The sequence below is a fragment of the Achromobacter sp. MUI-25009338 genome, assembly GCF_057359325.1.
In genome coordinates this window covers 3,323,213-3,432,704 of sequence record NZ_CM170627.1, presented here as the reverse complement: position 1 = coordinate 3,432,704, position 109,492 = coordinate 3,323,213, and the positions used below count along the sequence as shown (strand labels likewise).

Sequence of the window (109,492 nt, the reverse complement as noted above, 5' to 3'; positions counted from 1 at the left end):
TGATCCAGCACTTCGGCCATCGCCGCAGGCGTGCGGCCAGTGAGCACGGCAATGCGGTGGGCGGCCACAGCAGCCTCAGCTTCAAGCGGCGGAATGCGCGAGCGTGTCAGCGCCAATTGCGTGCGGGCGCGGTCGGCATCGAACGACGTGCCCCGGCCGTTCTCGAACAAGACCTCGATCAGCCGCAGCGTATCGGCTTGGTTGATTTCGTTGTCCCGCGCGACCTGTAATTGCACTTGCAAGCCGCGCAAGCGGAAATAGGCGTCGGTCAACTCGGCCACCATAGCCACTTGTACGCCCGCCAGGTCGGCTGCGCTGGCCTCGGTCTCGGCGCGCTGCGATTCCACGCTGCGCCGCACTCGGCCAAAGAAGTCCAATTCCCAGATCACGGATAGGCCAGCCGAATGCAGATCGTTATCCCGGTCGGAGCGGGACGCATCCGGTGCTTGTGCAGCACTGGCGCGCTGGGTACTGATTTCACCGGACGCGCCCAGCGTCGGATAGTAGTCTTGGCGACGTTCGCGCGACAGTGCGCTGGCTTGCTCGTAGCGCGACAGTGCTATGCGGATGTCGTGATTGGCGTGAAGAGCATTCTCCACCAAAGAGTGCAGCACCGGGTCATCCAGTTCCCGCCAGAATTGCGCATCGGCCTCCGGTACAAGCTGGGACACGGCAACGGGGTCTTGGCGGGCATACGTCACTGCCTGGGGCGCGGCAGGTGCCTTGTAATTCGGCCCTACTGCGCAAGCTGCCAGCGTCAACGCCACCAAAGGGAGCAGTACCAGATGTGGCATCCGACGTAGGCATGGTCGGATGCGGGATGGCGTTTGAAGCATGACGGAATCAGTCCTTGTGGAGTCAGACATGGGTGGCCTCCATGGCGACATTTGCCTGGCGACGTGGCTTGCGCGTCGCGAGCCTGCGTAACGCGACGTAGAAAACAGGAGTCAGGAATAAACCGAACAAGGTCACGCCGAGCATGCCGGCGAACACAGTCACTCCCATAACCTGGCGAATCTCCGCGCCTGCGCCGGAACCGACCATCAGCGGCACCACGCCAGCGATGAAGGCGATGGAAGTCATGATGATCGGGCGCAGACGAAGGCGTGATGCCTCCAGCGCGGCATCGAGGATGCTGTGCCCCTTGCGCTCAAGTTCACGGGCGAACTCCACGATCAGAATGGCATTCTTGGAGGCCAGACCAATCAGCACTATCAAGCCAATCTGCACGAAAATGTTGCTGTCACCACCCGCGAGCCACACGCCCGTCATGGCCGACAACAGGCTCATGGGCACGATCAGGATGACGGCCAGCGGCAACGTCCAGCTTTCGTACAGTGCCGCCAGCACCAGGAAGACCAACAGTACCGCCAGCGGGAACACCACCAGCGCGGTATTGCTTTGCGTGACCTGCTGGTAGCTGAGGTCGGTCCACTCCAGTTGCATGCCTGGCGGCAGCACCTTGTCTGCAATGGATTGCACTTGCTGCAATGCCTGCGATGACGACACCAGACGCGGATCTGACTCACCAATCAGGTCGGCAGATGGATAGCCGTTGAAGCGGATGACGGGATCGGGGCCGAATGTCTTGCGCACGTCCACCATGCTGCCGATGGGCACCATGTCGCCATTGGCGTTGCGGGTGCGCAGTTTGACCACGTCCTCGACAGAACTGCGGAACGGTGCGTCCGCCTGAGCCATCACCCGGAAGGTGCGGCCAAAGCGCGTGAAGTCGTTGACATACGCCGAACCCAGGTACACTTGCAGCGTATCGAAAAGATCGGTCACGGCCACGCCCTGTGCCTTCGCCTTGGTGCGGTCCACTACGGCGTCAAGCTGCGGCACATTGGCCTGATAGGAACTGATCGGATATTGGAATCCCGGTTCTTGCGAGATGGCCGTCGCCAGCTCGGTGGTCGCCGTCTGCAATGCGGCATAGCCCTCACGGTTGCGATCCTGCACGTAAAGAGAGAACCCGGAACCCGCGCCCAGCCCCATGACAGGGGGCGGCATGATGGCAAAGGCCAGACCGTCCTGCTCCTGAGCGAAGCGCTCGTTCAACTGTTCCGCAATCTCGGTTGCAGTGTGCTTGCGCTCATTGATGGGCTTGAGTACGAAATACACTAGGCCGCTATTGGACGTGTTGGTCGACTGCAAGCCGTTCATGCCCGGGAACTGCACGGCGTTGTAGACGCCATCGGTCTTGAGCGCGATGTCGCTCACACGGCGGACCAGCGCTTCCGTGCGCTCCAGGGATGCACCCTCGGGTAGCTGGATGACACCGATGAGATACAGCTTGTCCTGCATGGGGATGAATCCGCCAGGGACGGCCTTGAACACAGCTCCCGTCGCCACCAGTAGCGCGATGTAGACGAGAAACACCGCACCACGCCGCCCGAGGATGCGCGACACGCTGTTTCCATAGCCATCCGCGCTGCGCAGGAAGAAACGGTTGAACGGCCGGAATATCCAGCCCAGACTGCGATCCAGCACCCGCGTGGGCAGGTCTGGCGCGGCACCATGCGGGCGAAGCAGGCGCGCGGCCAGCGCAGGCGACAGCGTCAGCGAGTTGATGGCCGAAATTACCGTGGAGATCGCAATGGTGACGGCGAACTGTTTGTAGAACTGCCCTGTCACGCCGGACAGGAATGCCATAGGCACGAATACCGAGCACAGCACCAGCGAGATGGCGACGATGGGGCCACTGACTTCGCGCATGGCCTGATGGGCCGCAGCCAGCGGCGCCAGCCCTTCGGCGATGTTGCGCTCGACGTTTTCCACCACCACGATCGCGTCGTCCACCACGATCCCGATGGCAAGCACGAGTCCAAAAAGCGTGAGCGTATTGATGGAAAAGCCCAGCATCAGCAGCACGGCGAAGGTGCCTACCACCGACACCGGCACGGCTAGCAGTGGGATGATGGAGGCACGCCAAGTCTGAAGGAACAAGATCACCACCAGCACCACCAGTCCGATGGCTTCCAGCAGAGTGTTGACGACCGCCTTGATCGACTGACGCACGAAGACAGTTGAGTCATACTCCACCGACCATTCCACTCCCTCGGGAAAGCGCTTGGCCAACTCGTCCATCTTCGCGCGGACTTGATCCGAGATTTCGATGGCATTGGCGCCCGGGGCTTCAAGGACAGAGATCGCGACAGCAGGCTTGTTGTTGAGCAACGACATCAGCGAGTAGCTGGATGCGTCCATTTCCACGCGCGCCACATCTCGCAGCCGGGTGACCTGACCCTGCGATCCGGTCTTGACGATGACGTCGCCGAACTCTTCTTCCGTCACCAGCCGGCCCTGCGCATTGATGGACAGGAGGAAGTCGCTTCCCGAGGGGTTGGGCGGCGCACCTAGTTGACCGGCCGAGACCTGGACGTTCTGTTCGCGCACGGCTTCGACCACATCGCCGGCGGTCATACCCAGCGCCGCAATTTTGTCGGGGTCCAGCCATAAGCGCATGGCGTAGTCGCCAGAGCCGTAGATCTTGGCATCGCCCACCCCCTGGATGCGTGCCAACTCGTCGCGTACATGGAGCACGGCATAGTTGCGCAGGTACAGCGCGTCATAGCGATCGCCCGGCGAGCGCAACTGCACGACCAGCGTTTCGTTGTGGGACTGTTTGACGGTCACCACACCTTGCTGGCGCACCGCTTCGGGAAGACGCGGCTCTGCCTGGGCGACACGGTTCTGTACCTTGACCTGGGCGTCGTCGGGATCGGTGCCAGGACGGAAGGTGACGGTCAGCACCAACACGCCATCACTACCGGCCACGGACTTCATGTAGAGCATGTTTTCCACGCCGGTGATGGATGCCTCCAGTGGTGCGGCTACCGTGTCGGCGATTTCGCGCGGATTTGCGCCAGGATACGTGGCGCGAACCTGTACGCTGGGTGGCACGACTTCCGGGTACTCGCTGACGGGCAAGAGCGGGATCGCGATCAACCCAACCACGAAAATGATGATGGACAGCACGGCCGCAAAAATCGGCCTGTCCACGAAAAAGCGGGCAAAGTTCATGATGGCTGGCTCTCCGCGCTCATTCGCTCGCCTGGGCGATTTGTCGGCCTGCAGGCGCCATTTCAATGTCCTGGGCCGTCACTGGCATGCCGACAGAAACCTTCTGGATGCCGTTGACGATCACGCGGTCGCCGGGATTTAGACCTTCCTCGACGATGCGCAGGCCTTCGGCCTTGCGTCCCAGCGTGATGTCGCGGCGCTGGGCGGTGTTGTTCTCATCGATCACATACACGTACTTGCGGCTCTGGTCGGTCAGGATGGCCTTGTCGTCGATCAGCATGGCCTCGAAACTGCCGCTACCCGGCAGGCGCACTCGGGCATAGAGGCCCGGCGTAAGCAGGCCGTCGGGATTGACCAGGGTGGCGCGTGCGCGGATGGTGCCGGTGGCCGCATCGACACGGTTGTCCACGAAGTCCACGTTTCCGGCGTGTGGATAGCCGTTCTCGCCGACCAGGCCCACCTGCACCGGGATACTTTCGCTGCGCTGGTCGGGGCGCTCTCCGTTGCGAGCCATGTGGGCGTAGCGCAGATAGGTACGCTCGTCGCTATCAAAATGCACGTGCACCGGGTTCAGCGAGACTACGGTGGTCAGGATGCTGGCCTGGCCGTCAGCACTCACCAAGTTGCCTGCCGTGACCAGTGCACGTCCGGCGCGGCCTGTGATGGGCGAACGTACCTGGGTGAACGACAGATCCAACTTGGCGGTCTCGACTGCGGCTTGGGCGAACTGCACGTTGGCTTGGGCCTGATCGGCGGCGGCGTGGCGCTGCTCCAACTCCTCGGTGGAGGCTGCTTGCAACGAAGCCAGCTTTTGAGCACGGGCCGCTTCGCTACGTGCCAGTGCGGCCTGCGTGCGGGCGCGGGCCAAGTCTGCTTCCGCGCGAGCCAGAGCAGCACGGTAACTGCGAGCGTCAATCTCGAACAGCACGTCGCCACGTTTGACGATCTGGCCCTCTTCGTAATTGACCCTGTCGATGTAGCCACTCACACGTGGCCGCAGCGCAACGCTTTCCACCGCCTCGACGCGGCCATTGAACTCATCCCATAGGACGATCTTGCGCACCGACACAGGTGCCACGCTGACCGTGGGTGGAGGGGCGGCGACCGCGTCGGCGGCGTCGCTATTGCAGCCAGCTAGGGACAGCGCCAGCAAGCTCGCCGCAGCTAACGGCAAGGCGCGGCGCCAGGAAGGCAGGACCGCAAGGTAAGGCAATGTGCTCATTGTTTTCAGTCTCGAAGGGATGGCGAAACCCGGTTGATAAAATTTGACATACGTGACGTATGCCATTTATCATCCACTCATACGCAACGTATGTCAATCATTTACATACACTTCTTATGTGAAAAATCGGAGGACGACCTAATGGCACAAAAGCGTGCAGAGATGATTGAGGAAACGCGGGCCAAGCTCATCAGTGCCGCCCGCGCTGCGTTCGCAACCGTGGGATATGCGGACAGTTCAATGGATGAGCTGACGGCCCAAGCCGGACTGACGCGCGGAGCGCTCTATCACCACTTCGGTGGAAAGAAAGGGCTGCTGGAGGCGGTCATCGCCCAGATTGATGCAGAGATATCTGGCCGACTGGCCGTCATCGTCGAGGAGGCGGAGTCCACCTGGGACGGCTTCGTTCAGGAGTGCATTGGCTACATCAAGATGGCCGTCGAGCCCGAAGTCCAGCGGATCGTCCTGCTGGACGGGCCAGCGGTTCTGGGCGATCCCTCCCAGTGGCTCTGCCAGAACGTGTGCATCGTGAACACGCGCCGCAGCCTCCAGAAGTTGATCGAGGAGGCAGTCATACGCCCCGTCGATCCCCTGGCGACGGCCCGCCTGATAAACGGGGCGCTGCTGGGCGCATCGCTGTGGATCGCCAGCGCAGACGACCCACGCGCCGCTTCCGAAAAAGCCGTGCAGGGATTTCTTGTACTGGTGGCGGGCTTGCGGCGGGACACCTCTCCCGCGCAGCCGTAACAACCCAAAGGTGCCGACCGGCAGGCCGGACTCTTTGACCCAGAAATATAGGAGTAATATTGAATGTCATCTCAACTCCAAGACGCTCTAGGCATGTTCGCCTTTCTCGCTATCGAGCTATCGGTTTTATTCATTGGCATTAGCTTGCTGGTCGGAGTTCTTCAACGTCACATCCCACCATCCAAGGTGGAAGCGTTACTGACTTCCAGTGGGAAGCGAGGCTATTTTCTTGCTGCTGGTTTAGGAGCTATAACGCCCTTCTGTAGTTGCTCGACTATCCCCATGTTGAAAGGGTTGATTCGGGCACGGGCCGGTTTTGGGCCGATGATGGTGTTTCTTTTCTCATCTCCGTTGCTGAATCCTATCGTCGTCGGCCTGCTGGTTGCCACGTTTGGATGGACACTTACTGCTATCTATGTGCTCGCCGCTTTGGTGGTCGCGGTAGGTGCCGGATGGCTGCTTCACACGCTTGGCTTCGAGCGTTATGTGCGCCGGACGGCGACACAAGAGAGCAGTGGATGTAGTTCATCAGCAAGCCCGTGCAGTGCTACATCGACCGCATCGAGTTGCGGCACCAACAGCTGCGACACCACTCCGAAGACGGCTTCTTGCGGGGCTGATAGGAAGACAACAGTCTCTACGTCTAGCGAATGCTGTGACAGTCAACCCACTGTCACGGTTAAGAAAGAAGGGAAGTACAGTGGTGTGTGGCGGGAAGCTTGGTCGGACTTTATCGATGTGTTGCCTTACCTGCTCATCGGTATTGCGATTGGCAGCGTGATCTATGGTTTCATGCCCACTGACTTATTGGAGCAGTATGCAGGCCCAGATAATCCCTTTGCCATTCCAGTTGCCGCTGTCATCGGCGTGCCGTTGTATATTCGCGCTGAAGCCGTCATACCTCTGGCAGCGGCTCTGATGGCCAAAGGCGTGGGTGCCGGGACGGTGCTAGCGTTTATCATCGGCAGTGCCGGAGCCAGCCTGACTGAGCTCATTCTGTTGCGCTCTTTGTTCACGCTGAAGCTTTTAGCGGCGTTTTTAGCAGTCATTTTTGCTATGGCGATGATTGCCGGTTACGCCACCTACCTGTTTTTCTGATCAAGGCGGGAGATGATTAATTCGTTAAGCCTTCCTGGGTACCAGTTGGTGGATTCTGATGAGCAGAATGAAGACATACATTTTCGGCTTGAAGCACCTACACCAGTAGCCTGCGAGGGGTGCGGCGTGCAGGGTGAGTTCGTGCGGTTCGGCAAGCGTGACGTTCCCTATCGTGATCTGCCCATCCACGGCAAGCGGGTCACTCTCTGGGTGGTCCGCCGCCGATACACCTGCCGGGCCTGCAAGACAACATTCAGGCCCCAGCTACCGGAGATGGTGGACGGATTCCGTATGACACTGCGGCTGCATGAGTACGTGGAGAAGGAATCCTTCAACCACCCCTACACCTTTGTGGCGGCACAGACCGGCCTGGACGAGAAGACGGTGCGCGACATCTTCAACGCCCGCGCCGAGTTCCTGGGGCGCTGGCACCGCTTCGAGACGCCCCGCATCCTGGGCATTGACGAGCTATACCTGAACAAGCGCTACCGCTGCATTCTGACCAACATTGAGGAGCGAACCCTGCTCGACCTGCTGGCCACCCGCCGCCAGGACGTGGTGACCAACTACCTGATGAAGCTGAAAGACCGGCAGAAGGTCGAGATCGTCAGCATGGACATGTGGAACCCCTACCGGGCAGCGGTCAAGGCTGTGCTGCCCCAGGCCCGTATCGTGGTCGATAAGTTCCATGTGGTGCGCATGGCCAACGATGCCCTAGAGAGAGTGCGCAAGGGCCTCAGAAAGGAGCCGAAACCGTCCCAGAGCCGGACTCTCAAGGGAGACCGGAAAATCCTGCTGAAACGCGCTCACGAAGTCTCAGACCGGGAGCGCCTCATCATGGAGACCTGGACAGGCGCGTTCCCGCAACTGCTGGCCGCCTACGAGCACAAGGAGCGCTTCTACGGCATCTGGGACGCCACCACACGGCTCCAGGCAGAAGCCGCCCTGGACGAGTGGATAGCCACCATCCCGAAGGGCCAAAAGGAAGTCTGGAGCGATCTGGTCAGGGCAGTGGGAAACTGGCGCGAAGAGACCATGACCTACTTCGAGACGGACATGCCCGTCACCAACGCTTACACGGAGTCCATCAACCGACTGGCCAAGGACAAGAACCGTGAAGGGCGCGGTTACTCCTTCGAGGTGATGCGGGCACGAATGCTCTACACCACGAAGCACAAGAAGAAGGCACCGACTGCGAAGGTCTCTCCTTTCTACAAGAAAACCATCGGTTACGGACTGCCGGACTTCGCAGAGGAACTCAACTACGGAGTCGATCTATCAACCATCTGAGGGTGGTATCAGATTGATGGGGTGAAGGTGCCCCATCAACCATTAAATCCGTATACCCCAACCATTAAATCCGTATACCCGTATTTCTCAATGTCCCGTTTTTTGGCGACGTGGGTCACATCCATGACCTGTGGCCATTCATGGGCTACGTCACGGCACAGACGTCGCGCATCGCGCTCGCAACTGGCAGCGTCATCACCACTCTGCGTCATCCCTTGCTTGTGGCCAAAGCAGCAGCCTCGATCGACCGCTTGTCAAATCAGCGCCTGGTGCTAGGTATCGCCACGGGTGATCGGCCAACAGAGTTCCCGGCCTTCGGTCAGACAATGGATGCGCGAGCCACGTTGTTCCAAGAAGCATTGACTGTGTTGCGTCAAGCCTGGCGTGAGGACTTCCCGGAAATCTCCACGCCCCGAGTGAACTTGTCGGGTGCAGATACGCTGCCGAAACCGGCGTTGAGAGACATTCCCGTGATGGTGACTGGTCATTCACGCCAGTCGGTCGAATGGATTGCCGAGCATGGGGATGGCTGGCTTTACTATCCCCAAAATATCGCGCAGCAAGCCATGACAATCAAGAATTGGCGGTCGCTGACACCAAGATTCAAACCCTTCACGCAATCCTTCTATATTGACCTGTCGGAGAATCCCGATGAACCCCCGTCGCCCATCTTCCTCGGGTTTCGGGCTGGTCACCGATTCTTTACTGACTACTTCAGCCGCTTGCGCGATATTGGGGTTAATCATATTGGCCTCAACCTGAAATACGCGACACGTCCGGCGCATGAGATTGTTCAGGAACTTGGCGAGCATGTCGTACCGCACTTTCCGGCGCACGCTACTGCCCATTTGGAGGAGGCGCAGGATGCTGCACGGTCATAAAATTTTTGCCTGGGATCTCGCTTTTACTTCTTCGGCTGGTACCTATGCCTTCGATGTCCAATGCGAAATGCTGGCTGACATCGGTTATGACGGCCTGACCTATGCCGTCTGGTCAGGGAGCCGATGGGAAACCGCAAAGCGTCTATCCACCGTGAAAGATCGTTTCGGTTTGGAGGTCTTTAGCGTGTATGTGGTGATCGACCTGGATCAGGGCCCACAGCATCCCATCAACGCAGGACTCTTGCGGATGCTTGAGGAGATGGAAGGCGTGAAGGCTGTCAATCTTGGAATCAGGACGGCAGGCCACGGTTCAAATCATCGAAAGGCACCGGACGACAAGGTATTGCAGGACTTCCTTGGTCGGGCACTTGAGATTTGCGCACGGCGCGGAATTGACATCCTGCTGTATTTTCATCTGGGCTTCTGGATGGATCATTACTCCATTGCGGCACAGATCTGCTCGGTCGTGAACCATCCGAATCTCGGCATCGTGTTTCCAAGCTATCACTGGTATGGCTACGAAACCAATGCAGGCAGCCCGACGGAGGGCTATCAGGCAGTAGACCCGACGCCAGCGTTAATGGCGTCAACACCCTTCATGCGGGAATTGACTCTCAGCGGCGCAACCCGCAGCCCACTTGGCTGGAGTCGTATTGCCACTTTCGAGGCGCTCGATGCAGGAGAACTCGACAACTTCGCACTTCTTGGACTTGCCAAGTCGTTCGGTTATACCGGCCCCGTCGGCTATGACGGCACATTGGTCGGGGGGAATCCATACAGCACGCTCAAACGCTCCTATGACGCGATGGACGAGATGTTGGGTTTGCTGACAAAGCACCCTGGTTGGGCCAAGCGTGAAACGCACCCGTAACCTATGATTGAGCACACCTACATGTCCCAACACCCTTTGATTGCTGCCCAATTGAGGCAGGCGATGCGCGGCGTGGCCTCCACGGTGACGCTAATCACGTCGATCGCTCCCGATGGCCACGGACACGTAATGATCGCCAGTTCATTCACATCAGTCTCACTGGAGCCGCCCACGGTTCTAGTGTGCATTGGTCAGCAAACCCGTATCCATGGGCCGCTGCTGGCTGCTCGACGATTCTGCATCAATGTACTCCGCGCAGAACAGGAGGTACTTGCGGTGCACTGCCGTAGCGCCACGGGGACCGACCGTTTCGATCATGAAGCCTGGCGATTTGATGAAGTCAATGGGTTGCCCTATCTGCAAGGGGCGCAGGCTTCGCTGTTCTGTGAGCTGATTGAACACCATGCAGTCGGCACCCACTCGGTAATGCTGGCCAGTGTCGAGCGTGTGCTCACATCTGCATATGCCGATCCACTCGTCTATCTGGATGGCCGCTTCCGGGCCATAGATCCAACCCGTTGAAGATATGCAGCGAAGAATTTCACAACTGCCTCGGCATATCTCTAGACAGCCTGCCGGGTTATGTGGCTGAGACTCTTCGAGCATTAGCCAATGCCCATTCCCCGCTGCCGTCCGATTTCCCACGCCACGCCGCCACCGCTCACCGTCGCGGCAAGTTGCTGCCCCAGTCGCTGTTCAATCACCGGCTTCCACGGCACCAGACTGAACCCCATGCCGTCGTCTAGCATCGCGTAGCGCCCGCTGGCGAGCATGAGGCTGCGCCGGTAGATGCCAGCCACGCGCTGCCCGTCGGTGACGGGCCGATGCGCTAGGCCGATTTCGGCGGCAATATCCTTGGCGGCCTTTGCCAGTTCCCGATTCCGCAGCGTCCCCAGCAAGTTCCGGGCGAGGATCACCCGCTGCCCACGCCGCTGGGCCAGCCCCTGTTCTTCAAGGAAGTCGGCGCGCTGCTGCAAGGCTTCCTTCGTCTCGCCGCCAAAGCCCAGATCGCCCAGCCCCTTGCCGCCACCGATCAACTGCTGGTCCAGCCAGGTCGCGCCGATCACGCGGGCCTGCCGCTCGATGGGCAAGTGCGATTTCAGCTCCACCGCCACGCCGCCCAGGCGCTGTGCGTCGTTCTGGCGGCCACGTTCGGCCAGGTCGTCCGGCACCTTCCATAGTCCATCAGCCACACGTTCCACGATGCCGGCCCGGCGCAGGGCTTCCAGTCGGCGGACATGGGCCGCGACGACCTCCTGCGGGTCGCGGCCGGGCTTGGCTCGGCCTTGCTCGATCGCCAGGTGATGATCGGCGCGGTACAGGCCATCGCTCGCCAGCGCGGCGATGTTCTTGTCGGCCGCCCGCACCTCGTTGGAACCGCGTACCTCCACCACGGCTCCGGTGGGATAGTTCGCCAGCTCGTCGCGGGCGTTCAAAGCGACGTAGTGGGCCTTGCCGTCCACGCCGTCGATGACCAGATAGCCGCGGTCGTGCAGCTCGTCGGCCAGCCCCTTGCCGGCCACGCGGCCGACGATGGTGCGGCCGTCGTCGCCGGGCTCAAACACCGCCTGCTCGCGCGGCTGGCCGCTCATGGCGCGCTGCATGGTGCGGATGATGTCACCACGCTCGCCCAAGGCGCGCAAGGTCTTCTCCGCGTCGGCATGCACGGCCCAGGTGCCGGGCTGCGTCTCGTCAGCCAGGCCCAGGCGCTGCAAGCGTTGGAGTCGGCCGATCAGCAGCAGCCGCTGGCGTTGCAGGCGGGGCTCATTGAAGCGCTCGATCTGCACCCGGCCATCCTCGCCGGCCTCACGCTGCAATGTGCGGTCGAGGCTCGTCCACCGCTCCTGTTCCACCTCGCGCTGCAAGGTCTGCTGGATCTCCAGTTCGGTGCGCGGCCCCAGCCATTCCGTCGCCAGTTCGGCGGCGCGATGGCGGAAGCCGTGGGCGATGTAGTCGCCCGCGATGATGAGGTCTTTGCCGGTGTCGTCGCGCCCGCGCACGATCAGGTGGGTGTGCGGGTTGTCGGTGTTCCAGTGATCGACTGCCACCCAATCCAGCCGCGTCCCCAGATCGGCTTCCATGCGGTTCACAAGATGCCGGGTGTAGGTGCGCAGGTCGTCCAGCTCGGCCCCGTCCTCGGGCGAGACGATGAAGCGGAAATGGTGCCGGTCGTCGTTGGCCCGCTCCTTGAAGGCATCGAGGTCGGCATCGTCAATCTGCGGCCCGTAGGCCCGGCCCGGTTCGCCATCGCGGCCGGCGCCGTCGCGCTCGATGTAGCGCAGGTGCTTGGCGAGCGACTGCGGGCTGGCGTTGCGTTGATTGACCAGTAGGGTCTTGATGGTCACGCGCCGCGACATGGACGTCAGCTTCGCCCCGGCGAAGCGCGCCGCCGTATGGCCGCGCCCCAGGCGCGAGCCGGGCCGCTGGCCGGCGCGTGCGCCGCTGCCGCCGGCTGCGGAATGGCGCATCGAGGACTTGCCGCCGCTGGCCTTGCCCGCCTGCTTGAGTACCTTGGAAACGAAGCTCTGGCCCTGGCCTTTGCCCCGGTTCTTCGGGGCGCTCGGACGCACCCGGAAATCGTCGTCGCGGCGGGCGGTCATGGCTGCGCTCCCTGCAAGCTCTGGCGTGTCCTGTCGTGCGAAGCACGGGGACATGCCTGCATTGGCGCGGGCCTCGCGCCCCAAGCGGCACGGTGGCGAAGCCGCTCCGTGCCGCGCCACCCCCATGTGCAGACAGGCTTTCTACGCGGCCTGGTGCCGCGTCCTTTTGTCTTGCCTTCCGCCTTTGCCCCTCGCTGACGCTCCGGGCAGCGGCGGCCCGGCGGCGCTGCTGCACGAGCAGCCAGCGCGCCGGCGAACGCAAACACGGCCACTGGCCGGGCGCGTTCGAGGCAAGACGCCTGCACGTTGGATGGCTGCGCCGAAGGCAGCGCGAAGTGCGGCGCGGATGCGCTCGCACTGCACGCGCAACGACACAGCGACGGCCAGCAGCACGACACGCCCGATGGCACGATGAGATGCACGGCAGCGTGCAGCGAATCGGCGGCCATCATGGGCGCGACTCCAGCCAGACCGGACGCGCAACGCCGATCACGGCAGCTGCGCTGACCGGCCCGAAGTAGCGGCTGTCGAACGACGCCGGATTGGTGACGCTGAGCAGGAACAGCTCGCCGGGCCGAAGGCGGCGGCACTGCTGCCAGGATGGCAGCGGCCGGCCCCAGCGATCCGCAGACAGCACGGCGGCCGAAGGCACGCCGTCGATGCGAACGCTGCCGCCGACGATGCACACCTCTTGCGGCGCCACTGCGCCCACTCGCTTGAGCAGGGGAATGCGTGTCGGCAGGTAGCCGCGCTGCGCAGCGAGCGCGGCAGCCTCGGCCGGCAGCGGAACCAGCACGATGGTGCCCACGGATAACCGACGTGACAGCGGGCTAGCGCGATGGTCAAGCGGATCGACGCGATACCAGCCGACTGCCACGCTGTCGGACGGGTTGTAGGTCAGGCGCGGCAGTGGATGCACGAAGGACGCCCAGGCCAGCGCAGCGAGGCCGCAGGCGGACAGGCCCGCCAGCACGATGCGAGCGCGCAGGCGCAAGCGAGGACGCGGTGCGGTGCCGGTAGTCGAAACGGCGGTCATGGCAGCGCCCTCCCGATGAGCCAGGCGGAGTGCCGCTCGGCGGTGTATTCGGGCAGCGGCAGGCGCGCAGCGAGCCGGTTGGCGAGCGTGCGCCAGTACGCGGGCGAAACGGCAGCGGGCGCGATGCCCAGCGCCTCGATGGCGTCGATACGCTCCAGCACGGCGCGCACCGATTGCTCACCTTCGGCGTGCAACAGCAAGCGCGCGCCCGGCTGCACGCCGGGGATGCGCTGCTCCTCATCTAGCGGCGTGCAAGCCTGCATCACCATGAGCTGCCAGCGCACGGTGCCGTAGTCGTTGGCCTGCCAGCGAATGCGGCAGAAAACGGCGTTCGGCAGGAACACGGCGAGACTGCGCCAGCGGTCGAACCGGTGCGTGCGCGCGGGTTCGCCGAAGCGCAGATAGAGCTTGAAACGGTGCTCCAGGAAGGCCAGCGAAACGCGCGTTAGCGGCGTTGAAATAGGCCGCGCCGCGTGTGCTGGGAATGGTGGCGCTGGTACAGCCGTGGCCGCACCAGCGGCAGGCAAAGCGGATGCGATCATGGTGTGTTCTCCCTGCGGTGTTCTGGAAACTCGCGCTCCAGCAGGCCGCGCAGCAGTTCGGCCACCGTCACGCCTTGCGTGAAGGCCGATACCTTGATGCGCGCCCGCATGGCGGGCGTGATGTCGAGGGTCAGACGAGCCGTGTAGAGGTCGCCTTTGCCCAGCGCATCGACGTCACCTTGGCGAATCCACGCTTCGGCGTGCGGATTCGTGGGCGGGCGCGCGCCAATGCCCACGCGCTTGGCTGCGCGTTTGCTGCCGAGTGACGGCTTTGTGGTCATGATGGCCACCGCAGCAGTTCGTCCACCAGCGCGGTGATTTCGCGGGCGGCGGCGCTGTCGGGCGCCAGCTCGCGGGCAAGCCGGCCGGCGGCCACGCTGTCTGCGAAGACGATGCGCTGGCGTACTTCCGAGCGCAGCGCGGGCAGCGGCTGCTCGGCCAGAGCGCCGCGCGCTTCGCGTCCGATCACCGTGGTGCTGACGCGCCGGTTGATGACGAATGCCGCGCGCAGCGCAGGCCGGAACACCTGCGCCTCGCGGATCAGCGCCACCATCTCGGCGCTGGCCCACAGGTCGTAGGGGCTGGGCTGCACGGGGATCAGCACGCGCTCGGCCGCCAGCAGCGCGGAGCGCGCCAAGGCGGCGATGCGCGGCGGGCCGTCGATGACGACGTGATCGGCCCGCCTGGCGAGTTCTGGCGCCTCCTGATGCAATGTTTCGCGAGCGAGGCCCACGGCGCTGAACAGCCGTGGCAAACCTTGCTGGCTGCGGCGCTGCGTCCAGTCCAGCGCGGAGCCTTGCGGGTCGGCGTCCAGCAGTACGACGTGCTGGCCGCGCATCGCCAGCTCACCGGCGATGTGGGTGGCGAGCGTGGTCTTGCCCACGCCGCCTTTCTGGTTGAGCAGCGCGACGATCATGGCCTGACCCTCCACGTTGGAAAGCCCGGCTGTTGCTGCTGTGCGTGGTGCCGCTCGGCGGTTTTCCACCGGCGTGCGGCGCTTCTACTATCAGTTAGATGATTTAAGTTAGGGAAGTTAGAGGGGCCGCAAACCCGCACCGTTATTGGGTTTGCTGGCGATTCGTACTCCTGATAGCACGATAGCCGTACTCCCGATAGCACGATACGCCGTACTCCTGATAGCACGAGCCCATCCACAAGCTGCGCACCGTTTATCCCCGTGCCGTGAACGGCACGGGCCGGAAGGTCAGCAGCTCGGCGCCGTTGTCCGGCATTCGCTCGATGCCCAGGACGTAGCCGGGCATCGACTGCCGAGCGACTAGCGCGCGCAGGTCGTAGGCGAAGTCCGAGAAGCGCGTGGCGCTGCCCGATTTCCGATACAGGTGCCGAAAATCGAATTGCCAGCCGCCCGGTTGGCGCCCGCCGTGCTTGCGCACCAGCCGGTACAGCCATCGCTCGATCCCGCCCGTGAGCCGGAAATACGCCGGGTCGATGGTCAGTACCAGGGCGGCATCCATGACGCCCGCGTAAAACCAGTCCGGCAGGATCAGCTCCAGCCCCAAGGGCGTGCCCTTGGCATCGGCCAGTTCCTTCCATTCGTTGATCCACGAGAAGCGGTGCAGCCGTCTTCCCGTGGTCTCCCGGATGGACGTGGCCACCGTGGTGGATTGCAGGCGATCCAAGGCCGCTTTGAGACGTTGGTAGTCGCGCAGCGACGTACCGCGCCCGATGAAGCGCAGGATCTCGTAAGGCGTGGCCTGCATCAGCCGCGACGGGCGCAAGCCCGCATCGCGCGCTTCCACGATCTGACTGGCCGCCCAGATCAGGATGTCCGCATCCCAAATCGTGGCGATGCCGTGCTCCTGCGTGCCCTCCACGCGGATCGTGATGCCGCTGGCCCGGAAGTCGATCGGCGCGACGCGCCGCGACTTCGCCAGCGAGAAGAACGGAAAGGCCATCAAGTCCTGGCTGTCGCGCGGCGCCATGTCGCCCGGCAAGGCGCGAAACAGATCGAGCTGTTCGCGCTCTGGCACGGGCCGCTGCCGGGACGGCAGCGCAGTGCTGGACATGGCGATGGCCTGCCGCGTGCCGCCGATCAGCGCGCACGGCTGTCGGCCGAGTGGTGCTCGGCGTATTCGGGATCGGAAGTCGTCTCGAAGCTGCGGTCGGCGGCCCAGGCGTCGAGGTCGGCCACGGCGTACATGACGCGCCGGCCGAACTTGCGAAAACGCGGGCCACCGCCGAGTACGCGCTGTTTTTCCAGCGTGCGCGGCGACAGCCGCAGGTAGTCGGCGGCCTCGTCGTTGGTCAGATAACGCTGCGGCTGCGCAGCAGTGGTCGGGGCAGTGGCGGGTGCGGCAGAAGGCCGCAAGGGAGCGGGACGCATAGTGAGAACCTCCGTAGCTTTCAAAGCTCCGGCCGCACAGCGCAACCGGATGGAGGCAGTCTCAGAAAACGAAGCCCTCTTGCTCAGGGTCGTTTTGCGTGGCCATCAAAACGACCCTTCTCAAGCGGCGCAAGCTGTGCTAGGCGGCGATAGCCGCCGCGCATCAGCGCATCGCCGCGCCGCACCAGGCGGCGTACCTTGGAGCGCAGGCCGCCGTCGCTGTACCAACCGGCCGTGGCGTCTACGCCGAACAATCCTTCGGCCACGTCGCGCAAGGACGCGCCCGCCAGGGTCGCGTCGAGCGCCTGCAGGGTGTGCAGCTCCAGTAACGCAGCAGGCGTCGGCCTGGGCCTGGTTCGCGCGGCGCTGGGCGCGTGATCGAGCACAGGCGCGGCAGCGTCGCCGCGATGGGCATAGGCGACAGCCATGCCGTCTTCCAGGCCAAAGGCCAGCGCGTAACGCTGGCAATGGCCGGGGCTGCGCGCGATCAATGCCAGCCGCTTGCCATCGTGGAGCAGGTGCTTGTGGCCGGGAATGTTCCAGAAGTCGAATCTGGCCGCGTCAGGCGGCGGATCAGCATCGGGATAGAGTTGCACCACGGCCGCATGGCCGGGCAGCCAGGCCGGATGCGCGTCACGCGCATCCAGCGCCGGGTCTTCCAGCAGGCGCAGGCCCCAGCGATACGCAGCATCGGGGCGGCGCGCACGGCGCACCCAGTCAAGCCGGTAATCAGGATGCCTACGCAAGTACTCCCAGGCCAGCGCCAGCGCATCCAGCCACAAGATGTAGAGGTAAGCCGCCGTGGGATACCAGTGAGCGACGTGATGAGGATTGACCATGACCGTAGCTCCTGTCGAACAGCAGGAACGTCGCCACGGCGTCAGACATGCAGGAGCCTTAAATCAAGGTAGAAATCCGGTTAAGCTGTATCTGTTGGTGTCAAGGCTAATTGGCTCCGGCGTATTGCGAAATCCGTCCGAATGCGACGGCCGCCCGACTTAGAAATGTCATGCGGCACGGAATACCGTGCCGCAACTCCCGCAAAGGATCGTGGCTGTTTTTCGCATGAGGGCACTGCTTCGGTGCAAGAGTGCGGATTCAGACTTTGCGGGTCTGGAGCAAGACCGAAATAGCCTTAATACGCCCGGCTTGGGTGCGAATGGCTCAATCGACGACAGAGCGGTTTTCCTGCGCCAGCCGCAGGTATTCCGACAGCGGGCGCACCGCCTGGAAGTACAAATCCCGCGCTACGGGCTGCTTGTTCGGGCCGACGATGGAGGCCAGGTCGGACAGCTTGATGTGACCCAGCTCGGGCATACCGATGCCCACGTCCATGACGCCCCAAGCTGTATCGCCGTCGGCAGGATCGAGCGATGCCAGCAGCCAGATCGCGTGGGCGTCGGGAGTGAATAGCCGCACGACCGGCAACGGGTCGTATGGTTCACCGGCGGCGACCCGCCGCCCGTTCTCCAGCAGCGCGGCGCGCTGCTCCTCGGTGACGAGGGGAGCCTTCATCGAGGTGCTCCTGTTCCAACATGGCATGTCGGTTTTGCGTTTCCACGCGAAAGCGTGGATGCGTATTCCACGAAAGCCGTGGAAACACGAAAGCGCAAAAGCTCAATTGTAGAAATCTGCAAAGGCACGTTGGCGGTTTCCCGGTTTCACCGGAATCCGCAGAAGCGGATTTCCGTAAAAGAACGAAAAAGGGCCAAAAGCATGAATGAGTTAAAGATAACGTGGTTTTAATTGTGCTGCGAATTGACGCTTCTGTCCATGCAGAAGCGACCCATTCAGCGTGGCCGACCAGCCGGCGCCACCACCTTCGACGCCGAGTTGGCGCAAGCCTTCGGCGCGGCGGTGCGCGCGTTGCGGACGGAGCGCGGCATCGCGCAGGAGTCGCTGGCGAACCTCGCCGGCATCGAGCGTTCGCACATGGGCAAGGTCGAGCGTGGCGAGCACATGCCCACGCTGGCGATCATCTTCAAGATCGCCAGTGCGCTCGAATGCAGCACGGCAGTGCTGATGAGCAGGACAGAAGAGCTACTGGCAGTAGCCAGGTCGTAGTCGCCGAAGCGCTGCGTTTCGGTCGGGAGGATTCATGAAAACATGTTGGCTTTGCCCCAATCCCTTGGAGGGCGATCACCGAACGGGTGAGCACATCATTCCCAGCTCAATAGGTGGGCGCAAGGAAGTCCACGACTTCATCTGCAGGAGCTGCAATAGCACGCGGGGCGTTGCATGGGAGGCGGAACTCGCAAAGCAGTTCCTCTGGTTTTCGAGTGCAGCCGGAGTCAAACGCGGGCGAGGCGGCACGCATCCAGACTTCAAAGTGCAAACTGCGTCAGGAGAAAAGCTACGGCTTCGGGCTGACTCTGTATTGGTGCTTGATGGGCATGATATATCGACCCAAGAGTCAGACAACAGGATAGAAGTCGCCATTCGAGCAAATGATTCAAGAACTATAAAGAACTTGCTCAAAAAGATTGCTGTCGATCACCCGGAATTCGATTTCAAGAACGCCACCACCCGCTCGGAGCAAGTAGACAATTACTTGGACGAACCGCTCTGCATGAATTTCCGCTATGGCGGCCCGGCAGCCGGAAGGTCTATGGTCAAGTCGTGCCTGGCCCTCTTGTCGGAGGTTGATCATATTGAAAAAAGCAACTGCGCTCGGGCACTGGCTTACCTCTTAGACCCGAGCCCTGAGGCTCCAAACCCCTTTTACTTTTTCTTCGATGCGGATCTGATTGAGAACCGACCGCAGGATCACCTTTTCCACTGTGTTTCCGTGGTTGCTCAGCCACAGGAAGGTCGAATCCTCGGATATGTAGAACTCTTCAATTTTGCAAGGCTCCTTATCCTTATCAGCGATGAGTACAGCGGCCCGGCTTTTCAAGAGACCTATGCCATTGATCCCGTCGAGGGGAAAACGCTGGATTTATCCGTTGATTTCAGCCTCGTAGGCCGCTTGGATGACTTGCCAAAAATAGCGAGCGAGGCACCAAAGATGTACCTTGAGGCTTTTCAGCACACCGGGAAGATCGTTCAGGCTCTTAACGATGATCGAGTCAGAACGCTGGCCATATCGAGGGCCAGTGAGGGTGCGTTAAAAACACTGGGCTTAGCCCCGTCGGCGGAAGAGGTACCCCCCGAATTGAAAGACGAATGGATTCGCCTATTCATGCTGAATCTCAAGCCATACATCGAATCAACAATTAAAAGGGCAGCGCCATAACGCAGCTCGCTCCCCCGGGAGCAAGCGAAGCGCGCAGCGCCGCAGGCGCGAAGGCGTGAGGGATTGAAGCCGAATGGCCGTGACGGCAACGACGGCGCGGGGCGTAGCCCGTAAAGCCCGGCGGCGCATCGCGCCGACACGCCATGCCCTGGCCGTAACCGCAGACACTGCTCCCAGTCTGGAAGACGTAACCTGCAATGGACGCTGCCTGCCGCTGCCTCGTTCGGGACGAACGAACAGCGCAGCGCCCCGCCATGTGACGGGGCGCAGTGGGCGGCTGTCAGGCCGCCTGGGGCTTGCTGCGCGACCAGATCAGGTCGTGCGTGCCGTCCTCGCCTTCGATTAGGCGGGCGTAGACCGTGGCCGGGAACGAAGGATCGTCGAGGGTCACGGAGATGTACTCCCGCCCGGCCTCGCTGGTCTTCTTCCACGCCGCGCCGATGTCATGGCTGGCTGCCTGCAGGCGGAAGTCCGGGGCCTTCTCGTTGTCCCCCTTGTCGTTGGGCACCAGCTTGACCTTGACGTTGAGCGTCAGGGTGCGAAGCGTGCCGGTGAAGCCGTCTTTGTCTGCGGTGAAGCTGCCGATGTTGGCCATGATGAAACTCCTTTTGGTGGAACAAGGTTCGCGCCCATCGCGTCCTTGTTGTGATCCGGCCGGCGGGGGACGGGCGGGCCGCACCGCTTGCGGTCGAAACGCAGTGGAGAGCCGGAAGGCGAAAAGAATTTGGCCCGCGAGGAATCTGCGCAGCAGAGGGGAAATTGTTTTCGCTGGACGGTTGCAGCCATGAAGCCCGAGGCGCAGCCGCGCCACCGCCAGGATTCACAACAACACAAGGACGCCTTGGGCCGAACCACCCCCAATTCGAAGGGAGACAGGGCCGACTCGGCATCCCCGCCCGAAGGCTGTTCCGGCTCGCCCTCTGACGCGGGCCAGGTCAACACCCCAACGACAGGCGAGAACGCCCCTGCCGCACCTTGCGGCGCCGCTCTTGAGGCGTGGCGTGGAAGCTCCATGGCGATGTCGGGCGGGATGCCCGTGAACCGTCCTTCGTGACGTGATGGGCGAGAACCGCCAGCGTTGAGGACGGCACGCATCTGCACAACCTGCCGCAGCAAGCATCAGCGTGTTCGCCAACGCACCGTCCATTGCGAAGAGGCGCTGATCGTGCCGATCCGGCGCAGCCGGTTCGGCAGCATCGAGGGGCGCCAAGCTGCGCGCGGCGGGGATAGCCCGTAGGGCTTTCCCCTAGAGGCAAGCGCAGCGCGCAGCACCGCAGGCGCGAAGGCGTGAGGGATTGAAGCCGAATGGCCGTGACGGCGAAGTCGGCACGGGGCGCAGCCCGAAAGCCCGGTGGCGCATCGCGCCTACACGCACAGGCCCATATCACCTACTTCCCACTATAAACAAGCTACGCTCTACCCTGCTTACACCTCTCAGAACCAGATTCATATGACCCAAGATGAGTTCATCGACACATTGGAGCGGTATTCAGCCGCCCTGAGCGCAATGCTTGGGCGATTTACCAAGTCTCACAGTGGCATCTATATGGCCCAAGGAGATGAAGGCAGGTATAGGGAAATCGGGGTCGAACTCATCGACCTTTTTCGGGATGAAGTCGTTGACGGATTGCATCATGCGAAGATCGTCGCAGACTACTTCAACGACAGCACCAATACCTATATCGGCACGCCGTCATACCGGGGCGTGGAAAATGTCAGAGGAGTAGTCAACGCCATGCTTGCACGGGTAAGGAGAAGTCCTGCCTGCCTTAGAAGCGCCCAACTTTCTCCGGGGAAAGTCACAGCACCCGAAAGGGTCGAAGCGCTCTATCGGATAGGAGAGCGCTTTCATCAGGTCGCAAAGCAACTACGTGTTCGGCGTCAAGACCGACCGACTCTGGACATCGGTGATGAATACGACGTGCAGGATCTGTTCCACGCGCTCTTGAGAATCCCCTTCGACGATGTGCGACCGGAAGAATGGACGCCCAGCTACGCTGGCGGCGCGTCCAGAATGGACTTCTTGCTTCCCGAGATTGAAGCCGTGGTGGAGATTAAGAAATCACGGCCAGGACTCGGTGCCAGAGAGTTGGGCGAGCAACTCATCGTAGATATTGCGAAATACAAGAGGCACCCAAACTGCCGCACGCTTTTCTGCTTCGTATATGACCCGGATGGCCGAATCCATAACCCGCGCGGAATCGAAAACGACCTGAATGCAGAGCAGGACGAACTCAAGGTCAGAGTCTTGATCGCGCCATGAAGCATCCTCACCGGGCGCGGCCACTGCCGCGCCCGGATTTTGCGTTTCACCGCGCCCAGGACGGAACGACCTGGGCGCGGTGCTGAACGCGGTTATTCCTTCGTCTCGATGATCCACCACACGGCGCGCGCCAAAGCGCGGCCCGTGATGGGATGAATGTCGGTGAGGTCTGCGCGGGCCGTCCAGCCCGAGGGCGGGCGGTAGCCGCGCACATCGCCCTCGCCGTGCCAGCTGCGGGCGCGCACCGTGCTGGGGGCGTAGATCGCCGCCATGCGCGGGCGGCTGGTGGTGGTACGGGTCATAGGGAGTCTCCTTCCAGCAATGCGCCCCGGTCGGAACCGGGGCGCTTACCTGTGATGCAGGGTCAAGCGGCCAGCGCCTCGGCGGGCTCATCCGCCATTGACTCGGCATCCTCCGGCGCGTCCTGCTCCGGTCCTGCCTCCTGCGCGCTTTCCTTCACTGCCTGCTGCGGGCCTTCGGCCTTGAAGATGGCGGGCATCCAGCCCGTACCGTTCACCAGCCGCTCGGCCTCGCTGGCAATGTCAGCCTTCTTGAGCTTCGCCAGCCGGGTTACGTGCTGCGGCGCGTACTCGCCCACCGCATCCAGAGTCATGGCCTTGGAAACGTGCTTGAAGTAGCCCTCTGCGGTCGGCTGCCACCATGCGGCCATGTCGAGGCCCGCGGCCTGCGCCAGTTCCTCGCCGGGCTGGTGCGGCACGGCGCGAGGCGTCACCACGTCCACCGTGGAAGCCACGCACACGGCTAGCAGCCGTACCAGTTCGTCTTGCGGCTTCGCCAGCAGCGCAGCGAACAGTTCGGCGCTGTCCTCCGGCAAGGCTTCGCCCGCCGCCTGTTGCAGTTCGCGCAGCGCCACAGCGGCGAGCGATTCCGGCCAGTCCGGGGCCATGCCTTCCAGCCGATCTTGCACTTTCAGGCCCACGCCCAGCGGCAGAGAATCACGGCTGCGACCGTAGCGGCTTTCCTGCAAGACGGTCTGCACCATGCCATGCACCACAGCGGCCAGCGCCACCTGCGGATGCCGGGCTACCTCGATTTGCAGCGCAGCGGTGCGGTGAGCGCTCAGGCGCTGGGCCAGCCGGTCGGAAATCGCTGCGGCCTTGGGCTGCTCGTCTTCCTCGCCTTCGTCATCGTTCGCGGTGTCCGGGTCGCTGAAGCCTTGGCGCAGCTTCTCCAGCGTGCGCAGCGCCTTTGCTTCGGCCTCGCGCAGCAGCCCTCGATGAATCACGGCCTCGCCGTTGCGGTCGATGGTCACGATGGCACCGGCTGCGGCCTTCACGTTCGCGCCGTAGTCCTGCAAACCATCTTCCAACGCCTGCAACTGCTCGCCCAGGGTTTCGCCTTCCTCCTGCAAGGCATCGGCCTTTTCCTCGTCGTCGGCGTCCATCGCGGCGTCCACGGCTTCACCGATGGCCCGCATTTTCTCTTGCAGCTTTTCGATGCGCTGCGCTTCGCGCTTGTTCGGCTCGCGCCGTTCCCTCGGCGCACGCTGGAAGGCGTGCAGGTCGGCATGGGTCACGCCCGGCGTGGCATCCACCCACGCCCAACCCTCGGCGCGGATAGCGGCGGCAATACCTGCCAGCTTGTCTTGCGCCAGCCGTTCCAGCAGCGCGGCATCGTTGAGGTACACGCCCGCATCGCCTTCCGCGAACAGGTCACGGCGGATGCCACCGCCTGCGGCTTCGTAGGTGTCCAGTCCGACGAAGCGCACCAGCGGATGCCGGTAAGCGTCGATTTCCCTTTCGGTCAGGCGTTCGCGCAAGTGCGAGGGATGCCGCTGCCACTGTGGGGCATCGTAGAACGCGGCTTCCTGCATGGTGTGGTCGTCGGTGATGGCAAGGGCCATCAACTGGTCAAGGCTCACGGCATCGGCGCGATAGTCGGCCATGAGGCGGGGCGAGACGTTCGCCAGCTTCAAGCGGCGCTGCACCACCAGCGGCGTAACGGAGAAATCCGCCGCAATGTCCTCGATGGGTCGGCCTTCGGCCACCAGCGCGGCGAATGCCTCGAACTGGTCTGCCGGGTGCATGGCTTCGCGCTGCACGTTCTCGGTCAGGCTGGCCGTGCGGGCCGTGCCATCGGCCACCTGCAAGCAAGGCACGTCCCAATCCTTGGCGATGCGGTGCTTTTTTGCCAGCAGCTTCAACGCGGCGAGGCGACGGCCACCGGCCACGACTTCGTAATGCTCGCCATCGGCGGATGCAATCACGATGAGGTTTTGCAGCAGGCCCACGCGCTGGATGCTCGCGGCCAGTTCAGGGATGGACATGCGCGGGGTCTTGCGCACGTTGCGGCCCGTGGGGCGCAGCACCAGCCGCGACAGCGGCACCAGGATCATGTGCTTGCTCGGGTCGGCGGCTTGCAGCACGTTCGCGGCGCTGCTGGCTGCGGTGTTGACGGCGTGGGCTTCGGTGTAGGTGATAGCGTTCATGATGTATCTCCAATCGAGTGAAACAAGGGAATGGAGGGGAAACGGCCCCTCCGGGGGGGGAACGGTCAAGCCTTGAGAGCGCGCATGCCATCGGCCAGCAGCCACAGGGCGCGGTTCAGGCGAATGTCGGAATCAATGCCCTGCACGGGGCGGGTACTCTGGCGGCGTCCATTGCTGCTGCGGCCATGCAATCCGCCCTTGGTCAAGTTCTCCTGCGTGCGGTTGAACACGCTCCACAGGTCAGGGCGGCGGTCATCGAACCGGCGCGGCATCAGGATTTGCGATTCGGTGATGGGCGCGGGCTTGTCCGGGTCGTCGTACTTCAACGCCAGCGCAGCACGGGCGAACACGTCGGATTCGCCATCGTCCAACGTGATGCTGCGCATCAGGTCGCGCGATTCCTTCACGCGCTCGAAACCGCTCAACACCTCGAAAGCGCCTTCGATGACGGAACCGGCCACGTCGCCTTTGTGGGGTACGCGCACGTCCGCCACGGTGTCGCCGCAGACAAGGCCATTGCTGCAAACGAAACGGAACATCCCGGCCAGCATCTGATAGCTGCTGGTGCCGTCGTGCGAGTTCAGCAGCACGATTTCGTTCGCCTCCGCGCCGTTGATCTGGCTGGCGTGGCGCAGGCGCAGCATGTGTTTCGTGTGCTCGCGCTTGCCTTCATCGCGCACGCGGGTCTGCGTCACCATGAAGGGTTGAAACCCCTCCTTGCGAAGCTCGGTCAGTACGGCGGCCGTGGGGATATAGGCGTACCGCTCGGAACGGCTTTGGTGCGGGGCATCCGCGAAGATGGACGGGGCCACCCTGCGAATCTGGTCATCGGACAGCGGGTAGTCGCTGCGCAGTGCTGGGGAGTGGGAGGCAAAACGGGTTGCAAGCATGTCGTTCTCCTGAACAAAAAGGCTGTTGAAGAAAACCGCACACCGGATTCCTAGATTCGGAGCCCAGCCTTTCGGCTGTTCGGTGCGGTCGGCACGAGGAACCCGGTTGGCCCTGTTGCCACCGTCTTTCCTGAGTTCATCGCCCGCGACGAAAGGGAGCCCGTGGACGGGGGCCGTCAAGGAGACAAGCGCAGGGTTGGTGCGGCCCGCAGGCGCAGCCGAGGACACGGCCCTGCGCGCCTTGACGGCACACGGACGCGGGCTACAGTCGCGGACAAGGTGATGGAGTCAGGAAAGACGGCTGGACATGGCAACGGCCCTCCCTCTGTGCCGAACCGCACGGCAAGCGCAAGCGCGCAGGCCCGAAGCTGGAAGCCGGGCCGGAGGCGTCAGGGATGCGGAAGGCTGGCGAATGCCAGTCCCGTTAGGGATGAGCGAACAGCGAACCTGAAGCAGCGTGGTCCGCGAAGCGGAGACGCAAGGATGTCTCCAAATGTTAAGAATTTCTGATAAATTGCATGTTTGGTATGGGTAGATGACCAAAAATCATCTGGTTTACCTTGACGCAAAATATTGCTAATACACAAAAGTAGTGTGAGGAAAAATTAAAATCCACACATCATTTAACTCTAAATTTAAAAATTAAGACGGGGTGTCGATGAGCATTCTTAGTGAAAAAGAAGCAGAAGGTCTCACCATTGAGCGAATGATCTTCCACGTTGTCGATCCTGCGTCGGAATCCCCCGTTTTTTTAGCAGAAGTTAAACCACCGCAATGCGTGGATTTCTTCGTTGAGCGAGTTAAAGAGACTCTTCGTGGAGCCGCCTATGAGTTTCTTCCTGGCGCAGGAATTCCAAGCCTCCTTTATCGAGCTTTGCCTAGCCAAAAAGCAAAAGATGGATTTATAAAAGCCTCGCACGATCTGGCAGCTAGATTCAAAGAGAAAGTAAAGCAGGACAAACGACTTGCGCCCGGCGTTCTGATGCTCTTTGTCCTCAAAACGGAAGGGGATACTCGATTTGTTGCCGTCATCAAATACGAGCATCAGCAGGTCGTATCTTATTCCTACATTAAAGATGCAGAAGGTAATCTGATCTTAGATGGGGATGGAAACCCTGTTCCTGATTTGCAGACGCTTGTCGAAACATTTACGAAGGATCGTAAGGCCATGCAAAAATCTGCCGTCATACGATTTCATAAAAATGAAAATATCGAATCAGGCGGGGACTTTCAATCATCAATCGTGGTAATTGACCATTCGTCCGGGCGCTATCGCGATGCCACTCAGCATTTTGCCAATTTCCTGGATATACGCCGTGCGCTTGAGCCGGTCGAGCTGACCAAGCGCCTCGAAGATGCGGCAGTCGAGTCAATCAAGGCGCACAAAAGTGAGGTTCCTCCCGAAGTTGCGAAAGCGCCTAAGCGGTTCGTACGTGCAGCCATGTCAAGGCTTGAAGGTTTTGACTTTGAAAAGCCAGAGGAGTTTCTTGGTGCCGTATTGCAAGGTGTGGCTCCAGAGGCTGCAATTTTAAAAACCTTCAAGAGCAAACTCGCCAATAAGAACATAAGCACAGAAGCATTCAAATTTGAGGGGGCTACTCCACCACCAGCTGAGTACCGGCGGGTTGTCACAAATGAAGGGATAACTCTCTTATTTAGCGCCGGGCACGAAGAAAACAAGAATGTAGAGATAAAAACAGAGGGAAATGGAGGCGTTGAAATAACCATACGATCCACCGGCTTGGAACGGAACGATGAACTCGAAAAAATGCCTCGCATCCCTGATTGATGCTTTAGGAGAGCATGTCAACATCCGCGAAACCATCGATCAAATCGACATTTCCGGGCATGTCTCTTCTGAAAAATCGGGCGATTTCAAGCGAGCCTTCGATGATTTCTCAGGAAAGAAATCGGAAGCTTGGTCGATTTCCATCCGTGATGGCGAGTTTTCCGAGATCTCAATAGATGCTGTTGCAAATGAGGATGTCACCCTTGTAATCAAGAAGCCAGTAGGCGGAAGGGTTTTCTTTGCGTCGCAAGCAGGATTTTCAGCGGCCTTGGAGGACAAGGCATTGACCTTAGCCAGCGAGCTATTGGTACTAAATTTTTTTACTGGATTCAAGACCAAGGGGTTTTCTGTCCTTTCTTGGGATGGCGAGCCATTACCTGGCTTGCCACCCTTGGAACCCAATTCAGATGCAATCGACCCCAGAAAAGGTGTAGTGCGCGATTTGACCGGCGCCACTGTTCCGGCAGACCCTTATCGCTGGATATTAATAGGCGATGATGGCAGTGGTGAACCGTGGAATATATGGAAGGCGCTGGCAGCTAAAAATCTGGCAACGCTACTTGTTTCAGATGTGTGGAAAGAAGATACAATAAAGGTATCTCTCAATGGCGCAAGAAAACGTACTTTCTATCTTGGGGAAAAGTGCCAGGATGACAACGCCTATGCAAAAATATGCCAGGCAGCCGACTGGATACTCGTAAAGCAGGACACAGAAGCCCGGCATGAAGTTCTTGTGCGGCGTCTTTCTGCGATTGTCAGGGACTCTCAATCCAATGGGAACTTGGAGTGGCTAACCGTATTACCCGAATCTCTGCAGGAAGCGCTTGATGGGGCTCGGCTTGATCATCGCGCCTATGTGAGATCAAAGTCAGCAGAAACAGTAAAAGCTATGGCCGACCTTAGGAAGGCGGTTGGAGAAGATGTTTCGCGTATCGTGGATCGTGTTCATCGACTTTCTACGGGTTTTGTGATAGGTCTCGCAGCATTGGCAACGGGGCTAGGCGTGCGCCTGACATTGCTGTCCTCTCAGAAAAACACCTGGGCAGTTGCCGGGATAATATTCTGCTTTGTTTTATTGGCCATTACATGGGCTAGCATAATTATTCAACGTCATGTTAGCTCTAAGTCATTGGTAAATGAGCTGCTCAACATGAGACGTTGGCATAAGAATATTCATATAGCGCTAACCCGCTCAGACTATCGAGAGCTGGCATTGCATCCAGTTTTGGATGCCATTCGTTTGTACAAGAAAACAGCAAAAATCACCATTAAGGGAATGATTGCTGCCTCATTTATTTTTATCGCTCTGTTTGTTGTTGCTCCATTTTTTCACCCAGGCAATAAATCTGTTGGAGTTGGCGATGAAAATGAAAGTGCGCAACCATCATCTGCCGCCATTGTTGATCAATCGATTTTAAAATCTAGCCCCCTGCCGAAAGATGGCGTAACTGTTGAAATTGCTCCATCCAAAAAGCAAGAATCAAATCCTAAAAATGACAAAACCGTACAAGATACGAGTCCTCTTAATGATGTGAAGAACAACTCTTCGCAGCAGGAGCTTGAGGTTGGAGAAAAGCAGTCGAAGCCAGCTCACAGCAAGCCTCGTTCGGCAAACGACACAGTTGCTGCCCCAGCCACGAAGATGTGATCCAGTGCTGTGCGAACGCCAACTGTCGGGCGCTTTCTTGATTCGCTGGTTCAGCAATATGTCGGCACTGTCCAACTCAGGATTCCTGCTCAGGTGGTTGTGCGCTTGAATGACCGCCGCCGCATTGAGCCGCAGCACCTCCTTGACCACTTCACGCGGATACACCCATGCTCGATGGCATGACGTAGGCTTCCTGAATCTGGTCAGCCGTCGCGCCGACAGTTCTGGCCTTGGGAATCGGGCTCTATCAGTGCAGCACCGAACGATGAAAAGGACGGTTGCGTCATGGTCGTGCTCCGGTTATTCGGGCGGAATTGCCCAGAACCGTGGCCAGTACGGCGCAGCGTAAGCAATCAGCTATTCGGCTACCTGATGATTTTTGGCATCGCGTGGTTACGACTCTGCGGCCGACGTTTCATGATCGCGGCGTAAATCGGACACCACTGCGATCAGCCGGTTGATCGGCTCGGCCAATCGCTTGGGCAGCACACGGTGTTGGGTATGGATACCCTGCTCGGCAATCCAGCGATGGGCGATCCAGACATCCTCCTCTGGATCGTTGTTGTTCACGCCGTTGCAATACTTGTAGCCGACAAGTGCATCGGCATGGGAAAGCAGCAGTCGCGCCATCGTCATATGAAAACGATGGGCCTGAAGATCCGCAGTGTTTCGAGGGCGAGGAAGAGTCAAACGCAGGCACCGCTGGCTATTGAAGTCCTTCCAATCAGGCCCGGCAACTTCCCCTGCGCGCTCCAGCATCTTGCGTGATTGTTCACTTTTTCCGTTGACCAACGCGACCGCAACAGCTCCCTTCGGGTATTCCAGCCTTTCCGCCAGCAAGTTCATCCAGTGCGCCAGCTTTTGCAAGGTTGCATCATCTGCGAACACTAGGAACTGGTGACGTTGCTCGTCATCGAGGAATGCTGGCAACTGGGCGTAGAGGGGGTACAGCAGGTCATGGAGATAGATGTACGTTTGCCGGCGCCCTTGTTCGTGGCTGCGCGTGGTGGCGGTCAATGCCTGCTGCGCCCATTCTGGCGTCAACTCGTCGATCGACATTTCCGTGATGTCGATGGAGATGAGCGGGAACCCCAGCGACTTACCGATCAGTGCCTTACGTCCGTCGAAGGCATGGCCAAGCTCGATTTCCACGCCACCCAAAACCATTGGCTCCGCTTGGACAGGCGGCCCAAGCACCGCAACATCGAGCCGGAATCGGCTGCCGAAGGGTGTATCCAATGGATGCTCGGTCGCTACACGATCAGCGCCGAGCAATAGGTTACCTTCCAGCGGGTAGTCTGATGCATCCGCATCCTTGAACCACCACGGCATGGCAAGCCGGGCATCCAGACGCCGACCAAGCTCTGCCGCGATCAACTCTTTTGCGCGCCGATGCTCTTGGCTTTCCTGTACGGCCCGCTGCCGGTTGGTTTCTTCGTCATCAAAGTGCGCCCTGAGGTCGTAGATGCGATCAACGGGCAATTGCCGGAAATGGGAGCGCCGACGCAGCTTTCCATCTTCAAAGATAGGGCTGACCCACGTCACCATTTGCCGCAAAGCATCGGGAGACACCAACGGCCATAACTTGCGCGCATGTTCCCGGCTGCGAACATCGCGCGCCACAATCCGGGTCTGAAACAGGCCCTTGCGGGAGAAAACGACTACGGCTTCATCCATGCGTGGCAGTCACCAGTGCGGGGCACTAGATGATGGCTTGCAAGCCCTTGTCGGCGATGATGTTCAGCAGTTTGAGCGCCGGGCCGGCCGGGTGGGTATCGCCTTGCTCCCATTTGCGCACCGTCGAAGCTGTCGTGTGCAGATGCAGCGCAAACACCGGCTGGCTGAACTTCAGTTCTTCGCGCAGGTGTTTGATGTCGGCAGCACTGAACTCCCGCACTGGCGGCGGGCAGATGGCATCGAACTCGCGCATCGTTACCTTGCCGATTGCGCCAGCGTCATGCAGCGCAGCCAAGTCGCCGCGCAGGGATTCAATGAGCTTGCTCGTCACAACACACCTCCAGTAGAACGCCGGACTCCAGCGCTTTCGCCAAGTTCTCTGCCGACAGTTCCAGAAACACCTTGCCAGCGAACTGCAACGCCTTCCTTTCGTCCTGAGTGATATTCGCCTTGTTGCTCTTGGGGAACCCATGCAGGAACACATAGCTGCTGCCGATCCGTGCCGACAGCAGCGTCCGATAGCCGCCGCTTTTGCCGCCACCAGGGCGCGCTACCCGCTTCTTGTAGAGAAAGCCGCCCAGGTCAGCATCAACCAGACCGGCCTCCATCTCCTGGACTGCTTTGCACAAAGCGGCGTCAGGTAGCCTTTCGCTGGCCTGCCACCGTGCAAAGTCCCTGCGTTTGAAGACGGTCATATTTGGCACTCCCGAAAACTATACCCGAAACGGGCATGGTTTGCCAGTTCAACTTTCGGCTTTCTCGGCGTTGGGGAGGATTCGCCAGACAATGTCTGGCGGATTGGCTTGTCGTCCATATACAGAAGCATTTCGCTGTTCATGCTGCGGCCTCCTGCGACTGGCGCTGCCCTGCGCCGGTGATGGCCTGACGCCGGCTGGCCACCAGTTCGGCCGCCTCGCGTACTGGCTTGTCTTCTGTGTGGACGTAGTGCATGAACATCGCTACGGTCTTGTGTCCTGTCAGTCTCATCCCTACCTTGGTCGGCACGCCCGAATTGGCAATGTCGGTGGTCGAACGGTGGCGAATACCATGCGTGCCGACGTGCGGCACGCCGGCGGCCTTGAGCGCCCGGCACCAGCCGCCGTAGTGCTCGCCAAAGGTCAGGTGCTTGTCCGGGTCGTTTGGCGACGGCAGGACATACGGGCAGCCTTCCCGGCGCGGCGCCGTCGAGAGCAGCCGATAGGCTTCCGCGCTCATGGGCTTGGACATGCCGCCAGTCTTGCTGTCGGGCCAAACCACACGGCGGTTCTCGAAGTCCAGCCAAGCCCATTCGAGTGGGCAGATTTCGGAGCGCCGGGCGGCAAACTCGAATTGCAGCCGGATCGCCAGGGGGATGACGTAGTTCTCCAGCCCTTCGGCCTCCAACTTGTCCAGGTGGCGGTAGATCAGCGCCAATTCGCCATCCACGATGAGCCGGGTTTCCTTGCCCGGCGGGAACATCGGGACATGCCGGCACGGGTTCGTGCCGTCCGGGCGGTAGCCCCACACTTCGGCCAGATTGAACATCTTGCGCAGTACGCCGAATGCCTTATTTGCCTCGGTCGGCTTGTACGAGAGCTTTTCCATCAGCCCGGCAATGTCGGGGCGCTTCACATCAAGCACCTTCTTGCGGCCCAGCAATGGGATGATGCAGCGGTCGATGACGCCCTGATAGCCTTCCTGCGTGCTGGGCTTGTTGCGCTTCTTGGAGTAGTCCTCCATGAACTTCTTGCACAACTCCGCGATGGTGGGGGCCTTGCGCGCCTCGGTTTTGGCGCCGCCGGGATCGCCGCCTCGGCGAACCTCGGCCAGCCAGTCCTGCGCCATGACGCGGGCCTGCTCGACGGTCAGTTCTCCGAACAGACCCAAGGCGGGCTTGCGGCGCTCGCCCGCGTTCGTGCGGTACTGGAGCATGAACACCCGGCGACCCGCCGGGGTGATCTTGCACAGGAAGCCGGGCACCACGGTGTCCCGCAGTTCGACGGCCTGCGCCTGGGGTTGTGCCGCCTCTACGGCGGTCTTGGTGAGCTTGATCTTGGCCATGATGACTCCTTGGAACGACCCGATTCCAAGAGCCACATAGGAGCGGCGCGAGGGTAAGCCGGGTCAGGTTTCAGAAAGCACCGGCATATGATGGACGCGCGTAAGTTATTGATAAACCTGCTGTATCCAGCTTCAGCGCAGTCCAGCGAAGTGCCGGGCTGGAGTCATCGTGAAATAAAAAAAGCCATCCGACGAACGGATGGCCCAAAGAGGAGACGCCCCGACTCTGCTCAGTTGGGGCTGTCCATGACCTGCTTAGAAGCGATGGCGGATGCCGACGCCGACCGTGGTCATCTTGTCGCCCTTGATGAAGGCTGCGCCGTCGGCGTAGGAGGCCAGGGCGTACAGATCGGTCCGCTTGGACAGGTCGTACGTGTAGCCCAGGCTGTACACGTCCATGGCGTACAGGTTCTTGTTCGGATCGGCGCGTTGCCACGACGCGAACACCTTGCTGGCGCCGCCGATCGGCGCGCTCAGGCCGACCATGTACGAGTTGATGCGCAGGCCGTCCCAGGTGAAGCGGTCGTTGGTATAGCCGATGCCGCGGGCGATGCCGCCGGACTGCTGGCGGCCGCCCATCAGCGCGAAGTCCTGGCCGGCGAAGACGCCGTCTTCGGAACGGCCGTAGGCCAGCGCCAGCTTGACCACTTCGAAGTCGTACGCGCCGCCGATGATGAACTGCTGCGGCTGCGGCTGGTTGGGCTTGCGGTACTGCACGTCATACGTCAGCGCCACGTTCAGCGGGCCGTTGTCGTAGCGCACGCCAGCGGTCCAGGCGCGGTTGTTTTCCTTGGTCTTGAAGCCGGTGGGGCCTTCGACGTCATCGGTCGAGAACGAGTAGCCCACGCCAGCCTGGAAGCCGCCCCAGCTCGGGGTCTGGTACATGACCATGTTGTCGTAGCGGACCGTGTTGGCCGCGCTGAACGCCATGCCCATATTGGCGTTCAGGTAGTCCAGCGAGAACGGATCGATGCCGCGGAAGTACTTGGACGCGATGTTGGTCTGGCGGCCCAGTTCGAGCAGACCCCATTCGGTGTGGCTCAGGCCGATGGTGGCCTGACGGCCGAACATGCGGCCGCCTTGCGAACGGTTGCCGTTGTTGGCGGTAAAGCCGCTTTCCAGCGTGAAGACCGCCGACAGGCCGTCGCCCAGGTCTTCGACGCCGCGCAGGCCCCAGCGCGAGCCATTGTTCTGGATGCCGTCGGACATGCCGATGCGGGAACGATAGTCGCCGCCGTACAGGCCCCGGTTGGAGTCGGTGGTGCCGACTTTGCCGCGTTGGTAGGTCAGGCCCAAGTCGACGACGCCGTACAGCGTGACCGAGGTTTCGGCGTGTGCGGCGCCTGCCATGCCGGCCAGAATGGCGCCAGCGAGCAAAGTTCTTGTTAGTTTCATATCACATCCCGTTCTATGGCTTGAGTCACCTGCCTCCAATGCGGTGAAGACAGACCAGCCCTAACCTTAGGCAAGCCGGCGGGATTCAATGAAACCGGATATTACGTAATCGTTCAGGATGTGCTAAATAGGGCCGAATTAGGGTTAATCCTCCCTGACTGTCCCCTTAAATGTGTAGATTTAGTTACTTCCTACACATTGAAATACCTACGGTTTATTGCATATGAACAACAGTTCAGGAATATCGGGCGCCGATACGTGGGTTTTGACCGGATAAGTCCTAGATACATAAAGAGATACTTCGGTCCGAACTTTGCACACATATTGATAAATTATGGCTGTGCGTCCGCGCCCGGGCGTCAGCCTCGCGGCTTTTCCAGGCCCAGGTGGCCGCGCAAGGTGCTGTGTTCATAATCGCGGCGGAACAGTCCGCGGCGCTGCAGTACCGGAATCACGTGCTCGACGAAGTCTTCGATGCCGCCGGGCAGGGCGGGCGGCATCAGGTTGAAGCCGTCGGCCCCTTCGTTGCGCCACCAGTGCTCCATCCGGTCGGCGATCTGTTCGGGCGTGCCGACCATGGTGCAGTGGCCGCCGCCGGCGGCCAGCCGCCCCAGCAACTGGCGCACGGTGGGCCGTTCGGTTTCGATGATGCGCAGTATGGTCGCATAGCGCCCCTTGGGGCCGGTGAATTCGGACAGCGGGGGCAGCGGCGGCACCGGCGCGTCCAGCTCCCAGGCCGAGCAGTCCTGCAGCACGAAGGTGCCCAGCTGGCGCAGCGAGGCGTCGCTGGGCAGCAGCTCGTCCAGTTCGCGCTGCTTGGCACGGGCCTCGGCCTCGGTCGAACCCACGTAGGTGACCAGGCCCGGCATGATGGGCACGAAGGCCTTGCGGCCGGCCGCCAGCACGCGTTGCTTGATGTCGCGGTAATAGGCCTGCGCGGCGGGCAGGTCGTAGGCCACGGCGTAGATGGCCTCGGCCCGCCTGGCGGCCAGGTCGCGGCCCTGGTCGGAGGCGCCTGCCTGGAACAGTACCGGATGGCCCTGCGGCGGGCGTGGCACCGTCAGCGGCCCGTCGACCAGGAAATGCTCGCCGTGGTGCCCGATCTTGTGGACCCGCTGCGGCACGCCATAGAAGCCCCCGCGATCGATGGCCAGGGCGTCCTCGTCCCAGGATTCGAACAGCCGCAGCGCCACGTCGACGAACTCTTCGGCGCGCGCGTAGCGCCAGTCGTGCCCGGGCATGGATTCGTAGCCGTGGTTGCGCGCTTCGGCGTCGAACATCGAGGTCACCACGTTCCAGCCCATGCGCCCGCCCGAGATATGGTCCAGCGAGGCCACCATGCGGGCCGCATGAAACGGCGTGAAGAAGGTGCTCGAGACCGTGCTGATCAGGCCGATGCGCTCGGTGGCGCGCGCCAGCGCGGCCATGGTGGTGAGCGGCTCCAGGTACCAGCGCGGCCCGTCGCCGATGTTGTCGACCGACTGGCCGTCGGCGAAGAACACGGCGTCGAGCTTGCCGCGCTCGGCGGTGCGGGCAAGCTCCTCGTAATAGCGGATGTCGCCCAGGCGTTCGACCGGGGAGCCGGGGTGGCGCCAGGCGGCGCGATGGTGGCCGCAACCAAAAATGAACAGATTCAGGTGCAACATGGCGGTCGTTTCCGGCGGACCGGAAGGCAGGAAAGGCGGTGGAAGGAGCGGGCGCGCTCCGCAAGCGGCCGAACTTAGCACATAGTCCGCCGCGTTGACATCGCCGCGCCGCTCTCCTAATCTTGCGGCACTTCCTGGGGGAGCCCTGACGGGCTGAGATTCCGCGCCACCGCGGTAACCCTTTGAACCTGATCCGGGTAATGCCGGCGAAGGGAAGGACATCGCAAGACTCGCGCGCCCCTCCCCGGATTTTCCCTATATAGCGGCGCGAGAGGAACGACCCCCATGCTTACCCAACCGATCGCCCTGATGTGGCTGCTGCTGTTTGCGGGCGGCTTCGCCGTGGCGAGCATTCTGTACGCCTGGCGCAAGCGCGGCACGCTGGAAGACTACATCGTCGCCCGCAACAGCCAGGGGCCGGTCGGTACCATTCTGACGCTGATGGCGTCGACGCTGGGCGCATGGATTCTGTTTTCGCCCGCGCAGGCGGCGACCTGGGGCGGACTGGCCGCGGTGGTCGGCTATGCGCTGGGCTCGATGTCGCCGCGGCTGGTGATGATTCCGCTGGGACGACGCATGCGCGAACTGATCCCGCACGGCCACACCCTCACCGAATTCCTGATGGCCCGCTACGGCCGTCCGATGTACGGGCTGGCGCTCTTCATCATGCTGTTCTACCTCTTCATCGCGCTGTCGGCCGAAGTCACCGCCATCGCCAAGCTGGTCGCGATGCTGGCGCCCGTGCCGCTGTGGACGACGGCCGCCATCGTGATGGGCACCACCTTGCTCTACACCAGCTACGGCGGCCTGCGCTCGTCCATCTTCACCGACCAGGTGCAGATGATGGTGATCGTGCCGCTGCTGGTGGTGCTGTGCGTGGTCGGCTGGCAGGCCGCGGGCGGGGCGCTGCCCACCATCGAGGCGCTGCAGGCCAAGGCGCCCCAGCTGCTGGACCTGACCGACCCGATGGGCGTGAAGGCCGGGCTGACGTTCTTCGTCGCCATCCTGCTGACCGGCGTGTTCCACCAGGGCAACTGGCAGCGCATCTACGCCGCGCGCGACGCCCGCTCCATGCGCAACGGCTTTCTGCTGGGCGGCCTGCTGGTCGCGCCGTTCATCTTCCTGATGGGCCTGTTCGGGCTGGCCTTCGTCGGACTGGCCCCGCAAGGCGACAGCTCCATCGCGCTCTTCAGCGTCATCATGCCGCACGCGCCCGCGTGGTTCGTGATCGCGCTGATCCCGCTGGGCCTGTCGCTGGTCATGAGCACCGCCGACACCGCCATCAGCGCCGTGTCCAGCATCATCGCGGTCGACCTGCGCCGCCTCATGCCCAACGCCAGCTCGCTCACCATGAAACGCCTGGCGCGCTGGCTGGTGCTGCTCATGGCCATCCCGGTGATGGTGGTGGCCTCGCAGGGCTACAGCGTGCTGTATCTGTTCCTGCTGGCCGACCTGCTGTGCTCGGCGGCCGCCTTCCCGGTGTTCTACGGCCTGTTCAGCCGCAAGCACGACGGCTTCACGGCCACCGTGGCCACGGTCAGCGGCCTGATCGCCGGCCTCTACTACTTCCCGGCGCCGGGCGACAAGCCGACCTTCCTGCTGGAGTCGTTCCTGCTGGCCGCGCTGGTGCCGGTCGCGGCCACGGCGCTGATGCGCTGCCTGCTGCGCGGGCGCAAGGAATTCGACCTCTCGACCCTGAGCGCCGCCGTGCGCCGGCTGGACCAGGACGTCGTCTGAAACCCTGGCCGGTTTAGCGGACGATGCGCACCGAAGCCGCGCTGCGCACGGATACGCCGTGGAACACGGCCTCGATGTTATTGCCGTCCGGGTCCAGCACGAAGGCCGCGTAATAGCCCGGATGGTAGCCGCGCTCGCCGGGCGCGCCGTTGTCCCGCCCGCCGTGGGCCAGGGCGGCGCGATAAAAGGCGTCCACCATGGCCCGGTCCCGGGCCTGGAACGCCAGGTGATGGCGCCCGGTCAACGGCCCCTGCACCTCCTCGCTGTCGGCCGTCGAAACGTACAGCTCGTCTGCCCAGAAATTGCGCTCGTCGGAGCCCCCCAACGGAATCTGCAAGGCCTCGAACACGGCGAAATAAAAAGCCTTGCTGGCGGGCAGGTCCCGCACCACCATCCCGATGTGGTCGATCAGGCGGCCGCGATGCAGTTCTCTTGTGGTCATGAAATGTCCCTTCGGGTGGATTGAGAACGAAGCAAAATTACTCTAACTTGCCTGAGTGTGCCCTGACATCCATTGCATCCCGGAGGAGGGGCTCGCGCGCCCGGAGACCGCTCTTGCGTGAATCTCAATTGAGATACAAAATAGAGTCGATGCTTTCCCGGAGAAACCACGATGGCCGCCCAGACTTCCATGTTGCACGTGCGCGTAGACGACAAACTCAAAGCCGATGCGGCGCAGAAGCTAGCCCAGTTCGGCTTGTCCGTATCGGATGCCGTGCGCATCCTGTTGACCCGTGTGGTGAAAGAAGGTGGTTTGCCGGCCGGCTTGACGCTCGATTCGGAAGCGCACGATGCGTGGTTTACCGCCAAGGTTCGTGAGGCGCTGGCAAGCACTCAGGCAGATGTCCCGCACCGGCAAGTAATGGACGAAGCGCAGGCGCTGATCGATCGGAAGCGCCGTGCCAAGGCTTGAGTGGACGGCATTGGCTCGCGCCGATCTGCTGGCGATCGTCGACTACATCTCCGACGACAATCCGGACGCGGCCCAACGTCTGAAAGACGATATAGAAGCCAAAGCTGCGAAATTGCCCGAGTATCCTCAGCTGTACCGCTTTGGCAAGTTGCCGGGGACGCGGGAAATGGTCGTGTCGGCAAACTATATTGTCGGCGGGACTAGCGCTGATCTGCGTCGTTCAAGCGCGACTGCGCTCGCGCACAACTTCAGCGAATCTTGCAATGCCCGTTAATCCCCGAGTCCAACGCTTTTCCCTCAACACCGCCGGCCGCGATTTCGCCGTGGGCGACGTCCATGGCCATTTCAGCCGGCTCGAATCCGCACTTGCCGCCATCGGGTTCGCGCCCGAGCGCGACCGGTTGTTCGCAGTCGGAGATCTGGTGGACCGCGGGCCGGAATCCGCCAAGGTGCTGGCCTGGCTGGAACGCCCTTGGTTTCACGCCATCTGCGGCAATCATGAGCTGATGACCTGGCGGCGGGCGGTGAAGCATCCGCTGCCCGACGTCGATCATCTCGCGCATGGCGGCGCCTGGCTGGACGCCTGCGATCGCGACACGCAGGCGCGCATCGCGACTTGCCTGCAGGCCTTGCCGCTGGCCATCGAAGTCGAAACGCCGGACGGCCTGGTCGGCCTGGTCCATGCGGATTTTCCGTATGACGACTGGCAAGCCATACACGAAGACCGTTTCAGTCCGGAAGACGAAGAGGACTGCCTGTGGTCCATCGAGCGCTACCGCATGCGGTACGCCCAGCCCGTGCGCAACATACGGGCGGTGGTTCACGGGCACATGACGCTGCGCAAGCCGGCGCAGCTCGGCAACGTGCATTACATCGATACAGGCGGCTGGCGGGCAGAAGGGAAGTTCACGCTGCTGGATCTGCATACGCTCAAGGCTTGAGCGGGCTGGGACTCGGCGCGCTGCGGCGTTTACGGTTGGCCTGGGCTGTGAGGTTCGTTCCACGGATTGATGACGGCAAGACCGGCGGTCTCGAACGGCGCGACATCGCGCATGGCCACGATCAGGCTGCACGCCATCGCCGACGCGGCGATGCGGCCATCCGACACGCCGATAGTCTTGCCGGCCTTGCGTGCACGCACCATAAGTTCGGCATAGGCGCGCGATGCGTCCAGATCGAACGGGACGATGCGGCCGGCGAAAAGCGGCAGCAGCGCGTGTTCCAGGCGCTCTAGAAATATTGTTCGCCGTTTGCTATCCGGCATGACGCGGAGGCCGAACCGCAGTTCAGCGACCGTGATGGCAGAAAGATGGAGCGTTTCGATCGCCTGGGCGTCCATCCAGGCCAACACCTGCGCAGCGGGGCTGGCCTTCCACAATTCCGAAATCACGTTGGTATCGAGAACAATCATTCAAAGCGCAGCGGGTCGGCGGGCGTCTTGTCGCGGACGCGATTGATGGCCTCCGCCTCGACATCGTTCAAGCCGCCGGCTTCGCGCGCGATTGACGCCAACAGAGAACCGAGCTTTACGCGTCCTTCGGGCCGGGCCGCTTGCTCCAGAATGCTACGAACCTCGGCCTCGGTGCTGCGGCCATGCGTGGTCGCGCGAGCACGGAGGGCGCGGTGCACCTCTTCGGGGATGTTGCGGAGCGCAGGCGCTGATCGATCGGAGGCGCCGTGCCAGGGCCTCAGTGGACCGCATAGGCTCGCGCCGATCTGCTGGCCTGATTCGGTTACTGGGACGGATGGGCGCCGATGGTGACGCCGTTGCACAGCTCATTAACCAACTTGCTAAAATAAACCTACTAGGTTAGGATTGGTCTATGGAGAAAGGAGCCCCACATTGCAAGCTGCCGGTCGTTAAAGCTCTGGTGGCTGCTGGCAAGGTTCGCACCACGTATTCGGCAGTGAGCGGTGCGGCGCAAATGGGGTTTGGAATCCCAGAAATGCTGGACGTGGTGATGGCACTCACGTCAGCGGACTTCTACAAGAGCATGACCACCCATGCCGATTACAAAGTATGGCAGGACGTCTACCGGCCGAGCACGCAGGCGGGCGACGTGTACCTGAAGCTGACGGTCATTGATGACGTGCTGATCGTGTCCTTCAAGGAGCTATGACTATGAAATGTCCTGCTTGCGGCGCGGCAGAACTGATCCACGACACCCGCGACCTACCCTATACCTACAAGGGTGAAACCACCGTTATTTCAGCGATCACGGGCGACTTTTGCCCGGTATGCGGCGAGGCGATTTTGGGAATGGACGAATCGGCACGCACCAGCGAATTGATGTTGCAATTCAATAAGCAGGTGAATGCTTCCATCGTTGATCCCAACTTCATTGCTCGTGTGCGCAAGAAATTGCACCTTGACCAGCGTGAGGCTGCTGAAATCTTTGGCGGTGGCGTTAATGCCTTCTCACGCTATGAGAACGGTAAGACCAAACCGCCGCTGGCTTTGGTCAAGTTGCTCAAGCTGCTGGATCAGCACCCTGATCTGCTTAACGAAGTTAGAGCGGCTTGATCTTTTATGTGATCATGTTGCCGGCCTGCTGTCTGGATATACAATTTTTTGTATATCTAAGAAAGGAGTCTGGCGGTTCGTCTCCCCGCCAGCATCGTTGAGGCGTTGGAGTTGCGCGAGGGAGACGATATCGAAATCGAGATCGCCGTGGACGCGCCCCGGACCTTCGGGATCCGCAAGAAGCCCGGCGCCGAAGCGCTGCTCGAGCGGCTGCGCGCCTTTCGCGGCAAGTTGCCCGCCGACTTCAGGTTCGACCGAAATGAAGCCAACGAGCGCGGCTAAGGGCAGGGACTTTCTGGACAGCAATGTCGTGCTGTGCTTGCTGTCGGCCGATACCGCCAAAGCCGATCGGGCGGAAGGCCTGCTTCTTCGGCGGCCATCGGAGCCGGATGCCAGACGCTTTATACCGAAGACATGAACCACGGCCAGGTCTACGAAAGCCGCCTTTCCTTGCGAAACCCGTTTGCATAGCGCGCAGGCGCCAAGGCCCGACAGCGCAAACAAAAAAGCCTTGGACCACTTAGCGTGTGTCCAAGGCTTTTCGTCTGGAATTTGGTGGAGCGGAGGAGGATCGAACTCCCGACCTTCGCATTGCGAACGCGACGCTCTCCCAGCTGAGCTACCGCCCCAAAAGCAAGACCGCAACTATACATAAAGCCAAGCCCGCATGCAAGCGGGATGGCGATATCAAGTTCAGACGAATTCCAAAGTGGCCACGACCGGGGCGTGGTCGGAGGGTTGTTCGTTGCGGCGCGGTTCCTTGTCGATGGTGCAGGCGACGCAGCGCTTGACCAGCGGGGCCGATAGCAGGACGTGGTCGATCCGCAGGCCGGCGTTGCGGCGGAAGGCGAATTGGCGGTAGTCCCACCAGCTGAAGGATTTCTCGGGTTGCTCGAACAGGCGGAAGGAATCGCTCAGGCCCAGGTCGAGCAGGGCGCGGAAGGCGGCGCGCTCGGGTTCCGAGACCAGCACCTGGCCTTCCCATTTCTCGGGGTTGTGCACGTCCTCGTCGGCGGGCGCCACGTTGTAGTCGCCCAGCACCGCCAGCCTGGGGTATTGCTTGATTTCCTCGGCCAACCATTTGCGCATGGCCTCGAACCATTCCAGCTTGTAGGCGTATTTGTCCGAGCCCACGGACTGGCCGTTGGGGCAGTAGGCGCAGACCACCCGCACGTCGCCTTCGGGGCCGGGAAAGGTCAGCGCCAGCACGCGCTGCTGCGGGTCTTCGTAGCCGGGGATGTTGCGCTCCATGGAGGTGCCGGGCACGCGCGAAATAATGGCCACGCCGTTGTAGGTCTTCTGCCCGGCCCAGACGGCGTGATAGCCGGCTTCAGTGAAGGCGGCTTCGGGAAACTTGTCGTCCGTGAGCTTGAGTTCCTGGATGCACAGCACGTCGACCGGATTGGCGGCGAGCCAGTCGAGCACCTGCTGCAGGCGCACGTTCAGGGAGTTCACGTTCCAGGTGGCTAATTTCATTTTTCGCGTAGACCGTTTGTTGTTGCGGCGCTTTGGCCATCGGCGGGAATTGCGGCTCCCGGATCACGTCGGATGATACCGTGCCGGCTTGCGCGGGGTGGTGCGGTCCCGATATGTGAGCAGGTATGTCGCCCCCTCCGCCCGCTGTCATGGGCGGCAAAAATGCAATGAACATACAAAATGTTCAAATTTTTGCGCATTCCTAATACTTAAAGATTCAATCAATGGCTACGCTGCTAGGGTTCCCTGAACGGAGAGCGGCATGAAATGCCTTGATTTGGAAACGGTTTCTCCCGGTGTTCCGATAGTCGGCTGGCTGCTGGATGGGCCGCGGCCCGAGTTCACCGACGTGATCAGCATCGCGCGGCGATGGATGGTCGACGGTCAACGCGTCACGGAGGTGGTGCGGGCGGAGAATGATCCACAGGGGGCCATGGCTGCTTCGGGGACTTCCATCATGCGCGCCTGCGGCATCGCGGGCCGGAGCTGAGAGGCGGAGGAGTCGGCTATGACTACAGGTGTGATCAGGCTCAACGGCTATCGCCTCGAATACGAACTGCGGCCGCTGGCGGCGCGCCAGGGGTTCGAGGCCTGGGTGCGGACCGCGCCGCATCATCAATGGACGCGCATCGGCGTGGGCGATTCGGCCTTCATTAGCGAGGACGCCGCGCTCAAGGGCATCCGCTACGCCGCCGGCGAGATCAGCGCCCGCCGGCTGCAGGCATAGCGTCCACAAGCCGGTTTCACGCGGCCGGTTCCGTTTTATCCCTTCACCAGGCCGCCGTCGACGATCAGGTTCTGGCCGGTGACGGCGCGCGACCACGGGCTGGCGAAGAACAGCACCGCGTCGGCGAACTGCGCCGGCGTGGTGACTTCGCGCAGCGGCGTGCCGGCGGCGATCATGTCGAACACCGCGTCCGGCGTGGCGGCCGAGGCGTCGGTGGTGCGCAGCAGGCCGCCCGAAACCATGTTGACCGTGATGCCGTCGGCGCCCAGTTCGTGCGACAGGGTGCGGGTGAAGGCCAGCAGCGCCGCCTTGGCGGCGGTGTAGTCGTGATAGGGCACGACCGGATTCTGGACCAGGTTGGTGCCGACGTTGATGATGCGTCCGCCGCCGGCGGCGCGCATGGCGGGCAGGACGGCCTGGGTGGTGTTGAGCGCGGCGCGCACGCTGCCTTCGAGCTGCGCGTTCATGCGGCTCCAGTCCAGCGTGTCGGCATGCGGGCGCAGGTCGCCGTCGAACTGGAAGGCGGGCAGGGCGTTGTTGACCACGGTGCTGACGGGCATGCCGAAATGTTCGCTGGCCTGGGCGACCAGGGCGGCGACGGCGGCCGGGTCGCGCACGTCGGCCTGCAGCGCCAGCGCGCGGTGGGGGACTGCGGCGGCCAGGGCCTGGGCCCGGTCGGCGCTGTTCAGGTAGTTGATGACGACCCTGGCGCCTTCGCGCAGGAAGGCCTGGGCGATGACGGCTCCCAGGCCGCGGCTGGCGCCGGTGACGATGACGAGTTGCTGGTCGAGGTTCAGGGGCGTGCGTTGCGATGACATGGGTGAGGCTTCCTGCTCAGTGTTCCGGGCCGCTGTTGAGCATGCGGCTGCGGGCTTTTTCGATATGGGCGCGCATGACGTTGCGCGCGCCTTCGGCGTCCTGTTCCTGGATCAGCCGGTAGATGTGGCGGTGTTCGTCGATGGCGGCGCGGGTGCGTTTCCAGGGCTCGCTGTGGACCAGGTGGCGCATGACGTTGACCGCGTGGCTGACGTCGTATTCCAGCGATTTCAGCACCTGCACGAAGCGCTGGTTGCCGGTGGCCGCGGCGATGGCGCGGTGGAATCCGTAGTCGTGGTGGTGGGCGATGGCGCCGGAGGCGTCGGCTTCTTCGTAGCCGGTCAGCATGCGGTCCATTTCGCCCAGGTCGTCGGAAGTGCGGCGCAGCGCGGCCAGGTAGGCGCATTCGGGCTCGATCACCATGCGCAGCTCCAGGCCTTCGAGGATGTGGCCGACCCGGCGGGCCGGGTCGACCGCGGGCATGCCGCCCATCAGGTCGGGCTTGGCGCGCACGTAGGAGCCCGAGCCCCGGATGGAGTCCACCAGCTGGTCTTCGCGCAGCCGGTCCAGGGCCTGGCGCACCACGGGGCGCGAGACCTCGAAGAGGGCGGCCAGTTCCAGTTCGGTGGGCAGTTTGCTGCCGGGCGCGATCTTGCCGGTGGCGATTGCGTAGAACAGGCTTTCGTAGACGCGCTCGGCGAAGCGTTCGGCGCGCACGTAGCCCAGGCCGGACGCCACTTCGGCCAGCACGTCCAGTTCGGGACGGGGGCGGTTGGCGGCTTCCAGCAGCGAGGCCAGCTGCGGGTCGCGCACGTTGCTTATCGGCACGCCGCGGGTGCGCCCCGGATCGGGTTTGTCAGTGGCCATAACAAGTTTGAGGCGGTGCTAAGCCGTTGGAATGTTAGGGATAACCCGAGATGACGGAAAAATATCCTGACTCTTGGGACAAAGGCTGTCAATTCAATTGACAAGTTTTTGGCGGCTCTCATAATGGGATCTGATCGCTCACCATTTCACAACCGGCCGTCCGGCCGCTACTTTACTCCGCACATCGTGACTCAGAAGAACTTTATCGCCAACCAATGGGTGGCGGCCGCTACCGGCGAAACCATAGATGTCCTGAACCCGTCCGATGGCAAGCCGTTCGAGGCGATTGCGCGCTCGGGCCAAGCCGACGTGGACCGCGCCGTGAAGGTGGCGCGCGAGGCTTACGAAGGCGAGTGGGGCCAGATGGCGCCCGCCGCGCGCAGCCGCCTGCTCATGCGCATCGCGTTCGCGCTGCTGGATCGCCAGGAAGAACTGGCGCAGCTGGAATCGGCCGACACCGGCAAGCCCATCAAGCAGGCGCGCGCCGACGCCGCCGCGGTGGCCCGGTACTTCGAGTTCTATGCCGGCGCGGTCGACAAGCTGCACGGCGAGACCATTCCCTACAACCCGGGCTTCACCGTGCTGACGGTGCGCGAACCGCACGGCGTCACCGGCCACATCGTGCCCTGGAACTACCCGCTGCAGATCTTCGGCCGCAGCGTGGGCGCGGCGCTGGCCGCCGGCAACGCCTGCGTGGTCAAGCCGGCCGAAGACGCCTGCCTGTCGCTGCTGAAGCTGGCGGAGATCGCCGCCGAGGCGGGCCTGCCCGCCGGCTCGCTGAACATCGTCACGGGTTACGGCCACGAGGCCGGCGCGGCGCTGTCGGCGCATCCGGGCATCGACCATATTTCCTTCACCGGCTCGCCGCAGACCGGCAAGATGGTGGCGCACGCCGCCGCCGAGAACCACGTGCCGGTCACGCTGGAACTGGGCGGCAAGTCGCCCCAGATCGTGTTCGACGACGCCGACCTGGACGCCGCGCTGCCGGTGCTGCTGGGCGCCATCATCCAGAACGCGGGCCAGACCTGCTCGGCCGGCAGCCGCGTGCTGATCCAGCGCGGCGTGTACGAAACCGTGCTCAAGCGCCTGTCCGAGGCCTTTGCGGCCACGGTCACCGGCCCGGCCGCGGCCGACCTCGACGTGGGCCCGCTGATCAACGCCCGCCAGCAGGATCGCGTGCGCGGCTTCGTGAGCGAGGCCGAAGCCGCCGGCATGAAGGTCGCCGCGCGCGGCAAGCTCAAGGAAGGCACGCCCGAGGCGGGCTTCTACCAGCCGCCGGTGCTGTTCCGCGACGTGCCGTCCGACAGCCGCCTGGCGCAGGAGGAAGTGTTCGGCCCGGTGCTGGCGGCCATGCCGTTCGACACCGAGGAAGAGGCGCTGGCCATCGCCAACGGTACGCTCTACGGCCTGGTGGCCGGCGTCTGGACCCGCGACGGCGGCCGCCAGCTGCGCCTGGCCCGCAAGCTGCGCGCCGGCCAGGTGTTCATCAACAATTACGGCGCCGGCGGCGGCGTGGAGCTGCCGTTCGGCGGTTCGCGCCAGTCCGGCTACGGCCGCGAAAAGGGCTTCGAGGCCCTGTATGGCTTCACCACGCTGAAGACCATCGCCATCAAGCACTGAGCCTGTAATCCGCAGGGCCGCCGCGGCGGTCCCTGGCAAAATATCGGTTAACGTTGATGTTTTGCCAGGGGCCGCCGCGCCCGCTTCAGGATTCACATGTTCACAGGAATAGTCCAAGGCACCGCGAAGATCGCCGAGATCTCCGACCGCGAGGGCCTGCGCACGTTTACGCTCGATTTTCCGCCCGGGTTCTGCGTGGACCTGGCGGTGGGCGCCAGCGTTTCGACCGACGGCGTCTGCCTGACGGTCACCGAGCTGCTGGGCGAGAACCGGGCCCGCTTCGACGTCATGCAGCAAAGCCTGGCCATCACCACGCTGGGCGGCCTGCGCACGGGCGACCGCGCCAACGTCGAGCGCGCGGCCAAGGACGGCGCCGAGATCGGCGGCCATCCGCTGTCGGGCCACGTGGACTTCACCTCCGAGGTGCTGATGGTGCAGTCCTCGGACACCAACCGCCTGATGCGCTTCAGCATCCCCGCCGATTTCCGCAAGTATGTTTTCGCCAAGGGCTATATCGCCATCAACGGCGCCAGCCTGACGGTATCCGAGGTCAATCGCGCCGAAGGCTGGTTCGAGGTCTGGCTGATTCCCGAAACCCGCCGCATGACGGTGTTCGAGGACAAGCAGGCCGGCGACTTCGTCAATATCGAGATCGAGCGCAGCACCCAGGTGGTGGTCGACACGGTGCGCGAAACCGTGCAGGAAAGCCTGGGCAAGCTGCAGCCGCTGCTGGAAGCCATCCTGAAGGAAAAAGGCCTGACGCTGGAGGATTTCGTCAGCCCGCAGGCCCGGCTGAAGTAGCCCGGGCCGCTTCAGCCGCCCAGCGGATACGAGACCAGGTCGGTCAGCACGCTGTTCTCCAGCGCCGCCACGGTCAGCCGTTCGACCGAGCCGCGGATTTCCAGGTCGCCCTGGTTCAGCTCGTCGCACAGGGATTTCATCAGGGCGCGGTTGCTCGATGAAGCGACCGCGATGTGCGGCACATAGGGAAGGTCCAGCCGCAGCGTAGGCGCCAGCAGTTGGCGGTACAGGGCGTCATGCAGGCGCGACAGCTGGCTGTAGCCTTCGTCGGGAACCAGGTAGGCATAGGCCTGCGCCGCGTCGCCGGCCAGCATGGCGTAGCGGCACGCGAAGGCGATGGGTCGCGCCGCGCGGGCGGTTTCTTCCACGTGCTTCAGGTAGGCATGTTCGTCGATGCCGGCGCTGCCGAACGCCATCGTGAAGTGCGCCTTGGCCAGCCGGTGCTGGCCGTCGTGCTGTTGGCGGAACGCTTCGATGAATTCGGCGTCCGGCCCGGACAGGCGGGGATAGGCGAGCGTGAGGATCTTCTTCATGCCGCCAGTCTGCCATCGCCGGGCGCGTACGCCAATCCGGCGGGCGCCGGCCTTCAGTACGAGAAGGCGGGGCCCAGCGGCCGGATGCGCATGCCCGGCTGCAACCGGGTCCAGGGCAGGTCGGCGGGATCGGCCTGCATGGGGCCGGGGGCCTTGGCCACCAGCACCTCGTGCGCGATGGGCTGGAAGTCGGCGCGGAAGTGCACCGAACTCTTGACCACCAGGATGCCCATTTCCTCGGGCTGCACGCCGCCGACGCGGAACAGGTTGCGGTCCAGCATCTGCGATTTGGTGGCGCTGACCACCACGCGCACGCCGCCGATGCGCAGGCCGGCTACGCCTTCCAGGTCCACGTCCATGCCGTTCATCATCGGGCCGTCGAAGCGCAGCTTGCCGGCCGACAAGGTCTCGACCGTGAATTCCCCTTCGAATGCGGTGTCGCCGGCCACGCCGGACTGTCCGCCCAGCTTCAGCCGGACCCGGTTGCCCAGCCCGGCCTCGGTGGCCAGGCGCACGGCCTCGGGGTCGTAGAACAGGCCCAGCGCGGCGTTCTGCGCGTCGGCCTCGACCAGCGCGCGCAGCATGCCGGTGGTGTTGGCGTCGCCGCCCGCGCCGGGATTGTCCTGCGTATCGGCGATGACCACCGGACGCGAGGCGCCGGCCGCCAGCGCCTGCGCGCGGCGCACGGCCTCGGCCGGCTCCAGGAAGTCGGGCGACCATTCGGGCTCCAGCTCCAGCACGCGCCGGTAGAGCATTTCGGTCACGCGCTCGACCGCGGCGGGGTCGGTGCCGTAGGCCCACACCACCGGGCCGCATTCCGGGAAGTCCGCGGCCGGAAAGCCCGGCGCGAACGAGATCGAGGCCACGCCCGGCGTCTGTTCCAGCTGCGCCAGCAGGTCGTAGACGCCGCGGGACGGCTCCAGCAGCGTGCACATGCCGTTGATCGGGATCAGGAAGGGCAGGCGGCGCTCGCTGCGGCACCAGGCGGGGCCGGCGGTGTTGCGGGCCTGCAGCAGCCGCGCCGCGTGCGCGCCGGTGTCGGCCATGTCCACGTGCGGATAGGTACGGAACGCGGCCAGGCCGTCGGCGGCCTGCAGCATCTGCGCGGTGACGTTGGCATGCAGGTCCAGGCTGGCGATCACCGGCACGTCCGGCCCGACGATGGCGCGCATGCGGGCCAGCAGCTCGCCTTCGCCGTCGTCCAGGTGCTGCGCGACCATGGCGCCGTGCAGGTCCAGGTAGACCGCGTCGTAGCCGCCGGCGCGCGCCGCGTCCAGGATCTCGCCGGCGATGCGCTCGTAGGCGTCGCGGGTCACGTGGGCCGAGGGGCTGGCGCCCGCCCAGATCACGGTCTGCACGGTATGGCCCTGGGCCAGGACCGCGTTGATGAAGCCGCCGGCGGGGATATTGACCTCGCGCAGGGCCAGCATGTCCTCGCCGCGCACCATGGCGGGGAAGCCTTCGCCGCGGACGAAGTTCTCGTACCCGGCCAGCGACGGCGCGAAGGTGTTGGTCTCGTGCTGAAAACCGGCAACCAGTATGTGCATGATGGGTTTCCTGTGGGTTGGAGCTCAGGCGCCTGCGGGCGCGGGACGGGGCGGGCGGTTCACCAGCAGCAGCAGGGCGCCGGCCACCAGCAGGGCGGAGATGACGTAGAGGCCGCCCGCCAGCGAGCCGGTGACCTGCTTGGACCAGCCGATGATCGAGGGGCTGAGGAAGCCGCCCAGGAGGCCGATGCTGTTGATGAGGGCGATGCCGCCGGCGGCCGCCTGGCCCTTCAGGTACTGCGACGGGATGGCCCAGAATACCGTGTATGCGGCCCACATGAAGCCGGTGGCCAGCGTGATCGCGGTCAGGGAAAGCGCGAATTGCGTCGGCGCGGCGGTGGCCACGCACAGCGACAGCCCGGCCATCAGGGCGGGCGCAAGGGTGTGCCAGCGCCGTTCCTGCATGCGGTCCGAGCTGCGCGCGAACCACAGCATGAACACGGCCGCGGCCACGTACGGAATGGCCGAGTACAGGCCGATCTCCATTGTGTCCTGCACGCCCGCCAGCTTCAGCAGGGTGGGCAGCCAGAAACTCACGGCGTAGATGCCGCAGATCAGGCAGAAGTAGGTCAGCGCCATGCCGTAGATGGCGGGGTCGCGCAGCACCTGCGAGAAGGCGTGCTTCTGCTGCGCGCCGCGCGTGTCCAGGTCGGCGGCGAGCAGGGCCTTTTCCTCGGCGCTGAGCCAGCGGGCCTCGGCCGGCCGGTCGTCCAGGAAATAGAAAGCCACCGCCCCGAGCGCCACACAGGGCAGGCCTTCGAGCAGGAACATCCATTGCCATCCGTCCAGGCCGTGCGCGCCCGAGAAGGCGGTCATGATCCAGGCCGACACCGGCCCGCCCACGATGCCGCCGATGGGGCCGGCCAGCATGACCACCGCCATGACGCCGGCCATGCGCGACTGCGAGTACCAGTAGGTCAGGTAGAAGATCATGCCGGGCGCGAAGCCGGCTTCGAACACGCCCAGCATGAAGCGCAGGACGTAGAAGCTCCATTCACCCTGCACGAACAGCATCGAGGCCGAGGTCAGCCCCCACAGCACCATGATGCGGCTGATGGTGCGGCGCGCGCCGATGCGCGTGAGCAGCAGGTTGCTGGGCACCTCGAACAGTACGTAGCCCAGGAAGAAGATGCCCGCGCCCAGGCCGTAGACCGCGTCGGAAATGCCCACGTCCTGCTGCATCTGCAGCTTGGCGAAGCCGATGTTGATGCGGTCCAGGTAGGCGAACACGTAGCACAGCAGCAGAAAGGGCAGCAGGCGCCAGGTGATCTTGCGGTACAGCGGGGCCAGGCGCGGGTCCGCGCCCGGCGTGGTCGGATTTTGCATTGCATGTCTCCTCGCGCGGGTCTGCGCCCGCGATGGATGGGGATGGCGCCGGAACACCGGCGCCGCCATTATTGGAAGATCACGCGTTGCAGACAATAACCGGAAAGATGAATTATCGTTGCCTGTTGGGCAACACAAGCCCGGTCATTGCGGCGCATCGCCAGCGCCGGGGAACAAGGGGATATGCAGGAAATCAACCAGGTCCGCCTGAAGTACTTCCACGAGGTCGTGGCCTGCGGTTCGATACGCGGAGCGGCCGACAAGCTGGACACGGCCGCTTCCGTCATCAGCCGCCAGATCCAGCTGCTGGAAAAGGAGCTGGGCGTGCAGCTTTTCGAGCGGCGCCCGCGCGGGCTGGCGCCCACCGAGGCCGCCGACATGCTGCTGGAGTACTACCGCGGCTGCCGCGCGCAGCAGGAACACCTGAACGCGCGCCTGCAGGAATGGCGCGGCATGCAGAGCGGCAGCGTGCAGCTGATGATCAGCGAGGGTTTCATCGACAGCCTGATGGAGCACGTGGTCGGCCCGTTCTGCATCGAGCATCCGCGCATCAAGCTCAGCGTGGACGTGGGCTCGGTCAACGAGGTGGTCGAGGCGGTGGCCAGCGACGCCGCGCATATCGGCCTGGCCTACAACCCGCCGGTGGACCCGCGGCTGCGCTGCCGCGCCAGCCGCAAGCACCCGGTGTGCCTGGTCGCCGGGCGCGGCCACGCGCTGGCCGCGCGGCGGGCGCCGCTCACCATCAACGACATCCTGCCGTATCCGTTCGCGCTGATGGCTTCGCCCTACGGGCTGCGCCAGGCGGTGGACCTGCTGGAGTTCACCGAGCGCGTGCACCTGACGCCCAGCCTGACCACCAATTCGCTGCGCGTGCTCAAGCAGTACGCCATGACCGGCGCGGGCGTGACGCTGATGCCCAATCTCGGCGTGCACCATGAACTGGCCAGCGGCGAGCTGGTCGCCATTCCCATCGAGCATCCGATCCTGAGCGCGCCCGAATGCCAGGCGCTGCTGCGCCTGGGACGCCCGCTGTCGTCGGCCGCCAACGAGGTCATGCGGCGCATCGCGCTGCGGCTGCCGGCCTTCGCGCTGCCGTGACGGCAGGGCGCGCGGCATACAATGGATCGACTTGCGGAGGTAAACATGTCGGTCACATCCGATATCCGAATTCGCCCCCTGGAGCGCGGCGATCTGCACTTTGTGCACAAAATCAACAATAACGACGTCATCATGCGTTACTGGTTCGAAGAGCCCTACGAGGCCTACGACGAACTCGTCGCACTGTACGACCGCCACCTGCACGCGCAGAACGAGCGGCGATTCATCATCGAGCACGACACCGGCCAGCCGGCCGGCCTGGTCGAACTGGTGGAAATCGACTACATCCACCGGCGCGCGGAATTCCAGATCATCATCGCGCCCTCGTACCAGGGCCGGGGCTACGCCAAGGCCGCGACCCGCATCGCGGTGGGCTATGCCTTCCGCGTGCTGAACCTGCACAAGGTCTATCTGGTGGTCGACAAGGACAACCGCGCCGCCGTCCATATCTACGAGCGCTGCGGCTTCACCATCGAAGGCCTGCTGAAGGAAGAGTTCTTCTCCAACGGCTCCTATCGGGACGCCTATCGCATGGCGTTGTTGCAGAAAGACCATCTGCGCGAGAACGGACCGGGTGCGCCGGACGCGCCTGTGTTGCGCGACTGGCCGCAGGAAGAGCAGGCGGGTTAGCGTTGTTGCGAAGTGATGGGTTTCGCGCGCTCGATATTCGGGTTCTTGTTCAAAGCATCTCGCGCTGCACCCATCCTACGTTTGCCGATCGCATCGCCCCACCGCCTCCCTACCCCGCTCCGACAGGCGCCGCCCGCAACAGCCGCAGCCCGTTGAACACCACCAGCAGGCTGGCGCCCACGTCGGCGAACACCGCCATCCACAGCGTGGCGTTGCCGGTCATGGCCAGCGCCAGGAATACCGCCTTGATGCCCAGCGCCAGCACGATGTTCTGCACCAGCACGCTGTGCGTGGCGCGCGACAGGCGCAGGAAGGTGCCGATCTTGCGCAGGTCGTCGTCCATCAGCGCCACGTCGGCGGTCTCGATGGCGGTGCCGGTGCCGGCCGCGCCCATGGCGAAGCCGATATCGGCGCGGGCCAGGGCGGGGGCGTCGTTGATGCCGTCGCCCACCATGCCGACGCGACCGCCGGCGGCCAGCTTGCTTTCGATGGCGCTCAGCTTGTCCTCGGGCAGCTGGTCGCCGCGCGCCTCGTCGATGCCGACCTGGCGCGCGATGGCCTGGGCCGTGTGGGTGTTGTCGCCGGTCAGCATCAGCGTGCGCACGCCCAGGGCATGCAGGTCGGCGACGGCCGCGGCGCTGGTGGGCTTGACGGTGTCGGCCACGGCGGCCAGCGCCAGCACGCGGCTGCCGTCGGTCAGCGCGATCACGCTCTTGCCCTGGCGTTCCAGCTCGCCCATGCGGGTTTCCAGCGCGTCGCTGGAAACGCCGGCTTCGCGCATCAGGCGCAGGTTGCCCAGCTGGTAGGTCACGCCGTCGACCACGCCGGACACGCCGCGCCCGGCCAGCGCCGTGAAGCCGTCGACGTCGAGCAGGGTCTTGCCGGCCTCGCGCGCCGCGTTGGCCACGGCCAGCGAGACCGGGTGGTCCGACCGCGCGGCCAGGCTGGCGGCGACCAGCGCGGCGGGCTGGCGGCCGGCGCCGGCGGGTTCCCAGTCCAGCAGGTCGGTCTGCACCGGCTTGCCGTGGGTCAGGGTGCCGGTCTTGTCCAGCGCCAGCCATTTGAGGTTGCGGCCTTCTTCGAGATAGACGCCGCCCTTGACCAGGATGCCGCGCCGCGACGCCGCGGTCAGGCCGCTGACGATGCTGACCGGCGTGGAGATGACCAGCGCGCAGGGGCAGGCGATGATGAGCAGCGCCAGCGCGCGGTAGATCGCGTCGAACCAGGGCTGGCTCCACAGCAGGGGCGGCACCACGGCCACCAGCAGCGCCACCACCACCACGGTGGGCGTGTAGATGCGCGAGAAGCGGTCGATGAAGCGCTGGGTGGGCGCGCGGGCGCTCTGGGCCTGTTCCACCGCGTGGATGATGCGCGCCAGCGTGGTGTTGCCGGCCGCCGCCGTGACGCGGTATTCGAACGAGCCCGAGGCGTTGACGGTGGCCGCGTAGACCGGGTCGTCCTGCGCTTTTTCCACGGGCAGGCTTTCGCCGGTGATGGGCGACTGGTCCACCGCCGAGCTGCCGCTGACGATGATGCCGTCGGCGGCGATGCGCTCGCCCGGCCGGACCCGCACGATGTCGCCCGGTTGCAGGCCGGCGGCGGGCATCACGGCCCAGCTGCCGTCGGCCTGGCGCACCGTCGCCGTTTCCGGCGCCAGATCCAGCAGTCCGCGGATGGCGTTGCGCGCCCGGTCCAGCGAGCGGGCTTCGATCAGTTCGGCCACGTTGAACAGGAACATCACCATGGCCGCCTCGGGCCACTGGCCGATGAGCACGGCGCCGGTCACGGCCAGGCTCATCAGCGCGTTGATGTTGAGGTTGCCGTTGCGCACGGCGATCCAGCCCTTGCGGTAGGTGCCGATGCCGCAGGCGATGATGGCGGCCACGGCCAGGCCGGCGGTGACGGCCAGCGGCCAGCTGGCGAAATGCGAAATCTCGGACATCGCCGCCAGCAGGCCGGCGCCGCCGATCTGCCACCAGTTGACCGGCTTGGCCGCGGGCGCGGCTTGCTGCGGCGCGTCCGCGGCCAGCGGCTCGGGGGTCATGTCCAGCGAACGGATGGCGGCCATGATGCGGTCCAGCGCGCCTTCGGCGTGCACCACCGTCAGGACGCGCTGCATCAGGTTGAAATCCAGCGCGTGCACGCCGTCCATGCCGCCCAGCTTCTTGCGGATCAGCGTTTCCTCGGTGGGGCAGTCCATCTGCCCGATGCGCAGGCGCGCCAGCGCCTGGCCGGGGCCGGCGACGAGCGTGGCCGCGCCGCCGCCAGACAGCGTGAAGGGCTGCGCCGCGTGGTCGTGGCCGCAGCAGGCGCCGGCGGCATGGTCGTGCCCGGCGTGGTCATGCCCCGGATGATCGTGGCCCGGGTGATCGTGACCGCAGTGGTCATGTCCGGCGTGATCGTGGTGCGAGTGATCGTGTCCGGCATGGTCATGGCCCGCATGGTCGTGCGCGTGGCCATGTGCATGTTCGTGTTGCTTGACCATAGGTAAAGACATCGCCTTCTGCCTTGAAATATGCTTGGTGACGCTATTGCACACCTTGGAGTTACTATAGGGTCAACCCCTCATTACGAAACGGACATGATCCAGGAGGCAACCATGCGCATAGGCGAACTGGCCACGGCCACCGGCACCACGGTCGAAACCATCAGGTACTACGAGCGCGAAGGGCTGTTGCCGGCCCCGGAACGGGGCCTGAACAACTACCGCAGCTACGGCCAGGCCCATCTGGAACGGCTGCGACTGATCCGCAACTGCCGGGCGCTGGACATGACGCAGGACGAGATCCGCGCCATCCTGTCGCTGGCGGACAATCACCAGACTGGCTGCGGCCCCATTAATGAGCTGTTCGACGAGCACATCGCCCACGTGGACGCGCGCATCGCCGAGCTCACCCAGCTCAAGTCCCAGCTGGCCGAACTGCGCCAGCGCTGCCTGTCGGCCCGGCCCGACGCGGAGGACTGCGGCATCCTGCACGGTCTCAGCGAAATGCAGGTCGAAGAGCGCCAGGAACGGCATACGCACCTGGGCTGAAATCCGGGCCGAACCCTCCCGCCATACCCTTGCCGCGCGGCGGGGGATCGGCGCGCGCGCCGCGCCCATCGCGTACTATGAGAATATGTTTCTTTCCTATTTGCGCAGGAACCCATGACCCTTACCCAGACCGCCACGCCGCTGCACGCCCTGACCTCCCGCCGTTCCTTCAAGTTTCTGCGCGCCCCGGCGCCCAAACCCGAGGAACTCGAACAGATCCTGCAGGCCGCCATGTCGGCGCCCGACCACGGCGCGCTGCGTCCGTGGCGCTTCGTGGTGATCCGCGGCGAGGCCATCGGCAAGCTGGCCGACCTGGCGCTCGACGCCGTCAAGCGCAGCGGCGATCCCCGCATGACGCCCGAAAAGGAAAAGTCGGTGCGCGAATGGATGGCCGGCGTGCCGCTGTTCGTTGCCGTGGCGCAGAAGATCGCGCACGACAACACCAAGATTCCCGAGCAGGAGCAGCTGCTGGCCACCGGCGCGGCCACCATGAACATGCTGAACGCCGTGCACATGCTGGGCTACGCCGCGTTCTGGAGCACCGGCATCGGCACTTACGTGGAAGACGTGCAGAACGCGCTGGGCCTGGACGCGCTGGATTACCGTTTCCTGGGTTTCCTGGCCATCGGCACGCCGGCTTGCGCGGTGCCGCCGGCCAACCGCCCGGATTTCCGCGAGTTCGTCACGGAATGGAACGGCCCGGCCTGATCGGCCAGCCCGCCACGAACCGGCCCGCTGGGCCGGTTTTTTCATGCCCGCGGGCAAGCCTCAGGCCTGGGCCTCGGCCTCGGGCGCGCGGCCCAGCTCGGGGGCGTTGACCACCAGCATCCGGCTGAGCAGGCGCGCCAGCACCTCGCGCTCCTGCGGCGAGAACATGGCCAGCAGTTCCTGTTCGGCGCGCGCGTGCGCAGGCATGGCCTTGTCGGCCAGGTGCCTGCCCTTGGTGGTCAGCGTGACCAGCACGCCGCGGCGGTCGGCCTTGTCCACCTCGCGGCGCACCAGGCCCTGGCCTTCCAGCCGCTTGAGAATATTGGACAGCCCGCCCGAACTGCACAGCAGCCGCGCCTGCAATTGCGAGGGCGCCAGACAGTAGGGCGCGCCGTCCACCCGCAAGGTGGTCAGCACGGCGTACTCGATGTACTTCAGGCCGTAAGGCTCCTGCGACGCGTTGATGGCGCGCAGCACCACTTCTTCCAGCCGGATCAGCCGGCCCACGACTTCCTTGCCCGAGCTGTCGATGTCCGGCCGTTCGCGCCGCCATTGGGCAATGCCGCGGCCGATGAGGTCGTCGTCGGGGTCGAGATGGGAATAGGGCGCGGCGGTGTCGGCCGCGGTCTGCGTAGGGGTGTCGCGATGCTTCATGGATGCGTCCGGGATCGCCGGGTCTGTCCTGTCTGGAGAAGCATTTAACGCATTCCCGCCAGCCTTTGCAAGCAGCGTGAAAACCCTCATTGATGATATCTTTTCAAAAAGATAAATTCCTCGTAAGCACCAAATACCGAGGGCTACGCTTGGCAATTTTGTCACGACGAGGGCCCCGGCCATCTTCCCGCGAGGAGGTTTCATGGACGTCAGGATTTCCAAGGCGCTTGCATGCGCCGCCGTGGTGGGCATGTTCGCTTGGGCAGGGCAGACGCACGCGGCCGATCTGGTGGTGGGGCTTTTCGGCGGTTCGTTCCTGGACGCCTCGCGCGAATGCCAGATCAAGGCCTTCGAGAAGAAAACCGGCGCCCGGGTACGCACCAAGCTGGGCAGCTCGGCGCAGTTCGCCGCCGCGGTCCGCGCCACCGGCGGCAAGTCGGACTTCGACGTGGTGTACCTGGACAATTCGCTGGCCACCCAGCTCAGGAACGAGAAGCTGCTCGAACCCATCGACCGCGCCCGCCTCGCCAACGCCAAGTCGGTCGCGCCGTCCGCCTTCGACGGCGAATCCCCTTACTACGTGAGCTTCATGACGGGCTCGACCGTCATCGTCTACGACACCACCCAGGTCAAGACGCCGCCCAAATCCTGGAACGACCTGGCCGATCCGGCCTATGAAGGCAAGCTCGCGATAGGCGACATCAGCGGCACGGCCGGCTCGCAGTTCCTGCTGGCGCTGAACCGGATGCGCGGCGGCACGCTGGACAATCTGGACCCCGGTTTCGCGGCCATCGCGCCGCTGGCGCGGGCCTCGGCGCTGCTCTATACCCAGGCCGACCAGATCGTGTCGCTCTTCGAGCGAAAGGAAATCGCGGTGGCGGTCTGGTATTCGGACCGCGCCGGTTCCGCCATAGACAGCGGCCTGCCGTTGGCCGTGGTCTATCCCGAGGAGGGCGCGGTGGGCATCCTGCCGTCGGTGGCGATTCCCAAGGGCAGCAAGCAGACTGAACTGGCCACGCAGTACATCGACGCGCTGCTGTCCAAAGAGGTGCAGACCTGCTTTGCCGAGAAAAAGTACGCGGGGCCGGTCAACACCGAGGTGCGGTTGTCGGAGAAGGCCTCGCGCATCGTCGCGGTGGGCAAGCATTTCGACGAGCTGTGGCTGCCCGATCCGGCGGCGGTGGCGCGCGGCATGCCGGCCTGGGTCGGCCGCTGGCAGCGCGAGGTCGCGCGCTGAAGCGCCGCAACACGGGGTCCAATCATGCCTGCATTGACACTGGAGCGCCTGGAAAAGCGCTATGAGGGCCACACGGCCGCCGCCGGCATATCGCTGTCGGTCAAGGACGGCGAGTTCGTCTCCCTGCTGGGCCCGTCGGGCTGCGGCAAGACCACCGTGCTGCGCATGGTGGCGGGCCTGATCGCGCCGACCAGCGGCCGCATCCTGGTCGACGACCGCGACATCACGCGGCTGCCGCCCAACCGGCGCCAGGTGGGGCTGGTGTTCCAGTCGTACGCGCTGTTTCCGCACATGACCGTGTTCGAGAACGTGGCCTTCGGCCTGCGCCGCCAGGGCATCGACGGAGCCGGCCTGCGCGCCCGCGTCGAACAGGCCCTGGCCAGCGTGCGCCTGTCGGGCCTGGGCGAGCGCATGCCGCGGCAGCTCTCGGGCGGCCAGCAGCAGCGCGTGGCGGTGGCGCGCTCGATTGCGCCGCGTCCCAGCATCCTGCTGTTCGACGAGCCGCTGTCCAACCTGGACGCCGTGCTGCGCGACGAGATGCAGATCGAGCTCAAGCGCCTGCAGCGCGAAGTCGGCATCACGACGCTGTTCGTCACGCACGACCAGACCGAGGCCATGAGCATGTCCGACCGGGTCTGTGTGCTGGCCGGCGGCGTGGTGCAGCAGTTCGACACCCCCGAGGCCATTTACCACCGGCCCGCCACCGGCTTCGTGGCCGGCTTCATCGGCCGGCCCAACCGGTTGCAGGGCCGCCTGGCGATGGACGGCGGCGGCCCGCAGGCCGAGCTGCCCGGCGGGCACCGCCTGCCGGTGGAACGCGCCGAGGGCCTGGCGGCCGGCGATGCGCTGGACGTGGTGCTGCGCCAGGAGGACATTTCCATACAGCCCTTGAAAAACGCCGCCGGCGCCGGCCTGCCGGGCACCATCGCGCTGCGCTCGTTCGTGGGGGCGCGGGTCCAGTACGTGGTGGCGCTGCGCGGCGGCGGCGAAATCATCGCCGACACGCCGACCAACGGCCCGCAGTCCGGCCTGGAGGCCGGCGTGGAGGTATGGCTGGGCGTGCGGCCGCAGCACGTGTACGCCACGCGCCGCGCCGGCGCGGAGGCCGCGGCATGAACCTGTCCGGCCGCCTGGAGGGCGGATACCCGCAAGCGCGGCGCGAAGGCGCGGCGATCAGCCGGCGTTCGGCGGGTGCGCTGCTCGCGTCGCCCCTGCTGCTGGTGCTGCTGCTGGCCTTCGTCGGGCCCGCGCTGTTCATGCTGCCGCTCAGCCTGCGCGAATACGTCCCGGGTTCGGGCATCGGCGAGGGCTACACGCTGGGCAACTACACCCGGCTGGTCACCGACCCGTTCTACCGCGAAGTCATCCTGCGCAGCCTGGGGCTGGGCCTGGGCGTGACGGCGCTGTGCCTGCTGCTGGGCTATCCGCTGGCCTGGGTCATCGCGCATGCGCGGCCGCGCCTGAAGCTGGCGCTGACCCTGCTGGTCATCTTTCCCATGCTGCTGAACCTGGTGGTGCGCTCGTTCGGCTGGATCGCGCTGCTGTCGAACCGTGGCCTGCTGAACAACGCGCTGATCGACCTGGGGCTGATCGAGCGTCCGCTCAAGCTGATGTTCAACCTGACCGGCGTGCTGGTGGGCATGACCCATATCTTCCTGCCCTTCATGGTGCTGATGCTGGTGCCCGTGATCCAGGCCGTGCCGCGCGACCTGCGCGACGCGGCCTACACCCTGCAGGCCGGCCGGCTGCGCACCTTCGTGTCGGTGACGCTGCCGCTGACGGCGCACGGCATCCTGGCCGGCTCCATCATGGTGTTCGTGCTGACCATCAGCGCCCTGGTCACGCCCCGCATGCTGGGCGGGCCGACCTACAAGGTCATGGCCACCATGATCTACGACGATTTCCTGCTGACGCTGGACTGGCCGTCCGGCGCGGCGATGGCGTTCACGCTGACGGCGCTGACGCTGGCGGTGATAGCCGTGTCCAGCCGGATGCTCAAGCGCTGGGGAGGCGAATCATGAACGAACGCCGCGCCAGCGGGCCGGTGCTGACCGGCGTCGCCTTCCTGGTCGTGCTGTTTTTGCAGGTGCCGGTGCTGGTGGTGGTGCTGGCCGCCTTCAGCGACACGGCCTACCTGACCCTGCCGCCGAAAGGGCTGACCTTGAAATGGTTCGATGCCGCCCTGAGCGATCCCGACTACCTGGAGGCGGCCTGGACCAGCCTGTGGCTGGCGGCCGGCTCGACCGCCGCGTCGCTGGCGCTGGGCCTGGCCGGCGCCTGCGCCATCCAGCGCCGCATGGTGCCGGGCGCGGCCTGGCTGAATTCGCTGTTCATGGCCCCGCTGGTGCTTCCGTCGGTGGTGCTGGGCGTGGCGCTGCTGCAGTACTACGCGGCCGTGGGCCTGCGCGGCAGCGGCGTCGGCCTGTGGCTGGCCCACGTGGTCATCACCGCGCCCTACGTGGTGCGCGCCAGCCTCGCCAGCCTGGCGTCGGCCGACGAGGCCCTGGAGGACGCGGCCTGCGTGCTCGGCGCGGGGCGCCTGGAGGCGTTCCGGCTGGTCACGCTGCCGCTGCTCAAGCCGGGCCTGGTGGCCGGCGGCCTGTTCGCCTTCATCACCTCGCTGGACAACGTGCCGGTGTCGGTGTTCCTGCTGTCGGCCAGCCAGAACACGCTGCCGGTCAAGATTTTCACGTCGGTGGAGCAGGGCGTGGACCCGTCGGTGGCGGCGGTCTCCGCGCTGCTCATCCTGGTGACGGGCGTCGCCCTGGTGCTCGCCGAGCGCTGGACGGGTTTTCACAAGCATGTGTAAGGAGCGGCAATGTCCGTGACGAGTAAGGGTTTCCCTTTGTTCCTGACGTTCGACGTGGACGCCGAGACCATGTGGACGGCGCGCGACGCCGCCTACGCCAAACGCCCCATCCTGATGTCGCAGGGGGCGTACGGCTGGAAGGTCGGCGTGCCGCGCGTGCTGGCGCTGCTGGCGCGCCACGAGGTCCGCGCCACGTTCTTCGTGCCGGGCGTGGTGGCGCTGGCGCATCCGGACATGGTCCGCGCCATCGTCGACCAGGGCCACGAGGTGGCCCACCACAGCCATACGCACCGCTGGATCGTCAACCTGACGCCGCAGGAAGAGCGCGAGGAAATGGAGCGGGGCATGGACGCGCTGGTGCGCACCGCCGGCTACCGGCCGCGCGGCTGGCGCTCGCCGGCGGCCGAGTTCAGCGAAATCACGCTGGACCTGATCCGCGAGTACGGCTTCGATTATTCGTCGAACTTCTTCGACGACGATTCTCCCTACCTGCTGGAGATCGGCGGGCAGTCCACGGACATCGTGGAGCTGCCGTTTCGCTGGGTGCTGGACGATGCGCCGTTTTTTCAGTATTCGATCGTGCTGCCGGGGCGCACGATGCAGTCGCCTTCGGCGGTGCTGGAGGCCTGGAAGCGCGAGTTCGACCTGCTGTACGCCGAGGACCGCATGATGATGCTGGGCATGCATCCCGAGATCATCGGCCAGCCCTCGCGCCTGTACGTGCTGGACGAGATGATCCGCTACGCCAAGGCGCACGAGCGGGTCTGGATAGACCGCTGCGACGTGATCACCGACGACATCCGGCCGCGGCTGCGGAGCGCGGCATGAGCGCGCGGCGGCGCTACCTGGTGGCGGGCGGGGCCAGCGGCATCGGGCTGGCGTTCGCGCGCCTGGCCGCGGACCAGGGCGCGGCGGTGGCGATCCTGGACCGCGATGCCGCGGCGCTGGCCGAGGCCGGCCGCGAACTGCCCCTGGCCGCCGCGCTGGCCTGCGACGTGACCGACAGCGCGGCCGTCGAGCAGGCCGTGCGCGAGGCGGCCGGCGCGCTGGACGGCATCGACGGCGTGGTCAACTGCGCCGGCATAGACCTGCGCGCGGACCTGGAATCCATGCAGGACGCGGACTGGAACCGGGTGCTTTCCGTGAACCTCAGCGGCCCCATGCACGTGTGCCGCGCCAGCGTGCCCTACCTGAAGCAGGCGGGCGGCGGCAGCATCGTCAACGTGTCTTCGGCGGCCGGCCTCAGCCCCTTGTCCGGGCGCAGCGCCTATTGCGCCGCCAAGGCCGGGGTCAATATGTTCGGCAAGGTGCTGGCGATGGAGCTGGCCGCCTACGGCATCCGGGTCGCCACCGTCTGCCCGGGCGCGGTGGACACGCCGCTGTTCCGTTCCAGCTACGAGGACCAGCCCGATCCGCAGGCCGGCCTGGCCGCCATCCGGGCGCGCTACGCGCTGGGGCGCATCGCGCAGCCGGAAGAGCTGGCCGAGGCCATCCTGTTTCTCAGCGGAGCCGGCGCAAGCTACATCACCGGGGCGACCCTGGCGGTGGACGGCGGCCGGAGCTTCCATTGATGCCCGGCGCGCAGTTCGAAGGCAGGACGGTCGTCGTGACCGGCGGCGGGCAGGGCATAGGCGCGGCCGCGGTCCGGCGTTTCGCGGCGCTGGGCGCGCGGGTCGCGGTGCTCGATCTCGATGTGGAAGAGGCCAGGCGGGAAGGGCGCGCCAGCCTCGCCGTCGAGGGCGACTGCACCTCGGGCGCGGTGATGGAGGACTTCTTCGCCCGCGTCGAGGCCGGGCTGGGTCCGCCGGACGTGCTGTTCAACAACGTGGGGCAAAGCGCGCGCGAGCGCTCCGGGCCGTTCGCGCAATCGGAGGAAGCGACCTGGCGCTTCGTGCTGGAGGTGTCGCTGCTGACGGCGATGCGCGCCTCGCGGCTGGTCGCCCCGGGCATGCGGGCGCGCGGCTACGGGCGCATCGTGAACATGAGCAGCGACGCCGCGTTCGCCGGCGACGCCGGCCTGGCCGACTACGCGGCCGCCAAGATGGGCGTGGTCGGATTCACGCGCTCGCTGGCGCGCGAACTGGCGCCCGCCGGCGTCACGGTCAACGCCGTGTGTCCCGGGGCGGTGCGCACGCGCGCGCACGAGCGCCTGTCGCCGGCCATCCTGGCGCGCATCGTGGCGCAGACGCCGGCGGGCTTCGTCGGCGAGCCGGACGACGTGGCGGCGGCCGTGGCCTTCCTGGCCTCTGACGAGGCGCGCTTCATCACGGGACAGACCTTGCTGATCGACGGCGGCCGCTGGATGGTCTAGGGCCTGTGCGTGGATCCTTTTAGTGTGAACAGGCCCTAGAGGAGAAAAGGCGATGGACGAATTGACTGGCATGGACGCGGTGGCCCTGGCCGCGGCGATCCGCGGCGGGCAGGTATCCCCGGTGGAGGCCGTGACGGCGGCGCTGGACCGCATCGCGGCGCGCGCCGACCTGAACGCCTTCATCACCGTGACCGCCGAATCGGCGCTGGCCGCCGCCCGCGCGGCCGAGGCGGCGGTGCGCCGCGGCGACGCGCTGGGGCCGCTGCACGGCGTGCCGTACTCGGTCAAGGACCTGACCCTGACCGCCGGCGTGCGCACCACGATGGGCTCGGCCCTGTACGAAGACTTCGTGCCGCGCGAAGACGCCGTGGCCGTGGCGCGCGTGAAGGCGGCGGGCGCGATCCTGATCGGCAAGACCACCACGCCGGAGTTCGGCCACAAGCAGAGCACGGACGCGCCGCTGTTCGGGCGCACGCTCAACCCCGTCGACCCGCGCTACACCTGCGGCGCTTCCAGCGGCGGCGCGGCGGTGGCCGTGGCGGCCGGCATGGGGCCGCTGGCGCTGGGCACCGACGGCGGCGGCTCGATCCGGATTCCGGCCTCGTGCTGCGGCATCGTGGGCATGAAGGCCACGCTGGGCGCCATTCCCAATCTGCAGCCGGCCGACCTGTTCGGCGCGAATTCCTACGTGGGCCCGATGGCGCGCAACGTCGCCGACACCGCCTTGCTGTATGGCGTGCTGCAGGGCGCGGACCGGCGCGATCCCTATGGCCAGCTCGACCTGCCGGCAGCCGCCCCGGCGCGCGCCACGCTGGCCGGCCTGCGGGTCGCCTATCTGCCTTCCTGCGGCAATCCGGTGGCCCCGGAAGTGCTGGCGGCCACCGACGCGGCCGTGCGCCTGATGCAGGAAGACGGCGCGCACGTGGAGCCGGTGTCGCTGGATTTCGTGTCGCTGGAAAAACACTTCCTGGTCATCCTGGAGGCGGTGACGGCGTCGCGCGTGGGCGACCGGCTGGAGGCCTTCCGCGACCGCCTCGACCCCTCCCTGGTGGCGACGGTGGAGCGCGGCCGGCGGCATGGCGCGGCCGCGCTGCTGGAAGCGGTGGCGGCGCGCACCCAGGCCTTCGGCGCGCTGCAGGCGGTGTTCGAGCGGCACGACGTGCTGGTGTCGCCCACGGTGTCCGCGCCGCCGCTGCCGGTGGAGCAGGACCCCAACGGCATCGTCGAGATCGCCGGCAAGCCGGCCGGCACCATCCGCGGGGCCTGGTATCCGTACACCTATCCCATGAACCTCACGGGCCATCCTGCGCTGTCCATGCCTTGCGGCCGTTCGCCGGGCGGCTTGCCGATAGGCCTGCAGCTTTGCGGCCGCTGGCACGAAGACACCCGGCTGCTGGGCGTGGCCGCAAGGCTGGAGCGCCTGCTCGCCGGCTAGCGGAGCGCCGCCCGCCGCCGCCATTGGGTTGCGGGGCAAAAACGGCCTGCAACGCCAGTCTTCATGCGGGTCTGTCTATGGCGCGGGCGGCTGTGCTATTGTCTTTAACCGGCTGGCTGCGATCATCACTGCGCGGCCAAGCCGGCGATGACGCGGTCCGAGGCTACCTCCTTGGGCGGCGTCCGTGGCAAAAATAAACGCATGACACGATCAAGCGTGGAGACATTACATGAGCCAGTACGGGCCATTGAAGTTGCACGTCCCGGAGCCCACGGGGCGGCCGGGTTGCAAGACCGACTTTTCCTATCTACGCCTGTCGCCGGCCGGCGACGTGCCCAAACCCCCCATTGACGTTGCCGCGGTCGACACCGGCGGGCTGGCCTACAGCCTGATACGGGTCATCGACGACGAAGGCCGCGCCGTCGGTCCGTGGGCGCCGGAGGTCAGCGACGATCTGCTGCGCGCCGGCATGCGGACCATGCTGAAGACGCGCATCTTCGACGGGCGCATGCTGACCGCGCAGCGCAAGAAGAAGATCTCGTTCTACATGCAGAGCCTGGGCGAGGAGGCCATAGGCTCGGCGCATGCGCTGGCGCTGGAACAGGGCGACATGTGCTTTCCGACGTACCGCCAGCAGAGCATCCTGCTGGCGCGCGACGTCTCGCTGGTCACCATGATGTGCCAGCTCATGTCCAACGAGCGCGATCCGCTCAAGGGCCGCCAGCTGCCGGTGATGTACTCGGACCGCGAACGCGGCTTCTTCAGCATCTCGGGCAACCTGGCCACGCAGTTCATCCAGGCGGTGGGCTGGGGCATGGCCTCGGCCATCAAGGGCGACACGCGCATCGCCTCCGGCTGGATCGGCGACGGCGCCACGGCCGAGGCCGACTTTCACACCGCGCTGACCTTCGCCCATGTGTACCGCGCGCCGGTGATCCTGAACGTGGTCAACAACCAGTGGGCCATTTCCACCTTCCAGGCGATCGCCGGCGGCGAAGGCGCCACCTTCGCCGGCCGCGGCGTGGGCTGCGGCATCGCTTCGCTGCGGGTGGACGGCAACGATTTCCTGGCCGTGTATTCGGCCTCGCGCTGGGCCGCCGAACGCGCCCGCCGCAACCTGGGCCCGACCCTGATCGAATGGGTCACCTACCGGGCCGGTCCGCACTCCACTTCCGACGATCCTTCCAAGTACCGCCCCGGCGACGACTGGAGCCACTTCCCGCTGGGCGATCCGATCGAGCGCTTCAAGAAGCACCTGATCCTGCGGGGCATCTGGTCCGACGCCGAGCACGACGCCGTGCGCGCCGAACTCGACGCCGAGATCCTGGCCGCCCAGAAGGAAGCCGAAAGCTACGGCACGCTGGTCGACGGCCACGTCCCCAGCGCCGCCAGCATTTTCGAAGACGTGTACAAGGACATGCCGGAGCACCTGCGCCGGCAGCGCCAGCAGCTCGGAGTCTGACCATGGCAATCGATAACAAAATCGGTCCGGCGTCCGCGTCGATGACCATGATCCAGGCTTTGCGCTCGGCCATGGACGTCATGCTGGAGCGCGACAACAACGTGGTGGTGTTCGGCCAGGACGTGGGTTATTTCGGCGGCGTGTTCCGCTGCACCGAAGGCCTGCAGGCCAAGTACGGCAGTTCGCGCGTGTTCGACACGCCGATCTCCGAAGGCGGCATCGTCGGCGTGGCCGTGGGCATGGGCGCCTACGGCCTGCGTCCGGTCTGCGAGATCCAGTTCGCCGACTACTTCTATCCGGCTTCGGACCAGATCGTGTCCGAGGCCGCGCGCCTGCGCTACCGCTCGGTGGGCGAGTTCATCGCGCCCATGACCATCCGCATGCCCTGCGGCGGCGGGATCTACGGCGGCCAGACGCACAGCCAGAGCCCCGAGGCCATGTTCACGCAGGTCTGCGGCCTGCGCACCGTGATGCCCTCCAATCCCTACGATGCCAAGGGCCTGCTGATCGCGGCCATCGAGAACGACGATCCGGTGATCTTCCTGGAGCCCAAGCGCCTGTACAACGGCCCGTTCGACGGCCACCACGACCGTCCCGTCACGCCCTGGACCGGGCGTCCCGGCAGCGTGGTGCCCACCGGCTACTACACCGTGCCGCTGGACAGCGCCGCGGTGGTGCGCCCGGGCGCCGAACTGACGGTGCTGACCTATGGCACCACGGTGCACGTGTCGGTGGCCGCGGCCGAGGAGACCGGCATCGACGCCGAAGTGATCGACCTGCGCAGCCTGTGGCCGCTGGACCTGGACGCCATCGTCAATTCGGTGAAAAAGACCGGCCGTTGCGTGGTGGTGCACGAGGCCACGCGCACCTGCGGCTTTGGCGCCGAACTGATTTCGCTGGTGCAGGAGCACTGCTTCCATCACCTGGAGGCGCCCGTCGAGCGCGTGACCGGCTGGGACACGCCGTATCCGCACGCCCAGGAATGGGCCTACTTCCCCGGCCCGCGCCGCGTAGGGGAAGCATTCAAGCGCGCGATGGAGGGTTGAGCGATGGGTATTCATATCATCAAGATGCCCGACATCGGCGAAGGCATCGCGGAAGTCGAACTGGTGGGCTGGCACGTCAAGGTCGGCGACAGCGTCGCAGAGGACCAGCCGCTGGCCGACGTGATGACCGACAAGGCCACGGTGGAGATCCCGTCTCCGGTCGTCGGCCGCGTGGTGTCGCTGGGCGGCGAAGTCGGCCAGGTCATGGCCGTGGGCGGCGAACTGATCCGCCTGGAAGTGGAAGGCGAAGGCAACGTCAAGCCGGGCGCGGAAGCGCCGCCGGCCAAGCCCGCCGCGGCGCCGCAGGCGGCTGCCGCCGAGGCGCCCCGCGAAACGGCGAAACCGGCGGTTGAAACGGCGCCGGCCGCGCCCAAGCCGCCGGCCGCTCAGCCGGCCGCATCCCGGCCGGCGCGCCAGGCCGGCGCTGCCGTCGCGCGCCAGCCCGGCGAGAAGCCGCTGGCTTCGCCCGCGGTGCGCAAGCGCGCCTGGGATCTCGGCATAGAACTGCGCTACGTGCCGGGCAGCGGCCCGGCCGGCCGCATCCTGCACGAAGACCTGGACGCGTACCTGCAAGGGCAGGGCGGCGCGACCCTGGCCCGCGGGGGCGCGGCTTACGCCGAGCGCAACGACGAAGAGAACGTGCCGGTCATCGGCCTGCGCCGCAAGATCGCGCAGAAGATGGCGGAGTCCAAGCGCCGCATTCCGCATTTCAGCTACGTCGAGGAAATCGACGTGACCGAACTCGAAGACCTGCGCGCGCAGCTCAACCAGAAATGGGGCGAGTCGCGCGGCAAGCTCACGCTGCTGCCGCTATTGGCGCGCGCCATGGTGGTGGCGCTGCGCGACTTCCCGCAGATCAATGCGCGCTACGACGACGAGGCCGGCGTGGTGACGCGCTACGGCGCCGTGCACATCGGCATCGCCACGCAAAGCGACGGCGGGCTGATGGTGCCGGTCATGCGCCACGCCGAGGCGCGCGACCTGTGGTCGATGGCGGCCGAGATCGCGCGGCTGGCGCAGGCCGTGCGCGACGGCAGCGCCGGGCGCGACGAACTGTCGGGCTCGACCATCACCATCACCAGCCTGGGGCCGCTGGGCGGCATCGTGACCACGCCGGTCATCAACCATCCCGAGGTCGGCATCGTGGGCGTGAACCGCATCGTCGAACGCCCGGCCATCCGCAACGGCGCAGTGGTGGCGCGCAAGCTGATGAACCTGTCGTCGTCCTTCGACCACCGCGTGGTCGACGGCATGGACGCCGCGCGTTTCATCCAGGCCGTGCGCGCGCTGCTCGAGCAGCCCGCTATGCTTTTCGTGGAGTAAGCATGAGCCAGACAACCAAGACGACAACCCTGCTCGTGATCGGCGGCGGCCCCGGCGGCTACGTGGCCGCGATCCGCGCCGGCCAGCTCGGCGTGCCCACCATCCTGGTGGAGGGCGAGCGCCTGGGCGGTACCTGCCTGAACATCGGCTGCATTCCGTCCAAGGCGCTGATCCACGCGGCCGAGGAATACGAAAAAGCGCGCCATTACGCCGACGGCTTGGCGCTGGGCATCTCGGTCTCCAATCCATCCATCGACGTGGCGCGCACCGTGGCGTGGAAGGACGGCATCGTCGGCAGGCTGACCGGCGGCGTGGCCGCGCTCCTGAAGAAAAACGGCGTGGAAGTGGTGCAGGGCTGGGCGCACCTGGTGGACGGCAAGACCGCCCAGGTCGAGACCGCCGCGGGCAGCGTGCGCATCCAGTGCGAACACCTGCTGCTGGCGGCCGGCTCCGAGCCCACGCCGCTGCCTTCCGTGCCGTTCGGCGGCATGGTGGTCTCGTCCACCGAGGCGTTGTCGCCCGCCGACATCCCCAAGAAGCTGGTGGTGGTCGGCGGCGGCTATATCGGGCTGGAACTGGGCACCGTGTACCGCAAGCTGGGCGCGGAAGTGGCCGTGGTCGAGGCGCAGGACCGCATCCTGCCCACCTACGACGCGGAGCTCACCAAGCCCGTGGCCACCGCGCTGGCGAAGATGGGCGTCGAACTGCACCTGGGCCGGAAGGTGCTGGGCCTGAACGGCGCGGGCAACGCCGTGCGGGTGCAGGACGCCGCCGGCGCCGAAACCCAGCTGCCGGCCGACCGCGTGCTGATCGCGGTGGGACGGCGTCCGCGCACGCAGGGCTGGGGGCTGGAAAGCCTGCAGCTCGACCGCAAGGGCAATGCGCTGCGCATCGACGACCAGTGCCGCACTTCCATGCGCGACGTCTGGGCCATCGGCGACATCGCCGGCGAGCCGATGCTGGCGCACCGCGCCATGGCGCAGGGCGAGATGGTCGCGGAAGTGATCGCGGGCAAGCGCCGCCACTTCACGCCGGCCTCGATCCCGGCCGTGTGCTTCACCGATCCCGAGGTGGTGGTGTCGGGCCTGTCGCCGGCCGAGGCCGAGCGCGCAGGGCTGGACTGCCTGTCGGCGTCGTTCCCGTTCGCCGCCAACGGCCGGGCCATGACGCTGGAATCCACCGACGGTTTCGTGCGCGTGGTGGCGCGGCGCGACAACCACCTGGTGGTGGGCTGGCAGGCCGTGGGGCGCGGCGTATCCGAACTGGCGGCGGCGTTCTCGCAGTCGCTGGAAATGGGCGCGACGCTGGAAGACGTGGCCGGCACCATCCACGCCCATCCCACCCTGGGCGAAGCGGTCCAGGAGGCGGCGCTCAAGGCCCTGGGGCACGCGCTGCACATTTAGCGGGAAGGCGCGGCGGCTAGCGGCCGCCGTCGATATACGGCCGCGCCTGCAGGACCAGGATGTCGTCGCCCACCACGGCCCATTCGATGTCCTGGTCGGCGCGGCCGCCCAGCGCCTGCTTGACCCGCCGGCCCACGGCCGCCAGGCGCGCGACCAGCGCGTCGTCCAGCACCTGGCGGTCGCCGGCCACCGGCACTTCGCGCACGCCGCCGGCGGCGTCGGCCACCAGCTTGGTGTCTTCGGCCGAACGCGTCAGCACCTGCACCGCCTTGGACCAGCTCGAATACATCACCTGTTCGGCCTGGCGCCTGCCTTCGACCACCTTGATGCCCAGCCCGCGCTTGGCGGAGATATAGGTCACGTGGCGCCTGCCGGCGTCGAACGGGTCGCGCGTGATCATCACGCCCGAGCTGTCCGAGGGCGCGGCCAATTGCACCAGCACCGCCATCGTCACCGCGTCGTCGCCGATGCCGGCGGCGCGGCGCGCCTCGTAGGCCTCGAAGTTGTAGACCGAGGCCCAGACCGCCAGCACCGCGCGCGTGAGCGCATCGGCCTGCGTCACGTTGGGCACGGTGGTGTACAGGCCCGCGCCGCTGAAGCCGGGCAGGTCTTCGGAATTGGACGAGCTGCGCACGAACACGCCGCGGCCCTGCAGGCGGGTCTGCCAGAGCTTGCGCCAGGCTTCGGCCTGCGCGGCGTCGGGCCGGGCCTGCTCGATGTATTGCCGCAGCGCGGCCAGTTCATTGCGCCGGACCTGGGCGTCGCTGGCGAAATCGGCGCGCCGTTCCAGCGCGGCGACGCGGCCGGGGACGTCCAGCTGCGCCATGAAGGCGGCGTACTGGGCATAGGGAATGCAATAGCCGTCGGGCACGCCGGCCAGGGGCGGCAGGGCTTTCTTCAGGGCGCCGAGGTTGGCCGCCTTGACGCCGCAATAACGGCTGTCGCGCGCGGCCAGCGCGTCCAGCGGCTGCGGCGCGCGCACCGTCAGGTCGGGCCTGGGCAGGGCGCGGGCCGCCCGCGGGCGCTCGACCGCGGCCGGCGCCTCGATGGGCGTGACCTGGTAGCCGTTGCCCGCCACCGTCAGTTCGACCCACTGGCCGTCGTGCTTGCGCAGCGCCGCGACGGCGTCGCGCACGTAGGCGTTGGGGATGCGCCAGCCCTTGGCCAGCAGGTTGACGTGCGAGAGCAGGGTGGAGGGCCGTTGCGTGACCAGTCCGGCCACCGGCGGCAGCGCCACGGGCACCTCGTCCAGCACCACGATGTCGGTGGGCGAGAGGTCCGTGGCCCGGTCCACCGACGCGACGATGCGCAGCCGGCCCTGCGCGCGGCCGGTGTTCAAGGGCAGGAAGGTCTGTTCGCGCAGCAGCGTTTCCTGCGTGACGTAGTCCAGGCCGGCGCGCCGGGCCGTGTCCTCGTGCAGCGTGGAATTGGTCTTGAAGCGCAGCGCCTCGTAGAAGGCCGGACGCAGCGTGGCGTCGGCCAGGGCCAGCAGCTCGGGCGTGAGCCGGTCGCCTTCCCAGAATTCGTAGGTGTAGCCGGGCAGGTCGCGCTGCCAGCTCAGCGTGCCGAAAAGGAAACGCCGCTTCGGGTCCTTGTATTGCGCGATCAGGGTCGCCCTGTCCATACCCGGCATCAGGCCGCGCTGGCGCACGAAATTCTCGTGCAGCGCGTAGCGCGGCGTGTCGATGAAGTAGAGGCGGTTGGCGCGGTCGCGGTCGATCACGAACAGCACGTGGGGGATTTCCAGCGGCGTGCCGGGGTTGTAGACGCGGGCCAGGCCGGCGAATTCGGCCTGGTCGCCGATTCTGGCGAGCGACGGCGGCCCGGCCCGGGGCGCCTGGGCGGCCGGCGCGGGCGCGCCCTCTATCCGCAGCTGCTGCGGGTTCTCGTAGGGCGAGGGCTTGCGGGCCGTCTGGGCCTGGGCCGGCGGCAGCGGCGCGAGCAACAGGCAGGCGATGAGGGAGGTAGACAGCGGACCACGCCCGGGTCGCGCACGCGGCAAGCCCATGCTTTGCGCACCATGAATACGGAAAGCCGGGATGATAATGCAGACTTCAGCCTGCGGACTCGCCGTCGCCCAGCCCGAGCTCCGCCAGGATGGCGGCGGTGTGCTGGCCCAGGGCCGGCACGGCGCCCATCGCGGCGGCCGCGCCGGACAGCGTGGCCGGCGGCAGCAGGGCCTGGATCGGGCCGCCCGGCGTGGCCACCTCGCGCCACCGTCCGCGCGCCGCGAACTGGGGATGGTCCCAGACTTCGTGCATGGTGTTCAGGGCGGAGTTGGCGATGCCGCCGCGGTCCAGCCTGGCCAGCACTTCCTCGCGCGACAGCGGCGCGAAGCACCGCGCGATGCGCGCGTCCAGCGCTTCGCGGTTGCGCACGCGCTGGACGTTGGTGGCGTAGCGTTCGTCGTCGGCCAGCGCCGGGTCCAGCAGCACCTCGGCGCAGAAGCTGCGCCATTCGCGGTCGTTCTGCAGGCCGAAGATCACCGGCTTGCCATCGCCCGCCAGGTATTGGCCGTAGGGCGCGATCGCGGGATGGGCCACGCCGTTGCGGGCCGGCGGCGTGCCGCCGTAGTGCGCGAAGTTCAGGGCGTAGGCGGTCCATTCGGTCAGCGCCTCCAGCATGGTGACCTCGACCCGCAGCCCGGCGCCGGTGCGCGAGCGCTGGATCAGCGCGGACAGGATGCCGGAATACGCGTACATGCCGGCGGCGATGTCGGCGATGGAGATGCCGGTGCGGGCCGGGGCCTCGGGCGTGCCGGTCAGGGAAATCAGGCCGGCGGCGGCCTGGATCAGCAGGTCGTAGGCCTTCTTGTCGCGGTAGGGGCCGTCGTCGCCGTAGCCGGAGATGTCGCACACGATCAGCCTGGGAAATTCCGCCAGCAGCGTTTCATGATCCAGGCCCATGCGGCGCGCGGCGCCGGGCGCCAGGTTCTGAATGAAGACGTCGGCCCGGGCCAGCAGCCGCCGCAGCACGTCGGGCGCGCCGGGCGCCTTGGTGTCCAGCGCCAGGCTTTCCTTGCCGCGGTTGGCCCACACGAAGAACGAGGACTGGCCGTGCACGGTGTCGTCGTAGCCGCGCGCGAAATCGCCGGCCTGCGGCCGTTCGATCTTGATGACGCGCGCGCCCAGGTCGGCCAGCTGGCGGCTGGCGAAGGGGGCGGCGATGGCGTGCTCTAGCGCGACGACGGTGATGCCGTCTAGGGGGCGGGATGCTGCGGTCATATCGTCCTGGGGAGTAGGCCGGGGCGCGTGCCGGACCCGGCGGCGGCAAAGCATTATGGGATGCCCTGCGCGCGCGCGGCCAGTCGATATTTTCAAAGCGGGATTCGAGGTTTTCTAATCGCCGTCCGGCGCGGGATCGGCCTGCGTCACGTAGCTGACGAAGGCCTGCGCGTAGCCCGGAAGCGCGTCCTGGCTGCGCATCACGACGCGCTGTTCGCGCACGGCCCAGGACTCCTCGATCTGCACGCACTCGACCTTGCCCTGCGCCAGCGCCGGGGCGGCCACCGAGCGCGGCACCAGCGAGATGCCGGCGCCTTCCTGCACGCAGCGCAGCACGGCGTCGAAGTTGGGCGCGTGCACGCGCACGCGGGGCTCCAGCCCCATCTGTTCGGCCATCTGCTGCAGGTACAGGAAATTGCTGGTCTTGCGGCCGATGGCGACCAGGTCGTGCGACAGCGCGGTTTCCAGCGAAACGCGCGGGTGCAGCGTCAGCGGATGGCGCGGCGGCACGATGAAGACCAGCTCGTCCTGGCCGTAGCTGATGTATTCCAGCCCGCGCATTTCGATCGCGCCGGCCACCAGGCCGACGTCGGCGCGGCCGTCGAGCACCGCCTTCACGGTCTCCTCGCTGAGGTGCTCTTCGAGGTTGACGTTGACGTTGGGGTAGGCGGCCAGGAAGCGGCTCAGCGCGCCGGGCAGGCTGCTCAGCGTGCTGCTGTTGGCGTAGACGCGGATATTGCCTTCGACGCCGTCGGTATGGCGGCGCATTTCCGCCTGCAGGCGTTCGACGTTGCCCAGGATGGTTTGCGCGTAGCGCAGCACGGTCATGCCGGCGGCGGTGAGCGACATGCCTTTCTGGGTGCGCACGAAAAGCGGCACGCCCATGGCCTGTTCCAGGTTCTTGAGCCGGTAGCTGGCCGACGGCGCCGTCAGGTGCAGTTCGGAAGCGCCGCCGGTGAGGCTTTTGGCTTCGGCAATGGCGACAAACACGCGCAGGTCGGTCAGTTCGTAACGCAAGAGGGCACCTGGGTTGCGGGCGGCGAAAGCGCCGGGGCGGGCCGCTGTTAGAAGGACTCTAAGCCGGATAAGAAACTTTCGACTGGTCCTGGGTTCGGCCTCGTCTCTATATTGTGCCGCACACACAAGACCTATGGAGACAGGCATGAAGCATGGATTTCCCTGGCGCGCCCTGGCGGGCGCCGCCATCGCCGCGGGCATGTTGGCCGGGGCCGGCGCCGCCTCGGCGCAGGACTATCCCGCCAAACCGGTGCGCCTGGTGGTGCCGTATGCGGCGGGCGGGCCCACGGACACCTTCGCCCGCGCGCTGGCCGAGAGCTGGAGCCGCAAGCTGGGCGCGACGCTGGTGGTGGAGAATCGCACCGGCGCCGGCACGCTGGTGGGCACCGAGACCGCGGCCAAGGCCCCGGCCGACGGCTACACGCTGCTGCTGACCACGGTGGCGCACGCGGTCAATCCCAGCATCCACGCCAGCCTGCCGTACCGCACGGTGGAGGACTTCGCGCCCGTGGGCCTGGCCGCCAAGGCGCCGCTGGTGCTGGTGGTGAACAAGAAGGTGCCGGCGCGCACCCTGCCGGAGTTCATGGCCTACCTCAAGGCCAACCCGGGCAAGGTCAATTACGGATCGGCCGGCATCGGCAGCGCGCCGCACCTGGGCGGCGAACTGTTGAACTACATGGCGGGCGTGCGCGCCATGCACGTGCCGTACCGCGGCAGCGCGCCGGCCATGGCGGACGTCATCGGCGGGCACCTGGAATTCATGATCGACAGCGCGCCCACGGGCCTTGCGCAAGTGCAGGCGGGCACGGTGCGGCTGCTGGCCACCTCCATGGCGCAGCGCCTGCCGCAGACGCCGGACACCCCGCCCATCGCCGACGCGGTGCCCGGCTACGAAGCCTATACCTGGAACGCCGTGTTCGCGCCCGCCGGCACGCCGGCCCCGGTCGTGGAGAAGCTCAACGCCACGCTGCGCGCCGCGCTGGCCGATCCCGACCTGAAGCGGCGCGCCTACGACATGGGCCTGGTGCTGCAGCCGGACACGACGCCGGCGGAATTGTCGGCGTTCCTGCAAAGCGAATTGAAAAAGTGGAGCGAAGTCGCCCGCGCCGCCAACATGAGCGCCAACTAGGATAAGGAAACCCGATATGCCCAAGCATCAACTGTGCGCCCAGCGCTATTTCGAGGACTTCGAGGTCGGCGAGGTCTTCGTGCTGCCTTCGCGCACCATGACCGACGCGCTGTTCGCGGCCTTCCAGCTCGCCAGCGGCGACAACCATCCGGTGCACTACGACGTCGAATACTGCCGCGCCCACGGCATGCCCCACATGCTGGCGCACGGATTCCAGGTGGCGATCCAGACGGCCGCCGGCGCCGGCCTGTTCCCGCACATGGTGGAGGATTCGCTCAAGGCCTTCCTGGAACAGAGCAGCCGCTTCCTCAAGCCGGTGTACGTCGGCGACACGCTTTATTCGTCGCTGACGGTGTCGGAGCTGGCGCCCGGGCGCAGCACCGGCGTGCTGGTCATGCAAAGCCTGGTGCGCAACCAGCGCGACGAAACCGTGATGGACGGCGTGCAGAAGTACCTGCTGCGCAAGCGCGAGGCGCAGTAGCGCCGGGTGCGGATACGACAAGGCCCCCATGATGGGGGCCTTTTGCTGCAAGCAGGCGGCGGAGGAATCAGCCCGCGGCCGTTTCCTGCAGCACGCGCTGGGCTTCTTCCTTGACGCGTTCCGGCGCGGTGCCGCCCACGTGCTTGCGCGCGGCGACCGAGCCTTCCAGGGTCAGGACCTCGTGCACGTCCTCGCCGATGCTGGCGTGATAGGCCTGCAGGTCGGCCAGCGACAGGTCGGCCAGGTCGCAGCCGCGCTGTTCGCAGTCGCGCACCGCGTGCGCCACCACTTCGTGGGCGTCGCGGAACGGCACGCCGCGCTTGACCAGGTAGTCGGCCAGGTCGGTGGCGGTGGCGAAGCCCTGCAGCGCCGCGGCGCGCATGTTCTCGGCCTTGACCTTGATGCCGCCGGCCATGTCCGCGAAGATGGTGAGCGTGTCGCGCAGCGTGTCGGCCGTGTCGAACAGGCCTTCCTTGTCTTCCTGGTTGTCCTTGTTGTAGGCCAGGGGCTGGCCCTTCATCAGGGTCAGCAGGGCCACCAGGTGGCCGTTGACGCGGCCGGTCTTGCCGCGGGCCAGCTCGGGCACGTCGGGGTTCTTCTTCTGCGGCATGATCGAGCTGCCGGTGCAGAAGCGGTCGGCCAGGTCGATGAAGCCCACGCGCGGGCTCATCCACAGCACCAACTCTTCGGACAGGCGCGAGACGTGCGTCATGATGAGCGCGCCGGCGGCGCAGAATTCGATGGCGAAGTCGCGGTCGGACACGGCGTCCAGCGAATTGCGGCACACGCCGTCAAAGCCCAGGGTCCGGGCCACGCGTTCGCGGTCGATCGGGAACGAGGTGCCGGCCAGCGCGGCGGCGCCCAGCGGCAGGCGGTTGACGCGGCGGCGGCAGTCGGCCAGGCGCTCGGCGTCGCGGCCGAACATTTCGGCGTAGGCCAGCAGATGGTGGCCGAAGGTGACCGGCTGGGCGACCTGCAGGTGCGTGAAGCCCGGCATGATGGTGGCGGCGTTCTCCAGCGCGACCGCGGCCAGGGCGTGGCGCAGCTGGCGCAGCAGGTCCTGCAGGGTGTCGATTTCGGCGCGCAGCCACAGGCGGATGTCGGTGGCGACCTGGTCGTTGCGCGAACGGCCGGTGTGCAGGCGCTTGCCCGCGTCGCCGACCAGTTCCACCAGGCGCTTCTCGATGTTCAGGTGCACGTCTTCGAGGTCGAGCAGCCACTGGAAGCTGCCGGCGTCGATTTCGGCCAGGATCTGGGTCATGCCGCGCTGGATGTCGGCCAGGTCCTGGGCGCCGATGATGCCCTGGGCGGCCAGCATGTCGGCGTGCGCCAGCGAACCCTGGATGTCGAAGCGCGCCAGGCGCTTGTCGAAATCCACGGACGCCGTATAGCGCTTGACGAGTTCGGAAACCGGTTCCGAGAACCGGGCGGACCAGGCCTGCGCCTTGTTGGCGAACTGGTTTTGATCGGGGGAGGGAGTGTTTGCCATGATGGCCCGAATTATAAAGCCTTGCGCATGGCGGCGGCCAAGGCGGCCGGGGTGAACCTCCGGCCGGCCCGGTTGTCGGATAATTCGGACTGGTTTCAAGAATAACGAGCAGGAATACAGCCTATGCCCATGGAATGGGAACAACTGGTCACCCAAATGGACGCCCATCTGCCGCGCGAGCCCTGGGCGCAGACGCTGATCGGCATCGGGGTGCTGATCCTGACGGCGCTGTTCATCCAGTGGGTGGTGGCGCGGGTGGTGCTGCTGCTGGCGCACCGGGTGCTGGTGCTGAGCGGCAGGCGCGACTGGGACAAGGCGCTGCTGCGCCACCGCGCCTACCAGAACCTCTGGTACGCCGTGCCGTTCGCCGTGGTGTCGATGGGCATAGGCCTGGTGCCGCACGTCGAGCGGGCGGTGGAGATCGTGGGGCGGCTGGCGCATGCCGGCGCATGGATCTGCGTGTTCATCGCGCTCTCGGGGGTGCTGAGCGCCTGGCAGGACACCTATTCGGCCACCACCCGGGCGCAGACCCGCTCCATCAAGGGCTATATCCAGATCGGCAAGCTCGTCCTGATGGCGATATGCACCGTTTTGGTGCTTTCCATCCTGATCGACCGCTCGCCGCTGTGGATGATCTCCGGCCTGGGCGCGCTGTCGGCGGTGCTGCTGCTGGTGTTCAAGGACACGCTGCTGTCGCTGGTGGCCAGCACCCAGCTGACCAGCAACGACATGCTGCGCATCGGCGACTGGATCGAGATGCCGCAGGCCAACGCCGACGGCTTCGTCAAGGACATCGCGCTGCATACGGTCAAGGTGCAGAACTGGGACAACACCGTCACCACCGTGCCCACCTACAAGCTGTTCTCGGAAAGCTACCGCAACTACCGCCACATGTTCGAATCCGGCGGCCGGCGCATCAAGCGCACGCTGCGGGTGGACGCGGCCAGCGTGCGCTTCCTGGCCGAGGAAGAGGCGCAGCAGCTGATGCGCTTTCGCCTGCTGCACGACTACCTGCAGGCCAAGACGCACGACATCGCCCACGCCAACCAGACCATGGGCGAGCTGGCCAGCGTGCCGGCCAACCGCCGCCGCCTGACCAATATCGGCACCCTGCGGGCCTACGCCCTGGCCTATCTGAAGCAGAATCCCGAGATCCGCCAGGACATGGCGATGATGGTGCGCATGATGGAGCCGACCTCCGAGGGCATCCCGATCGAGGTCTATTGCTTTACCGCCGTGACCGCCTGGGTGGAGTACGAGCGCATCCAGGGCGACGTGTTCGACCACCTGCTGGCGATCATGCCCGAGCTGGGGCTGCGCCTGTACCAGCAGCCCTCCGGCGCCGACATCGGCGCGATGGGCAGCAACCTGCGCGAGGGCGCGCTGCAATCGGCGCTGGCGGCCTCGGCCGAGCGCGGGCTGCCCGACGCCAGGATGCCGCAGCAGGTGAGATAATCGCTCATCCGTTCCCACAGCCGTCCATAGGCCCCTAGCTGATGTCGAACCCGTTCTTCAACCTGTATTCCCACGGCTTCGCCCGGGTCGCGGTGGGCGTGCCCGAGTGCCGCGTCGCCGATCCGGCCTTCAACGCCGCCCAGACCATTTCGCTGGCGCAGCAGGCCGCCCAGGGCGGCGCGGTGCTGGCGGCGTTTCCCGAGCTGGGCCTGTCGGCCTATACCTGCGACGACCTGTTCCACCAGAAGGCCCTGCTGGACGCCTGCGAGGCGGCCCTGGGCCAGGTGGTGGCGGCCACCGCCGAGCTCGATATCGCGATCATCGTCGGCGCGCCGCTGCGCGTGGCCCACCAGTTGTTCAACTGCGCCGTCGTGGCCGCCGGCGGCCGGGTGCTGGGCGTGGTGCCCAAGACCTACCTGCCCAATTACGGCGAGTTCTACGAGGCCCGCCAGTTCAGCGCGGCCGATTGCGCCGCCGTGTCCGAGATCCGGCTGCTGGGCCAGACGGCGCCGTTCGGCTCCGAGCTGATCTTCCAGATGGAGCAGCTGCCGCTGTTCCAGTTCCACGTCGAGATCTGCGAGGATGTCTGGGTGCCCATCCCGCCGTCCTCGTTCGCGGCGCTGGCCGGGGCCACGGTGCTGGTCAACCTGTCGGCCTCCAACATCGTGATCGGCAAGTCGGAATACCGCCACCAGCTGGTGGCGCAGCAGTCGGCGCGCTGCCTGTCGGCCTATATGTACACCTCGGCGGGGCGTGGCGAATCCTCCACCGACATGGCCTGGGACGGCCAGGCCCTGATCTACGAAAACGGCGAACTGCTGGCCGAATCCGAGCGCTTCCTGGGCCATTCCCACCTGATCTTCTCGGACGTGGACCTCGAACGCCTGTCGCGCGAGCGCATGCGCCAGACCACCTTCGGCCAGTCGGCGCGGCGCCACCAGGACGAGGTGCGCAAGTTCCGCAGCGTGCCGGTGCCGGTGCGCCCGCCGCTGGACGATTCCGAGCTGCCGCTGGAGCGGCGCGTGGCGCGCTTTCCCTACGTGCCGGCCGACCCGCGCCGCCGCGACGCCCGCTGCAAAGAGGTCTACAACATCCAGGTCCAGGCCCTGGTCCAGCGCCTGTCGGCCAGCCGCATGTCCAAGGTGGTCATCGGCATCTCCGGCGGGCTGGACTCGACCCACGCGCTGCTGGTCTGCGCCGAGGCCATGGACGCGCTGGACCTGCCGCGCTCCAACATCCTGGCCGTCACCATGCCCGGCTTCGCCACCAGCACCCGCACGCTGCAGCAGGCGCGCCGGCTGATGGCGGTGGTGGGCTGCACCGCCTCCGAAATCGATATCCGCCCCAGCTGCCTGCAGATGCTCAAGGACCTGGGCCATCCCTACGCCGAGGGCCAGCCGGTCTATGACATCACGTTCGAGAACGTCCAGGCCGGCGAGCGCACCAACCACCTGTTCCGGCTGGCGAATTTCAGCAACGCCATCGTCATCGGCACGGGCGACCTGAGCGAGCTGGCGCTGGGCTGGTGCACCTACGGGGTGGGCGACCACATGTCGCACTACAGCGTCAACGCCAGCGTGCCCAAGACGCTGATCACCCACCTGGTGCGCTGGGTGGCCGAATCCGGCCGCCTGGGCGACGAAGGCGCGGCGGTGCTGCTGGACGTGCTGGGCACCGACGTCAGCCCCGAACTGGTGCCGGGCGGCGCCGACGACAAGCCCGGGCAGAAGAGCGAAGACGCCATCGGTCCCTACGAGCTGCAGGACTTCAACCTGTACTACACGCTGCGCTACGGCTTCGCGCCCACCAAGGTGGCGTTCCTGGCGCTGGCGGCCTGGCGCGACCGCGACGCGGGCGCCTGGCCCGAGGGCGGGCACGTGGTCCGCAACCAGTACGACCTGGCGGCCATCAAGCGCAACCTGAAGATCTTCCTGGATCGCTTCTTCCGCCTCAGCCAGTTCAAGCGCACCTGCGTGCCGAACGCCCCGAAGGTCGGTTCGGGCGGCTCGCTGTCGCCGCGCGGCGACTGGCGCGCGCCCAGCGACTCCGAGTCGGTGGTGTGGATGCGCGACGCCGAGCGCATTCCCGACCAGGAGCCCTAGGGCCTGTTCACACTAAAAGGAGCCATGCACAGGCCCTAGGCGGGCGGGTTTTCCCTCCCCGCGCAGCCCCCGCTGACGCCGGCCTGGCCGGTGGTATTCTCTTATCCATCGCGCCTGGCCGCCCCGCGGCGGCCGGGCGCCGCAACAGATCGAAAATCCAGGACGACAAACGTGAAACAAGTCACCGCCATCATCAAACCCTTCAAGCTCGACGAAGTCCGCGAAGCGCTGGCCGAAGTCGGCGTCAGCGGCCTGACCGTGACCGAAGTGAAGGGTTTCGGCCGCCAGAAAGGCCATACCGAGCTTTATCGCGGCGCCGAATACGTGGTGGACTTTCTGCCCAAGATCCGCGTCGAGGTGGTGCTGCCGGACAACCAGGTCGAGGCCGCCATCGAGGCCATCGTCAAGGCCGCCCGCACCGGCAAGATCGGCGACGGCAAGATTTTCGTCACCCCCGTGGAACAGGCCATCCGCATCCGCACCGGCGAAAGCGACGAAGCGGCGCTGTAGTTTCAGCCCGCGGCCTCGGCCCGCTACCGGATGAGCTGGTTCATCTCCAGGATCGGCATCATCACGGCCAGCACGATCAGCAGCACGAATCCCCCCATCAGCAGGATCAGCGCCGGCTCGAGCAGCGCCGTCATGGCCATGGCGCGCCGCTCCAGGTCGCGCGACAGGTTCTGCGCGCCGCGGTCCAGCAGTTCGGGCAGGCGGCCGGTCTTTTCGCCGCTGGCGATCAGGTGCACCAGCAGCGAAGGAAACACCTTCTGCGCGCCCAGCGAGGACGATAGCGCCGCGCCCTCGCGCACCCGCGCGGCGGCGTCGTCCACCGCCTGGCGCAGCACGTCGTTGCCCAATGTGCGGCGCGCGGCCTCCAGCGCCGTCAGCAGCGCCACGCCGCTGCCCGACAGGATCGCCAGCGTCGAGGCGAAGCGCGCCGCGTTCACGCCCAGCACGAAGCGCCCGGCCAGCGGCAGGCGCAGCACGCGCGCATGCCAGGCGCGCCGCGCCGCCGGGGCGCGCAGCGCATAGCGCCACAGCGCGATGGCCGCGGCCAGCGCCGCGCCGGTGGCCACGCCCCATTCGCGCACATAATCCGACAGCGACAGCATGATGCGCGTCAGCAGCGGCAGTTCCTGCTTGGCCTGGCTGAACGCCGACACCACCTGCGGCACCACGTAGCCCAGCAGGAATATCACGATCACGACCGATACGCAGGCCACGACTGCCGGATAGATGAAGGCGGTCATGACCTTGCTGCGCAGGGCGTTGCGCTCTTCGATGTAGTCGGCCAGTTTTTCCATCACCTGCGCCAGGTCGCCGGATTCCTCGCCGGCGGCGATCAGCGCGCGGTAGATCTCGGGGAAATCGCGCGGCCGCGCGGCCAGCGCCACCGACAGCCGGTGGCCGGCGCGCACGTCGTCGCGCACGCCGCCCAGGCTGGCGGCGATGTGTTTTTTCTCGGCCTGGTCCAGCGTGGCGCTCAGGGCCGCGTCCAGCGGCAGGCTGGCGGCCAGCAGGCTGGCGAGCTGACGCGTGATCCAGGCCAGGTCGGCGTCCGACAGGCGCGCGCGCAGCGAGGCGCCCAGCCCTTCGGCGCGCGCCGCCGGCGCGGTCGACAGCGGCAGCAGGCCGCGGCCGCGCAACTGGTTGCGCGCGCCGCGTTCGGTGTCTGCGTCGATGGTGCCGCGGACGATTTTTCCGAGCGCGTCGGTGGCTTCGTAACGAAAGGATGGCATGGTGGCAAAGCGTCGGCCGCGCGCGCGTCCGATCGCGCGAAAGGCCCGTATTCAAAGGGTTTCCAGGCCGTCACCTTGCCTCTGGATTATGACCGTAGTGTTGCAGTGTCACCCCGTATACTCCGACGCGCTTTCACGTTTTTTCACCCCGATTTCACGTACCAGGCACCGATCCCGTCATGCGTTACCTCGCGCCACTCAGCCTTGCGGTTCTGCTTGCCGCAAGCCAACTCGGACCCGCGGCCGGCACGGCTCACGCCCAGCAGACCGACAACCGCGTCAGCCTGAATTTCGTCGACACCGACATCCCCGCAGTGCTGCGCGCGCTGTCGCTGTTCACGCAGCGCAATTTCCTGGTGGACCCGCGCGTCAAGGGCAAGCTCACGCTGGTGTCGGACCGTCCGGTGGACAGTAAACAGGCGCTGGCGATGCTGACCGGCGCGCTGCGCCTGCAGGGCTTTGCCATCGTCGATGTCGACGGCGTGACGCGCGTGGTGCCCGAGGCCGACGCCAAGCTGCAGGGCAGCGCGGTGGTGGGCGGGACCCGGCCGGCTGCCGGCGCGCCGCCCGGGCCGGTGCCGGTGGCGGCGTTCGCCAAGCGGGCCGGCGGCGAGATGCTGACCCGGGTGTTCCCGCTCAAGTACGAGAACGCGGCCAATCTGGTGCCGGTGCTGCGGCCGATGGTGCCGCCGAACAACCCCATCAACGCCTATCCCGGCAACAACACGCTGGTCGTGACCGACTATGCCGACAACCTGGAGCGCATCGCGGCCGTCATCGCCCGCATCGACGTGCCCAGCTCCATCGACACCGACGTGGTGCCGATCCGCTCCGGGATCGCGTCCGATATTGCCGTGCTGGCTTCGCAATTGCTGGATACGCAAAGCAGCGATCCCACGCAGCGCATCGCCATCGTGGCCGACCCGCGCAGCAACAGCGTGCTGGTGCGCGCCGGCAGCCCGGCACGCACGCGGCTGGCGCGCGACCTGATCGAAAAGCTCGACGCGCAGCAGAACCGCGCCGGCAATCTGCACGTGGTGTACATGCGCAACGCGCAGGCCACGCGCATCGCCGAGGTGCTGGGCGGCCTGCTGGCGGGGCAGGCCAATTCCGCGCCGGGCGCGGCCGGCGGCGCGGGTGCGGCGGGGCAGTCCGGCGCGCGCGCGCAGAACGTTTCGGCCACGAGCGCGCCGCAGTCCGGCCTGGGCATGTCCGGCGGATCGAACTCGGGCAAGGGCGGCCTGTCGGGCGAGCAGGAGCGCATCGCGCGCGAGGACACCGGCACGCAGGCCGTGTCGTATTCGGCCGGCGGCGCCACCATCCAGGCCGATCCCGCCACCAATTCCCTCATCATCTCCGCGCCCGAACCGCTGTACCGCAGCCTGCGCGAAGTCATCGACCAGCTCGACCAGCGCCGCGCGCAGGTCCTGGTGGAAAGCCTGATCGTGGAGGTCAGCGCGGAGAAGGCCGCCGAGTTCGGCATCCAGTGGATGACCGGCGGCGGCAGCATCAGCAACGGCGGCAGCAGCTTCATCGGCGGCACCAACCTGGGCGGCAGCGGCATCACCGGCGGCGGCCCCACCACCATCGACGCGCTGGCCAACGGCCTGAGCCTGGGCGTGGTCAAGGGCACGGTGGACGTGCTCGGCAACGAGATCATCAACCTCGGCGTGCTGGCCCGCGCCATGCAGAACACGGGCGAGGCCAACATCCTGTCCACGCCCAACCTGATGACGCTGGACAATCAATCGGCCAGCATCCTGGTGGGCAAAACGGTGCCCTTCGTGACGGGCCAGTACGTGACCTCGGGCAGCAACGGCAGCAGCAACCCGTTCCAGACCATCGAACGCGAGGACGTGGGGCTCAAGCTCAACATCCGGCCGCAGATCTCGGAGGGCGGGGCGGTCAAGCTGGACATCTACCAGGAAGTCAGCAGCATCGACGAGGCCCGCTCCTCGGCCACCACCGGCATCGTGACCAACAAGCGCGCCATCGACACCAGCGTGCTGATCGACGACGGCCAGATCATCGTGCTGGGCGGCCTGCTGGAAGACAGCGTCTCGCTGTCGTCGGACAGCGTGCCGGGGCTGGGCTCGATTCCCGTGCTGGGCGCGCTGTTCCGCTACGACACCCGCAAGCGCACCAAGACCAACCTGATGGTGTTCCTGCGGCCCTACGTGGTGCGCGACGCGCGCCGCAGCGCCAGCGTCACCATGGATCGCTACGACTACATGCGCCGCGCCCAGGCCGGCGCGCAGCCGGGCAAGCACTGGCTGCTGCCCGACATGCAGGCGCCGCTGCTGCCCTCGCCGGGCTCGGCGCCGTCGGTGTCCAACAACGCCTACGACATGCGCCCGGAGCAGCTGGCCGAGACCATGCGCCGCCCGCCGCCCGTGACGGTCGAGTCCTTCGCGGTGCGCCAGTACCCCACGCCGGCGCAGCCCACGGACCCGTCGCTGCCGATCCGCGTGAACCTGCCGCGCGGGGTCAGCGTGGCGGTGGACCCCGAATCGCTCTACGCCGAGGCCGACCGCAGCAGCGCCACGTTGCAGTTCGCCTCGGTCGAGGCGCGCAGCGACGCCGACAAGATCGTGCAGCGGGTGCGGGCCAGCGGCCTGCAGGCCTACGTGCAGGTCGGCCCCGGCGGCATGGGCTACGTGGTGCGCAGCCAGGTGGCCAAGGACCCGGGCACCATTTCCACGGCCACCGCGCTGCTGCGCGAACTGGGATTCAAGAGCGAAGTGGTTTCGCAATTATGAGCGCGCATCCCTTGCCCTACGCCTGGGCCCGCGCGCAGCGCGCGGTGCTGTCGCTGCGGGGCGGGCGGGCGCAGCTGACCGTCAGCCCGCGCACGCCCGAATGGGCGGTGCGCGAGATCCGGCGCTGCCATGGCGATATCGCCGTGGCCGAGGTCGACGACGAGGCGCTGGAGACGCTGCTGACGGCGGCCTACAGCCATTCCGAGGACGCCGCCTCGGTCATGGGCGTGGCCGAAAACGAGATCGACCTGGACCGGCTGCTGCAGGACATGCCCGAGGTCGCGGACCTGCTGGAGGCGCAGGACGACGCGCCGGTGATCCGCATGATCAACGCGCTGTTCGCGCAGGCCGCGCGCGACGGCGCCAGCGACATCCACATCGAGCCGTTCGAGACCCATTCGGTGGTGCGCTACCGGGTCGACGGCACGCTGCGCGACGTGGTCTCGCCGCGCAAGGCGCTGCACGCGGCGCTGATCTCGCGCATCAAGATCATGGCGCACCTGGACATCGCCGAAAAACGCCTGCCGCAGGACGGCCGCATCGCGCTGCGCGTGGGCGGGCGGCCCATCGACGTGCGCGTCTCGACCCTGCCCACCGGCCACGGCGAGCGCGCCGTGCTGCGGCTGCTGGACAAGGAAGCCGGGCGGCTGCAGCTGGAGCGCCTGGGCATGGCCCCGGGCGTGCTGGCGCAGCTCGACCGCCTGATCCGCCAGCCTCACGGCATCGTGCTGGTGACCGGACCCACCGGCAGCGGCAAGACCACCACGCTGTACGCGGCGCTGAGCCGGCTGGACGCGGCCACCAGCAACATCCTGACGGTGGAAGACCCGATCGAATACGATCTGCCCGGCATCAGCCAGACCCAGGTCAACGCCAAGATCGACATGAGCTTCGCGCTGGCGCTGCGCGCCATCCTGCGGCAGGACCCCGACGTCATCATGATCGGCGAAATCCGGGATCTGGAAACCGCCCAGATCGCGGTGCAGGCTTCGCTGACCGGCCACCTGGTGCTGGCCACGCTGCACACCAACGATTCGGTCTCGGCCGTGACCCGCCTGACCGACATGGGCGTGGAGCCGTTCCTGCTGGCCTCGTCGCTGCTCGGCGTGCTGGCCCAGCGCCTGGTGCGCAAGCTGTGCCCGGAATGCAAGCGGCCGACGACGCAGGACGGCGCGCGCGTGTTCCATCCGGTGGGGTGTGCCGCCTGCAACCACACCGGCTACAGCGGCCGTTCCGGCATCCACGAACTCTTCACCGTCGACGACGAGGAGCGCCGCCTGATCCACGAAGGCAGCGACGAACGCGAGCTGCGGCGGGCGGCGGCGGCCGCAGGAATGCGGACCATGCGCGAGGACGGCCAGCGCTGGGTCGACGGCGGGCAGACCTCGCCCGAGGAAATCCTGCGGGTCACGCGCGACGCGTGAGGCAGTTACACCCCGAAACTCACCACATCCCCCGAGCGCCGTCCCAGCATCGACATAAAGCCCTCCAGCGCGGCCCGGTCCGCCTCACCCGCCGAAGCCGCGTAGCGCGCCTGCCCCTGGAAGCGCAGCCCGCCGCCAGTGGCGCTGCCCTGGCCGGTCACGTCCAGCAGGCCGTTCTCGGTGCTGAGCGTCAGCGAGGCGCCGTTCTTGCCTCCCTGTACGCGCAGCACGTAGGTGCCGACGCTGGCGACCGGCGCGAGCGCGGTGGCGGCGTTGCGCCAGCGCACTTCGGCCAGCGGGCCGGCGGGCAGCGCCGCGCCCAGGCGCAGCGGCTGCCAGGCGATTTCCAGCGTGCCCTGGGGCGCCATGGTGTTCCACGGCGCGCCCAGCGCGGCCAGGGTCGAGGCGGGCGCGCGCAGCGACTGGGCCGACAGCGATAGGCCGTTCCAGGCCGGGCGCGCCTGCAGCGCGCCTTGCAGCCAGGGATGGGAAATTTCCAGCGCCAGCGTGTCCCAGCGCCAGCGCCATTGCAGCGGCTGGGGCAGCATGCGGCGCGCGCCGGGCGGACCCAGCGCGATCCAGGCGCTGCCGCGCCACAGCGTGCCGGCGGCGTCGGCCAGCGCGAGCGGCGCGTCGTGGGGCAGCACGGCCAGCAGCCAGCGCGCGGGCAAGACCGCGGCGCCGGCGGCGGCCGCGCAGCAGGCGGCCGCGCACAGCAGCGCGGCGTTCCGGCGGGAAAAGCGCGGTGCGGCCATGTCAGTTCCCGCCTTTCGCCGCCGCGGGCAAGACCAGCACCACCTTGCCATTGACCAGGCCCGGCAGCGGACGTCCGTAGGCATTGGCCGCGCGCGTGAGTTCCACCTGATGCACCGCCAGGCCCCAGTCGCGGGCGCCGCCGTCCAGCCATCGCAGCAGCGCCGAGGCGGGCGCTTCTTTCAGGGTCAGCAGCACGCCGGGCCCGGCTTCGGGTTCGCCCAGCGTCCATTGCGCGGCGGGCAGGCCGGCGCGTTCCAGCGACGCGCCCAGTTCGGCGGGCGCGGGCAGGGCGGCGGCCGGGGCCGCGGCGCGCCGCCGCAGCGCCTGGGCCTGGGCGGTCAGGTCGGCGACGGTGGCGGCCTGCGCGCGCAGCGCGGGCAGTTCGGCGTGGAGCTTGCGCATCGTGTTCAACGGCGGCTCTATCAGGGTGACGAACACCAGCGCCGCGCCCAGCAGCAGCGCAGCGCCCGCCAGCAGCCGGCGTTCGCGCGGGGCCAGCGCCTGGTAGCGCTGACGCGCGCGCGCCAGCAAGGGGTCCACGGGTTTGCGGGCGGATTGCCAGGCGGCATGCAGGCGGTGCGAGAACGTGTTCATGGCTGGGCGCGCAGGATGCGCCAGGTGTGGTCGGAGTCGGTGCGTTCCAGCTTCAGGCCCAGGGCGGCGGCCTGCTGGATCAGCGCGGGAGTTTCGGCGACGCGTTGCGACTGCTCGCCGGCGTCGGCCAGCTGCAGCGTGAGCGCCTGGTCGGCGTAGCCCAGGCGCGCCACCTTGTCGGCCGCGAAAGGCAGCGCCTGGGCCGCGGCCCGGGCCAGCGGCAGGAAGTCGGCGGCGTTGTGCGCGCCGCGGTCGGCCTGTAGCGCGTCCAGGCCTTGCCGCGCCTGGCGCGCCGGGTCCAGCAGCACGGGCAGCTCCGGGAAGGCGGCCAGCACCTGCCGGCGCATGCCTTCGTCCAGCGCGTCGGCTTCGGCGCGCAGTTGCGACGCATAAAGATTGAGGCCGCCTATCCATACCGCGGCGGCCGCCGCGCCCCAGCGCCAGACGCCGCGCCAGCGCGAGGCGCGCGCCGGCGCCAGCTGCGGCATGGCCAGCGACCACGAAGGCGAGGGCGCCTGCCAGCGCGGATCGGCCGGTTCGCGCAGCGGCCCCGTGTCGGCGCCCAGCGTCTGCGGCGCGATCAGCGCCTGCACGCGCAGGCCCTGGGCGTTCAACAGGCTCCACGCGCGGCGCACGGGTTCGCGCGCCGCCCAGGCCAGTTCGACGCGGCCGTCCGCGGCGCGCGGGCCAAAGCCGATCGCCAGGGCGTCCAGGTCGCTGAGCACCAGCGGCTCCAGCGCGGCGTGGACCGCGGCGGCGTAGCGCGCGCGCGGCACGGCCGGGATCTGCACGCTGGTGGCGATCACGTCCGCCGGATGCAGCACGGCTTCGCAGGCGGCCTGCGGATAGGCGTGGCCCAGCGCGTGCAAAGCGAGTTCGCCCTGCCGCGCGCAGCGGCCGTGCCGGTCGAACCAGGCGTAGGGCAGGGGCGAGTCCTCGCCAAACTCGGCCAGGGCGGGCAGCGCGATGCGCAGCATGTTCTTCAAGGGTTTTCTCTTGTCCATAGGGTGTCGGGCGCGGCCGGCGGGGCGCTGCGCATCAGGGCCTGCATGGAGATCCGGGCGCGTTCGTAGGCGACGGTGCCGCTGGCCATGAACCAGTCGCTCTTGGTGGCCACCGTCGGCGCGGCGGTCTCGACGCCGGTGCCGGCCAGGCGGTTGGCGAAGTCGCCGGCATTGTTGAACCAGTTGCCGCGGTCGCGCTCGCCGGCCAGGGACTGCGCCTGGCTGAGCGACATGCCCTGCACCAGCGCGGCGATGACCTCGGGCGGCGCGGTGTTGACGTTGACCGGCGTGGCCGCCGGCAGCACCGTCATCGTGCGGCGCAGCGCCGCGCGCGCCGGTGGGTCCAACGCCAGCAGCGCCGCGATCTCGTCCACGCCGCGCGGCAGGGGCGCGCGGGCATGGGGCGCGGCGGCGGGCGCGCCGGCGGCGTCGGGCGCCGGGGCCGGCGGTTGCGCGGCCGCGATGATGTCCATGATCTGCGCGGCCAGCGCGTCGGGCAGCTGCAGCAGCTTGAGCAGGCGGCGCAGCACCTCTTCCTGCTGCAGCTGCGGCACGCCGTTGCTGGCCAGGTTGTAGAGGTTGTACTTGCCCTGTTCGTCCTCGATGCGGCCGGCGAACACCGCCACACGCTCGTCGCCGGGGCGTTCGATGCGCGTGTCCAGGATGGGCGTGGCCCAGATCTGGTCGCCGCGCGTGACCGCTTCGCGCCGGCCGTGGTCGCGCAGCACCAGCCTGGCCCAGTCGATGCCGCCGGCCAGCATGGCGCGGGCCTGCACGCGGGCAAGCTCGTTCTCGACCCGCCGCGTGCTGGCGGTCTGGCGCTGGAACAGGCTGGTGGTCAGCGCCGCCACGATGGCGACGATGATGAGCGCGCTGATGACCGCCGCGCCCCGTTCGCGGGCGGACGGGCTCATGGCAGCTCCAGGATGCGGCTGAAGCGCTGCGGCGCCTGGGGCGCGCCGCGTTCCAGCGTGATCTCGATGCCGGCCGGCGGCGACGCCAGGCTGGCGTTGCTGTCGACCCAGCCCGTGCCCGGTACCCAGGCGCGCAGTTCCAGCGCGCGCACGCCCGGCAGCAGCAGGACGCCGCCGTCCGGCGCGGGCAGGGGGCCGCGCGCCGCGGACGGCCCGCTGGCGCGCCACAGGCCGTCCTTGCGGACCTGCCAGTGCACGCGCTGCCACAGGCCGTTGCCGTCGGGGTCGGGGCGCAGCAGCTCCAGCGTCTGGCCGCCGCTTGCGCGGCGCAGCAGGCGCAGGCCGGCGGTGTAGGACTGCGCGTCCTGGCCGGCCGGCTCGAACGCAGGCCCGGTATAGGACAGCTCCACGTCGCGCGCGATCTGGCCCAGCGCGCGCACGATGGCGTCGATGTCCTGCGTCTGTTCCTCGATCCGGTCGCGGGCGTTGGATACGTTGGCCAGGCCGCGCCAGGCCATCAGGCTGACCAGCGCCATCAGCGCCAGCGCCACCAGCACTTCCATCAGCGTGAAGCCGGCCTGGGATCGCAGCGGTCTGTGCATGGCTAGCGCACGCCGGACAACAGGCCGTCGAGCTGCAGCAGGACGGCGTCGGGCCGCGGCGAGGACGCGTCGCGCACGCGGATGGCCACCTGGCGGAAGCTGCGGTTCATCGAATTGGTGAACTCCAGTTCGCATTGCAGCGCGCGGCCGCCTTGGGCGCACGGCATGCTGCGCGTGCCGGCGCGCGGCAGCGTCTGCTCCAGGCGCAGCTGGGCCAGCGCGTTCTGCGCCGCCAGCAGCGCCAGCGTCTTGTCCTGCAGGTTGCGGTTGTTGGCCGCCATGACGCCGGTCGCGCGCAGCGCGGCGGCCATCGCGACGGCGATGATGGCCAGCGCCACCAGCACCTCGATGAGCGTGAAGCCGCGTTCGCGGCCCGGGCGGCGGGGCGGTTCAGCGGATCTCATAGCGTCCGGCGGCGTCGCGCTCGAGCACGACCTGCGCGCCTGCCGCGCGCAAGGTCAGCGTCATGGGCGCGGCGACCCATTCCGTGTTGAAGACCAGCGGCCGGTCCGGCGCGAGCTGCAGCTGCACCGGGCCGGCCGACCAGGCGCGCGGGCGCAGCACCGCGTCGCGCTCCAGCCGGTCCACGGGCAGGGGCGCGTCTTCCTCGGCGCTGATGTTTTCGGAACGTCCGCGGCGCTCGAAGGCCCAGCCTTCGGCGCCGGCCAGCCAGCGTATCGGGCGGCCGTCGCTGCGCGCCTCGCTCTGGGCCACCGAGAAGGCGTCGGCCAGGCGTTGGGCGTCGTTGCGCAGCGGGTTCTCGCCGCGGCCGACGGACAGGCTCACCATGCTGGCCGCGATGGCGACGATCACCAGCACGACCAGGACTTCGACCAGCGTGAAGCCGCGTTCAGAGTTCCCAGGAGCCGATGTCGGCATCGCCGTTCTCTCCGCCGGGCTTGTTGTCGGCGCCGAACGAGAACACGTCGATATCGCCTTTGACGCCGGGGCTCAGGTATTGATAGGGATGGCCCCAGGGGTCGTTGGGCAGCTTGTCGAGGTAGCCGCGCCAGTTGTTGGCGCCCTCGGGCTTTTCGACCAGCGCGCGCAGGCCCTGGGCGGTGGTGGGATAGCGGCCGTTGTCCAGGCGGTAGAGCTTGAGCGCCTGCATCACGCCGGCGATGTCCTGGCGCGCGGCGACCTGGCGGGCCTGGTCGGGACGGTCGAGCACGCGGGGAACGATCAACGCCGCAAGAATCCCCATGATCACGATCACCACCATGATCTCGATGAGGGTGAAACCCTGCTGGCGGGCTGGCCCGCGCGGAAACTGACGCACTTTGAACTCCGGTCTTCAGTAGAAGCGGAGGATTGTGGTCATGAAATATGACAGCAATATTGGCGGGCGGGTTTTCAGCCGTTGGCCCGCACGATGCCCGCGGGCGCGGGCGGCGCCGCAGGGGCCGGGAGGCGGCTGGCGCGCCCGGCCTGCTCGACGGTGATCGTTTCGGCCGCGACCTCGCGCAGCACGATGCCGGGCGCGACTTCGTCGCCGACGCGCCAGGCCAGCGGCGGGCCGCCGTCGATGCTGAGCACGGCCGCGCCGTCCGGCCCCGCCGCGATCACGCCCAGCACGCTGATCTGCGTGCGCATCGCCTCGTCCTTGCCGAACCAGAGCGCGACCGGGCCGTTGTCGACGGCGCGCGGCGCGGCGGCGGCCGAAACGGCCGGCGGCAGCGAGGCCGGCCGCGGCGCCAGCAGGACGGACGCCCACACGCCGATGCCGGCGGCCAGCGCCAGGATGGCGGCGATACGTAGCGCCGCGGGCGCGGCGGGCAGGGCGAAACGCAGGGACAGGGGCATGGGTGATGGCGAGGCCATGAATCGATGCGCCGACTATAGCGGGGTTTCATGACACAAAAAAAATCCTGATCCGTCGATCAGCCTTTCTCCTGCTTGCTTAACGGCCGGTTCACGTTCGCCGGCCACCATGTGCGGCAACACAAACCCCGTTCATGAGGCAAGAAGAAGAGCATGCAGATACGCGATTGGAGAAGATGGTGCGCCACGCTGCTGGCGACCAGTGTCCTGGCCGGCTGTGGCGGCAGCGACGACGACAGCGAGGATACCTCGGCGCCGACCACGCCGCCCACACAGCCGCCGGTGACCGAGCCCGACCAGACCCGCGCCGACAAGGTGCTGTTCATCGGCGTGGACGGCCTGACCTATGACGCGATGCGCCGCGGCGTGGCCGACCGGTCGCTGTCCAACATCGGCCAGCTCACCGTCACCCGCGCCTGGACCGGCGGCGTGACCGGCGCGCCCACGCAGCAGCCCACGCTGCCCGCGCCCGGCTGGGCCACGCTGCTGACCGGCCAGTGGGCCGACCAGCACGGCGTGCGCTTCTCCGAACAGACCCAGCCCATCAAGACGCCCACGCTGTTCCAGCGCGTGAAGTCGGCAAGGCCCGAGGCGCGCACCGCCGCGGCGTTCAATTCCAGCGTGGTCGCCGGGCTGCTCGCCAAGGACCGCGACGACGGCAGGCTGCAGGCCCTGACCGATTGCGCGGGCGGCGACGATTGCGTGGCCACGCAAGCGCGCGACCGCATCGCCGAAGGTTATGACGTCGTGGTGGCGCAGTTCGGCGCGCCGGCGCGCGTGGCCTCCGAATCCGGATTCGGCGGCGCCTACGACACGGCCATCCGCCAGGCCGATAGCGCCATCGGCGAACTGACCAAACAGATCGCCGACCGCAAAGCCGACCATCCCGGCGAGAACTGGCTGGTGGTCGTGGCCTCCAGCTACGGCCTGACCCAGAACGGCGTCGTCGACAGCCGTCCGTTCTCGTCGACCAAGACCATCGTGCTGGCGGCCAACCAGCCGTCGCTGCTGGGCGGCAACGCCGACGACGCCGTCGTCGACGGCCTGTGGGACAACAACTGGTATGCGCTGCCCAGCGCGGCCGACGTGGCGCCCACGGTGCTGGAGCACCTGGGCGCGCTGCCGCCTGCGGCCGGCTACGACATGGCGGGCACGTCGCTTTCCGACACGCTGGTACTGCGCAACCTGTCTGCGCGCACGGCCATCAACAACAAGAGCGTCACGCTCAGCTGGACACGCGTGGGCGAACCTACCGCAGACGCCGTGATCCGCCGCGACGGCGTCGAGATCGCGCGCGTGCCGGGCGCGGACACCGGGTACGTGGACGAGAACCTGGTCTTCGACGCATCGGGCCTGCACGAGGTGACCTACAGCGTGACCCTGGGCGAGTCCACGACCGCGGCGCGCACCACGGTGAACTACGTCAAGCCGCCCGAGCTGCTGGCCTCGCTGCGTACCGAGCTGTCCATGTTGTTCCCGTTCGAAGGCAATCTTACCGACGTGGCCGCCGGCGGTGGCGACATCACGCCGTTCGACGGCGCCCAGGCGCCGGCTTATGCCGACGTGGGTGTGTTCGGCAAGATGTTCAAGAACGAGCGCAGCGCCGCGCCGTTGGGCGCCTTCAAGCTGGATTATCCGGCCGGCAAGCTGGACGCGGTCCAGGCCTTCACCATCGGCTTCTGGTACCAGTCCGACGGCGCCGCCAATGACCGCTCCATCGTGGGCAACAAGGACTACAACTCCGGCGGCAATCCCGGCATCACCATCGCGCAATGGTCCGGCCCGGTGCTGTATTTCAACCTGGCCGGCGGCGGCCGGCGGGTCGACATCAACGGCGTGAAGTTCACGCCCAACAAGCCGGTCTACATCGCGATGACGATCGACAAGACGGCCCGCACCATGACCGCGTCGGTCTACGACAGCGAGCTGGGTTTTTCCTCTCGCACCATCAGCACGGGCGCGGTGGACCTCGGCCAGATCGCCGGCGTCTACGGCCCGCACCTGGGCCTGAACGAAGACGGCCGCGGCACGTATTCCAACGGCCCTTACACGATGTATTTCGACGACCTGGCCTTCTGGTCGCGGGCGCTCACGGAAGACGAAGTGAAGTCCCTGGCCATGTCCGGCAAGTCCGTCTCCGAACTGTTTCCCTGATGTTCCAAGGATAGAAAACGATGAACCAATCCACGATGTTGCGCGGGTTCCTGCGCCTGGGCGCGGTGCTGATGCTGAGCGCCACGCTGGCCGCCTGCGGCGGCGATGACGGCGATAGCGGCGGCAGCGAGCCTCCCGGCACCGGCGGCCAGCCGGAAACGCCGACCCCCGTGCCGCCCACGCCGGCCAAGCCCGAATTGCGTTGCGCGCCCTGAGCCGCGCCAGCCCACCCAACACATAGGAAAAAAACCGTGACGTCCGATAAAGACCAGGTCCACGCCGGCAAGCGCCGCTTTCTGCGCACCGCCGCCGCCTCGACGGCCGGCCTGACCGCGCTGTCCATGTTCCCGCCGGCCATCCGCCGCGCACTGGCCATCCCGGCCAACAACCGCACCGGCACCATCAACGACGTCGAGCACGTGGTGATCCTGATGCAGGAAAACCGCTCCTTCGACATGTACTTCGGTACGTTCAAGGGCGTGCGCGGCTTCGGCGACCGCATCACCATTCCGCTGCCCGAGAACCGCTCGGTCTGGGAGCAGAGCAACGGGGCGCGCGTGGTGATGCCGTATCACCTGGACAGCACGCAGGGCAACGCCCAGCGCGTGGCCGGCACCCCGCACGACTACCTGGACGCCCAGATGGCCTGGGACGCCGGCCGCATGGACCAATGGCCGCGCTACAAGCAGAACCAGTCCATGGGCTACTACCGCAAGCAAGAGGTGCAGTTCCAGTTCGCGCTGGCCGAGGCCTTCACGCTGTGCGACGCCTATCACTGCTCCTCGCACGGCGGCACCAACACCAACCGACTGTTCTTCTGGACCGGCACCAACGATCCGCTGGCCCAGGGCAACGGCCCCTCCACCCGCAACCAATGGGATTCGCTGGGCGCCTCGTCCACCGGCTGGAACTGGAAAACCTATCCCGAGCGCCTGCAGGAAGCGGGCGTGAGCTGGAAGGTCTACCAGAACCTGCCCGACAACTTCACCGACAACTCGCTGGCGGGTTTTCGCAATTTCCGCCGCGCCAACGAACTGGCCGGCAACAACGCCAACGGCTCGCCTTACCCGGCCTGGGCGCCGTCGGACGACGCGACCAATCCGCTCTACAAGGGCGTGGCCAACACCATGCCGGACGGCGGCTTCCTGCAGGCGCTGCGCGAGGACGCGGCCAACGGCACGCTGCCGCAGGTGTCCTGGATCGTGGCGCCGGCCACCTATTCGGAGCACCCCGGCCCGTCCAGTCCGATCCAGGGCGCCTGGTACATCCAGGAGACGCTGGACGCGCTGACCGCCAATCCGGAGGTCTGGAGCAAGACCGTGCTGCTCATCAACTTCGACGAGAACGACGGTTACTTCGACCACGTGCCGCCGCCGGCCGCGCCTTCGCTGAACCCGGACGGCTCCATGGCCGGCGCCTCCACCGTCAATACCGACCTCGACCGCCACACGCGTCCCTCGGCCCAGGACGCGGCCGACGGCCGGGTCTACGGTCCCGGCCCGCGCGTGCCGATGTATGTGGTGTCGCCGTGGAGCCGCGGCGGCTGGGTCAACTCCCAGGCCTTCGACCACACCTCGGTGCTGCGTTTCCTGGAAGCGCGCTTCGGCGTGGCCGAAGACAACATCAGCCCGTGGCGCCGCGCGGTGCTGGGCGACCTGACCTCGGCCTTCAACTTCGTCAATCCCAATGACGAGAAGCTGCCCAACCTGAACCTGCAGACCCGTTCCGAGTCCGACGACAAGCGCCGCGCGCAGGAAGCCCTGAACGCCGTGCCGCTGCCGGACCCCAGCACCCAGGCCAGGCCGGTGCAGGAGCCGGGCATGCGCCATTCGCGCCCCTTGCCCTACGAGCTGCACACCAGCGCCCGCGCGCAGCCCGACATGGGCGCCATGCGCCTGGTGTTCGCCAATACCGGCAAGCAGGCGGCGGTGTTCCACGTCTATGACCGCCTGAACCTGGACCGCCTGCCGCGCCGCTACACGGTGGAGCCGGGCAAGCAGCTCGAAGGCAGCTGGGACGCGGCGGCCGATGGCGGCAAGTACGACCTGTGGGTGCTCGGGCCTAACGGCTACCACCGCCACTTCGCCGGCGACCTGGCCCTGGCCCGCACGTCCGAGCTGGCCGCCGAGATCCGCGTCTGCTACGACGTGGCCAACGGCGACGTCTACGTCAGCTTCATCAACGGCGGCAAGAACGCCTGCACCTTCGAAGTCGCGCCCAACGCCTACTACGCCAACCACGAGCGCTGGAAGTTCACCGTGCCCGCCGGCGGCGAGGTCGAGCAGCACTGGGCGCTGGCGGACAGCCACAGCTGGTACGACTTCACGGCGCGCCTGGCCGAAGACCCGGCCTACCTGCGCCGCTTCGCCGGCCGCGTGGAAACCGGCAGGCCGTCGGTGACCGATCCGGCGATGGCGCTGTAGGGGCTGGTGGCCCGCGCGGCCCGATGGGTTACGCGCGCTTGGCATGGATTTCTTGTGTCAAGTATCGCGCGCTGCACCCATCCTACGATTCTGCCATCGTAGGATGGGTGCAGCGCGCGATTACTTGAACAAGAACCCGAATACCGAACGCGCGTAACCCATCGGGCCGCGCAAGCCGCCATCAACCCACCACCCCCCCCACACTCCCGCGAAACGCCGTCGCGCATCCCGCGCAGATCGCCGCCGTAATCCCCTGGCGGGCGTGTTCGCGCCGTTCCAGCATGCCGATCGCCCGCGCCATCGGGCCCAGGTCCGGCGGCAGCCGCAGGATCCGCAGTTCCGGGCTCTGCTGCCAGTTGGAGCCGTGGATCAGGGGCAGCAGGGTGACGCCGACCTCCTGGCGCACCAGTTCCACCAGCGTCTCGATCGCGTTCAGTTCCAGGAATTCGTTCAGCGGCACCGCCAGGCGCCGCAGCAGCCGGTCGATCTGCAGGCCGGTGCGCTGGGTCCGGTCGAAACGCAGGAAGGGGTTGGCCGCAAGCACCTGGCGCGCGTCGGCGCCGCGCGCCGAGCGCGGCGCGATGACGACCAGTTCTTCTTCATATAGCGGGGTCCAGCGGGTGCTGGCCATCTTGCGGCCGGCCTCGACCAGGAAGGCGGCGTCCAGTTCGCCGTCCTCGACCTTGCCGGCCAGCTCGCTGGCCTTGCCCGACAGGATGCGCACGTCCAGCTTGGGATGAACCTTCTTCAGGCCCGACACCACCTTGGACAAGGTGCCCATGCAGGACACGATGCTGCCCACCGCGACCGAGCCGGCCAGTTCGCCCGGCACGGTGGGCGGGCGCCGCATGCGGTCGTACAGATCCAGCAAATGCTTGATTTCGGGTAGCAATTCGCGGCCGGCTGCGTTAAGAATGGCAAGACGGCCGCTGCGGTCGAACAATTCGCGGCCGAGCTCCGCCTCCAGCGAGCGCATCTGGAAGCTGACGGCCGCCTGGGTCAGGGCCACCTGCTCGGCGGCTTCGGAGAAAGAGCCGTGGTGCGCCACCGCCAGGAACGTCCGTAGGAAGCGGATCGTACTCATAAAAAAACTTTTTATGACGGAACAAAAAATCAAATTGATTTAATTAGATCACAAGAGTACTTTCGCCTGGGTCCATGCACACCAACCCGTTATGAGATTCGCACCATGAAAGCCTTCGACTGGGGCAACCCGTATCCTTCCGTCCGCATCCCGCTGTTCGCCCGCAACGTGGTCTCCACGTCGCATCCGCTGGCGGCGCAGGCCGGCTTGCGCATGCTGCTCAAGGGCGGCAACGCCGTGGACGCCGCGATCGCGGCGGCCGCCACTATCGTCCTGGTCGAACCCGTGTCCTGCGGCCTGGGCGGCGACTGTTTCGCCATCGTCTGGGACGGCAAGGAGCTGCACGGCCTGAACTCCTCCGGCGTGGCGCCGGCCGCCTGGAACGTGGAGTACTTCAAGCGCAGGCACGGCGTGGGCCCCAACGGCCTGGCCGTCCAGCCCAAGCGCGGCTGGGACGCCGTGACGGTGCCGGGCGTGGTCGCCGGCTGGGCCGCGCTGCATGAAAAGCTGGGCAAGCTGCCGTTCGAGCAGCTGTTCGAGCCCGCCATCGAGGTCGCCGAGCGCGGCTACGCCGTGCCGCCGGTGGTGGCGCACAAGTGGGCGGCCGCCGCCGACGAACTCAAGGACCAGCCCGGCTACGCCCAGGCCTTCCTGCCCGAGGGCCGCGCGCCCAAGGTGGGCGAGCATTTCCGCTTCCCGGACGCCGCCTACACGCTGCGCCGCATCGCCGCCAGCAAGGGCCGCGACTTCTACGAAGGCGAGCTGGCCGAGCGCATCGCCGCCTTCAGCAAGGAGTGCGGCGGCGCCATGACGCTGGAAGACCTGCGCAACTACCGTCCGCAGTGGGTCAAGCCGATCTCCAAGTCCTACCGCGGCTACGAGCTGCACGAGATCCCGCCGAACGGGCAGGGCATCGCCGCGCTGATCGCGCTGGGCATCGTCGAGCGCTTCGACATGGCCGGCATGCCGGTCGATTCGGTGCAGTCGCAGCACGTGCAGATCGAAGCCATGAAGCTGGCTTTCGCCGACCTGTACAAGTACGTGTCCGATCCGCGCTCCATGCAGGTCACGCCGGAGCAGATGCTGTCCGACGCCTACCTGGACAGCCGCGCCAAGCTGATCCGCCTGGACCGCGCCACGCATTTCGAGGCCGGCCGTCCGCACGCCGGCGGCACCATCTACCTGACCGCCGCCGACGAGAGCGGCATGATGATCTCGTTCATCCAGTCCAACTACATGGGCTTCGGCTCGGGCGTGGTGGTGCCGGGCACCGGCATCAGCATGCAGAACCGCGGCGTGGGCTTCTCGATGGACCCGCAGTCGGCCAACGTGGTCGAAGGCGGCAAGCGTCCGTTCCACACCATCATCCCGGGCTTCCTGACCCAGGGCGGCAAGCCCGTCATGAGCTTCGGCGTGATGGGCGGCGACATGCAGCCCCAGGGCCACCTGCAGACCGTGGTCCGCATGATCGACTACCACCAGAACCCCCAGGCCGCCTGCTGCGCGCCGCGCTGGAAGGTCAACCGCGACTTCACGCTGGACATCGAGACCAATATGAAGGCCGCGACGGTTGCGGGCCTGAAAGACCTCGGGCATGCTTTGAAGTCCGTCGAAGATCCCTACATGGACTTCGGCGCGGGCCAGTTCATCTGGCGCATGTCCGAAAGCGACAACGAGCTGGGCTACGTGGCCGCCAGCGACAGCCGGCGCGACGGCCAGGCCGTGGGCTTCTGAACCAGCGCGGGCGTACGCGGCGCGTACGCCCGCGCCGACACAAGGGGAAAAAACACAATGAAACGCTTGACCTTGACCTTGGGCGCCAGCCTGCTGGCGCTGGCCGCCGGCGCGGCCGGCGCGCAGAACATGCGGATCGGCCTGCAGGAAGATCCCGACGTGCTGGACCCGCACCGCGCGCGCACCTACGTCGGCCGCATCGTCTTCACCTCGCTGTGCGACAAGCTGATCGACATCGATCCCAAGCTGCAGTTCGTGCCGCAACTGGCCACCTCGTGGTCGTTCAGCCCCGACAACAAGGTGCTGACCTTCAAGCTGCGCCAGGACGCGCTGTTCCATGACGGCAGCAAGTTCGACGCCGCCGCGGCCAAGGCCAACCTCGAACGCGCCATGAGCCTGCCGGACAGCCTGCGCAAGGGCGAACTGGCCTCGGTCGAGAAGGTCGAGGCGCCGGACGCCGCCACGCTGGTGCTGACGCTGAAGAAACCCGACGCCACGCTGCTGGCGCAGCTGTCGGACCGCGCCGGCATGATGCTCTCGCCCAAGACCTTCACCGACGACGTGGCGGCGGTGGGGCGCAAGCCGGTGTGCTCGGGCCCGTACAAGTTCGTCGAGCGCATCCAGAACGACCGCATCGTGCTGGAGAAGTTCGACCAGTACTACGACGCCAAGGACTTCGCGTTCGAGCGCGTCACCTTCCTGCCCATTCCGGACACCACGGTGCGCCTGTCCAACCTGCGCGCCGGCGACCTGGACATGCTGGAGCGCCTGAACCCCTCCGACGTGCCGCAGGTCAAGAACGACGCCAGCCTGACCTTCGCGCCGATAGCCGGCCTGGGCTTCCAGCAGTTCATGTTCAACGTGGCCAACGGCAAGCGCGCCGAGGACAATCCGTTCAAGAACAAGCTGGTGCGCCAGGCGTTCCAGTACGCCATCGACCGCAAGGCCATCAGCGAAGTCGCCGGCGGCGGCATTTTCGAGCCGGCCCAGCAGCCGTTCCCGCCGGCCAGCCCCTACCACAGCGACAAGTTCCCGCCGACCCAGCGCGACGTCGCCAAGTCCAAGGCCCTGCTCAAGCAGGCCGGCCTGGAACGGGTGAAGGCCGAACTCGTGTTCGGCAACAACACCACCACCTCGTCCATCGCCGAGATCGTCCAGGCCATGGCCGCCGAGGCCGGCTTCGACCTGTCGCTGCGTCCCACCGAGTACGCGGCGCTGCAGAAAGAGGCGTCCGGCGGCAACTTCCAGATCGTGATGCTGGGCTGGTCGGGCCGGGTCGATCCGGACGGCAACATCCACGCCTTCGTCACCTGCAAGGGCGCGCTCAACGACGGCCATTACTGCAATCCGGAAGTGGACAAGCTGCTCAACGAGGCGCGCACCGTGCCCGACACGGCCAAGCGCAAGGCGATCTACGACCAGGCGCAGACCATCCTGCAGGACGAGCTGCCCGGGGTCTACAACTACTACCAGCCCTGGCCGTTCGCGCTGGCCAAGAAGGTCCAGGGCTTTACGCCCTATCCGGACGGCATGGTCCGTCTCAAGGGCGTGAGCTTCGCGAAGAAGTGACCGCGGGGCGGCTGTCCGAGGCCGCCCGAGCCGGACGCGCAGCGCGCGTCCGGTTATTCTTTGTGGCAGCCGCAAGCTCCGCGGCAAGCGCCTGCCGCTGCTCCCGTTTCCCGGTTTTCCTATGCTTAAACTCATCCTGCGCCGCGTGATCGTCGCGATACCGACCTTGATACTGGTGTCGATGATCGTTTTCATGCTGCAAAAAATCCTGCCCGGCGATCCCGTGCTGACGCTGGCCGGAGAAGAACGCGACCCGGCCGTCCTGGACTACCTGCGCGAAAAATACCGGCTCAACGATCCGCTACCCATGCAGTACGCGGCCTGGGCCAGCCAGGTGCTGCAGGGCGACCTGGGCAAATCGCTGCGCACCGACGTGCCCGTCACCACGCTGATCGGCCAGAAGCTGCCCGTCACCTTGCAACTGGCCGCGATGGCCATGTTCTTCGCGCTGCTGATCGGCATCCCCATGGGCATCCTGGCCGCCGTGCGCAAAGGCAAGCCCATCGAGATGGGCGCCAACATCGCGGCGCTGTCCGGCATGTCCATACCCAATTTCTGGCTCGGCATCATCCTCATCATGGTGGTGTCGGTGCAGTGGCGGCTGCTGCCGGCCTCGGGCTACGTGTCGCCGTCCGAGGACTTCTGGCTCTCGATGAAGACCATGCTGATGCCCGCGCTGGTGCTGTCCACGGCGATCGCGGCCTACCTGATGCGCCATACCCGCTCGGCCATGCTGGAGGCGCTGTCGGCCGACTACGTGCGCACCGCACGCGCCAAGGGCGTGTCGCCGCGCAGCGTGGTGCTGCGCCACGCGCTGCGCAACGCGCTCATGCCCATCGTCACGCTGGTGACCCTGCTGTTCGGCGAACTGCTGGCCGGCGCCGTGCTGACCGAACAGGTCTTCACGATCCCGGGATTCGGCAAGCTGGTGGTCGACGCGGTCTTCACGCGCGACTACGCGGTGGTGCAGGGCGTGGTGCTCTGCGTCGCGGTGGGCTTCATCGTGATGAACCTGCTGGCCGACATCCTGTACATCCTGGTCAATCCCCGCCTGAGGCACTCATGAGCGCATTTCCTGCAACGGCCGCAGCCGTCACGCCGCCCCGCAGCCGCAATCGCGCCTGGGCCAAGTTCAAACGCAATCGCATCGCCATGCTGGGCCTGGGCATCGTGCTGGTGTTCGTGGCGCTGGCCGCGCTGGCGCCGCTGATCGCCAGCCACGATCCGTTCCAGACCAGCTTCACCACCATCCGCAAGGCGCCGTCGGCGGCCTACTGGCTGGGCACCGACGAGCTGGGCCGCGACATCTTCAGCCGCATGGTCTACGGCGCGCGCGCCTCGCTCATGGCGGGCCTGGTGTCGGTGCTGATCGCCCTGGTCGCGGGCGTGCCGTTCGGCCTGGCCGCCGGCTATTTCGGGGGCTGGACCGACAGCGTCATCTCGCGCGCCACCGAGGCGCTGCTGGCCATTCCCTTCCTGATCCTGGCCATCGCGCTGGCGGCCTTTCTCGGCCCCAGCCTGACCAACGCCATGATCGCCATCGGCGTGTCGGCCGCGCCCAAGTTCATCCGCCTGACGCGCGGGCAGGTGCTGGCCGTCAAGAACGAGGACTACGTGCAGAGCGCCCGCGCGCTGGGCGCCTCCGACCTGCGCATCATCGCCCGGCACGTGTTTCCCAACGTCATGCCGCCGCTGATCGTGCAGGCCACGATCACCATCGCCACCGCCATCATCGCCGAGGCCAGCCTGTCCTTCCTGGGCCTGGGCCTGCAGCCGCCCAACCCGTCCTGGGGTTCGATGCTCAACACGGCCAAGAACTTCATGACCCAGGCGCCGTGGATGTCCATCTTCCCCGGGTCGGCCATTTTCCTCGCGGTGCTGGGCTTCAACCTGCTGGGCGACGGGCTGCGCGACGCGCTCGATCCGCGCCAGGACAAGTAATCGATATGGCAACCATGGACCCCAAACGCGTCGTCCAGGTCAACGACCTGACCGTGCGCTTCAAGACCCCCGAGCGCACCGTGGAAGCGGTGCGCAGCGTCTCCTTCCACGTCGACCGCGGCGAAACCCTGGCCATCGTCGGCGAGTCCGGATCGGGCAAGTCCGTCACCTCGCTGGCGCTGATGCGCCTGGTGGAATACGGCGGCGGGCGCATCGTCAACGGCGGCATGCTGCTGCGCCGGCGCAACGGCGAGGTGCTGGACCTGCTCAACGCCCCGGATTCGCTGCTGCAGCGCGTGCGCGGCGCGGACGTGGCGATGATCTTCCAGGAGCCGATGACCTCGCTCAATCCCAGCTTCACGGCCGGCAGCCAGATCGCCGAGGCGCTGCAGCTGCACCAGGGCCTGGACGCGGCCGCGGCGCGCGCCGAGACCCTGCGCATGCTGGAGCGCGTGCGCATCCCGGAGGCCCGCGCCATCCTGGACCGCTATCCGCACCAGCTGTCCGGCGGCATGCGCCAGCGCGTCATGATCGCGATGGCGCTTTCGTGCAAGCCGCAGCTGCTGATCGCCGACGAGCCCACCACGGCCCTGGACGTCACCATCCAGGCCCAGATCCTGCAGCTCATCCGCCAGCTTCAGGAAGAAATGGACATGGGGGTCATCTTCATCACCCACGACATGGGCGTGGTGGCCGAGGTCGCCGACCGCGTGCTGGTCATGTACCGCGGCGACAAGGTGGAAGAGGGCGGTTCGGACGAGGTCTTCGCGCGCCCGCAGCACGCCTACACGCGCGCACTGCTGTCGGCCGTGCCGCGCCTGGGCGCCATGCAGGGCACCGACGAGCCCGCGCCATTTCCGCTGTTGCGCGTGGACGCGCCGGCGCCGGAACCCGCCGCGAGCCAGCCGGTTGCGGCGGCCTCCACCGTGCGCCGCGACAACGGCCCGGTGCTGAAAGTGCGCAACCTGACCACCAGCTTCGACATCACCGGCGGCATATTCGGCCGGGTCCAGAAACGCGTGCACGCCGTGGAGAAAGTCAGCTTCGACCTATATCCCGGCGAAACCCTGTCGCTGGTGGGCGAATCCGGCTGCGGCAAGACCACCACCGGCCGTTCGCTGCTGCAGCTGGTCAAGAGCAAGAGCGGCTCCATCGAGTTCGACGGCCAGAACATCGGCGCGCTGCGCGGCGGCGCCATGCAGACGCTGCGCCGCCACATCCAGTTCATCTTCCAGGACCCGTTCGCCTCGCTCGATCCGCGCATGACGGTGGGCTATTCCATCATGGAGCCGCTGCTGATCCACGGCGTGGCGCGCGGCCGGCAAGCGCAGGACCGGGTGCGCTGGCTGATGGACAAATGCGGGCTGCTGCCCGAGATGATCGACCGCTATCCGCACGAGTTCTCCGGCGGCCAGCGCCAGCGCATCTGCATCGCGCGCGCCCTGGCGCTCAACCCCAAGGTCGTGATCGCCGACGAATCCGTCTCGGCGCTGGACGTCTCCATCCAGGCGCAGATCGTCAACCTGCTGCTCGACCTGCAGCGCGAGCTGGGCGTGTCGTTCCTGTTCATCTCGCATGACATGGCCGTGGTCGAACGCGTCAGCCACCGGGTGGCCGTCATGTACCTGGGCCAGATCGTCGAAATCGGCCCGCGCCGCGCCATCTTCGAGAACCCGCAGCATCCCTACACCAGAAAGCTCATGGCGGCCGTACCCATCGCCGATCCCCAGCGCCGCCACCGCGAGCGCTCGCTGCTGGTCGACGAAATCCCCAGCCCGGTGCGCAAGCTGGGCGACGACCCGCTGGTCCGGCCGCTGGTGGCGGTGGGCGAGGGGCATTTCGTGGCGCAGCATCCGGTAGGGGTGTATTGAGGCATGGGCGTATGCCAGTCCACCAAGGAGCCATACCGTGTTTTCCCACGTATTCGTCGGCGTCACCGACTTCGAGCGCGCGCTGGGCTTCTACACCGCGCTGATGGACACTCTGGGGCTGGAGCTGCGATTCCTGGACCGGCACCGCCCCTGGGCGGGATGGCATAGCGCGGGCGGCCAGCGTCCGTACTTCGTGATCTGCCGGCCGTACGATGGCCGGGCGCCGCATCCCGGCAACGGGCAGATGACGGCTTTCATGGCGCCATCGCGAGAAGCCGTGCGCCAGGCGCACCGGGCCGCGCTCGAACACGGCGGCCGCTGCGAGGGCCCCCCGGGCCTGCGGCCGCAATACCACGCCAGCTACTACGGCGCGTACTTCCGCGACCCGGACGGCAACAAGCTGTGCGTCGCCTGCCACGGGCCGGCGGAGGACTGACGCGCGCCTTCAGCGCTTCTCCAGCGCCAGCTTCAATCCGAACGCGATGAAGACCGCGCCCGTCATGCGGTCCAGGCCGCGCATCACGGCCGGCCGTGACAGCCAGCGCGCCAGCGGCCGGGTCGCCGCCACGAGCAGGGCGAACCACAGCACGCCCAGCACGGCGTGGATCGCGGCCAGCAGCAGGCTGAAGCGCAGCACGTCGGCGCCCGCGGGGATGAACTGCGGCAAAAAAGTGATGTAGAAAATCCCGACCTTGGGATTGAGCACGTTGGTCAGGCAGCCGCGCACGAACCAGCCGCCGGCGCTGGCCGCCGGGGCCGACGCCGGCGCGGCCCGCAGTCCGGCTTCGGCGATGCCGCCGCCGCCGCCGCGCCTGAAGCTGCCCCACAGCAGCCGCAGCCCCAGGTAGCACAGGTACAGCGCCGCGCAGATGCGCAGCGTGTCGTAGGCCAGGCTGGAGACCAGCAGCAGCGAGCCCAGCCCGAAGGCGGCGACCGCGCCCCAGACCAGGCAGCCCGTGGCCACGCCCAGGCCCGCCATGAAGGCCCGCCGGCCGCCCTCGACGGCGGCAGTGCGCAGCACCAGCGCGCTGTCCATGCCGGGAGTGACGGTCAGGATGGCGGCGGCCAGGGTGAAGGCGAGCAGGGCGGCGGTGGCGGTCATGGGCGGCTCGGAAGGAAGCGGAAAGCCAGTGTAGCGCTGGCGCGCCGCCGCAGGCGCGCGCCGGCAGGCGGTATCATGGCGGCCTTCAGTCATACGCTTCATTCAACGGATTCCCGCCATGGCCCTGCGCGCCACGATCTACAAGGCCGAACTCAACGTCGCCGACACCGACCGCCACTATTACGGCAGCCATGCGCTGACGGTGGCCCGCCACCCCTCCGAGACCGACGAGCGCATGATGGTGCGCCTGGTCGCCTTCGCCCTGCATGCGCAGGAGGACCTGAGCTTCACCAAGGGCCTGAGCGAGACCGACGAACCCGACCTGTGGGCCAAGGACCTGACCGGCGCGGTCAAGCTGTGGATCGAAGTCGGCCAGCCGGAAGAACGCCGCATCCTGCGGGCCTGCGGCCGCGCCGAAGAGGTGATCGTCTACTGCTACGGCGGCTCGGCCAGCAAGATCTGGTGGGACGGCGTCAAGAACAAGCTGGAGCGCACCCGCAATCTGAAGGTCGTCAACCTGCCGTCGGATCAGGCCAAGGCCCTGGCCAGGCTGGCCGAGCGCACCATGCAGCTCAATGCCAATATTTCGGACGGCGTGGTGTACTTCTCGGCCGACAAGGGCGAAGTCAGCATCGAGCCGGAAGTCTGGCGTTAACGACGTTCCCCGCCCCGCGGACGGGGCCATCGCGGCGCGAACGGCGCAACGTGTAAAACAATGCCATTTTGGTGCTGGACGTGACAAAATGTCATCCGCGGCCGGCACATGACCGCGTCGATGAACTTGCTGCGATGGTCCGAAATGCCTGCTACAGGTGATTTTCCTTGCGCACCTGGTCCCGCGCCCGCCGCCGGCGCGGGCAAGGCGCAGCCCGAGCCGGACGGCCCGCTGGACCGGCTCGCCCGGCTGGCCCGGCGCCAGTTCGGCGTGGACATGGTGCTGGTGGCCTGCAGCGACGCCGACGGCCTCTGGCAGGCCCAGGCCGGCGCGCCGCCCGCGGCCACTCAGCCCGCTTTCGCTGCGGAATGCCCGCTGTTGGACGAGGATGGCCGCCAGATGGGCACGTTCCGGCTGCTGCATGGGCAGGCCCGCGAATTCGGCCCGCAAGACCGCCAGTCCCTGGAAGACTACGCCGCGCTGGCGGCCGCGGCGGTCGAAAAGCGCCGGGCGCTGGCCGCCGAACGGGCGGCCGAAGACAGCTGGCGCGTAGAGGCCCGCAACCTGTCGATGGCTGTGGCCGGCAGCGGCACCGGCGTCTGGGACCGCAATGTCGTGACCGGCGAGATCACGTATTCGGCCGGCTGGAAAGCGCTGCTGGGCTACGGCGAATCCGAACTCACCAACCGCATCGAGGATGCGTACAAGCGCCTGCACCCCGACGACGCCGACTACGTGCGCGCGGCCATGCAGGCGCATTTCGAGGGCAAGACCGAAAGCTACGAGGTCGAGCACCGCATCCTCTGCAAGGACGGCAGCTACAAATGGATCTGCAGCCGCGGCAAGGTCGTCAGCCGCGACGCGCAGGGCCGGGCCCTGCGCATGATGGGAACCACCACCGACATCAGCGCCATGCGGGCCATGTCGGAGCGGCTGCAGCGCACGGCCGACCTGCTGGTGAACCTGACCGACGCCGTGCCCGGCATGGTGTTCCAGTGCGGCCAGCGGTCCGGGGGCGGACCGGCGCGCTTTCTCTACGTCAGCGCAGGCATCTGGGACATGTTCGAACTGACGCCCCAGGACGTCCAGCAAGGCGCGGCCGCCATCGAACAGCGCGTCCATCCCGACGACCTGCCCGCCTACCACGCCTCGCTGCAGGCCGCAGCCGCCGCCCGCACGCACTGGCATCAGGAGTTCCGCGTCTGCCTGCCGCGCCAGGGCCTGCGCTGGCGCCAGGGCGACGCCAGCCCGCGCACCGCGCCCGACGGCTCGGTGGTCTGGCACGGCTTCGTCACCGACATCACCGACCGCAAGCGCGCCGATTTCGAGCTGCGCGAACTGGCCGCCACCGACGCCCTGACCACCTTGCCCAACCGCCGCCACTTCATGTCGCGCATCGAGGCGGAGCTGGCCCGGATCAAGCGGCAGAACAGCGATTGCGCCGCCGTCCTGATGTGCGACCTGGATCATTTCAAGCAGATCAACGACACCTGGGGCCATGCGATCGGCGACGGCGTGCTGCGCCACTTCGCCAACACGCTGCGCGGCCAGCTGCGGGCCGTGGACCTGGTGGGGCGCATAGGCGGCGAGGAGTTCGCCGTGGTGCTGCCCGACACCGATATGGAGCGCGCCCACGCCTTCGCCGCGCGGGTGCAGCAGCGCATCGCCGACGCCCCGTTCCAGGCCGGCGGGCGGCACATTCCGCTGACCGTCAGCATCGGCATATCCACCATGCACACCATGGACGAAGCCGCCGAACTGGCGCTGAGCCGCAGCGACCGCGCGCTCTACAACGCCAAGCAGCTCGGGCGCAACCGCATCGAATCCGCGCCCTCGGTGTTTTCGCGATAGCGCCGGGTGTGCCTCAGCGCGCGCCCGGCGTGCGTTGATGCGCCTGCAGGGGCGGGGGCGTGCGCCCAGCGGTAAGCGTCCAGAAGCCGGGCAGGAAGCACTCGGCCACCAGCAGTGGCTGGCCCATGCGCCAGAACACCGAGCGCCGCGCCCAGACTCCGGCGGCGCCGATGTCGTGGCGCGCGACGCCCAGCGCCCGCAGCGCCGTCGCATAAAACGGCACCGGCGCGGCCAGGCGGCGGCAGGCGAAGGGCGAACGGATCACGGTGCGGTCGTGGTAAAGCATGTCCGCCAGCGGCCGCGTCGACAGGCGCCGCATGCCCTGCCAGGCGCCGTGCGAGGCCGTCAGCGGCGTCAGGCTGCGGGCCGGCACGCTGTCCACGCCGTCGATCGACATCAGGACTTCACGCACCCAGACCGGGCTGCCGGGCGCGATGCGCATGGCGCGCGCCTCGTCGGCCGGCGCGCCGTCGGCGTACTCGGCCAGCACCCGCAGGCGGACCTGGCCGACCTGGCGCAGGCCGGCGGTCAGCGCGCCGGGACGGAACAACCAGTGCCGCATGGCGGCGGGCAACAGCGGCGGGGCGGCCGCCAGCCAGCCCGGGGCAAGGGGAGGGGAAAGGACTGCTAGGCTTGTCATGGCTGCGTATTATGCCAACAGCGGTGGGTCACAGGGTTTGTTGCGCGCGCCCATCAGCCTGTCCAGCCCTAGAACATCATCCTGAAACCCGCCGTCGCGGTGGCAATATAGCTGCCCGAAAAGTCCGCATCGACGTCGATCTGGCCGTAGATCGCGTAGCGCTCTCCCCAACGGTAGTCCGCTCCCGCTCCCATGCTGCCCCAGGTTCGCGCCATACGGCTCGCCGCCGGCA

Annotated in this window: 107 protein-coding genes, 1 tRNA gene, 1 pseudogene and 1 riboswitch (2 of these 110 cut by a window edge); of the genes and pseudogenes, 56 read left to right on the top strand and 53 right to left on the bottom strand. The window is 66.4% G+C overall.

The window, feature by feature from the left end:
• From AC1IQ6_RS16260 to AC1IQ6_RS16250, 3 genes are all read right to left on the bottom strand, one after another.
• A protein-coding gene (locus AC1IQ6_RS16260) for an efflux transporter outer membrane subunit (RefSeq protein WP_022960603.1) crosses the window boundary here: on the bottom strand, positions 1-794 show its 5' portion. The gene continues 736 nt to the left of window position 1, outside the view; 794 of the gene's 1,530 nt are visible here — the first part of the coding sequence; its start codon is at positions 792-794; its stop codon lies off the left edge, out of view.
• Between the two features lie 64 nt (positions 795-858).
• On the bottom strand, positions 859-4,026 hold the full coding sequence (locus AC1IQ6_RS16255) for an efflux RND transporter permease subunit (RefSeq protein WP_022960604.1): 3,168 nt from the start codon (positions 4,024-4,026) through the stop codon (positions 859-861).
• A gap of 19 nt (positions 4,027-4,045) precedes the next feature.
• Positions 4,046-5,248 (bottom strand): efflux RND transporter periplasmic adaptor subunit, encoded by a 1,203-nt coding sequence (locus AC1IQ6_RS16250; RefSeq protein WP_008294933.1) that lies wholly within the window; start codon positions 5,246-5,248, stop codon positions 4,046-4,048.
• 141 nt (positions 5,249-5,389) lie between these two features.
• Here AC1IQ6_RS16250 and AC1IQ6_RS16245 point away from each other — a divergent pair, with 141 nt between their 5' ends.
• The 6 genes from AC1IQ6_RS16245 (at position 5,390) to AC1IQ6_RS16220 (ending at position 10,657) form a co-directional block, all read left to right on the top strand.
• On the top strand, positions 5,390-5,995 hold the full coding sequence (locus AC1IQ6_RS16245; RefSeq protein ID WP_023047514.1) for a TetR/AcrR family transcriptional regulator: 606 nt from the start codon (positions 5,390-5,392) through the stop codon (positions 5,993-5,995).
• Between the two features lie 63 nt (positions 5,996-6,058).
• Positions 6,059-7,093, top strand: coding sequence for a permease (locus AC1IQ6_RS16240; protein ID WP_009586987.1), 1,035 nt, complete (start codon positions 6,059-6,061; stop codon positions 7,091-7,093).
• Between the two features lie 12 nt (positions 7,094-7,105).
• The gene (locus tag AC1IQ6_RS16235; RefSeq protein WP_022960607.1) at positions 7,106-8,383 is read left to right on the top strand and encodes an ISL3 family transposase; all 1,278 of its coding nucleotides are present in this window, start codon (positions 7,106-7,108) and stop codon (positions 8,381-8,383) included.
• A 140-nt stretch (positions 8,384-8,523) separates the two neighbouring features.
• Positions 8,524-9,264, top strand: a complete 741-nt coding sequence (locus AC1IQ6_RS16230) for an LLM class flavin-dependent oxidoreductase (RefSeq protein ID WP_021204041.1) — start codon at positions 8,524-8,526, stop codon at positions 9,262-9,264.
• Positions 9,248-10,135, top strand: coding sequence for a sugar phosphate isomerase/epimerase family protein (locus AC1IQ6_RS16225; RefSeq protein WP_004350834.1), 888 nt, complete (start codon positions 9,248-9,250; stop codon positions 10,133-10,135). The genes AC1IQ6_RS16230 and AC1IQ6_RS16225 overlap by 17 nt, the downstream gene beginning before the upstream one ends.
• A 3-nt stretch (positions 10,136-10,138) precedes the next feature.
• Complete coding sequence (locus AC1IQ6_RS16220) at positions 10,139-10,657, top strand: flavin reductase family protein (protein ID WP_004350836.1); 519 nt, start codon at positions 10,139-10,141, stop codon at positions 10,655-10,657.
• 83 nt (positions 10,658-10,740) lie between these two features.
• Here the strand turns inward: AC1IQ6_RS16220 and AC1IQ6_RS16215 are convergent, their stop codons facing one another.
• The 9 genes from AC1IQ6_RS16215 to AC1IQ6_RS16175 all read right to left on the bottom strand — a co-directional run bounded on the left by AC1IQ6_RS16215 (position 10,741) and on the right by AC1IQ6_RS16175 (position 18,172).
• Complete coding sequence (locus tag AC1IQ6_RS16215) at positions 10,741-12,735, bottom strand: relaxase/mobilization nuclease domain-containing protein (protein ID WP_022960609.1); 1,995 nt, start codon at positions 12,733-12,735, stop codon at positions 10,741-10,743.
• Between the two features lie 448 nt (positions 12,736-13,183).
• On the bottom strand, positions 13,184-13,771 hold the full coding sequence (locus AC1IQ6_RS16210) for a S26 family signal peptidase (RefSeq protein WP_061072754.1): 588 nt from the start codon (positions 13,769-13,771) through the stop codon (positions 13,184-13,186).
• The gene (locus AC1IQ6_RS16205) at positions 13,768-14,313 is read right to left on the bottom strand and encodes a DUF2840 domain-containing protein (protein ID WP_017234566.1); all 546 of its coding nucleotides are present in this window, start codon (positions 14,311-14,313) and stop codon (positions 13,768-13,770) included. Before AC1IQ6_RS16205 ends, AC1IQ6_RS16210 begins: the two co-directional genes overlap by 4 nt.
• Positions 14,310-14,594: a hypothetical protein gene (locus AC1IQ6_RS16200; RefSeq protein WP_039830464.1), complete on the bottom strand. Its 285-nt coding sequence runs from the start codon at positions 14,592-14,594 to the stop codon at positions 14,310-14,312. Before AC1IQ6_RS16200 ends, AC1IQ6_RS16205 begins: the two co-directional genes overlap by 4 nt.
• Positions 14,591-15,229: a ParA family partition ATPase gene (gene parA, locus AC1IQ6_RS16195; RefSeq protein ID WP_061072753.1), complete on the bottom strand. Its 639-nt coding sequence runs from the start codon at positions 15,227-15,229 to the stop codon at positions 14,591-14,593. Before parA ends, AC1IQ6_RS16200 begins: the two co-directional genes overlap by 4 nt.
• A 253-nt stretch (positions 15,230-15,482) precedes the next feature.
• Positions 15,483-16,340 (bottom strand): replication initiator protein A, encoded by an 858-nt coding sequence (locus tag AC1IQ6_RS16190; RefSeq protein ID WP_017231425.1) that lies wholly within the window; start codon positions 16,338-16,340, stop codon positions 15,483-15,485.
• Positions 16,341-16,366: 26 nt separating this feature from the next.
• Positions 16,367-16,657 carry a helix-turn-helix transcriptional regulator gene (locus tag AC1IQ6_RS16185; protein ID WP_021027215.1) on the bottom strand — a complete coding sequence of 97 codons (291 nt, stop codon included), beginning with the start codon at positions 16,655-16,657 and terminating at the stop codon, positions 16,367-16,369.
• Positions 16,658-16,740: 83 nt separating this feature from the next.
• Positions 16,741-17,496, bottom strand: a complete 756-nt coding sequence (locus AC1IQ6_RS16180) for a DUF2285 domain-containing protein (protein ID WP_017231427.1) — start codon at positions 17,494-17,496, stop codon at positions 16,741-16,743.
• Positions 17,497-17,821: 325 nt separating this feature from the next.
• On the bottom strand, positions 17,822-18,172 hold the full coding sequence (locus AC1IQ6_RS16175; protein WP_017231428.1) for a DUF2958 domain-containing protein: 351 nt from the start codon (positions 18,170-18,172) through the stop codon (positions 17,822-17,824).
• A 258-nt stretch (positions 18,173-18,430) separates the two neighbouring features.
• Between AC1IQ6_RS16175 and AC1IQ6_RS16170 the strand changes: the two genes are divergently transcribed.
• Both AC1IQ6_RS16170 and AC1IQ6_RS16165 read left to right on the top strand, forming a co-directional pair.
• A complete protein-coding gene (locus tag AC1IQ6_RS16170) occupies positions 18,431-18,721 on the top strand; it encodes a helix-turn-helix domain-containing protein (RefSeq protein WP_021027213.1) in 291 nt (96 codons plus the stop codon).
• Between the two features lie 34 nt (positions 18,722-18,755).
• Positions 18,756-19,892: an HNH endonuclease gene (locus AC1IQ6_RS16165; protein WP_021027212.1), complete on the top strand. Its 1,137-nt coding sequence runs from the start codon at positions 18,756-18,758 to the stop codon at positions 19,890-19,892.
• Positions 19,893-20,172: 280 nt separating this feature from the next.
• Here the strand turns inward: AC1IQ6_RS16165 and AC1IQ6_RS16160 are convergent, their stop codons facing one another.
• Positions 20,173-20,487: a DUF736 domain-containing protein gene (locus tag AC1IQ6_RS16160; RefSeq protein WP_017231974.1), complete on the bottom strand. Its 315-nt coding sequence runs from the start codon at positions 20,485-20,487 to the stop codon at positions 20,173-20,175.
• Positions 20,488-21,342: 855 nt separating this feature from the next.
• On the opposite strand from AC1IQ6_RS16160, the gene AC1IQ6_RS16155 reads away from it, so the two are divergent.
• Positions 21,343-22,155 carry a PD-(D/E)XK nuclease domain-containing protein gene (locus AC1IQ6_RS16155; RefSeq protein WP_021027211.1) on the top strand — a complete coding sequence of 271 codons (813 nt, stop codon included), beginning with the start codon at positions 21,343-21,345 and terminating at the stop codon, positions 22,153-22,155.
• Positions 22,156-22,247: 92 nt separating this feature from the next.
• On the opposite strand, the gene AC1IQ6_RS16150 is transcribed toward AC1IQ6_RS16155, so the two are convergent.
• The 3 genes from AC1IQ6_RS16150 to AC1IQ6_RS16140 form a co-directional block, all read right to left on the bottom strand.
• Positions 22,248-22,457, bottom strand: a complete 210-nt coding sequence (locus tag AC1IQ6_RS16150; RefSeq protein ID WP_017232044.1) for a hypothetical protein — start codon at positions 22,455-22,457, stop codon at positions 22,248-22,250.
• 62 nt (positions 22,458-22,519) lie between these two features.
• Positions 22,520-24,604, bottom strand: a complete 2,085-nt coding sequence (locus AC1IQ6_RS16145; RefSeq protein ID WP_017232043.1) for a ParB/RepB/Spo0J family partition protein — start codon at positions 24,602-24,604, stop codon at positions 22,520-22,522.
• Between the two features lie 65 nt (positions 24,605-24,669).
• A complete protein-coding gene (locus AC1IQ6_RS16140; RefSeq protein ID WP_017232042.1) occupies positions 24,670-25,494 on the bottom strand; it encodes a DUF932 domain-containing protein in 825 nt (274 codons plus the stop codon).
• A 658-nt stretch (positions 25,495-26,152) separates the two neighbouring features.
• Between AC1IQ6_RS16140 and AC1IQ6_RS16135 the strand changes: the two genes are divergently transcribed.
• Complete coding sequence (locus AC1IQ6_RS16135) at positions 26,153-27,283, top strand: nucleoid-associated protein (RefSeq protein ID WP_076472149.1); 1,131 nt, start codon at positions 26,153-26,155, stop codon at positions 27,281-27,283.
• Positions 27,249-28,931, top strand: coding sequence for a hypothetical protein (locus tag AC1IQ6_RS16130; RefSeq protein WP_076472153.1), 1,683 nt, complete (start codon positions 27,249-27,251; stop codon positions 28,929-28,931). The genes AC1IQ6_RS16135 and AC1IQ6_RS16130 overlap by 35 nt, the downstream gene beginning before the upstream one ends.
• Before the next feature lie 90 nt (positions 28,932-29,021).
• Here the strand turns inward: AC1IQ6_RS16130 and AC1IQ6_RS16125 are convergent.
• The 7 genes and pseudogenes from AC1IQ6_RS16125 to AC1IQ6_RS16095 form a co-directional block, all read right to left on the bottom strand.
• Positions 29,022-29,069 (bottom strand): annotated as a pseudogene (locus AC1IQ6_RS16125) (hypothetical protein); the annotation flags it as partial.
• A gap of 255 nt (positions 29,070-29,324) precedes the next feature.
• A complete protein-coding gene (locus tag AC1IQ6_RS16120) occupies positions 29,325-30,608 on the bottom strand; it encodes a hypothetical protein (RefSeq protein WP_017232040.1) in 1,284 nt (427 codons plus the stop codon).
• A gap of 25 nt (positions 30,609-30,633) precedes the next feature.
• The gene (locus AC1IQ6_RS16115; RefSeq protein WP_012479502.1) at positions 30,634-30,939 is read right to left on the bottom strand and encodes a helix-turn-helix domain-containing protein; all 306 of its coding nucleotides are present in this window, start codon (positions 30,937-30,939) and stop codon (positions 30,634-30,636) included.
• Complete coding sequence (locus tag AC1IQ6_RS16110; RefSeq protein ID WP_017232039.1) at positions 30,920-31,303, bottom strand: type II toxin-antitoxin system RelE/ParE family toxin; 384 nt, start codon at positions 31,301-31,303, stop codon at positions 30,920-30,922. The genes AC1IQ6_RS16115 and AC1IQ6_RS16110 overlap by 20 nt, the downstream gene beginning before the upstream one ends.
• 139 nt (positions 31,304-31,442) lie before the next feature.
• The gene (locus tag AC1IQ6_RS16105) at positions 31,443-32,648 is read right to left on the bottom strand and encodes a tyrosine-type recombinase/integrase (protein WP_017232038.1); all 1,206 of its coding nucleotides are present in this window, start codon (positions 32,646-32,648) and stop codon (positions 31,443-31,445) included.
• A gap of 255 nt (positions 32,649-32,903) precedes the next feature.
• A complete protein-coding gene (locus tag AC1IQ6_RS16100) occupies positions 32,904-34,043 on the bottom strand; it encodes a porin (protein WP_102776102.1) in 1,140 nt (379 codons plus the stop codon).
• 359 nt (positions 34,044-34,402) lie between these two features.
• The gene (locus AC1IQ6_RS16095) at positions 34,403-35,689 is read right to left on the bottom strand and encodes an LLM class flavin-dependent oxidoreductase (RefSeq protein ID WP_485864934.1); all 1,287 of its coding nucleotides are present in this window, start codon (positions 35,687-35,689) and stop codon (positions 34,403-34,405) included.
• 126 nt (positions 35,690-35,815) lie between these two features.
• Positions 35,816-35,921: riboswitch (TPP riboswitch) on the top strand.
• A 53-nt stretch (positions 35,922-35,974) separates the two neighbouring features.
• Here AC1IQ6_RS16095 and AC1IQ6_RS16090 point away from each other — a divergent pair.
• A complete protein-coding gene (locus AC1IQ6_RS16090; protein ID WP_485864933.1) occupies positions 35,975-37,426 on the top strand; it encodes a sodium:solute symporter family protein in 1,452 nt (483 codons plus the stop codon).
• 13 nt (positions 37,427-37,439) lie between these two features.
• On the opposite strand, the gene AC1IQ6_RS16085 is transcribed toward AC1IQ6_RS16090, so the two are convergent.
• Positions 37,440-37,868, bottom strand: coding sequence for a VOC family protein (locus AC1IQ6_RS16085; RefSeq protein WP_111825352.1), 429 nt, complete (start codon positions 37,866-37,868; stop codon positions 37,440-37,442).
• A gap of 171 nt (positions 37,869-38,039) precedes the next feature.
• Here AC1IQ6_RS16085 and AC1IQ6_RS16080 point away from each other — a divergent pair, with 171 nt between their 5' ends.
• The 3 genes from AC1IQ6_RS16080 to AC1IQ6_RS16070 are packed head-to-tail and all read left to right on the top strand — an operon-like array spanning position 38,040 to position 39,280.
• Complete coding sequence (locus AC1IQ6_RS16080; RefSeq protein ID WP_111825351.1) at positions 38,040-38,339, top strand: type II toxin-antitoxin system RelB/DinJ family antitoxin; 300 nt, start codon at positions 38,040-38,042, stop codon at positions 38,337-38,339.
• A 10-nt stretch (positions 38,340-38,349) separates the two neighbouring features.
• Entirely contained in the window at positions 38,350-38,613 is a 264-nt protein-coding gene (locus AC1IQ6_RS16075; RefSeq protein WP_485864932.1) for a type II toxin-antitoxin system RelE/ParE family toxin, read from the top strand.
• On the top strand, positions 38,603-39,280 hold the full coding sequence (locus AC1IQ6_RS16070) for a metallophosphoesterase (protein ID WP_485864931.1): 678 nt from the start codon (positions 38,603-38,605) through the stop codon (positions 39,278-39,280). Before AC1IQ6_RS16075 ends, AC1IQ6_RS16070 begins: the two co-directional genes overlap by 11 nt.
• Before the next feature lie 29 nt (positions 39,281-39,309).
• On the opposite strand, the gene AC1IQ6_RS16065 is transcribed toward AC1IQ6_RS16070, so the two are convergent.
• Together AC1IQ6_RS16065 and AC1IQ6_RS16060 are read right to left on the bottom strand one after the other, a co-directional pair.
• Positions 39,310-39,750, bottom strand: coding sequence for a PIN domain-containing protein (locus AC1IQ6_RS16065; protein WP_485864930.1), 441 nt, complete (start codon positions 39,748-39,750; stop codon positions 39,310-39,312).
• Positions 39,747-39,968 (bottom strand): FitA-like ribbon-helix-helix domain-containing protein, encoded by a 222-nt coding sequence (locus tag AC1IQ6_RS16060; RefSeq protein ID WP_485864929.1) that lies wholly within the window; start codon positions 39,966-39,968, stop codon positions 39,747-39,749. The genes AC1IQ6_RS16065 and AC1IQ6_RS16060 overlap by 4 nt, the downstream gene beginning before the upstream one ends.
• A gap of 194 nt (positions 39,969-40,162) precedes the next feature.
• Here AC1IQ6_RS16060 and AC1IQ6_RS16055 point away from each other — a divergent pair, with 194 nt between their 5' ends.
• From AC1IQ6_RS16055 to AC1IQ6_RS16045, 3 genes are all read left to right on the top strand, one after another.
• Positions 40,163-40,459, top strand: coding sequence for a type II toxin-antitoxin system MqsR family toxin (locus tag AC1IQ6_RS16055; RefSeq protein ID WP_485864928.1), 297 nt, complete (start codon positions 40,163-40,165; stop codon positions 40,457-40,459).
• A gap of 2 nt (positions 40,460-40,461) precedes the next feature.
• Positions 40,462-40,863 (top strand): type II toxin-antitoxin system MqsA family antitoxin, encoded by a 402-nt coding sequence (locus AC1IQ6_RS16050; RefSeq protein ID WP_102776094.1) that lies wholly within the window; start codon positions 40,462-40,464, stop codon positions 40,861-40,863.
• Positions 40,864-40,932: 69 nt separating this feature from the next.
• Positions 40,933-41,145: an AbrB/MazE/SpoVT family DNA-binding domain-containing protein gene (locus tag AC1IQ6_RS16045; RefSeq protein WP_111825345.1), complete on the top strand. Its 213-nt coding sequence runs from the start codon at positions 40,933-40,935 to the stop codon at positions 41,143-41,145.
• 271 nt (positions 41,146-41,416) lie between these two features.
• Here AC1IQ6_RS16045 and AC1IQ6_RS16040 read toward each other — a convergent pair.
• Together AC1IQ6_RS16040 and xth are read right to left on the bottom strand one after the other, a co-directional pair.
• A tRNA-Ala gene (locus AC1IQ6_RS16040) sits at positions 41,417-41,492 on the bottom strand.
• Between the two features lie 64 nt (positions 41,493-41,556).
• Positions 41,557-42,339: an exodeoxyribonuclease III gene (gene xth / locus AC1IQ6_RS16035; RefSeq protein WP_485864927.1), complete on the bottom strand. Its 783-nt coding sequence runs from the start codon at positions 42,337-42,339 to the stop codon at positions 41,557-41,559.
• Between the two features lie 262 nt (positions 42,340-42,601).
• Between xth and AC1IQ6_RS16030 the strand changes: the two genes are divergently transcribed.
• Together AC1IQ6_RS16030 and AC1IQ6_RS16025 are read left to right on the top strand one after the other, a co-directional pair.
• The gene (locus AC1IQ6_RS16030; RefSeq protein ID WP_102770809.1) at positions 42,602-42,829 is read left to right on the top strand and encodes a hypothetical protein; all 228 of its coding nucleotides are present in this window, start codon (positions 42,602-42,604) and stop codon (positions 42,827-42,829) included.
• 18 nt (positions 42,830-42,847) lie between these two features.
• Positions 42,848-43,066 (top strand): hypothetical protein, encoded by a 219-nt coding sequence (locus AC1IQ6_RS16025; protein ID WP_146196854.1) that lies wholly within the window; start codon positions 42,848-42,850, stop codon positions 43,064-43,066.
• Between the two features lie 35 nt (positions 43,067-43,101).
• Here the strand turns inward: AC1IQ6_RS16025 and AC1IQ6_RS16020 are convergent, their stop codons facing one another.
• Both AC1IQ6_RS16020 and AC1IQ6_RS16015 read right to left on the bottom strand, forming a co-directional pair.
• Positions 43,102-43,884, bottom strand: a complete 783-nt coding sequence (locus AC1IQ6_RS16020; RefSeq protein WP_485864926.1) for a 3-oxoacyl-ACP reductase — start codon at positions 43,882-43,884, stop codon at positions 43,102-43,104.
• Between the two features lie 16 nt (positions 43,885-43,900).
• Positions 43,901-44,704, bottom strand: a complete 804-nt coding sequence (locus tag AC1IQ6_RS16015) for a FadR/GntR family transcriptional regulator (protein ID WP_102771794.1) — start codon at positions 44,702-44,704, stop codon at positions 43,901-43,903.
• 231 nt (positions 44,705-44,935) lie between these two features.
• Between AC1IQ6_RS16015 and AC1IQ6_RS16010 the strand changes: the two genes are divergently transcribed.
• Together AC1IQ6_RS16010 and AC1IQ6_RS16005 are read left to right on the top strand one after the other, a co-directional pair.
• Positions 44,936-46,369, top strand: a complete 1,434-nt coding sequence (locus AC1IQ6_RS16010) for an aldehyde dehydrogenase family protein (protein WP_485864925.1) — start codon at positions 44,936-44,938, stop codon at positions 46,367-46,369.
• Positions 46,370-46,465: 96 nt separating this feature from the next.
• Complete coding sequence (locus AC1IQ6_RS16005) at positions 46,466-47,170, top strand: riboflavin synthase subunit alpha (RefSeq protein WP_209166261.1); 705 nt, start codon at positions 46,466-46,468, stop codon at positions 47,168-47,170.
• 11 nt (positions 47,171-47,181) lie between these two features.
• Here the strand turns inward: AC1IQ6_RS16005 and AC1IQ6_RS16000 are convergent, their stop codons facing one another.
• Genes AC1IQ6_RS16000 through AC1IQ6_RS15990 form a run of 3 tightly spaced genes read right to left on the bottom strand, consistent with a single transcriptional unit; the run spans position 47,182 to position 50,576 of the window.
• A complete protein-coding gene (locus AC1IQ6_RS16000; RefSeq protein WP_479729961.1) occupies positions 47,182-47,703 on the bottom strand; it encodes a 2'-5' RNA ligase family protein in 522 nt (173 codons plus the stop codon).
• Positions 47,704-47,756: 53 nt separating this feature from the next.
• A complete protein-coding gene (locus AC1IQ6_RS15995) occupies positions 47,757-49,250 on the bottom strand; it encodes a M81 family metallopeptidase (RefSeq protein WP_485864924.1) in 1,494 nt (497 codons plus the stop codon).
• Between the two features lie 24 nt (positions 49,251-49,274).
• Complete coding sequence (locus AC1IQ6_RS15990; RefSeq protein ID WP_485864923.1) at positions 49,275-50,576, bottom strand: MFS transporter; 1,302 nt, start codon at positions 50,574-50,576, stop codon at positions 49,275-49,277.
• A 183-nt stretch (positions 50,577-50,759) separates the two neighbouring features.
• Between AC1IQ6_RS15990 and AC1IQ6_RS15985 the strand changes: the two genes are divergently transcribed.
• On the top strand, positions 50,760-51,674 hold the full coding sequence (locus AC1IQ6_RS15985) for a LysR family transcriptional regulator (protein ID WP_111825337.1): 915 nt from the start codon (positions 50,760-50,762) through the stop codon (positions 51,672-51,674).
• Positions 51,675-51,719: 45 nt separating this feature from the next.
• A complete protein-coding gene (speG, locus tag AC1IQ6_RS15980; protein ID WP_102770818.1) occupies positions 51,720-52,304 on the top strand; it encodes a spermidine N1-acetyltransferase in 585 nt (194 codons plus the stop codon).
• Positions 52,305-52,413: 109 nt separating this feature from the next.
• On the opposite strand, the gene AC1IQ6_RS15975 is transcribed toward speG, so the two are convergent.
• Complete coding sequence (locus AC1IQ6_RS15975) at positions 52,414-54,789, bottom strand: heavy metal translocating P-type ATPase (RefSeq protein WP_485864922.1); 2,376 nt, start codon at positions 54,787-54,789, stop codon at positions 52,414-52,416.
• Between the two features lie 114 nt (positions 54,790-54,903).
• On the opposite strand from AC1IQ6_RS15975, the gene cadR reads away from it, so the two are divergent.
• Together cadR and AC1IQ6_RS15965 are read left to right on the top strand one after the other, a co-directional pair.
• Entirely contained in the window at positions 54,904-55,338 is a 435-nt protein-coding gene (cadR, locus tag AC1IQ6_RS15970) for a Cd(II)/Pb(II)-responsive transcriptional regulator (RefSeq protein WP_209166322.1), read from the top strand.
• A gap of 114 nt (positions 55,339-55,452) precedes the next feature.
• Positions 55,453-56,046, top strand: a complete 594-nt coding sequence (locus tag AC1IQ6_RS15965; RefSeq protein ID WP_111825335.1) for a nitroreductase family protein — start codon at positions 55,453-55,455, stop codon at positions 56,044-56,046.
• Between the two features lie 60 nt (positions 56,047-56,106).
• Here the strand turns inward: AC1IQ6_RS15965 and AC1IQ6_RS15960 are convergent, their stop codons facing one another.
• Positions 56,107-56,700 carry a MarR family winged helix-turn-helix transcriptional regulator gene (locus tag AC1IQ6_RS15960; protein WP_485864921.1) on the bottom strand — a complete coding sequence of 198 codons (594 nt, stop codon included), beginning with the start codon at positions 56,698-56,700 and terminating at the stop codon, positions 56,107-56,109.
• Between the two features lie 202 nt (positions 56,701-56,902).
• Between AC1IQ6_RS15960 and AC1IQ6_RS15955 the strand changes: the two genes are divergently transcribed.
• The 12 genes from AC1IQ6_RS15955 to lpdA all read left to right on the top strand — a co-directional run bounded on the left by AC1IQ6_RS15955 (position 56,903) and on the right by lpdA (position 69,726).
• Positions 56,903-57,937 carry an ABC transporter substrate-binding protein gene (locus AC1IQ6_RS15955; protein ID WP_102770822.1) on the top strand — a complete coding sequence of 345 codons (1,035 nt, stop codon included), beginning with the start codon at positions 56,903-56,905 and terminating at the stop codon, positions 57,935-57,937.
• Positions 57,938-57,961: 24 nt separating this feature from the next.
• Positions 57,962-59,053, top strand: a complete 1,092-nt coding sequence (locus AC1IQ6_RS15950; RefSeq protein ID WP_102770823.1) for an ABC transporter ATP-binding protein — start codon at positions 57,962-57,964, stop codon at positions 59,051-59,053.
• Positions 59,050-59,958, top strand: a complete 909-nt coding sequence (locus AC1IQ6_RS15945; protein WP_102770824.1) for an ABC transporter permease — start codon at positions 59,050-59,052, stop codon at positions 59,956-59,958. Before AC1IQ6_RS15950 ends, AC1IQ6_RS15945 begins: the two co-directional genes overlap by 4 nt.
• Positions 59,955-60,746, top strand: a complete 792-nt coding sequence (locus AC1IQ6_RS15940; RefSeq protein ID WP_102770825.1) for an ABC transporter permease — start codon at positions 59,955-59,957, stop codon at positions 60,744-60,746. Before AC1IQ6_RS15945 ends, AC1IQ6_RS15940 begins: the two co-directional genes overlap by 4 nt.
• A gap of 9 nt (positions 60,747-60,755) precedes the next feature.
• Positions 60,756-61,574 carry a polysaccharide deacetylase family protein gene (locus tag AC1IQ6_RS15935; protein WP_111825333.1) on the top strand — a complete coding sequence of 273 codons (819 nt, stop codon included), beginning with the start codon at positions 60,756-60,758 and terminating at the stop codon, positions 61,572-61,574.
• Positions 61,571-62,317 carry an SDR family NAD(P)-dependent oxidoreductase gene (locus AC1IQ6_RS15930; RefSeq protein WP_102770827.1) on the top strand — a complete coding sequence of 249 codons (747 nt, stop codon included), beginning with the start codon at positions 61,571-61,573 and terminating at the stop codon, positions 62,315-62,317. Before AC1IQ6_RS15935 ends, AC1IQ6_RS15930 begins: the two co-directional genes overlap by 4 nt.
• The gene (locus tag AC1IQ6_RS15925) at positions 62,317-63,057 is read left to right on the top strand and encodes an SDR family NAD(P)-dependent oxidoreductase (RefSeq protein WP_485864920.1); all 741 of its coding nucleotides are present in this window, start codon (positions 62,317-62,319) and stop codon (positions 63,055-63,057) included. The genes AC1IQ6_RS15930 and AC1IQ6_RS15925 overlap by 1 nt, the downstream gene beginning before the upstream one ends.
• 52 nt (positions 63,058-63,109) lie before the next feature.
• Complete coding sequence (locus AC1IQ6_RS15920; RefSeq protein ID WP_485864919.1) at positions 63,110-64,492, top strand: amidase; 1,383 nt, start codon at positions 63,110-63,112, stop codon at positions 64,490-64,492.
• 229 nt (positions 64,493-64,721) lie between these two features.
• The gene (locus AC1IQ6_RS15915; RefSeq protein ID WP_102770830.1) at positions 64,722-65,954 is read left to right on the top strand and encodes a 3-methyl-2-oxobutanoate dehydrogenase (2-methylpropanoyl-transferring) subunit alpha; all 1,233 of its coding nucleotides are present in this window, start codon (positions 64,722-64,724) and stop codon (positions 65,952-65,954) included.
• A gap of 2 nt (positions 65,955-65,956) precedes the next feature.
• Positions 65,957-67,000 carry an alpha-ketoacid dehydrogenase subunit beta gene (locus AC1IQ6_RS15910; protein ID WP_102770831.1) on the top strand — a complete coding sequence of 348 codons (1,044 nt, stop codon included), beginning with the start codon at positions 65,957-65,959 and terminating at the stop codon, positions 66,998-67,000.
• A 3-nt stretch (positions 67,001-67,003) separates the two neighbouring features.
• Positions 67,004-68,323, top strand: coding sequence for a dihydrolipoamide acetyltransferase family protein (locus AC1IQ6_RS15905; protein WP_485864918.1), 1,320 nt, complete (start codon positions 67,004-67,006; stop codon positions 68,321-68,323).
• Positions 68,324-68,325: 2 nt separating this feature from the next.
• Positions 68,326-69,726 carry a dihydrolipoyl dehydrogenase gene (gene lpdA / locus AC1IQ6_RS15900; protein ID WP_485864917.1) on the top strand — a complete coding sequence of 467 codons (1,401 nt, stop codon included), beginning with the start codon at positions 68,326-68,328 and terminating at the stop codon, positions 69,724-69,726.
• A gap of 16 nt (positions 69,727-69,742) precedes the next feature.
• Here the strand turns inward: lpdA and AC1IQ6_RS15895 are convergent, their stop codons facing one another.
• The 3 genes from AC1IQ6_RS15895 to AC1IQ6_RS15885 form a co-directional block, all read right to left on the bottom strand.
• Positions 69,743-71,734 (bottom strand): PEP/pyruvate-binding domain-containing protein, encoded by a 1,992-nt coding sequence (locus AC1IQ6_RS15895; protein WP_485864916.1) that lies wholly within the window; start codon positions 71,732-71,734, stop codon positions 69,743-69,745.
• A 46-nt stretch (positions 71,735-71,780) separates the two neighbouring features.
• Positions 71,781-72,950, bottom strand: coding sequence for a CaiB/BaiF CoA transferase family protein (locus AC1IQ6_RS15890; protein WP_479729948.1), 1,170 nt, complete (start codon positions 72,948-72,950; stop codon positions 71,781-71,783).
• A gap of 114 nt (positions 72,951-73,064) precedes the next feature.
• Positions 73,065-73,967 carry a LysR family transcriptional regulator gene (locus AC1IQ6_RS15885; protein WP_102770836.1) on the bottom strand — a complete coding sequence of 301 codons (903 nt, stop codon included), beginning with the start codon at positions 73,965-73,967 and terminating at the stop codon, positions 73,065-73,067.
• Between the two features lie 145 nt (positions 73,968-74,112).
• Here AC1IQ6_RS15885 and AC1IQ6_RS15880 point away from each other — a divergent pair, with 145 nt between their 5' ends.
• Both AC1IQ6_RS15880 and AC1IQ6_RS15875 read left to right on the top strand, forming a co-directional pair.
• Positions 74,113-75,096 carry a tripartite tricarboxylate transporter substrate binding protein gene (locus tag AC1IQ6_RS15880; protein WP_485864915.1) on the top strand — a complete coding sequence of 328 codons (984 nt, stop codon included), beginning with the start codon at positions 74,113-74,115 and terminating at the stop codon, positions 75,094-75,096.
• Positions 75,097-75,112: 16 nt separating this feature from the next.
• A complete protein-coding gene (locus tag AC1IQ6_RS15875) occupies positions 75,113-75,577 on the top strand; it encodes a MaoC family dehydratase (RefSeq protein ID WP_111825325.1) in 465 nt (154 codons plus the stop codon).
• Positions 75,578-75,644: 67 nt separating this feature from the next.
• On the opposite strand, the gene argH is transcribed toward AC1IQ6_RS15875, so the two are convergent.
• Positions 75,645-77,066 (bottom strand): argininosuccinate lyase, encoded by a 1,422-nt coding sequence (argH, locus tag AC1IQ6_RS15870; protein WP_102770838.1) that lies wholly within the window; start codon positions 77,064-77,066, stop codon positions 75,645-75,647.
• Positions 77,067-77,189: 123 nt separating this feature from the next.
• Here argH and AC1IQ6_RS15865 point away from each other — a divergent pair, with 123 nt between their 5' ends.
• From AC1IQ6_RS15865 to AC1IQ6_RS15855, 3 genes are all read left to right on the top strand, one after another.
• Positions 77,190-78,521, top strand: coding sequence for a mechanosensitive ion channel family protein (locus AC1IQ6_RS15865; RefSeq protein ID WP_485864914.1), 1,332 nt, complete (start codon positions 77,190-77,192; stop codon positions 78,519-78,521).
• A 41-nt stretch (positions 78,522-78,562) separates the two neighbouring features.
• Positions 78,563-80,623 carry an NAD(+) synthase gene (locus AC1IQ6_RS15860; RefSeq protein ID WP_102770839.1) on the top strand — a complete coding sequence of 687 codons (2,061 nt, stop codon included), beginning with the start codon at positions 78,563-78,565 and terminating at the stop codon, positions 80,621-80,623.
• 171 nt (positions 80,624-80,794) lie between these two features.
• A complete protein-coding gene (locus AC1IQ6_RS15855) occupies positions 80,795-81,133 on the top strand; it encodes a P-II family nitrogen regulator (RefSeq protein WP_102770840.1) in 339 nt (112 codons plus the stop codon).
• A 23-nt stretch (positions 81,134-81,156) separates the two neighbouring features.
• Here AC1IQ6_RS15855 and gspF read toward each other — a convergent pair whose 3' ends face one another.
• Positions 81,157-82,362, bottom strand: a complete 1,206-nt coding sequence (gene gspF / locus AC1IQ6_RS15850) for a type II secretion system inner membrane protein GspF (RefSeq protein WP_485864913.1) — start codon at positions 82,360-82,362, stop codon at positions 81,157-81,159.
• A gap of 179 nt (positions 82,363-82,541) precedes the next feature.
• Here gspF and gspD point away from each other — a divergent pair, with 179 nt between their 5' ends.
• Together gspD and gspE are read left to right on the top strand one after the other, a co-directional pair.
• Positions 82,542-85,121, top strand: coding sequence for a type II secretion system secretin GspD (gspD, locus tag AC1IQ6_RS15845; RefSeq protein ID WP_102770842.1), 2,580 nt, complete (start codon positions 82,542-82,544; stop codon positions 85,119-85,121).
• Positions 85,118-86,545, top strand: coding sequence for a type II secretion system ATPase GspE (gspE, locus tag AC1IQ6_RS15840; RefSeq protein WP_485864912.1), 1,428 nt, complete (start codon positions 85,118-85,120; stop codon positions 86,543-86,545). The genes gspD and gspE overlap by 4 nt, the downstream gene beginning before the upstream one ends.
• A 5-nt stretch (positions 86,546-86,550) precedes the next feature.
• On the opposite strand, the gene gspN is transcribed toward gspE, so the two are convergent.
• The 9 genes from gspN to AC1IQ6_RS15795 all read right to left on the bottom strand — a co-directional run bounded on the left by gspN (position 86,551) and on the right by AC1IQ6_RS15795 (position 92,218).
• Entirely contained in the window at positions 86,551-87,300 is a 750-nt protein-coding gene (gene gspN / locus AC1IQ6_RS15835; protein WP_485864911.1) for a type II secretion system protein N, read from the bottom strand.
• 1 nt (position 87,301) lies between these two features.
• Positions 87,302-87,895 (bottom strand): type II secretion system protein M, encoded by a 594-nt coding sequence (locus tag AC1IQ6_RS15830; protein WP_209166278.1) that lies wholly within the window; start codon positions 87,893-87,895, stop codon positions 87,302-87,304.
• On the bottom strand, positions 87,892-88,899 hold the full coding sequence (locus tag AC1IQ6_RS15825; protein WP_485864910.1) for a GspL/Epsl periplasmic domain-containing protein: 1,008 nt from the start codon (positions 88,897-88,899) through the stop codon (positions 87,892-87,894). Before AC1IQ6_RS15825 ends, AC1IQ6_RS15830 begins: the two co-directional genes overlap by 4 nt.
• Positions 88,878-89,813, bottom strand: coding sequence for a type II secretion system minor pseudopilin GspK (gene gspK / locus AC1IQ6_RS15820; protein ID WP_485864909.1), 936 nt, complete (start codon positions 89,811-89,813; stop codon positions 88,878-88,880). Before gspK ends, AC1IQ6_RS15825 begins: the two co-directional genes overlap by 22 nt.
• The gene (locus AC1IQ6_RS15815) at positions 89,810-90,415 is read right to left on the bottom strand and encodes a PulJ/GspJ family protein (RefSeq protein ID WP_485864908.1); all 606 of its coding nucleotides are present in this window, start codon (positions 90,413-90,415) and stop codon (positions 89,810-89,812) included. Before AC1IQ6_RS15815 ends, gspK begins: the two co-directional genes overlap by 4 nt.
• Positions 90,416-90,417: 2 nt before the next feature.
• Entirely contained in the window at positions 90,418-90,819 is a 402-nt protein-coding gene (gene gspI / locus AC1IQ6_RS15810) for a type II secretion system minor pseudopilin GspI (protein ID WP_102770849.1), read from the bottom strand.
• Positions 90,806-91,294: a type II secretion system minor pseudopilin GspH gene (gene gspH / locus AC1IQ6_RS15805; protein ID WP_485864907.1), complete on the bottom strand. Its 489-nt coding sequence runs from the start codon at positions 91,292-91,294 to the stop codon at positions 90,806-90,808. Before gspH ends, gspI begins: the two co-directional genes overlap by 14 nt.
• Positions 91,266-91,637: a type II secretion system major pseudopilin GspG gene (gene gspG, locus AC1IQ6_RS15800; RefSeq protein ID WP_246842432.1), complete on the bottom strand. Its 372-nt coding sequence runs from the start codon at positions 91,635-91,637 to the stop codon at positions 91,266-91,268. Before gspG ends, gspH begins: the two co-directional genes overlap by 29 nt.
• Before the next feature lie 131 nt (positions 91,638-91,768).
• Positions 91,769-92,218, bottom strand: a complete 450-nt coding sequence (locus tag AC1IQ6_RS15795) for a phage tail tape measure protein (protein WP_209166284.1) — start codon at positions 92,216-92,218, stop codon at positions 91,769-91,771.
• 171 nt (positions 92,219-92,389) lie between these two features.
• Here AC1IQ6_RS15795 and AC1IQ6_RS15790 point away from each other — a divergent pair, with 171 nt between their 5' ends.
• Genes AC1IQ6_RS15790 through AC1IQ6_RS15780 form a run of 3 tightly spaced genes read left to right on the top strand, consistent with a single transcriptional unit; the run spans position 92,390 to position 96,813 of the window.
• A complete protein-coding gene (locus tag AC1IQ6_RS15790) occupies positions 92,390-94,390 on the top strand; it encodes a LamG-like jellyroll fold domain-containing protein (RefSeq protein WP_485864906.1) in 2,001 nt (666 codons plus the stop codon).
• A 20-nt stretch (positions 94,391-94,410) separates the two neighbouring features.
• Entirely contained in the window at positions 94,411-94,605 is a 195-nt protein-coding gene (locus AC1IQ6_RS15785; RefSeq protein WP_102770853.1) for a hypothetical protein, read from the top strand.
• Positions 94,606-94,641: 36 nt separating this feature from the next.
• Entirely contained in the window at positions 94,642-96,813 is a 2,172-nt protein-coding gene (locus tag AC1IQ6_RS15780; RefSeq protein ID WP_485864905.1) for a phosphocholine-specific phospholipase C, read from the top strand.
• Between the two features lie 181 nt (positions 96,814-96,994).
• Here AC1IQ6_RS15780 and AC1IQ6_RS15775 read toward each other — a convergent pair whose 3' ends face one another.
• Positions 96,995-97,897 carry a LysR family transcriptional regulator gene (locus AC1IQ6_RS15775; protein ID WP_485864904.1) on the bottom strand — a complete coding sequence of 301 codons (903 nt, stop codon included), beginning with the start codon at positions 97,895-97,897 and terminating at the stop codon, positions 96,995-96,997.
• A 105-nt stretch (positions 97,898-98,002) separates the two neighbouring features.
• Here AC1IQ6_RS15775 and ggt point away from each other — a divergent pair, with 105 nt between their 5' ends.
• The 6 genes from ggt to AC1IQ6_RS15745 all read left to right on the top strand — a co-directional run bounded on the left by ggt (position 98,003) and on the right by AC1IQ6_RS15745 (position 105,448).
• Positions 98,003-99,631 carry a gamma-glutamyltransferase gene (ggt, locus tag AC1IQ6_RS15770; protein ID WP_102770856.1) on the top strand — a complete coding sequence of 543 codons (1,629 nt, stop codon included), beginning with the start codon at positions 98,003-98,005 and terminating at the stop codon, positions 99,629-99,631.
• A 57-nt stretch (positions 99,632-99,688) separates the two neighbouring features.
• Complete coding sequence (locus AC1IQ6_RS15765; protein WP_102770857.1) at positions 99,689-101,200, top strand: ABC transporter substrate-binding protein; 1,512 nt, start codon at positions 99,689-99,691, stop codon at positions 101,198-101,200.
• A 121-nt stretch (positions 101,201-101,321) separates the two neighbouring features.
• A complete protein-coding gene (locus AC1IQ6_RS15760; protein WP_111825313.1) occupies positions 101,322-102,266 on the top strand; it encodes an ABC transporter permease in 945 nt (314 codons plus the stop codon).
• Positions 102,263-103,141, top strand: coding sequence for an ABC transporter permease (locus tag AC1IQ6_RS15755; protein ID WP_111825312.1), 879 nt, complete (start codon positions 102,263-102,265; stop codon positions 103,139-103,141). The genes AC1IQ6_RS15760 and AC1IQ6_RS15755 overlap by 4 nt, the downstream gene beginning before the upstream one ends.
• A 14-nt stretch (positions 103,142-103,155) precedes the next feature.
• Positions 103,156-105,012, top strand: a complete 1,857-nt coding sequence (locus tag AC1IQ6_RS15750) for a dipeptide ABC transporter ATP-binding protein (RefSeq protein ID WP_102770860.1) — start codon at positions 103,156-103,158, stop codon at positions 105,010-105,012.
• Between the two features lie 37 nt (positions 105,013-105,049).
• A complete protein-coding gene (locus tag AC1IQ6_RS15745) occupies positions 105,050-105,448 on the top strand; it encodes a VOC family protein (RefSeq protein ID WP_485864903.1) in 399 nt (132 codons plus the stop codon).
• 9 nt (positions 105,449-105,457) lie between these two features.
• Here AC1IQ6_RS15745 and AC1IQ6_RS15740 read toward each other — a convergent pair whose 3' ends face one another.
• Positions 105,458-106,114, bottom strand: coding sequence for a LysE family translocator (locus AC1IQ6_RS15740; protein ID WP_485864902.1), 657 nt, complete (start codon positions 106,112-106,114; stop codon positions 105,458-105,460).
• 118 nt (positions 106,115-106,232) lie between these two features.
• Between AC1IQ6_RS15740 and AC1IQ6_RS15735 the strand changes: the two genes are divergently transcribed.
• Positions 106,233-106,769: a YaeQ family protein gene (locus AC1IQ6_RS15735; protein ID WP_102770862.1), complete on the top strand. Its 537-nt coding sequence runs from the start codon at positions 106,233-106,235 to the stop codon at positions 106,767-106,769.
• A gap of 120 nt (positions 106,770-106,889) precedes the next feature.
• Positions 106,890-108,620, top strand: a complete 1,731-nt coding sequence (locus AC1IQ6_RS15730; protein ID WP_485864901.1) for a sensor domain-containing diguanylate cyclase — start codon at positions 106,890-106,892, stop codon at positions 108,618-108,620.
• A gap of 13 nt (positions 108,621-108,633) precedes the next feature.
• Here the strand turns inward: AC1IQ6_RS15730 and AC1IQ6_RS15725 are convergent, their stop codons facing one another.
• Both AC1IQ6_RS15725 and AC1IQ6_RS15720 read right to left on the bottom strand, forming a co-directional pair.
• Positions 108,634-109,260: a chorismate--pyruvate lyase family protein gene (locus AC1IQ6_RS15725; protein ID WP_102770864.1), complete on the bottom strand. Its 627-nt coding sequence runs from the start codon at positions 109,258-109,260 to the stop codon at positions 108,634-108,636.
• Positions 109,261-109,328: 68 nt separating this feature from the next.
• Positions 109,329-109,492, bottom strand: the final stretch of a protein-coding gene (locus AC1IQ6_RS15720) for an autotransporter family protein (RefSeq protein WP_485864900.1). Its footprint extends 2,593 nt past the window's final position; the window shows 164 of its 2,757 coding nt (coding positions 2,594-2,757); its start codon lies off the right edge, out of view — the gene reads right to left on this strand; the stop codon is at positions 109,329-109,331.

Coding starts and splice junctions, on each gene's coding strand:
- AC1IQ6_RS16250 (WP_008294933.1), bottom strand. CDS start 5,248: ATGAGCACATTGCCTTACCTTGCGGTCCTGCCTTCCTGGCGCCGCGCC.
- AC1IQ6_RS15890 (WP_479729948.1), bottom strand. CDS start 72,950: ATGACCGCAGCATCCCGCCCCCTAGACGGCATCACCGTCGTCGCGCTA.
- AC1IQ6_RS16030 (WP_102770809.1), top strand. CDS start 42,602: ATGAAATGCCTTGATTTGGAAACGGTTTCTCCCGGTGTTCCGATAGTC.
- AC1IQ6_RS15790 (WP_485864906.1), top strand. CDS start 92,390: ATGCAGATACGCGATTGGAGAAGATGGTGCGCCACGCTGCTGGCGACC.
- AC1IQ6_RS16100 (WP_102776102.1), bottom strand. CDS start 34,043: ATGAAACTAACAAGAACTTTGCTCGCTGGCGCCATTCTGGCCGGCATG.
- AC1IQ6_RS15760 (WP_111825313.1), top strand. CDS start 101,322: ATGCTTAAACTCATCCTGCGCCGCGTGATCGTCGCGATACCGACCTTG.
- AC1IQ6_RS16070 (WP_485864931.1), top strand. CDS start 38,603: ATGCCCGTTAATCCCCGAGTCCAACGCTTTTCCCTCAACACCGCCGGC.
- AC1IQ6_RS16215 (WP_022960609.1), bottom strand. CDS start 12,735: ATGACCGCCCGCCGCGACGACGATTTCCGGGTGCGTCCGAGCGCCCCG.
- AC1IQ6_RS16240 (WP_009586987.1), top strand. CDS start 6,059: ATGTCATCTCAACTCCAAGACGCTCTAGGCATGTTCGCCTTTCTCGCT.
- AC1IQ6_RS16165 (WP_021027212.1), top strand. CDS start 18,756: ATGAAAACATGTTGGCTTTGCCCCAATCCCTTGGAGGGCGATCACCGA.
- AC1IQ6_RS15905 (WP_485864918.1), top strand. CDS start 67,004: ATGGGTATTCATATCATCAAGATGCCCGACATCGGCGAAGGCATCGCG.
- AC1IQ6_RS15910 (WP_102770831.1), top strand. CDS start 65,957: ATGGCAATCGATAACAAAATCGGTCCGGCGTCCGCGTCGATGACCATG.
- AC1IQ6_RS16140 (WP_017232042.1), bottom strand. CDS start 25,494: ATGCTTGCAACCCGTTTTGCCTCCCACTCCCCAGCACTGCGCAGCGAC.
- gspG (WP_246842432.1), bottom strand. CDS start 91,637: ATGGTGGTGATCGTGATCATGGGGATTCTTGCGGCGTTGATCGTTCCC.
- AC1IQ6_RS16170 (WP_021027213.1), top strand. CDS start 18,431: ATGCAGAAGCGACCCATTCAGCGTGGCCGACCAGCCGGCGCCACCACC.
- AC1IQ6_RS16200 (WP_039830464.1), bottom strand. CDS start 14,594: ATGACCACAAAGCCGTCACTCGGCAGCAAACGCGCAGCCAAGCGCGTG.
- AC1IQ6_RS16160 (WP_017231974.1), bottom strand. CDS start 20,487: ATGGCCAACATCGGCAGCTTCACCGCAGACAAAGACGGCTTCACCGGC.
- gspN (WP_485864911.1), bottom strand. CDS start 87,300: ATGGCCGCACCGCGCTTTTCCCGCCGGAACGCCGCGCTGCTGTGCGCG.
- AC1IQ6_RS16185 (WP_021027215.1), bottom strand. CDS start 16,657: ATGCGTCCCGCTCCCTTGCGGCCTTCTGCCGCACCCGCCACTGCCCCG.
- AC1IQ6_RS15955 (WP_102770822.1), top strand. CDS start 56,903: ATGGACGTCAGGATTTCCAAGGCGCTTGCATGCGCCGCCGTGGTGGGC.
- AC1IQ6_RS16005 (WP_209166261.1), top strand. CDS start 46,466: ATGTTCACAGGAATAGTCCAAGGCACCGCGAAGATCGCCGAGATCTCC.
- AC1IQ6_RS15750 (WP_102770860.1), top strand. CDS start 103,156: ATGGACCCCAAACGCGTCGTCCAGGTCAACGACCTGACCGTGCGCTTC.
- AC1IQ6_RS16105 (WP_017232038.1), bottom strand. CDS start 32,648: ATGGCCAAGATCAAGCTCACCAAGACCGCCGTAGAGGCGGCACAACCC.
- AC1IQ6_RS16230 (WP_021204041.1), top strand. CDS start 8,524: ATGGGCTACGTCACGGCACAGACGTCGCGCATCGCGCTCGCAACTGGC.
- gspE (WP_485864912.1), top strand. CDS start 85,118: ATGAGCGCGCATCCCTTGCCCTACGCCTGGGCCCGCGCGCAGCGCGCG.
- AC1IQ6_RS15765 (WP_102770857.1), top strand. CDS start 99,689: ATGAAACGCTTGACCTTGACCTTGGGCGCCAGCCTGCTGGCGCTGGCC.
- gspK (WP_485864909.1), bottom strand. CDS start 89,813: ATGAGCCCGTCCGCCCGCGAACGGGGCGCGGCGGTCATCAGCGCGCTC.
- AC1IQ6_RS16095 (WP_485864934.1), bottom strand. CDS start 35,689: ATGTTGCACCTGAATCTGTTCATTTTTGGTTGCGGCCACCATCGCGCC.
- argH (WP_102770838.1), bottom strand. CDS start 77,066: ATGGCAAACACTCCCTCCCCCGATCAAAACCAGTTCGCCAACAAGGCG.
- AC1IQ6_RS15725 (WP_102770864.1), bottom strand. CDS start 109,260: ATGACAAGCCTAGCAGTCCTTTCCCCTCCCCTTGCCCCGGGCTGGCTG.
- AC1IQ6_RS15740 (WP_485864902.1), bottom strand. CDS start 106,114: ATGACCGCCACCGCCGCCCTGCTCGCCTTCACCCTGGCCGCCGCCATC.
- AC1IQ6_RS15785 (WP_102770853.1), top strand. CDS start 94,411: ATGAACCAATCCACGATGTTGCGCGGGTTCCTGCGCCTGGGCGCGGTG.
- AC1IQ6_RS16205 (WP_017234566.1), bottom strand. CDS start 14,313: ATGATCGCATCCGCTTTGCCTGCCGCTGGTGCGGCCACGGCTGTACCA.
- AC1IQ6_RS16225 (WP_004350834.1), top strand. CDS start 9,248: ATGCTGCACGGTCATAAAATTTTTGCCTGGGATCTCGCTTTTACTTCT.
- AC1IQ6_RS16085 (WP_111825352.1), bottom strand. CDS start 37,868: ATGACCACAAGAGAACTGCATCGCGGCCGCCTGATCGACCACATCGGG.
- AC1IQ6_RS16130 (WP_076472153.1), top strand. CDS start 27,249: ATGAACTCGAAAAAATGCCTCGCATCCCTGATTGATGCTTTAGGAGAG.
- AC1IQ6_RS16235 (WP_022960607.1), top strand. CDS start 7,106: ATGATTAATTCGTTAAGCCTTCCTGGGTACCAGTTGGTGGATTCTGAT.
- AC1IQ6_RS16175 (WP_017231428.1), bottom strand. CDS start 18,172: ATGAAGGCTCCCCTCGTCACCGAGGAGCAGCGCGCCGCGCTGCTGGAG.
- AC1IQ6_RS15895 (WP_485864916.1), bottom strand. CDS start 71,734: ATGGGCTTGCCGCGTGCGCGACCCGGGCGTGGTCCGCTGTCTACCTCC.
- AC1IQ6_RS15735 (WP_102770862.1), top strand. CDS start 106,233: ATGGCCCTGCGCGCCACGATCTACAAGGCCGAACTCAACGTCGCCGAC.
- AC1IQ6_RS15945 (WP_102770824.1), top strand. CDS start 59,050: ATGAACCTGTCCGGCCGCCTGGAGGGCGGATACCCGCAAGCGCGGCGC.
- AC1IQ6_RS16025 (WP_146196854.1), top strand. CDS start 42,848: ATGACTACAGGTGTGATCAGGCTCAACGGCTATCGCCTCGAATACGAA.
- AC1IQ6_RS15950 (WP_102770823.1), top strand. CDS start 57,962: ATGCCTGCATTGACACTGGAGCGCCTGGAAAAGCGCTATGAGGGCCAC.
- AC1IQ6_RS15730 (WP_485864901.1), top strand. CDS start 106,890: ATGAACTTGCTGCGATGGTCCGAAATGCCTGCTACAGGTGATTTTCCT.
- AC1IQ6_RS15990 (WP_485864923.1), bottom strand. CDS start 50,576: ATGCAAAATCCGACCACGCCGGGCGCGGACCCGCGCCTGGCCCCGCTG.
- AC1IQ6_RS15830 (WP_209166278.1), bottom strand. CDS start 87,895: ATGAACACGTTCTCGCACCGCCTGCATGCCGCCTGGCAATCCGCCCGC.
- AC1IQ6_RS15995 (WP_485864924.1), bottom strand. CDS start 49,250: ATGCACATACTGGTTGCCGGTTTTCAGCACGAGACCAACACCTTCGCG.
- AC1IQ6_RS16065 (WP_485864930.1), bottom strand. CDS start 39,750: ATGATTGTTCTCGATACCAACGTGATTTCGGAATTGTGGAAGGCCAGC.
- AC1IQ6_RS16145 (WP_017232043.1), bottom strand. CDS start 24,604: ATGAACGCTATCACCTACACCGAAGCCCACGCCGTCAACACCGCAGCC.
- AC1IQ6_RS15935 (WP_111825333.1), top strand. CDS start 60,756: ATGTCCGTGACGAGTAAGGGTTTCCCTTTGTTCCTGACGTTCGACGTG.
- AC1IQ6_RS15795 (WP_209166284.1), bottom strand. CDS start 92,218: ATGCCCCTGTCCCTGCGTTTCGCCCTGCCCGCCGCGCCCGCGGCGCTA.
- AC1IQ6_RS16190 (WP_017231425.1), bottom strand. CDS start 16,340: ATGTCCAGCACTGCGCTGCCGTCCCGGCAGCGGCCCGTGCCAGAGCGC.
- AC1IQ6_RS16135 (WP_076472149.1), top strand. CDS start 26,153: ATGAGCATTCTTAGTGAAAAAGAAGCAGAAGGTCTCACCATTGAGCGA.
- AC1IQ6_RS15965 (WP_111825335.1), top strand. CDS start 55,453: ATGACCCTTACCCAGACCGCCACGCCGCTGCACGCCCTGACCTCCCGC.
- lpdA (WP_485864917.1), top strand. CDS start 68,326: ATGAGCCAGACAACCAAGACGACAACCCTGCTCGTGATCGGCGGCGGC.
- AC1IQ6_RS15860 (WP_102770839.1), top strand. CDS start 78,563: ATGTCGAACCCGTTCTTCAACCTGTATTCCCACGGCTTCGCCCGGGTC.
- AC1IQ6_RS16210 (WP_061072754.1), bottom strand. CDS start 13,771: ATGACCGCCGTTTCGACTACCGGCACCGCACCGCGTCCTCGCTTGCGC.
- AC1IQ6_RS15825 (WP_485864910.1), bottom strand. CDS start 88,899: ATGGACAAGAGAAAACCCTTGAAGAACATGCTGCGCATCGCGCTGCCC.
- AC1IQ6_RS16020 (WP_485864926.1), bottom strand. CDS start 43,884: ATGTCATCGCAACGCACGCCCCTGAACCTCGACCAGCAACTCGTCATC.
- AC1IQ6_RS15865 (WP_485864914.1), top strand. CDS start 77,190: ATGCCCATGGAATGGGAACAACTGGTCACCCAAATGGACGCCCATCTG.
- AC1IQ6_RS16050 (WP_102776094.1), top strand. CDS start 40,462: ATGAAATGTCCTGCTTGCGGCGCGGCAGAACTGATCCACGACACCCGC.
- AC1IQ6_RS16110 (WP_017232039.1), bottom strand. CDS start 31,303: ATGACCGTCTTCAAACGCAGGGACTTTGCACGGTGGCAGGCCAGCGAA.
- parA (WP_061072753.1), bottom strand. CDS start 15,229: ATGATCGTCGCGCTGCTCAACCAGAAAGGCGGCGTGGGCAAGACCACG.
- AC1IQ6_RS16220 (WP_004350836.1), top strand. CDS start 10,139: ATGATTGAGCACACCTACATGTCCCAACACCCTTTGATTGCTGCCCAA.
- AC1IQ6_RS16090 (WP_485864933.1), top strand. CDS start 35,975: ATGCTTACCCAACCGATCGCCCTGATGTGGCTGCTGCTGTTTGCGGGC.
- AC1IQ6_RS15960 (WP_485864921.1), bottom strand. CDS start 56,700: ATGAAGCATCGCGACACCCCTACGCAGACCGCGGCCGACACCGCCGCG.
- AC1IQ6_RS16255 (WP_022960604.1), bottom strand. CDS start 4,026: ATGAACTTTGCCCGCTTTTTCGTGGACAGGCCGATTTTTGCGGCCGTG.
- gspF (WP_485864913.1), bottom strand. CDS start 82,362: ATGCCATCCTTTCGTTACGAAGCCACCGACGCGCTCGGAAAAATCGTC.
- AC1IQ6_RS15815 (WP_485864908.1), bottom strand. CDS start 90,415: ATGCACAGACCGCTGCGATCCCAGGCCGGCTTCACGCTGATGGAAGTG.
- AC1IQ6_RS16080 (WP_111825351.1), top strand. CDS start 38,040: ATGGCCGCCCAGACTTCCATGTTGCACGTGCGCGTAGACGACAAACTC.
- cadR (WP_209166322.1), top strand. CDS start 54,904: ATGCGCATAGGCGAACTGGCCACGGCCACCGGCACCACGGTCGAAACC.
- AC1IQ6_RS15755 (WP_111825312.1), top strand. CDS start 102,263: ATGAGCGCATTTCCTGCAACGGCCGCAGCCGTCACGCCGCCCCGCAGC.
- xth (WP_485864927.1), bottom strand. CDS start 42,339: ATGAAATTAGCCACCTGGAACGTGAACTCCCTGAACGTGCGCCTGCAG.
- AC1IQ6_RS15775 (WP_485864904.1), bottom strand. CDS start 97,897: ATGAGTACGATCCGCTTCCTACGGACGTTCCTGGCGGTGGCGCACCAC.
- AC1IQ6_RS15880 (WP_485864915.1), top strand. CDS start 74,113: ATGAAGCATGGATTTCCCTGGCGCGCCCTGGCGGGCGCCGCCATCGCC.
- speG (WP_102770818.1), top strand. CDS start 51,720: ATGTCGGTCACATCCGATATCCGAATTCGCCCCCTGGAGCGCGGCGAT.
- AC1IQ6_RS15915 (WP_102770830.1), top strand. CDS start 64,722: ATGAGCCAGTACGGGCCATTGAAGTTGCACGTCCCGGAGCCCACGGGG.
- AC1IQ6_RS15875 (WP_111825325.1), top strand. CDS start 75,113: ATGCCCAAGCATCAACTGTGCGCCCAGCGCTATTTCGAGGACTTCGAG.
- AC1IQ6_RS15920 (WP_485864919.1), top strand. CDS start 63,110: ATGGACGAATTGACTGGCATGGACGCGGTGGCCCTGGCCGCGGCGATC.
- AC1IQ6_RS15975 (WP_485864922.1), bottom strand. CDS start 54,789: ATGGTCAAGCAACACGAACATGCACATGGCCACGCGCACGACCATGCG.
- AC1IQ6_RS16055 (WP_485864928.1), top strand. CDS start 40,163: ATGGAGAAAGGAGCCCCACATTGCAAGCTGCCGGTCGTTAAAGCTCTG.
- AC1IQ6_RS16245 (WP_023047514.1), top strand. CDS start 5,390: ATGGCACAAAAGCGTGCAGAGATGATTGAGGAAACGCGGGCCAAGCTC.
- AC1IQ6_RS16120 (WP_017232040.1), bottom strand. CDS start 30,608: ATGGATGAAGCCGTAGTCGTTTTCTCCCGCAAGGGCCTGTTTCAGACC.
- ggt (WP_102770856.1), top strand. CDS start 98,003: ATGAAAGCCTTCGACTGGGGCAACCCGTATCCTTCCGTCCGCATCCCG.
- AC1IQ6_RS15930 (WP_102770827.1), top strand. CDS start 61,571: ATGAGCGCGCGGCGGCGCTACCTGGTGGCGGGCGGGGCCAGCGGCATC.
- AC1IQ6_RS16150 (WP_017232044.1), bottom strand. CDS start 22,457: ATGACCCGTACCACCACCAGCCGCCCGCGCATGGCGGCGATCTACGCC.
- AC1IQ6_RS15925 (WP_485864920.1), top strand. CDS start 62,317: ATGCCCGGCGCGCAGTTCGAAGGCAGGACGGTCGTCGTGACCGGCGGC.
- AC1IQ6_RS15985 (WP_111825337.1), top strand. CDS start 50,760: ATGCAGGAAATCAACCAGGTCCGCCTGAAGTACTTCCACGAGGTCGTG.
- gspI (WP_102770849.1), bottom strand. CDS start 90,819: ATGAGATCCGCTGAACCGCCCCGCCGCCCGGGCCGCGAACGCGGCTTC.
- AC1IQ6_RS16155 (WP_021027211.1), top strand. CDS start 21,343: ATGACCCAAGATGAGTTCATCGACACATTGGAGCGGTATTCAGCCGCC.
- AC1IQ6_RS16180 (WP_017231427.1), bottom strand. CDS start 17,496: ATGGTCAATCCTCATCACGTCGCTCACTGGTATCCCACGGCGGCTTAC.
- gspD (WP_102770842.1), top strand. CDS start 82,542: ATGCGTTACCTCGCGCCACTCAGCCTTGCGGTTCTGCTTGCCGCAAGC.
- gspH (WP_485864907.1), bottom strand. CDS start 91,294: ATGCCGACATCGGCTCCTGGGAACTCTGAACGCGGCTTCACGCTGGTC.
- AC1IQ6_RS16000 (WP_479729961.1), bottom strand. CDS start 47,703: ATGAAGAAGATCCTCACGCTCGCCTATCCCCGCCTGTCCGGGCCGGAC.
- AC1IQ6_RS15940 (WP_102770825.1), top strand. CDS start 59,955: ATGAACGAACGCCGCGCCAGCGGGCCGGTGCTGACCGGCGTCGCCTTC.